109 protein-coding genes and 2 pseudogenes (2 of these 111 running past the window's edge) are annotated in these 113,977 nt (G+C 55.1%); 63 read left to right on the forward strand and 48 right to left on the reverse strand.

What is annotated here, in order from left to right:
- Positions 1-800, reverse strand: the 5' portion of a protein-coding gene (locus F8R23_RS01120) for an acyltransferase family protein (protein WP_129938760.1). Its footprint begins 262 nt before the window's first position; the window shows 800 of its 1,062 coding nt (coding positions 1-800); the start codon lies at positions 798-800; its stop codon lies off the left edge, out of view.
- A gap of 107 nt (positions 801-907) precedes the next feature.
- Here F8R23_RS01120 and F8R23_RS01125 point away from each other — a divergent pair, with 107 nt between their 5' ends.
- On the forward strand, positions 908-1,369 hold the full coding sequence (locus tag F8R23_RS01125) for a hypothetical protein (RefSeq protein ID WP_151415154.1): 462 nt from the start codon (positions 908-910) through the stop codon (positions 1,367-1,369).
- 300 nt (positions 1,370-1,669) lie between these two features.
- Here F8R23_RS01125 and F8R23_RS01130 read toward each other — a convergent pair whose 3' ends face one another.
- Positions 1,670-2,206: a DUF4136 domain-containing protein gene (locus tag F8R23_RS01130; protein WP_232810919.1), complete on the reverse strand. Its 537-nt coding sequence runs from the start codon at positions 2,204-2,206 to the stop codon at positions 1,670-1,672.
- 442 nt (positions 2,207-2,648) lie between these two features.
- Between F8R23_RS01130 and F8R23_RS01135 the strand changes: the two genes are divergently transcribed.
- The 4 genes from F8R23_RS01135 (at position 2,649) to F8R23_RS01150 (ending at position 5,544) form a co-directional block, all read left to right on the forward strand.
- A complete protein-coding gene (locus F8R23_RS01135) occupies positions 2,649-2,999 on the forward strand; it encodes a DUF4377 domain-containing protein (protein WP_099062394.1) in 351 nt (116 codons plus the stop codon).
- Positions 3,000-3,217: 218 nt separating this feature from the next.
- Positions 3,218-4,417 (forward strand): enoyl-ACP reductase FabV, encoded by a 1,200-nt coding sequence (gene fabV / locus F8R23_RS01140; RefSeq protein ID WP_085116277.1) that lies wholly within the window; start codon positions 3,218-3,220, stop codon positions 4,415-4,417.
- A gap of 426 nt (positions 4,418-4,843) precedes the next feature.
- Entirely contained in the window at positions 4,844-5,173 is a 330-nt protein-coding gene (locus F8R23_RS01145) for a hypothetical protein (RefSeq protein WP_211369063.1), read from the forward strand.
- A 17-nt stretch (positions 5,174-5,190) separates the two neighbouring features.
- Complete coding sequence (locus F8R23_RS01150; protein ID WP_129934939.1) at positions 5,191-5,544, forward strand: hypothetical protein; 354 nt, start codon at positions 5,191-5,193, stop codon at positions 5,542-5,544.
- Here the strand turns inward: F8R23_RS01150 and F8R23_RS01155 are convergent.
- Complete coding sequence (locus F8R23_RS01155; protein ID WP_151415499.1) at positions 5,541-6,449, reverse strand: LysR family transcriptional regulator; 909 nt, start codon at positions 6,447-6,449, stop codon at positions 5,541-5,543. The genes F8R23_RS01150 and F8R23_RS01155 overlap by 4 nt on opposite strands.
- A 131-nt stretch (positions 6,450-6,580) precedes the next feature.
- On the opposite strand from F8R23_RS01155, the gene pcaD reads away from it, so the two are divergent.
- Positions 6,581-7,378: a 3-oxoadipate enol-lactonase gene (gene pcaD / locus F8R23_RS01160; RefSeq protein ID WP_129934938.1), complete on the forward strand. Its 798-nt coding sequence runs from the start codon at positions 6,581-6,583 to the stop codon at positions 7,376-7,378.
- 30 nt (positions 7,379-7,408) lie between these two features.
- Here pcaD and dcuR read toward each other — a convergent pair whose 3' ends face one another.
- The 3 genes from dcuR to F8R23_RS01175 all read right to left on the reverse strand — a co-directional run bounded on the left by dcuR (position 7,409) and on the right by F8R23_RS01175 (position 10,693).
- The gene (gene dcuR, locus F8R23_RS01165) at positions 7,409-8,122 is read right to left on the reverse strand and encodes a two-component system response regulator DcuR (RefSeq protein ID WP_099062388.1); all 714 of its coding nucleotides are present in this window, start codon (positions 8,120-8,122) and stop codon (positions 7,409-7,411) included.
- A 3-nt stretch (positions 8,123-8,125) separates the two neighbouring features.
- Positions 8,126-9,727 (reverse strand): sensor histidine kinase, encoded by a 1,602-nt coding sequence (locus F8R23_RS01170; RefSeq protein ID WP_151415155.1) that lies wholly within the window; start codon positions 9,725-9,727, stop codon positions 8,126-8,128.
- Positions 9,728-9,850: 123 nt separating this feature from the next.
- Complete coding sequence (locus F8R23_RS01175; protein ID WP_129938756.1) at positions 9,851-10,693, reverse strand: class I fructose-bisphosphate aldolase; 843 nt, start codon at positions 10,691-10,693, stop codon at positions 9,851-9,853.
- Between the two features lie 535 nt (positions 10,694-11,228).
- Between F8R23_RS01175 and F8R23_RS01180 the strand changes: the two genes are divergently transcribed.
- The 4 genes from F8R23_RS01180 to F8R23_RS01195 all read left to right on the forward strand — a co-directional run bounded on the left by F8R23_RS01180 (position 11,229) and on the right by F8R23_RS01195 (position 15,745).
- Positions 11,229-12,158, forward strand: a complete 930-nt coding sequence (locus F8R23_RS01180) for a sugar ABC transporter substrate-binding protein (RefSeq protein WP_085116285.1) — start codon at positions 11,229-11,231, stop codon at positions 12,156-12,158.
- A 77-nt stretch (positions 12,159-12,235) separates the two neighbouring features.
- Positions 12,236-13,720, forward strand: a complete 1,485-nt coding sequence (locus F8R23_RS01185) for a sugar ABC transporter ATP-binding protein (protein WP_129934935.1) — start codon at positions 12,236-12,238, stop codon at positions 13,718-13,720.
- A 17-nt stretch (positions 13,721-13,737) separates the two neighbouring features.
- Positions 13,738-14,766 carry an ABC transporter permease gene (locus tag F8R23_RS01190; RefSeq protein WP_112348103.1) on the forward strand — a complete coding sequence of 343 codons (1,029 nt, stop codon included), beginning with the start codon at positions 13,738-13,740 and terminating at the stop codon, positions 14,764-14,766.
- Between the two features lie 61 nt (positions 14,767-14,827).
- Complete coding sequence (locus F8R23_RS01195; protein ID WP_129938755.1) at positions 14,828-15,745, forward strand: sugar ABC transporter substrate-binding protein; 918 nt, start codon at positions 14,828-14,830, stop codon at positions 15,743-15,745.
- A gap of 76 nt (positions 15,746-15,821) precedes the next feature.
- On the opposite strand, the gene lhgO is transcribed toward F8R23_RS01195, so the two are convergent.
- The 5 genes from lhgO to metQ all read right to left on the reverse strand — a co-directional run bounded on the left by lhgO (position 15,822) and on the right by metQ (position 21,732).
- Entirely contained in the window at positions 15,822-17,012 is a 1,191-nt protein-coding gene (gene lhgO / locus F8R23_RS01200; protein ID WP_151415156.1) for an L-2-hydroxyglutarate oxidase, read from the reverse strand.
- A 2-nt stretch (positions 17,013-17,014) separates the two neighbouring features.
- Positions 17,015-17,731, reverse strand: coding sequence for a FadR/GntR family transcriptional regulator (locus F8R23_RS01205; RefSeq protein ID WP_129934932.1), 717 nt, complete (start codon positions 17,729-17,731; stop codon positions 17,015-17,017).
- Positions 17,721-19,679, reverse strand: coding sequence for a TRAP transporter permease (locus F8R23_RS01210; RefSeq protein WP_129934931.1), 1,959 nt, complete (start codon positions 19,677-19,679; stop codon positions 17,721-17,723). The genes F8R23_RS01205 and F8R23_RS01210 overlap by 11 nt, the downstream gene beginning before the upstream one ends.
- 9 nt (positions 19,680-19,688) lie before the next feature.
- Positions 19,689-20,723 (reverse strand): TAXI family TRAP transporter solute-binding subunit, encoded by a 1,035-nt coding sequence (locus F8R23_RS01215; RefSeq protein ID WP_151415157.1) that lies wholly within the window; start codon positions 20,721-20,723, stop codon positions 19,689-19,691.
- Between the two features lie 193 nt (positions 20,724-20,916).
- Complete coding sequence (metQ, locus tag F8R23_RS01220) at positions 20,917-21,732, reverse strand: methionine ABC transporter substrate-binding lipoprotein MetQ (protein WP_129934929.1); 816 nt, start codon at positions 21,730-21,732, stop codon at positions 20,917-20,919.
- 238 nt (positions 21,733-21,970) lie between these two features.
- Between metQ and F8R23_RS01225 the strand changes: the two genes are divergently transcribed.
- The 3 genes and pseudogenes from F8R23_RS01225 (at position 21,971) to F8R23_RS01235 (ending at position 23,418) form a co-directional block, all read left to right on the forward strand.
- A complete protein-coding gene (locus F8R23_RS01225) occupies positions 21,971-22,489 on the forward strand; it encodes a hypothetical protein (protein ID WP_129938754.1) in 519 nt (172 codons plus the stop codon).
- 50 nt (positions 22,490-22,539) lie between these two features.
- Positions 22,540-22,827, forward strand: a pseudogene (locus F8R23_RS01230) (cytochrome-c peroxidase); the annotation flags it as partial.
- 165 nt (positions 22,828-22,992) lie between these two features.
- On the forward strand, positions 22,993-23,418 hold the full coding sequence (locus F8R23_RS01235) for a universal stress protein (protein WP_112348094.1): 426 nt from the start codon (positions 22,993-22,995) through the stop codon (positions 23,416-23,418).
- A gap of 50 nt (positions 23,419-23,468) precedes the next feature.
- Here the strand turns inward: F8R23_RS01235 and F8R23_RS01240 are convergent.
- Positions 23,469-23,863: pseudogene (locus tag F8R23_RS01240) on the reverse strand (alpha-glucosidase); the annotation flags it as partial.
- Positions 23,864-24,362: 499 nt separating this feature from the next.
- On the opposite strand from F8R23_RS01240, the gene F8R23_RS01250 reads away from it, so the two are divergent.
- The 6 genes from F8R23_RS01250 to F8R23_RS01275 all read left to right on the forward strand — a co-directional run bounded on the left by F8R23_RS01250 (position 24,363) and on the right by F8R23_RS01275 (position 29,155).
- A complete protein-coding gene (locus F8R23_RS01250; protein WP_232810923.1) occupies positions 24,363-25,454 on the forward strand; it encodes a PfkB family carbohydrate kinase in 1,092 nt (363 codons plus the stop codon).
- Positions 25,451-26,389, forward strand: a complete 939-nt coding sequence (locus tag F8R23_RS01255) for a pseudouridine-5'-phosphate glycosidase (RefSeq protein ID WP_112348092.1) — start codon at positions 25,451-25,453, stop codon at positions 26,387-26,389. Before F8R23_RS01250 ends, F8R23_RS01255 begins: the two co-directional genes overlap by 4 nt.
- Positions 26,390-26,513: 124 nt before the next feature.
- A complete protein-coding gene (locus tag F8R23_RS01260) occupies positions 26,514-27,785 on the forward strand; it encodes a NupC/NupG family nucleoside CNT transporter (protein WP_151415158.1) in 1,272 nt (423 codons plus the stop codon).
- Between the two features lie 82 nt (positions 27,786-27,867).
- Positions 27,868-28,182 (forward strand): ArsR/SmtB family transcription factor, encoded by a 315-nt coding sequence (locus tag F8R23_RS01265; RefSeq protein WP_129934924.1) that lies wholly within the window; start codon positions 27,868-27,870, stop codon positions 28,180-28,182.
- A complete protein-coding gene (locus tag F8R23_RS01270; protein WP_151415159.1) occupies positions 28,179-28,517 on the forward strand; it encodes an SRPBCC family protein in 339 nt (112 codons plus the stop codon). The genes F8R23_RS01265 and F8R23_RS01270 overlap by 4 nt, the downstream gene beginning before the upstream one ends.
- 44 nt (positions 28,518-28,561) lie before the next feature.
- Positions 28,562-29,155, forward strand: coding sequence for an ATP-dependent Clp protease proteolytic subunit (locus tag F8R23_RS01275; protein WP_085116303.1), 594 nt, complete (start codon positions 28,562-28,564; stop codon positions 29,153-29,155).
- 77 nt (positions 29,156-29,232) lie between these two features.
- Here F8R23_RS01275 and F8R23_RS01280 read toward each other — a convergent pair whose 3' ends face one another.
- Both F8R23_RS01280 and ychF read right to left on the reverse strand, forming a co-directional pair.
- Positions 29,233-29,766 (reverse strand): dihydrofolate reductase family protein, encoded by a 534-nt coding sequence (locus F8R23_RS01280; RefSeq protein WP_129934922.1) that lies wholly within the window; start codon positions 29,764-29,766, stop codon positions 29,233-29,235.
- A gap of 123 nt (positions 29,767-29,889) precedes the next feature.
- The gene (ychF, locus tag F8R23_RS01285; protein ID WP_085116305.1) at positions 29,890-30,981 is read right to left on the reverse strand and encodes a redox-regulated ATPase YchF; all 1,092 of its coding nucleotides are present in this window, start codon (positions 30,979-30,981) and stop codon (positions 29,890-29,892) included.
- Between the two features lie 332 nt (positions 30,982-31,313).
- Between ychF and F8R23_RS01290 the strand changes: the two genes are divergently transcribed.
- Positions 31,314-32,843: a SulP family inorganic anion transporter gene (locus F8R23_RS01290; protein WP_151415160.1), complete on the forward strand. Its 1,530-nt coding sequence runs from the start codon at positions 31,314-31,316 to the stop codon at positions 32,841-32,843.
- Between the two features lie 39 nt (positions 32,844-32,882).
- Here the strand turns inward: F8R23_RS01290 and pth are convergent, their stop codons facing one another.
- Complete coding sequence (gene pth, locus F8R23_RS01295) at positions 32,883-33,473, reverse strand: aminoacyl-tRNA hydrolase (RefSeq protein WP_151415161.1); 591 nt, start codon at positions 33,471-33,473, stop codon at positions 32,883-32,885.
- A 313-nt stretch (positions 33,474-33,786) separates the two neighbouring features.
- Here pth and ychH point away from each other — a divergent pair, with 313 nt between their 5' ends.
- On the forward strand, positions 33,787-34,065 hold the full coding sequence (gene ychH, locus F8R23_RS01300; protein ID WP_085116308.1) for a stress-induced protein YchH: 279 nt from the start codon (positions 33,787-33,789) through the stop codon (positions 34,063-34,065).
- 190 nt (positions 34,066-34,255) lie between these two features.
- Here ychH and prs read toward each other — a convergent pair whose 3' ends face one another.
- The 3 genes from prs to lolB form a co-directional block, all read right to left on the reverse strand.
- Complete coding sequence (gene prs, locus F8R23_RS01305; protein WP_012006410.1) at positions 34,256-35,203, reverse strand: ribose-phosphate diphosphokinase; 948 nt, start codon at positions 35,201-35,203, stop codon at positions 34,256-34,258.
- A gap of 171 nt (positions 35,204-35,374) precedes the next feature.
- Positions 35,375-36,241: a 4-(cytidine 5'-diphospho)-2-C-methyl-D-erythritol kinase gene (gene ispE, locus F8R23_RS01310; RefSeq protein WP_112348086.1), complete on the reverse strand. Its 867-nt coding sequence runs from the start codon at positions 36,239-36,241 to the stop codon at positions 35,375-35,377.
- Positions 36,238-36,861: a lipoprotein insertase outer membrane protein LolB gene (gene lolB / locus F8R23_RS01315; protein WP_112348085.1), complete on the reverse strand. Its 624-nt coding sequence runs from the start codon at positions 36,859-36,861 to the stop codon at positions 36,238-36,240. Before lolB ends, ispE begins: the two co-directional genes overlap by 4 nt.
- A gap of 305 nt (positions 36,862-37,166) precedes the next feature.
- Between lolB and F8R23_RS24110 the strand changes: the two genes are divergently transcribed.
- The 7 genes from F8R23_RS24110 (at position 37,167) to kdsA (ending at position 42,936) form a co-directional block, all read left to right on the forward strand.
- Positions 37,167-37,310 carry a hypothetical protein gene (locus F8R23_RS24110; protein WP_157765420.1) on the forward strand — a complete coding sequence of 48 codons (144 nt, stop codon included), beginning with the start codon at positions 37,167-37,169 and terminating at the stop codon, positions 37,308-37,310.
- A 265-nt stretch (positions 37,311-37,575) separates the two neighbouring features.
- Positions 37,576-38,838 carry a glutamyl-tRNA reductase gene (gene hemA / locus F8R23_RS01320; RefSeq protein ID WP_099062354.1) on the forward strand — a complete coding sequence of 421 codons (1,263 nt, stop codon included), beginning with the start codon at positions 37,576-37,578 and terminating at the stop codon, positions 38,836-38,838.
- 33 nt (positions 38,839-38,871) lie between these two features.
- The gene (gene prfA / locus F8R23_RS01325; protein ID WP_129934919.1) at positions 38,872-39,957 is read left to right on the forward strand and encodes a peptide chain release factor 1; all 1,086 of its coding nucleotides are present in this window, start codon (positions 38,872-38,874) and stop codon (positions 39,955-39,957) included.
- Entirely contained in the window at positions 39,957-40,793 is an 837-nt protein-coding gene (prmC, locus tag F8R23_RS01330; RefSeq protein WP_129934918.1) for a peptide chain release factor N(5)-glutamine methyltransferase, read from the forward strand. The genes prfA and prmC overlap by 1 nt, the downstream gene beginning before the upstream one ends.
- Positions 40,794-40,843: 50 nt before the next feature.
- The gene (locus F8R23_RS01335) at positions 40,844-41,242 is read left to right on the forward strand and encodes a SirB2 family protein (RefSeq protein WP_129938751.1); all 399 of its coding nucleotides are present in this window, start codon (positions 40,844-40,846) and stop codon (positions 41,240-41,242) included.
- Positions 41,239-42,048: an invasion regulator SirB1 gene (gene sirB1 / locus F8R23_RS01340; protein WP_085116314.1), complete on the forward strand. Its 810-nt coding sequence runs from the start codon at positions 41,239-41,241 to the stop codon at positions 42,046-42,048. Before F8R23_RS01335 ends, sirB1 begins: the two co-directional genes overlap by 4 nt.
- A gap of 33 nt (positions 42,049-42,081) precedes the next feature.
- Positions 42,082-42,936, forward strand: a complete 855-nt coding sequence (gene kdsA / locus F8R23_RS01345) for a 3-deoxy-8-phosphooctulonate synthase (RefSeq protein WP_012006418.1) — start codon at positions 42,082-42,084, stop codon at positions 42,934-42,936.
- A gap of 47 nt (positions 42,937-42,983) precedes the next feature.
- On the opposite strand, the gene dauA is transcribed toward kdsA, so the two are convergent.
- Together dauA and F8R23_RS01355 are read right to left on the reverse strand one after the other, a co-directional pair.
- Positions 42,984-44,672: a C4-dicarboxylic acid transporter DauA gene (gene dauA / locus F8R23_RS01350; protein ID WP_129934916.1), complete on the reverse strand. Its 1,689-nt coding sequence runs from the start codon at positions 44,670-44,672 to the stop codon at positions 42,984-42,986.
- 230 nt (positions 44,673-44,902) lie between these two features.
- The gene (locus tag F8R23_RS01355) at positions 44,903-45,388 is read right to left on the reverse strand and encodes a heme-degrading domain-containing protein (protein WP_112348079.1); all 486 of its coding nucleotides are present in this window, start codon (positions 45,386-45,388) and stop codon (positions 44,903-44,905) included.
- A gap of 199 nt (positions 45,389-45,587) precedes the next feature.
- Here F8R23_RS01355 and F8R23_RS01360 point away from each other — a divergent pair, with 199 nt between their 5' ends.
- Positions 45,588-46,688 (forward strand): GGDEF domain-containing protein, encoded by a 1,101-nt coding sequence (locus F8R23_RS01360; protein ID WP_129934915.1) that lies wholly within the window; start codon positions 45,588-45,590, stop codon positions 46,686-46,688.
- Between the two features lie 33 nt (positions 46,689-46,721).
- On the opposite strand, the gene mfd is transcribed toward F8R23_RS01360, so the two are convergent.
- Positions 46,722-50,201: a transcription-repair coupling factor gene (gene mfd, locus F8R23_RS01365; protein WP_151415162.1), complete on the reverse strand. Its 3,480-nt coding sequence runs from the start codon at positions 50,199-50,201 to the stop codon at positions 46,722-46,724.
- 151 nt (positions 50,202-50,352) lie between these two features.
- Entirely contained in the window at positions 50,353-51,336 is a 984-nt protein-coding gene (locus F8R23_RS01370; protein ID WP_112348076.1) for a threo-3-hydroxy-L-aspartate ammonia-lyase, read from the reverse strand.
- A gap of 86 nt (positions 51,337-51,422) precedes the next feature.
- Between F8R23_RS01370 and F8R23_RS01375 the strand changes: the two genes are divergently transcribed.
- The 7 genes from F8R23_RS01375 to F8R23_RS01405 all read left to right on the forward strand — a co-directional run bounded on the left by F8R23_RS01375 (position 51,423) and on the right by F8R23_RS01405 (position 57,979).
- Complete coding sequence (locus F8R23_RS01375) at positions 51,423-52,064, forward strand: helix-turn-helix transcriptional regulator (RefSeq protein ID WP_129934913.1); 642 nt, start codon at positions 51,423-51,425, stop codon at positions 52,062-52,064.
- A 117-nt stretch (positions 52,065-52,181) separates the two neighbouring features.
- Complete coding sequence (gene lolC, locus F8R23_RS01380; RefSeq protein WP_085116322.1) at positions 52,182-53,384, forward strand: lipoprotein-releasing ABC transporter permease subunit LolC; 1,203 nt, start codon at positions 52,182-52,184, stop codon at positions 53,382-53,384.
- Complete coding sequence (gene lolD / locus F8R23_RS01385) at positions 53,377-54,081, forward strand: lipoprotein-releasing ABC transporter ATP-binding protein LolD (RefSeq protein WP_085116323.1); 705 nt, start codon at positions 53,377-53,379, stop codon at positions 54,079-54,081. The genes lolC and lolD overlap by 8 nt, the downstream gene beginning before the upstream one ends.
- Entirely contained in the window at positions 54,081-55,328 is a 1,248-nt protein-coding gene (gene lolE / locus F8R23_RS01390) for a lipoprotein-releasing ABC transporter permease subunit LolE (RefSeq protein WP_012006427.1), read from the forward strand. Before lolD ends, lolE begins: the two co-directional genes overlap by 1 nt.
- A gap of 55 nt (positions 55,329-55,383) precedes the next feature.
- A complete protein-coding gene (nagK, locus tag F8R23_RS01395) occupies positions 55,384-56,304 on the forward strand; it encodes an N-acetylglucosamine kinase (RefSeq protein ID WP_112348074.1) in 921 nt (306 codons plus the stop codon).
- An 11-nt stretch (positions 56,305-56,315) separates the two neighbouring features.
- Entirely contained in the window at positions 56,316-57,152 is an 837-nt protein-coding gene (gene cobB / locus F8R23_RS01400; RefSeq protein WP_112348073.1) for a Sir2 family NAD+-dependent deacetylase, read from the forward strand.
- A gap of 113 nt (positions 57,153-57,265) precedes the next feature.
- The gene (locus tag F8R23_RS01405) at positions 57,266-57,979 is read left to right on the forward strand and encodes a MurR/RpiR family transcriptional regulator (protein ID WP_129934911.1); all 714 of its coding nucleotides are present in this window, start codon (positions 57,266-57,268) and stop codon (positions 57,977-57,979) included.
- Between the two features lie 17 nt (positions 57,980-57,996).
- Here the strand turns inward: F8R23_RS01405 and F8R23_RS01410 are convergent, their stop codons facing one another.
- Both F8R23_RS01410 and F8R23_RS01415 read right to left on the reverse strand, forming a co-directional pair.
- Positions 57,997-59,382: a family 4 glycosyl hydrolase gene (locus tag F8R23_RS01410; protein ID WP_129934910.1), complete on the reverse strand. Its 1,386-nt coding sequence runs from the start codon at positions 59,380-59,382 to the stop codon at positions 57,997-57,999.
- Between the two features lie 25 nt (positions 59,383-59,407).
- Complete coding sequence (locus F8R23_RS01415; protein WP_112348071.1) at positions 59,408-60,967, reverse strand: PTS transporter subunit EIIC; 1,560 nt, start codon at positions 60,965-60,967, stop codon at positions 59,408-59,410.
- 368 nt (positions 60,968-61,335) lie between these two features.
- On the opposite strand from F8R23_RS01415, the gene pepT reads away from it, so the two are divergent.
- Together pepT and F8R23_RS01425 are read left to right on the forward strand one after the other, a co-directional pair.
- A complete protein-coding gene (pepT, locus tag F8R23_RS01420) occupies positions 61,336-62,565 on the forward strand; it encodes a peptidase T (protein WP_129938748.1) in 1,230 nt (409 codons plus the stop codon).
- 85 nt (positions 62,566-62,650) lie between these two features.
- Positions 62,651-63,739 (forward strand): malate/lactate/ureidoglycolate dehydrogenase, encoded by a 1,089-nt coding sequence (locus tag F8R23_RS01425; RefSeq protein WP_151415163.1) that lies wholly within the window; start codon positions 62,651-62,653, stop codon positions 63,737-63,739.
- Positions 63,740-63,787: 48 nt separating this feature from the next.
- Here F8R23_RS01425 and F8R23_RS01430 read toward each other — a convergent pair whose 3' ends face one another.
- The 6 genes from F8R23_RS01430 to F8R23_RS01455 all read right to left on the reverse strand — a co-directional run bounded on the left by F8R23_RS01430 (position 63,788) and on the right by F8R23_RS01455 (position 71,245).
- Complete coding sequence (locus F8R23_RS01430; protein ID WP_099064841.1) at positions 63,788-64,909, reverse strand: ribosomal protein uL16 3-hydroxylase; 1,122 nt, start codon at positions 64,907-64,909, stop codon at positions 63,788-63,790.
- Between the two features lie 84 nt (positions 64,910-64,993).
- Positions 64,994-66,451, reverse strand: a complete 1,458-nt coding sequence (gene phoQ, locus F8R23_RS01435; protein ID WP_099064865.1) for a two-component system sensor histidine kinase PhoQ — start codon at positions 66,449-66,451, stop codon at positions 64,994-64,996.
- A gap of 5 nt (positions 66,452-66,456) precedes the next feature.
- The gene (gene phoP, locus F8R23_RS01440; RefSeq protein ID WP_020826469.1) at positions 66,457-67,128 is read right to left on the reverse strand and encodes a two-component system response regulator PhoP; all 672 of its coding nucleotides are present in this window, start codon (positions 67,126-67,128) and stop codon (positions 66,457-66,459) included.
- A 322-nt stretch (positions 67,129-67,450) separates the two neighbouring features.
- Positions 67,451-68,731, reverse strand: a complete 1,281-nt coding sequence (locus F8R23_RS01445; RefSeq protein ID WP_129938746.1) for a c-type cytochrome — start codon at positions 68,729-68,731, stop codon at positions 67,451-67,453.
- Positions 68,732-68,749: 18 nt separating this feature from the next.
- Positions 68,750-70,528 (reverse strand): GMC family oxidoreductase, encoded by a 1,779-nt coding sequence (locus F8R23_RS01450; RefSeq protein WP_151415164.1) that lies wholly within the window; start codon positions 70,526-70,528, stop codon positions 68,750-68,752.
- Complete coding sequence (locus tag F8R23_RS01455; protein ID WP_151415165.1) at positions 70,529-71,245, reverse strand: gluconate 2-dehydrogenase subunit 3 family protein; 717 nt, start codon at positions 71,243-71,245, stop codon at positions 70,529-70,531.
- 292 nt (positions 71,246-71,537) lie between these two features.
- Between F8R23_RS01455 and pdxR the strand changes: the two genes are divergently transcribed.
- The 3 genes from pdxR (at position 71,538) to F8R23_RS01470 (ending at position 74,365) form a co-directional block, all read left to right on the forward strand.
- Positions 71,538-73,055: a MocR-like pyridoxine biosynthesis transcription factor PdxR gene (gene pdxR, locus F8R23_RS01460; RefSeq protein WP_151415166.1), complete on the forward strand. Its 1,518-nt coding sequence runs from the start codon at positions 71,538-71,540 to the stop codon at positions 73,053-73,055.
- A gap of 135 nt (positions 73,056-73,190) precedes the next feature.
- A complete protein-coding gene (locus F8R23_RS01465) occupies positions 73,191-73,643 on the forward strand; it encodes a GNAT family N-acetyltransferase (protein WP_112348370.1) in 453 nt (150 codons plus the stop codon).
- Positions 73,644-73,663: 20 nt separating this feature from the next.
- On the forward strand, positions 73,664-74,365 hold the full coding sequence (locus F8R23_RS01470; RefSeq protein ID WP_151415167.1) for a GNAT family N-acetyltransferase: 702 nt from the start codon (positions 73,664-73,666) through the stop codon (positions 74,363-74,365).
- Positions 74,366-74,416: 51 nt separating this feature from the next.
- Here the strand turns inward: F8R23_RS01470 and purB are convergent, their stop codons facing one another.
- From purB to rluE, 5 genes are all read right to left on the reverse strand, one after another.
- A complete protein-coding gene (gene purB, locus F8R23_RS01475) occupies positions 74,417-75,787 on the reverse strand; it encodes an adenylosuccinate lyase (RefSeq protein WP_112348289.1) in 1,371 nt (456 codons plus the stop codon).
- Between the two features lie 22 nt (positions 75,788-75,809).
- The gene (hflD, locus tag F8R23_RS01480) at positions 75,810-76,436 is read right to left on the reverse strand and encodes a high frequency lysogenization protein HflD (protein ID WP_085116342.1); all 627 of its coding nucleotides are present in this window, start codon (positions 76,434-76,436) and stop codon (positions 75,810-75,812) included.
- 2 nt (positions 76,437-76,438) lie between these two features.
- A complete protein-coding gene (mnmA, locus tag F8R23_RS01485; RefSeq protein ID WP_151415168.1) occupies positions 76,439-77,542 on the reverse strand; it encodes a tRNA 2-thiouridine(34) synthase MnmA in 1,104 nt (367 codons plus the stop codon).
- A 95-nt stretch (positions 77,543-77,637) separates the two neighbouring features.
- Positions 77,638-78,084 (reverse strand): NUDIX hydrolase, encoded by a 447-nt coding sequence (locus tag F8R23_RS01490; RefSeq protein WP_099064848.1) that lies wholly within the window; start codon positions 78,082-78,084, stop codon positions 77,638-77,640.
- Between the two features lie 34 nt (positions 78,085-78,118).
- A complete protein-coding gene (gene rluE / locus F8R23_RS01495; protein WP_129938741.1) occupies positions 78,119-78,745 on the reverse strand; it encodes a 23S rRNA pseudouridine(2457) synthase RluE in 627 nt (208 codons plus the stop codon).
- Positions 78,746-78,877: 132 nt separating this feature from the next.
- Between rluE and icd the strand changes: the two genes are divergently transcribed.
- A complete protein-coding gene (gene icd, locus F8R23_RS01500; protein WP_099064850.1) occupies positions 78,878-80,131 on the forward strand; it encodes an NADP-dependent isocitrate dehydrogenase in 1,254 nt (417 codons plus the stop codon).
- Between the two features lie 90 nt (positions 80,132-80,221).
- Here the strand turns inward: icd and F8R23_RS01505 are convergent, their stop codons facing one another.
- Both F8R23_RS01505 and F8R23_RS01510 read right to left on the reverse strand, forming a co-directional pair.
- On the reverse strand, positions 80,222-81,343 hold the full coding sequence (locus F8R23_RS01505) for an AI-2E family transporter (RefSeq protein ID WP_129934903.1): 1,122 nt from the start codon (positions 81,341-81,343) through the stop codon (positions 80,222-80,224).
- Between the two features lie 210 nt (positions 81,344-81,553).
- Positions 81,554-82,762, reverse strand: coding sequence for an MFS transporter (locus F8R23_RS01510; protein ID WP_151415169.1), 1,209 nt, complete (start codon positions 82,760-82,762; stop codon positions 81,554-81,556).
- Positions 82,763-82,969: 207 nt separating this feature from the next.
- Between F8R23_RS01510 and F8R23_RS01515 the strand changes: the two genes are divergently transcribed.
- From F8R23_RS01515 to budC, 11 genes are all read left to right on the forward strand, one after another.
- A complete protein-coding gene (locus F8R23_RS01515; RefSeq protein ID WP_165366387.1) occupies positions 82,970-83,377 on the forward strand; it encodes a hypothetical protein in 408 nt (135 codons plus the stop codon).
- A 131-nt stretch (positions 83,378-83,508) separates the two neighbouring features.
- A complete protein-coding gene (locus tag F8R23_RS01520) occupies positions 83,509-83,649 on the forward strand; it encodes a DUF2000 family protein (protein WP_112348311.1) in 141 nt (46 codons plus the stop codon).
- A gap of 114 nt (positions 83,650-83,763) precedes the next feature.
- Positions 83,764-84,768 (forward strand): LacI family DNA-binding transcriptional regulator, encoded by a 1,005-nt coding sequence (locus F8R23_RS01525; protein ID WP_151415170.1) that lies wholly within the window; start codon positions 83,764-83,766, stop codon positions 84,766-84,768.
- 208 nt (positions 84,769-84,976) lie between these two features.
- Entirely contained in the window at positions 84,977-85,900 is a 924-nt protein-coding gene (locus tag F8R23_RS01530) for a TIM barrel protein (protein ID WP_151415500.1), read from the forward strand.
- A 14-nt stretch (positions 85,901-85,914) separates the two neighbouring features.
- Complete coding sequence (locus tag F8R23_RS01535; protein ID WP_129938739.1) at positions 85,915-87,087, forward strand: Gfo/Idh/MocA family protein; 1,173 nt, start codon at positions 85,915-85,917, stop codon at positions 87,085-87,087.
- Positions 87,088-87,396: 309 nt separating this feature from the next.
- On the forward strand, positions 87,397-87,606 hold the full coding sequence (locus tag F8R23_RS01545; RefSeq protein WP_037422351.1) for a hypothetical protein: 210 nt from the start codon (positions 87,397-87,399) through the stop codon (positions 87,604-87,606).
- A 182-nt stretch (positions 87,607-87,788) separates the two neighbouring features.
- On the forward strand, positions 87,789-88,532 hold the full coding sequence (locus F8R23_RS01550) for a DUF3658 domain-containing protein (protein ID WP_129938738.1): 744 nt from the start codon (positions 87,789-87,791) through the stop codon (positions 88,530-88,532).
- A gap of 126 nt (positions 88,533-88,658) precedes the next feature.
- Positions 88,659-89,303 (forward strand): Qnr family pentapeptide repeat protein, encoded by a 645-nt coding sequence (locus tag F8R23_RS01555; RefSeq protein WP_112348314.1) that lies wholly within the window; start codon positions 88,659-88,661, stop codon positions 89,301-89,303.
- Positions 89,304-89,619: 316 nt separating this feature from the next.
- Positions 89,620-89,832: a transcription antiterminator/RNA stability regulator CspE gene (gene cspE, locus F8R23_RS01560; protein ID WP_012006483.1), complete on the forward strand. Its 213-nt coding sequence runs from the start codon at positions 89,620-89,622 to the stop codon at positions 89,830-89,832.
- Between the two features lie 531 nt (positions 89,833-90,363).
- A complete protein-coding gene (locus F8R23_RS01565; protein WP_112348315.1) occupies positions 90,364-90,792 on the forward strand; it encodes a universal stress protein in 429 nt (142 codons plus the stop codon).
- Positions 90,793-91,119: 327 nt separating this feature from the next.
- Positions 91,120-91,875 (forward strand): meso-2,3-butanediol dehydrogenase, encoded by a 756-nt coding sequence (budC, locus tag F8R23_RS01570; protein ID WP_099065568.1) that lies wholly within the window; start codon positions 91,120-91,122, stop codon positions 91,873-91,875.
- Between the two features lie 47 nt (positions 91,876-91,922).
- Here budC and F8R23_RS01575 read toward each other — a convergent pair whose 3' ends face one another.
- The 4 genes from F8R23_RS01575 to puuD are packed head-to-tail and all read right to left on the reverse strand — an operon-like array spanning position 91,923 to position 96,042.
- A complete protein-coding gene (locus tag F8R23_RS01575) occupies positions 91,923-93,203 on the reverse strand; it encodes an NAD(P)/FAD-dependent oxidoreductase (protein ID WP_129934898.1) in 1,281 nt (426 codons plus the stop codon).
- An 11-nt stretch (positions 93,204-93,214) separates the two neighbouring features.
- Positions 93,215-94,711, reverse strand: coding sequence for an aldehyde dehydrogenase PuuC (gene puuC / locus F8R23_RS01580; protein WP_151415171.1), 1,497 nt, complete (start codon positions 94,709-94,711; stop codon positions 93,215-93,217).
- Positions 94,712-94,726: 15 nt separating this feature from the next.
- On the reverse strand, positions 94,727-95,284 hold the full coding sequence (gene puuR, locus F8R23_RS01585) for an HTH-type transcriptional regulator PuuR (protein ID WP_112348318.1): 558 nt from the start codon (positions 95,282-95,284) through the stop codon (positions 94,727-94,729).
- Positions 95,281-96,042: a gamma-glutamyl-gamma-aminobutyrate hydrolase gene (gene puuD, locus F8R23_RS01590; protein WP_129934896.1), complete on the reverse strand. Its 762-nt coding sequence runs from the start codon at positions 96,040-96,042 to the stop codon at positions 95,281-95,283. The genes puuR and puuD overlap by 4 nt, the downstream gene beginning before the upstream one ends.
- Before the next feature lie 240 nt (positions 96,043-96,282).
- On the opposite strand from puuD, the gene F8R23_RS01595 reads away from it, so the two are divergent.
- The 5 genes from F8R23_RS01595 (at position 96,283) to F8R23_RS01620 (ending at position 101,995) form a co-directional block, all read left to right on the forward strand.
- A complete protein-coding gene (locus tag F8R23_RS01595) occupies positions 96,283-97,701 on the forward strand; it encodes a glutamine synthetase family protein (RefSeq protein WP_099065571.1) in 1,419 nt (472 codons plus the stop codon).
- Between the two features lie 317 nt (positions 97,702-98,018).
- Positions 98,019-99,389, forward strand: coding sequence for an APC family permease (locus F8R23_RS01605; RefSeq protein ID WP_151415173.1), 1,371 nt, complete (start codon positions 98,019-98,021; stop codon positions 99,387-99,389).
- A 91-nt stretch (positions 99,390-99,480) separates the two neighbouring features.
- Positions 99,481-100,374, forward strand: a complete 894-nt coding sequence (gene yddG / locus F8R23_RS01610) for an aromatic amino acid DMT transporter YddG (RefSeq protein ID WP_129934893.1) — start codon at positions 99,481-99,483, stop codon at positions 100,372-100,374.
- Between the two features lie 73 nt (positions 100,375-100,447).
- Positions 100,448-100,720 (forward strand): hypothetical protein, encoded by a 273-nt coding sequence (locus tag F8R23_RS01615; protein WP_099065575.1) that lies wholly within the window; start codon positions 100,448-100,450, stop codon positions 100,718-100,720.
- A gap of 393 nt (positions 100,721-101,113) precedes the next feature.
- Positions 101,114-101,995 carry a nucleoside-specific channel-forming protein Tsx gene (locus F8R23_RS01620; protein WP_112348323.1) on the forward strand — a complete coding sequence of 294 codons (882 nt, stop codon included), beginning with the start codon at positions 101,114-101,116 and terminating at the stop codon, positions 101,993-101,995.
- Between the two features lie 55 nt (positions 101,996-102,050).
- Here F8R23_RS01620 and F8R23_RS01625 read toward each other — a convergent pair whose 3' ends face one another.
- The gene (locus tag F8R23_RS01625; protein WP_017892577.1) at positions 102,051-102,230 is read right to left on the reverse strand and encodes a hypothetical protein; all 180 of its coding nucleotides are present in this window, start codon (positions 102,228-102,230) and stop codon (positions 102,051-102,053) included.
- Between the two features lie 460 nt (positions 102,231-102,690).
- Between F8R23_RS01625 and F8R23_RS01630 the strand changes: the two genes are divergently transcribed.
- Positions 102,691-103,164 carry an anti-virulence regulator CigR family protein gene (locus F8R23_RS01630; RefSeq protein ID WP_129934892.1) on the forward strand — a complete coding sequence of 158 codons (474 nt, stop codon included), beginning with the start codon at positions 102,691-102,693 and terminating at the stop codon, positions 103,162-103,164.
- Positions 103,165-103,277: 113 nt separating this feature from the next.
- Complete coding sequence (locus F8R23_RS01635; RefSeq protein WP_151415174.1) at positions 103,278-103,829, forward strand: chorismate mutase; 552 nt, start codon at positions 103,278-103,280, stop codon at positions 103,827-103,829.
- Here F8R23_RS01635 and F8R23_RS01640 read toward each other — a convergent pair.
- The 4 genes from F8R23_RS01640 to hutC form a co-directional block, all read right to left on the reverse strand.
- Positions 103,808-105,337: a serine hydrolase domain-containing protein gene (locus F8R23_RS01640; protein ID WP_129938695.1), complete on the reverse strand. Its 1,530-nt coding sequence runs from the start codon at positions 105,335-105,337 to the stop codon at positions 103,808-103,810. The two genes, F8R23_RS01635 and F8R23_RS01640, sit on opposite strands and share 22 nt — an antisense overlap.
- A gap of 266 nt (positions 105,338-105,603) precedes the next feature.
- Entirely contained in the window at positions 105,604-106,407 is an 804-nt protein-coding gene (gene hutG, locus F8R23_RS01645; RefSeq protein WP_129934889.1) for an N-formylglutamate deformylase, read from the reverse strand.
- On the reverse strand, positions 106,404-107,627 hold the full coding sequence (gene hutI, locus F8R23_RS01650; protein WP_112348328.1) for an imidazolonepropionase: 1,224 nt from the start codon (positions 107,625-107,627) through the stop codon (positions 106,404-106,406). Before hutI ends, hutG begins: the two co-directional genes overlap by 4 nt.
- A 158-nt stretch (positions 107,628-107,785) precedes the next feature.
- Positions 107,786-108,541, reverse strand: a complete 756-nt coding sequence (gene hutC, locus F8R23_RS01655; RefSeq protein WP_151415175.1) for a histidine utilization transcriptional repressor HutC — start codon at positions 108,539-108,541, stop codon at positions 107,786-107,788.
- 176 nt (positions 108,542-108,717) lie between these two features.
- On the opposite strand from hutC, the gene F8R23_RS01660 reads away from it, so the two are divergent.
- The 3 genes from F8R23_RS01660 (at position 108,718) to F8R23_RS01670 (ending at position 111,720) form a co-directional block, all read left to right on the forward strand.
- The gene (locus tag F8R23_RS01660) at positions 108,718-110,088 is read left to right on the forward strand and encodes a formimidoylglutamate deiminase (RefSeq protein WP_129934887.1); all 1,371 of its coding nucleotides are present in this window, start codon (positions 108,718-108,720) and stop codon (positions 110,086-110,088) included.
- Entirely contained in the window at positions 110,088-110,651 is a 564-nt protein-coding gene (locus tag F8R23_RS01665) for a HutD/Ves family protein (protein WP_151415176.1), read from the forward strand. Before F8R23_RS01660 ends, F8R23_RS01665 begins: the two co-directional genes overlap by 1 nt.
- A gap of 67 nt (positions 110,652-110,718) precedes the next feature.
- Positions 110,719-111,720: a LacI family DNA-binding transcriptional regulator gene (locus tag F8R23_RS01670; protein WP_129934885.1), complete on the forward strand. Its 1,002-nt coding sequence runs from the start codon at positions 110,719-110,721 to the stop codon at positions 111,718-111,720.
- Between the two features lie 131 nt (positions 111,721-111,851).
- Here the strand turns inward: F8R23_RS01670 and F8R23_RS01675 are convergent, their stop codons facing one another.
- A complete protein-coding gene (locus F8R23_RS01675; RefSeq protein ID WP_129934884.1) occupies positions 111,852-113,294 on the reverse strand; it encodes a glycoside hydrolase family 32 protein in 1,443 nt (480 codons plus the stop codon).
- Positions 113,291-113,977, reverse strand: partial view of an MFS transporter gene (locus F8R23_RS01680; RefSeq protein WP_112348334.1) — the 3' portion only. Its footprint extends 573 nt past the window's final position; the window shows 687 of its 1,260 coding nt (coding positions 574-1,260); the start codon falls outside the window, past its right edge; its stop codon occupies positions 113,291-113,293. Before F8R23_RS01680 ends, F8R23_RS01675 begins: the two co-directional genes overlap by 4 nt.

The following is a 113,977-nucleotide window of genomic DNA, read 5'->3' on the forward strand; positions in this document are numbered from 1 at the left end:
ATTAAGCAAGCGAATCCAATGTTTGCGACATCAAATAAAAATATCTTTAGTAATACGCTGCTGTCCATAAACGCATCTGGCTTTGCAGCTATATATATTGCTGCCGGTACAAGTGAAATTCCAAGTTTTGAAAATATGTTAATTTTTTTCGATAAAAACAGCCATGAAAAAATAACTCCAATCATTAAAGAGTCAAGTCTATATAAAGATGTGGAGCGTATTTCATTAAATGTCATTGGTGTGTTAATTGCTGCATTAATTCTAAATGCAAGCGATATCGCAATAATCGCTGAAATGGATAATATGATGCTGTTTCTTTTGTTTGCTTTTGCAAATAAAAAAAGAGATATAACAATAGGGAAAGAAAAATAAAAAACCTCTTCCACCGCGAGGCTCCATGCTTCACCAAAAAATGAAGGGTGAGGTATCGTTAAGCTCTGAGTGAATGTAGAGAAAGCAAGCAAGTTTGGTTGTGCATCTGGCCTGATATTGTCAATGAGAAGCAGGTTCAATATTAGAAATAGGATGTAACTTGGATATGTTCTCATCCAGCGGCGAAACCAAAACGAAGGAATCCAGCCAAACGCAGTGTCAGATTTTTCGATCTTATCGAATATTATCCTTCCGATGAGGAAACCAGATAAAACGAAAAATAACTCCACACCTAAAAATCCGCCAAATTTTAAATACTGAGCTGAAGGGAGTGCGGGTATTAAAAATACTCTGCCATGAGAAAGTATCACCATAATTATTGCGAGTGATCTGCATACATCAAGCCATGGGTTTAACTTCTTTGCCATAATTTATCAATCTCATACCAATTCTATACATCCATATCAATGCTCAAGATTCTAACATAGCACATTAAAAATAATGAACTCTATTAAACCAATCTGGAGAACCACCTATGTCATCTGAAGGATTGCCAGTTGATGGCGTCATCGGCACAGACATTGTGCTGAAAGCTCGTAGCACCCAACAAGCAACAAATGACGCAAAGAGCAACCTGTCGGCTGACAGCGCCGCTCAGTCTGCAGATGCTCTTTCGAAAGATAATAAATCCTCAATCCAGAGGTTCACGAATGCCACGGTAAACAGACCAGCAAATGGCACTGGCGGGTTGTTAACTATGCCCATTGATGGTGGGCCGAGTTGTTCATATTTTGCGGTATTGATAGTGAGACAAGCTTGGGAAGGCACTTCAAATTCTGTTAATCCCTCGGTGGTTGGTGATCCGATGGATATTCCAGATGGTTGCTGGATTGACCTACGGCTTGAAATGCCAATGGGGGAACTTACTGGGAGCCGGTTCCAGACGAACAGCCATTCGAAGCTGCAGAACCATACTGCTCCAGTCATTTGTCATTAATGATAAAAAAACGATCATAAATTCGATGCTAATGATAGCTATATTATGTTGGATAACCAAAATCATCAAGAATTGAACGGTGGTTTGAAATATTCTCCGGTTGTAGAATTAAATGGTGTTAATGTGGAATATGCTTGAGTTTTGTCTCGGTATTATACTCATCATTTTTTATTATTCAGGTAAGTATTTCCATCCCAATTTTAAAGAAGGTTTAATATGGAGTTAGTGTCTTGATTATATTTACAACCCTACTACTGTTAGTAGGGTTATAGTTTTCAGGATTTAATGCGGGACGCTGTTTCAGCGGCTTGCCGGGCCAGCCTTGAAAGAGTAGGTGGCAAACAGAGCCGTCACCGCCTGTTGGATCTGGGCCTGGCTAGCCGGTTTACCATCCGAACTCAGCGTGTTGCTGGCGGTTCCACGCCAGACCAGCTGTTTCTTCTTGCTATCCACCAGGTCTACCGTCAGGGTGCCTTCGGTATAGCTCCAAACGGTTTGATTATAACCCCCCCAGCCAGCATAACCTCTGCGGCCGACCGGCACCGGAGCGTCGTTAACCTGCACCTTGTTTTGTTTCATCGCGTTGCTGTACACCAGCAGGTCAGGGGTTGCGCTGACTTTATACCCGCGTTGTTCCATCTGTTGTTTAATCGCCGATTGAATGTACTTGCCCGTCAGCGTCTGATATTGCCCGGCAGTTTCTGTGGCAAAACCGTAGGTATGGTATTGGGTGAAGTTGGCGCTGTGGTCATAATCGCTGGTCACCTGCGGCTGGCTGGCACAGCCCGACAATAAAACCATCGAACCCGCGATAAAAAGGCAAGGAAGTAAACGCATAGAAAACCCCTTTAGGATTATTGGTTTCATAAACTTAGACCCAGAAGTTGTGGTTAGCAAATGGTGAATTAACACCGAGTTTGCTTTGGCTTAAGGAAAAAATTAGCAATCAAATCATTGCTTGAGGTTTCAGTTAATATGCTGGTCTCCCGGCCTCCTGGTGATAATGCTGGCGGGTCACGGTGAGAGTAAAATTCCGCTACATGGAGTGTTCACCATGACCCGCCAGCATTAGTCGGCGTTGAGTGTAAGGTAATGCCTGCCGTTATTTTTGTCTTAATGAGCCGCCAGCACAAAGAAAAGCGGGTCCGATTTTGTACTTTACTGTCACGATACCTTCTGCAGACCGGTCCATTTTCCCCAAATTCGGAACACGCCGCTGGCCCCGATAGCCGTAGCTTTGTTACTATCAGCGCACCCAAAGACTCAATGGTGCATTACATTGAAAATCAAAGCGTTGTTATTTGTTGCCTTAGCCGGTTTGGCCGGCTGCAGCCAGGAGGGAGCGATCGTGAGCCAACCCGTGAGTAAAGACGGCGACCATACGGAAGTGTTGCTGGTGAACAGTGCGCTGGTGGATTGTATGGGCGTCGCCCCAATGAAATGCATGCAGGTACGTCACTCCGTGCAGGGGCAGTGGGAATTGTTTTACAGCCAAATTGAAGGCTTTAACTTCGAACCGGGCTACCGTTACCGCCTGAAGGTCAAGGTAACCGAGTTGGAAAACGTACCGGCCGACGCCTCTTCACTGCGCTATACGCTGGTTGAACAGTTGGAAAAGAAAAAAGTCTGATTGGTTTTTGTCGGGCCGGGCGCACAGTAGCCTGGCCTTGAAACCCACTCAAAGATCCTCGCATTTCTCCCCTTGCCCCTGCCGCGGCAGCAAGATTTCACCGGTGTAACTGGTCTGTTCACTGCACTTGTTGCGATTCTGCAATGCACCCAGCTTAAGTATATTGAGAAAATCAGGTATATTGTCCTTCGGTTTTTAGCTACCAAGAAAAAATTACTATGATTATCAAACCTAAAATTCGTGGTTTTATCTGCACTACCGCTCACCCGGCAGGCTGTGAAGCCAATGTCCGTGAGCAAATTGCCTACGTTAAATCACGTGGCGAACTGAAAAACGGCCCGAAAAAAGTGCTGGTGATCGGTGCTTCCACCGGTTATGGCCTGGCATCACGCGTCAATGCTGCATTCGGCAGCGGTGCGGCCACCATCGGCGTATTTTTTGAAAAGCCGGGCAGCGAAGCCAAAACCGGTTCTGCCGGCTGGTACAACTCTGCTGGTTTTGACAAGGCAGCTAAAGAAGAAGGCCTGTACGCGAAAAGCGTTAACGGCGATGCATTCTCTAATGAATGCCGCCAAACGGTTATCGACCTGATCAAACAGGACCTGGGCCAGATCGACATGGTGGTTTACTCACTGGCTTCGCCGGTACGTAAAATGCCGGAAACCGGTGAAGTGGTGCGCTCTGCGCTGAAACCTATCGGCGAACCGTACAAATCCGTGGCACTCGATACCAACAAAGACGTGCTGGTTGAAGCCGTGGTTGAGCCGGCCAACGAGCAAGAAATTGCCGACACTGTCAAAGTGATGGGTGGCCAGGACTGGCAGCTGTGGATGGATGCACTGGAAGAAGCCGGCGTGCTGGCAGATAACGTGCAGGCAGTAGCTTACTCTTATATCGGTACCGACCTGACCTGGCCAATTTACTGGCACGGTACGTTGGGCAAAGCAAAAGAAGATCTGGATCGTGCGGCGCTGGCCATCGATCAGAAACTGAAAGCCAAAGGCGGCGCGGCTTATGTTGCCGTGCTGAAGTCGGTGGTGACTCAGGCTTCTTCTGCTATCCCGGTAATGCCGTTGTATATCTCTATCGTCTTCAAAATCATGAAGGCGCAGGGGATCCACGAAGGTTGCATCGAGCAAATCCAGCGTCTGTTCGCCACCAAGCTGTACAGTGGTACCGCACCGGATACCGATGAGAAGCACCGCCTGCGTCTGGACGACTGGGAACTGCGCGACGACGTGCAGAACACCTGCCGTGAAATTTGGGCACAGATCGACGACAGCAACATCAATGAACTGACCGATTACCAGGGCTATAAGGCCGAGTTCCTGCGCCTGTTCGGTTTTGGTCTGCAAGGTGTTGATTACGAAGCCGACCTCAGCGGCGAAGTTAAGTTTGATGTGGTTGAGTTAGTCTAAACCCTTCAGGTATTGAGATAAGGTCGGGAGCTATCCCGGCCTTTTTTAGTTCTGCATCCTGTTTATCTTAAGTTAAATTATTTCCCTCCTTATTGAAATATAATGCAGCCTGTCTCGACGTTATCCGCGACTGAATACGAGTTAATAAACTAAAAAAAGTATTTTTTTATTTACTACCACTCATGATTAAGTCTATTTTAAAAACGACTATGCAACGGATAAATAATAGGCTAATCAAAGGTGTTAGATCGTTAACTGACTAAATATATTATCTCTACCCATTATTAGCCTTAGTGTTTTCTATTTAATTTGCGTTTAGTTTTTATCAATTAATCTGTCCGCTATTTGAGCGCCATTGATTAATCATCAAGGAAACTCTCGTTAATATAATGAGAGTGAGCTGCCGTATGGGCTTTAATGGAGTTTATGTTTTTGAAATTGTCTTCTGTAATGACGACAGCGCTAACTTTGCTGGCGTCTTCCTGCTGCTGTGCGTTTGTCGACAAGCATCCAACTCCTGCCCCCGGGGGGGAGGAGAACCCCGCCGTTGATTATCGGCAGCGGTTAAATGGCGTGTTGCAACATCTCTGGTATGTAGAGCAAATACGCTCGGAACAGGCGCAGCTTACCGCTTTACGCGCTCAGCGCAAAGCACTGGAGTCCGCTATTCGCCAGCGGGAATGCGAGGTGGCCACAGTGTCATCGTCTGTCGATCAACGGGTAGCGGGTACGCCATTGGATCCTCGGGTTAACTGAATTTTGGGAGTATATCGATGAAAAGGATCTTTCTCGCCTGCGTGGCGCAGTGCTATTGCTTCAGCGCTCTGGCATCGGTGGATTTTCAGTACCACGCAGAACCGCCACTGGATAATAAAGTCGCCGACAGCTATCAGCAAAAACGCAGTGGGCTAAAACATAAGATATGGAGCGCAGAAGCTTTGGCGCAGGCCAATGATGAGGCAATAGCGCAGGAACAACAGCGCGCTGCCGCCGACCTGGCAAACCGAAAACGCCATAACACCCAGTATGGTGAATACCGTTGCGGGAAAAACAAGCAACAGCATGGCAAGCCTTGTTACCCTTCGGGTGGGGCGGTGGATTTCCCCACTTTTAAGCACCGTCACTAAATACCTTGCAGTAAAACCGGCATTTGCGCCAACAGCGCGTCGATTGCCGCCCGGGTCTTGGCCGGCAGATAGCGGGTGTGCGGCCAAACCGCATGGATCTCACTGGGTATCAGTTTAATGTGACCGAGTATCGGTACCAGTGCACCGTTGCTCAGGTAATGCGCCAACAGCCAATTAGGCAGCCACACCAGGCCTGCACCGGCAACGGCGGCATCTGCCAGCGAATGCAGGTCATCGACCCTCAGGCGGATATCGATGTTCAGATCACCGAAGTCGGGATTCGCCAGCAACTGACGCCAACCGACATCTTCGCCGGAACGGTGGTAAGCCACGCCACTGTGGCCATCAAGCGCTGCGATGTCTTCCGGGGTGCCGCGTGCGGCCAGGTAAGCCGGTGCGGCGCAAAGTGCAAGATATTGATCTCCTAACCGGCGAGCGATAAGGCTCACACTGTCTGCCAGTGGGCCAATACGTATCGCCAAATCGAAACCTTCCTCAACCAAATCCGCGACCCGATCGTTAAGCCTGATGTCGATCCTCAGTTCAGGGTAGCTGTCGAGCAACCTCATCAGGATCGGCGTGATGCAGTGGCGGCCCAGCAGTTTTGGTGCGCTGACGCGTAAGCACCCCTGTGGCTCCCGTCGTCCACTGTTGAGTTCGGCATCGGCGGCATCCAGTTCGCTTAATGCGCGCAGACAGCGGTCGTAGTAAGTCTGGCCCTCAAGCGTCAGGTTCAGGCCACGGGGATTACGATGAAATAACAATACCCCGAGACGTTGCTCCAGCCGGGCAATGCTTTTACCCACAGCCGAGCGGGTGAGATGCAGGCGTTCAGCGGCCAGGGCAAAATTGCCTGCCTCAACCACCCGCACAAAGGTGGTAATGCCGGTGAGGCGATCGTTGATAGTCAAAATGGGTTCCTGTCAGGCTACACAGCCGGTCATTTAAGGCGCTCGTCAGCTTTTTTTAATCCTATTAGCATAGTGGATATCGGGCGCAGGGAATTATCCCGCGTTCAAGCGCCGTGGGAGAGAGCATGAGCAGCGTATCTTTTATTACCACCGGGGATGGTTGCAAGATCGCCTACCGGTTTGATGGCAACACCGATAAGCCGGTATTGGTTTTATCCAATTCGATCGGCACCGCGTTGGCAATGTGGGATGACCAAATCACGGCGTTATCATCGCACTTTACCGTCTTGCGTTATGACAGTCGGGGGCACGGGGCCTCGGATGCCCCGTCTGGAGCCTATTCGATCGCGCGGTTAGGGCGTGACGTGCTTGAGTTGCTGGATGCGTTGCAACTCGGCAGGGTGTTCTTTTGCGGCTTGTCATTAGGGGGCATGGTCGGGCAGTGGCTTGGCGTACACGCCCCTGAGAGGATAGAAAAGTTGATCCTCGCCAATACCTCTTCTTATTTGGGGCCGACGGAGCAATGGGACAAGAGGATTGCCGAACTGCAACCACCGGTTGATATGCAGGCCGTTGCAGAGGGGTTTCTCGCTAACTGGTTTTCAGCGGATTACCGGCAACAGCACCCGGCGACGGTGGCCCGGTTCCTCGTAATGCTCCTGGCCACGCCGGCGCAAGGGCTGGCCGGATGTTTTGCCGCCGTGCGTGATTTAGATATGCGTCGAACCGTAGCGTTGATTACCTCGCCCACGCTAGTCATCGCCGGGCGTGACGATACGGTGACGGCGTTGTCACATGGTGAGCTGCTGGCCTGCACCCTGCCAGGGGCAGAGCTACAGGTGTTGCCGGTGGTGCATCTGTCTAATGTGGAGCGCCCGGATGATTTCGTGACCGCGTTACGTACTTTTCTGCTGGGAAATTGAGTCTAAAAAACCCATTGCCGGGGGCATCGTCTAGCGGCAGTACTCTTTCAACAGGGCAATGGCATCGGGTTTTAACTGATAAAGATAGACTGGCCTGCCGGTGGTACCGTACAGAATGCGGGTGCCGAGAATGCCGCTCTCCGCCAAATAAATCAGATATTTACGGCAGGATACACGTGAAATTCCGATGGCGTTGGCCAGATTATCAGTCGAAAACTCCCCGTCGTGCTGTTGCTCAATCCATTCACACACCGTACTCAGCGTGATGCTGGTGAGCCCCTTTGGCAGTTTTTTCCCTTCGCTGCTGCTGGGTTGACGACGTAACAGGCTGTCGACATCGCTCTGCGAGAATTCGCGCTGCGCCAGGATCTGCGACTGTTGCTGGTAGTTGCTCAACGCCTCTTTGAAACGCCCAAACTGGAAAGGTTTGATCAGATAATCCACCACGCCGTAGTGCAAAGCCCGTTGCACTGTATCCACGTCGCTGGCGGAAGAAATGATGATGACGTCGGTTTTTTCACCCAGCTCTCGCAGGCCGGGCAGCAAGTCCAGCCCGTTTTCCTGCTGCATATAAATATCCAACAACACCAGATCGATACTGACTTCGGCGTCGGCCAGCAGCGCGCGCGCCTGCGCCAGGGTGGCAACCGTCGCCTGACAGTGAAAACCGCTCACCTGACTCAGGTAGTATTTGTTTAACTCCGCCACCATCGGGTCGTCGTCGATAATCAATACGTTAATCATGGTTCAGCCCTTGGCCTGATAGGGAATATGGACAAAGAACTGGGTCAGCTCACCCGGTTCAGATTCAAAATCAATGCTGCCGCCCAGTTTCTCCAGGCTGCTGCGGATCAGCGCCAGGCCGATACCGCGCCCCGGTCCCTTGGTGGAAACGCCCTGTTCAAAAATACGAGCGCCGAGAGCCGGATCAATACCGGGGCCGTCGTCGCTGACTATACAGTGTAAGTGATTCTCATTGTGATGAAAGCTCAGGTTGATCTCGTGCCCCTCAACGCTATCGATAGCGTCAATCGCATTGTCAATCAAATTGCCCAATACGCTGATCAGCACGTGAGTGGTTTCCGCATCGTCGGTTTCCGGCAGCAGGCTGGCCTCATCAATGGTCAGCTCAATACCAGCTTCATGGGCGCGGCTGATTTTGCCGATAAAGAAGCCCGCGACCTCCGGTGACTGGATTTTTCGCAGCAGTGCGCCGATCTCTTCCTGATAGGTGCTGGCGGTGTTGATGATGTAGTTTTCCAGTTGCTGATAAGCCTTCATGTGCAGCATGCCGAGGATCACATGCAGCTTGTTCATAAACTCATGCGACTGGACACGCAACGCATCAGCATAGTGCGCCATGCCGCTCAGGCACTGCACCAACTGGCTGATCTCGGTTTTATCGCGGAAGGTGGCGATAGCGCCAATTACCTGGCCTTTGACGATCACCGGCACGGTATTGGTCAGCAGTTCACTGCCGTTAAAGCTGATCTGCTGGTCACGCAGCGGTTTACCGCTGGCCAGCACCTCCGCCAGATGCAGTTGGGCCGGCCAATATTTGCTGGCAGACTCCAGCAGCAGATTTTCGAACGGCCCGTTCTGGCGCAGCAGACGTTTGGCTTCGTCGTTAACAATGGTAATACGTGACTGGTTATCGACCGCGATGACGCCTTCTTTAATCGATTGCAGCATGGCATTGCGCTGTTCAAACAGGTTGGAGATTTCGTAGGGTTCAAAGCCGAGCATGATGCGCTTCAGCGCCTTCACCAGGAAGAAGATGCCGAGTGTGCCAACCAGTGCGGCGAAGGCGAGGGTCCAGTAGATGATCCAGCGGCTTTCGTCCACCACCCGGTGGACGGTATCGAGCGCAATACCGAGTGCTACCACGCCAATCTGCCGCCGTTCGCTGTCGTAGACCGGGGCAAATACCCGTAGTGACGGCGCCAGCGCACCGCGATTGATGGCGCTGTTGGTTTCACCGTGCAGTGCCGGTTCCAAATCTTCACCGATAAAATGCTGGCCGATCAACCAGGGTTTGGGATGTGAGTAGCGTATGCCTTTCATGTCCACCACTACCACAAACAGTAATTCGTTTTGGTGGCGAACCTGCTCGGCGAAACGCTGGACCGCACCGCTGTGATCCTCCCGCAGCAGGCCGTCAACCACGTTGCTGGAGAGTGCCAGCGTTTCGGCAATCGCCATCGCCTTCTGGCGTTGCTGGTCTTGCCCTTGGTGACTCATCTGCACAAAAAACAGCGCATATACCACCAGCAGCACCGAAGCGACGATGGCAGACACCATCAGCGTGAGGGTAGTGCTGAGCTTCAGCGGTATCCGTTGTTTTGGCATGGCGGTTCTCCGAATGGGCCTGTCAGGATAATAGCGGGGAATGGAACGCAGGGCAGCGACCGGCAGCAGGTTATAACATGCCGCCGCCGGGGGAAGGATTATTTTAGTTACAAAAGAGAGCGTTCAGGGCTGATGGTAGATTTCCAGCGCCTGCTGGCCGCTGGCACCCTGATGGATGATCGCCATCAGCGCGCTAACCACTTTCGAGGGGTTACTGTGTTGATACACATTGCGGCCATACACCATACCGGATGCGCCCTGAGCCATCAGGGCGGCGGATTTTTCCAACACCGCGCCCAGTTCGCCTTTACCGCCGCCGCGTACCAGCGTTGGGCAACGCGCCGCTTCAACGATGCGGTGGAAGTCTTCCACCCGGTCGGTCGGATCGGCTTTGATGATGTCGGCGCCCAGTTCACGTGCCAGGCGCACCAATGGCACCATTTTTTCTACGTCGCCCAGCGAACCGTAGGCCGCGCCCTGACCGGCCGGCGCCATAACCAGCGGTTCAATCATTAGCGGCATGGCGTAGCGGTCGCAGACATGGCGCAGGCGACCGATATTCTCGACACATTGACGAAAAATGCCCGGTTCATCGGGGATCAGATACAGGTTAACCACCACTGCGGCCGCATCCATCTGCAGCGCCGCGAGGATCGGGGCCTCCGGGTTATGCAGCACCGCCCACATTTCACGGTGGCGCGCGGCGTTATAGGCATTACCGACGTCGGTACGCATCACCAGTGCCGGCTTATCGCGTTGCGTTGCGCGTTGCAGCAAATCCGCCTGACCGTAGTTGACCTGAATGGCGTCGGGCCGGGCGACGATCAGGCTGTCCATCACCTGTTCGATATCCTCCAGGCCGATTAAAAAGTCCGGTTCATTGGCAATGCCATGATCAATCGCCACGTCGAGGCATTTGCCGTTATTAAACAGCCGGTTCATCCGTACCTTATTGCTGAGCTGCATGTCAGATCCTCCTGAAAATACATGTTCATTCAGTATTGTCGAGTAACGCAGGGGATGAAACCGCGGATCCGCAAACTGCGTGCTCGCTCGCACATTTATTGAGAATTCGCAGTGCCATTTTTCATCGCCGCAGGGTGTTGCCGGCAGTTGAACGCACTTAAGTCACGAACTCGTTGGTGACTTTTGCGCCATTTGTTAGATCCGTGTCATGTTTTTGTTACTTGCCCATTCCAAAACGCATGTTTCGCTTGTTTGAGTTAAAAAGTTTCAATAATCTCAATTATGAAATAAACATTTGATAATGACTGGGTGGCTTAAATGCCTTGAGAGAGTGTTTATTTTAAGGTGTTGTTTTTAATCTATTTTGAGACATTGATCAAAGTTTTACACACCACCTGAATACGGTGAAAAAGCGATAAATCTGCCGTATCAAAGGGATAACACCGACCGGATTGTTGTTTGAATGTAAAAAATATTTTTCATTAGCTGTCAAATCAACAGGCCTCTTCACTCTAACAATTAAAGGGTACAGAACATGAAGCTGAAGAAACTGATCGTCACCTCGGTATTGATGTGCATGTTGCCGGCCAGCGTGTTGGCAAAAGACATCAAAATCGGCGTTTCAATGGCTGCTTTCGATGACAATTTCCTCACCATCCTGCGCCAGTCAATGCAGAGCAAAATGAAACAGGACGGCAACGTCAGTGGTCAATTTGAAGATGCAAAAGGGGATATCGCCCAGCAGATCCAACAGGTTGAGAACTTTGTCAGCCAGGGTGTAGACGCCATCATCCTCAACCCGGTCGATACCCAGGGCGTGAAGCCGATGATCAAACTGGCGGAAAACGCCAAGATCCCGCTGGTGTTCGTCAACCGCCGCCCGGAAATCAAGCTGCCAGCGGGCATGGCCTATGTCGGTTCGGACTCCAAACTGGCCGGCAAGCTGCAGATGGAAGAGTTGGCCAAGCTGATGAACGGCAAGGGCAACGTGATGATCCTGATGGGGGAATTGTCCAATGAAGCGACCCGCGACCGCACACGCGGCGTGGAAGAGGTGGCAGCCAAGTATCCGGGCATCAAAATCCTCGACAAACAAACCGCCAAGTGGGGCCGTAAAGAAGCCGTCGACATTACCACCGACTGGGCGCTGACTGGGCAGCAGATTGATGCCATCGCCTCCAACAACGACGAGATGGCAATTGGTGCCATTCTGGCGCTGAAGCAAGCGAAGAAAAGTGGCGTATTGGTGGCCGGCGTTGATGGCACCCCGGATGCACTGGAATACATCAAGAAGGGCGATCTGGCATTGAGCGTGTTCCAGGATGCCAAAGGGCAGGGCGAAGGTGCGGTGCAAACCGCCATTCAACTGGTAAAAGGCGAGAAGGTGGAAAGCAACGTCCTGATCCCGTATCAGCTGATCACCAAGGCCAACTATCAAGAGTTTGCCGACAAGAACAGAAAATAAGCGTTCAGGCAGCGCAGTTATATCCCTGCCGCCTTGACCCGGCAGGGATGCATTGACGAACGGCGGAGGTTATCAGTATGTATCCCTATGTTCTTGAGGCTGAAGGCATCAGTAAGCAGTTTCCCGGCGTGAAAGCGCTGGATAAAGTCTCAATTAAAATCAAACCAGGCAGCGTACACGCGTTAATGGGAGAAAACGGCGCGGGCAAATCCACGCTGATGAAATGTTTAATCGGTATTTATCACCCCGATGAAGGCACCATTAAAATAAAAGGCCAATCGGTGACCTTCAGTGACACGCTGCAGGCGCTGCATTCGGGTATTTCCATGATTCACCAGGAACTCAACCTGGTGCCTTATATGACGGTGGCGGAAAACATCTGGCTGGGTCGTGAACCGGCAAAGCTGGGCTTTGTTAATCATGACCAACTGAACAAGCAAACCCGCGAACTGCTGGTGCGGCTGAACATTAAACTCAAACCTGAGACGTTGGTCGGTGAACTGAGCATCGCCAACCAGCAAATGGTGGAGATTGCCAAGGCGGTATCCTACAACGCGGACGTGCTGATCATGGACGAACCGACCTCGGCACTGACCGAGGGCGAAGTGGTGCATTTGTTCGCCATCATTCGCGAACTGCGCGATCAGGGAAAAGGCATTATTTATATCAGCCACAAGATGGACGAAATTTTCGCCATCACCGATGAGGTGAGCATTTTCCGCGACGGCACCTTTATCGCCTGCGATAAAACCGAGAACCTGACCAAACAGTCGCTGATCACCATGATGGTGGGGCGCGAACTGACCCAGATGTTCCCCAAATTCAACAACAATATTGGCGAGGAAGTGCTGCGCGTCGAAGGGCTACGGCGTGCCGATTGGTTTCACGATATCTCGTTCAGCGTCAAGCGCGGCGAGATCCTCGGCGTCGCCGGGCTGGTGGGAGCCGGTCGCAGCGAAGTGATGGAAAGTTTGTTCGGCATGCACCCGGCGGACGGCGGCCACATCTTTATCGAGGGAAAGGCGGCCAAGGTGGACTCCCCCTCCAGGGCGATTGAACTCGGGCTGGCGTTCCTTACTGAAGACCGCAAAAAATCCGGACTGTTCCTGGTGTTGTCGGTGGTCGAGAACATGAGCATCGTCAACCTGTCGGAGTACATTGGCAAGAATGGCTTTGTCAGCCACGTGCAAATGGCCAAGGACTGCATGGAGCAGATCAAAAAGCTCAACATCAAAACCCCGACCATGGATCAAATCATCAATAACCTGAGCGGCGGTAATCAGCAGAAGGTCCTTATTGCCCGCTGGCTGCTGGCCCAGCCGAAAATACTGATCCTCGATGAACCAACACGCGGTATTGACGTGGGAGCGAAGGCGGAAATATATCGCCTGATCAGCGAACTGGCGAACCGTGGCGTCGCCATTATTTTGGTGTCATCGGAATTACCGGAAATTCTCGGCATGAGTGACCGGGTGATGGTGATGCACGGCGGCCGTATTACCGGCATTTTGGATAAAGAAGAAGCGGATCAGGAAACCATCCTGGCGCTGGCCTCTGAATAACGCAAAGGTGAATTCCCATGAGTAATGTAAAAGTTGAGAAGCCGCTTGCGGGTAAAGCGCCGCTGTTCGCCGGTCTGAGTGGTAAAATGCCGAAAGATACCGGCATCTTTATCGTGATGCTCGGCATCGCGCTGGTATTTGAAATTCTTGGCTGGTACATCCGCGACCAGTCCTTCCTGATGAACCCCAACCGTCTGCTGCTGATTGTGCTGCAGGTGGCGATTATCGGCATTATCGCGGTGGGGGTTACCCAGGTCATTATCACCACCGGTATTGACCTTTCCTCCGGTTCGCTGATTGCCTTGACCGCGGTAGTGGCGGCCAGCCTGGCACAAACGTCGGACAGCATTTCACCGATGTACCCGGCATTGCTCGACCTGCCGGCGGCGATCCCGATAGGCGCGGGGATCGGGGTGGGTATTATCTGCGGCTTTATCAATGGTTTCCTGATTACCCGCACCGGTATCCCACCTTTTATCGCGACTTTGGGCATGATGGTATCGGCACGCGGCCTGGCGCAGTATTACACTCAGGGTAACCCGATTAGCTTCCTGTCCGACGGCTTTACCTCAATCGGCCAGGGCGCGATGCCGGTGATCATCTTCCTGGTAGTTGCGGTGATCTTCCACATCGCACTGAAGCACACCCGCTACGGCAAATACATCTACGCCATCGGTGGCAACATGACGTCGGCCAGGGTGTCCGGCATTAACGTCAATAAGTACCTGGTGACGGTCTATACCATTGCCGGCGGCCTGGCAGGCTTGGCAGGCGTGGTATTGGCGGCGCGCGTCAGCAGCGGCCAGTCGAGCATGGGGATGTCCTACGAACTGGACGCCATCGCGGCGGCGGTGATCGGCGGCAGCAGCCTGATGGGCGGCGTCGGGCGTATTACCGGCACCTTGATTGGCGCGGTGATCCTCGGGCTGATTAAAAGCGGTTTCACCTTTATCGGCGTGGACTCTTACATTCAGGACATTATCAAAGGCGTGATTATCGTCGCCGCGGTGTCTATCGATATGCACCGTAACCGTAAAAAACACTGATTGCCGTAAAACTCCGCCGGTGCATCTTGCCCGGCGGTTTTTTTTATCTCAGGGGATCATCATGAAATACATAAAAAGAATCGTGCTGGTGGCGGCGCTGAGCTGTTCCACCTCGGTGCTGGCGGAAACCATCGGCGTGTCGATGGCCTATTTCGACCAGAACTTCCTGACCATCATTCGCCATTCGATCGACAAAGAGGCCAAGGTGCGTGGTATCGGCGTGCAGTTCGAAGATGCCCGCGGCGATGTTGGCCGTCAGACCGATCAGGTGCAGAACTTTATCAACGCCGGGGTGGACGCGATTATTGTCGACCCGGTCAACTCGGCGGGTACGCCCGCTATCACTAAAATGGTGACTCAAGCGGGTATTCCGCTGGTGTATGTGAACCGCACGCCGGGCGACAGCAAGCTGCCTTCCGGCGTGGTGTTTGTTGGTTCCGACGAGAGGCAGTCCGGCACCTTGCAGATGGAAGAGCTGGCACGGCTGGCCAACTACCAGGGCAATGTAGCGGTGATGATCGGTAACCTGACCGATGCCGGTGCACTGCAACGTACCAAGGATGTAGAGCAGGTGGTGGCTAAGTACCCAAAAATGAAGGTCGTGCAAAAGCAGAGCGCCAACTATTCGCGCAGCGAGGGGATGGATCTGATGCTGAATTGGGTCACCAACGGTGAGTCTATCGATATCGTCGCTGCCAATAATGACGAGATGGCGATTGGCGCGATCATGGCGTTGCAGCAGGCCGGTAAACAGGACAGCAAGGTGTTGATTGGTGGCATCGACGCCACGCCGGACGGCCTGAAGGCGTTAGCTTCCGGCAAGATGCAGGTGACGGTATTTCAGGATGCCGTTGGTCAGGGTAAAGCCTCGGTTGACGTGGCGCAGCGCATGATCAAAGGCGAAAAACTGGATCCTTACTACTGGATCCCGTTTGAACTGGTGACCCCGGCCAATATGCAAAAGTACGTGGCGAAATAGCCAGAGTTTTACAGCTTGGTAATGGCGCGGCATGCAGCGCCATTTTTCCTCAACATGTTAAAAGCGTGATTAACCCTCACAGTGAAGAAAGATGCTGCCGCACGATCTCACGGCCGATCTCCAGCGAGGCGGTTGCCGCCGGGGAGGGCGCATTGCAAACATGCAGCGAGCGGCGGCCTTTCACAAAATGGAAGTCGTCCACCAGTTTGCCGTCGGCGGTCAGGGCCTGAGCACGAACGCCGGCCGGACCGGGCTGAATGTCTTCCGGTTGCAGTTCGGGGATCAACCGACGCGCATTTTCGGTAAAGCGCTGCCGTGACAGGGAACGCCGGACTTCTGCCAACCCTTCCCCCAGATAGTTACCGGCAATTTTCCAGAACCCCCGATAGCCGAGCACTTCGCTCAGATCCCGCAGGCTGAAGTCACATTTGCGATAACCTTCACGTTTGAATGCCAGTACCGCATTGGGGCCAACGTCACGCTTACCGTTATACATACGGGTGAAATGCACGCCGAGGAACGGAAAGTCCGGGTTGGGCACCGGGTAGATCAGGTGATTCACCAGATAGTTTTTCTCGTCGTTCAGCACGTAATACTCTCCACGGAACGGCACGATCTTCATGCCCGTCTGGTAACCGGCCAGGGCGGCGATGCGGTCACTGAACAGACCGGCGCAGTTAACCAACCATTTGGCCTGATACTGCGTGTGCTGCGTGCGAATGCTGACGTCGTCACTGCTTTCGCTGATGCCCTCGACCTGCTGCCCATAGTGGATCTCGCCACCGAGTTGCTGAATAATTTCCGCCAGCTTTGCCGCTACCTGGCTGTAATTGACGATACCGGCGTCCGGTACCAGCAGCGCCTCAAGCCCGTTGACGTGCGGTTCACGCTCCCTGAGCTGCGCCTGCGACAGTCGACTGACCGCCAACCCGTTTTGCAACCCGCGCTGATAGATATTCTCCAGTAAATCCAGTTCCTTCAACTGGGTCGCTACAATCACCTTGCCGCACTGGTCGTGATAGAGGTCGTGCTCGCGGCAGAAGGCGAACATGCTTTGGTTACCCAGCTTGGCCAGCTGCGCCTTCAGGCTGCCGGGAGCATAGTAAATGCCGGAATGCACCACGTTGCTGTTATGGCCGCTTTGGTGTGCCGCCGGGCCGCTCTCTTTTTCCAGTATCAGGATTTGCAGCGACGGGTTGGTTTCCTGTAGCGCATTGGCGACGCCCAACCCGACTAGACCGGCACCGATAATGATCACATCATGCATGGTTACCCTAACTCCTCATTATCCAGGCGGCGCAATTTGCCGCGTACGTTGCTGAGATGATTCTGCATGGCGGCAGTGGCTGCCGCCGGGTCACGAGCCTTGATCGCCAGAAGCACTCGCTGGTGTTCGTCGATCACCCGCTGGCGTTCGGCTTGCCGTCCCAGATTTTTGCTCAGTGAATACACCAGCACGCCCAGATACAGCTCGTGCATGTTATCCAAGATCTGGACGAAAAACGGGTTGTGTGAGGCCTGCATGATGGCGCGGTGGAACAGGTAATCCTGCTGGTGACCAATTAAGCCGTCGTCGAGGGTGCAGCGTTTGAAATCATTAAACGCCTGCTCAATCGCCTGTAAATCTGCGGCGGTATGGCGTTCGGCGGCCATGCGGGCCGCCTGTTGCTCAATGACTTCACGCATTTCCAGTAGCGCTTCCACCTCGTTGGGGTCGGCAATTTCCATCACCAGCGGCGGGTACTTGCTCAGCAATGAGTGTTGCTCAACCCGATGGCCGCCCCCCTGGCGTGAGGAGATAATTCCGCTGACCTCCAGTATGCCGAGCGCTTCTCGCACCGGTACCCGGCTGACGCCAAATGCCTCCGCCAGCGTGTTTTCCGACGGCAGCTTTTCCCCGACCGGGAAGGTGCCGTCGCTGATGCCTGCTTTCAACTGCGCCAATACCTGATGTGAGGCCTTCTGTCGCGTAACTTTATTGACCATTCAGCGCCCCCTGCGCAGTGCTCCGCCTGAAACGCAGCAGATGTACCGACGCCGCGGTGATAATCAGTGCCGCGCCGCCCAGATCGGTCAGCAGACCCGGTTTAATCAGCAGGATAGCCGCGACGGTGAACAGCACCCGCTCGAGCCAGTGGGTTTTCATCATCCAGAAATTGGCACTGGCGATCGACAGCGCATAAATCCCTACCAGTGCACTGATCACCATATGGATCACCGACAACGCGTTGAGATCGTCACCCTGCATCAGCAGCATCGGGTTGTAGACCAGAATAAACGGGATAATAAACCCCGGTAGCGCCAATCGCACCGCGTCCCAGGAGGTTTGCATCGGATCGGCGCGGGCGATACTGGCGGCGGTGTAACTGGCCAGTGCCACCGGCGGGGTAATGTTGGACAGGGCACCAAACCAGAACACAAAGAAGTGCGCCGCCAGTGGCATCACACCGGCCTTGATCAGGATCGGGGAAACGGTGACGGCCACCACGATGTACAAGGCGGTGGAGGGGAGACCCATGCTCAGCACGATACATACCAACATCACCACCAGCAGGATCATCCACAGGGTATTGTTGGTCATGGCGACTATGTTGAACGCCAGAGTCGAACCGATACCGGTCATGGTCACCACGCAGATAATCACCCCGATGGCGGCGCAGGCCACCGTCACCTGAATGGAGCCGCGCGCCGCTTCGTTCAGCGCGGTGGCGATTTTTTTCGGTGTCATGCGCACTGAAGTATCAGGGGTGATCCAACTGGCGACGATGATCGAAATAATGCCGAGGAACCCGGCGTAGATTGGCGTTTTACCTAGTAGCAGGGTGCCGATAACAATGATCAGCGGCAGTAACAGCAGGCCGCGTGCTTTCAGCACCGCCTTCACTTTTGGAATGTTTTCTTTGCTGATGCCTTTCAGGCCCTGCTTTTTGGCCTCCAGATCGATGGCGATAATCAACGCCGCGTAATACAGCAGCGCGGGGATGATGGCGGCCATCACGATGGTGGTGTAAGAAATGCCGAGGAAGCCAGCCATGATAAAGGCTGCCGCGCCCATAATCGGCGGCATGATCATCCCGCCAGTGGACGCGGTGGCTTCGACCGCACCGGCAAAGCGCGCCGACAGGCCGATACTTTTCATCAGCGGAATGGTGAAGGTGCCGGTGGTGGCGACGTTGGCCACCGCGCTGCCGCTCAGGGAGCCGGTCAACGCTGAAGAGATTACCGCAACCTGCGCCGGGCCACCTCGACGGCGGCCGGCGATCGCCAGCGCCAAATCGTTAAATAACGCGGTAGCACCGCTGACGCTGAGAAAAGCGCCAAACAGAATAAACACCACGATGGCGGTGGAGGCGGTGGACAGGGTGATGCCGAAGATCCCTTCACTGGTCATAAACAGCCGGTACAACAAGCGCTCGAACGAGAAGCCGCCGTGGCCAAAGATGCCCATAAAATACTGGCCGAACAGCGCGTAAATGATAGCGAAGGTCGCCAGCCCGGGGATGAAATAGCCGGTGGTGCGGCGCGCAGCTTCAAACAGGACGCCGATGCCGATCACTGCCATCACGTAGTCGGTGGTATTGGGAATGCTTTTTCGCACCACGTGCAAGTCCAGGTAGCTGGCGTAGAAATAGCCGTAGCTGACCAGCGTCAGGATGATAAACAGGTAGTCCCAACGGTTAAATTTGCTGGTGGCGTAGCGGGGTGACACCGGGAATAAAATAAAGCCCAGGATCAGGATGCCGCTAAGGAAGGTGGTATTGCGGTAAAACTCTTGGGTATTCGACAGCGCGTTGGCGTAAATGGCATAGACGGAAATCGCGATCGCCAACAGGGTGGCCAACTGCAAATAGATGCCGCTCAGCGGCCGGCTACCGGTTCCGGCTTCTTTATCCAGATCGACGGCTTCTTGCGGTGACAGGTTGTTAGTGCTCATACGGCCTCCTTATCGATTGGCGGTCAGCGTCGCCGCTTCCGGTGGGATCAGATAGTCGGGCACGCTGACCCCGGCCTCCAGATAATACTTGTAGGCGCCGAGGTGTAGCGGTACCGAGACCCCTTTCAGCGCGTTCTCGAGCGAAATGTATTTGGCGGCGCTGTGCACCTGATGCACCTCCGGCAGGTTTTCAAACAGGGTTTTGGTCAGGTCATACACCAGCTTTTCATCAAGGCCATTCAGGGTCACCAGGATATTGGGCTGGGCGATGGTGGACACCGCTTTACTCTGACGCGGGTAGGTATCGGCTTTGATATCAAAGCGGAACCAGGAGTTGGCGATGGTGTTGATGCTGGCCAGTTGTTCGTCGGTGACGTTGAGAATGCGCGAAGGCACGCCGCTGGCATACATGTCGGTTACCGCCGCCGCCGGGACTCCAGCGGGCAATGCGCCACCGTCGAGCCGCCCGTCGCGCATGGCCGAAACGGTGTCACCGTAGCCCAGGTACTCTGCCGTCAGCGATTTCTTGCTCAGGTTCACCCCCTGCAAAATGATCAGCGTCGACTGTTCGGTGCCGCTGGCCTGTGGCCCCACCGAGAAACGGGTCCCGGCGATATCGTTCAGCGTGCCGTCCTTCACTTTGTTTTCCAGCATCACAAAGTGTTCCACGTTCGGCCACAGCATGGAGATTGAACGCAGGTGGCTGTAGGCACGGCCTTCAAAATTACGGACCCCTTCATAAGCCTCGACGGCGATCAGGCTTTGCAGAATTGCCAGCTGTGCCTCGTTCTTTTGCAGCAGGTCGATATTTTCGATCGATCCGGCGGAGGACTGCCCACTGACCTGGATGCCGTTTTGCTTCAGACGGTTGCTCCAGACATTGGCCAGCCCGACGCCCATCGGATAGTAGGTTCCGCCGGTGGAGGCGGTGGCAACAGAAAGAAAGGTCTTGTCGGCATTTTCCACCTTACCGGCTATCGCCAGTGCAGCGGCGCCGACCATTGCACCTGCAATCAGTAACAGTTTGATTTTTCTATTTTTCATTATTTTCACCAAAGGTTTTTGAAACAAATAGAAAACATTTACGCAAACTTGTATACAACATTGCAGCTTTTTTCACCTAGCGGGCAGTGTTCGATTTGTGATCTGGGTGGGTGAAATGTGAGCGAAAAACTCGAGAGATAAAGCCGGGGGGATGGAGGAACCCCGTGACGGTCGCCACGGGGTGAAGGGCAAATTACCAGCCTTTAACCGCGTCGCCCTTGTAGATTTCGGCGGCGCTGGCGGCCACTTCGTCGGTCTGATAAGCCTTGACCAGATTTTTAACGTTTTCGTTGTTCTGGTTATCTACCCGGCTGGCGAAGATATTGACGTAGGGTGAGTTTTTGTCTTCAACAAACAGCCCGTCCCTGGCCGGCGTCAGACCGATCTGGCTGGAGTAATTGGTGTTGATAATCGCCAGTGCAACCTGTTTATCGTCCAGCGCGTGCGGCAACTGTGGCGCTTCGATCTCAACGATTTTCAATTTCTTCGGGTTACTGACGATATCCAGCGCCGTCGGCAGCAGCCCGACGCCGTCCTTCAGCCCGATCAGCCCCTGTTTTTGCAACAGCAGCAGTGAGCGGCCGAGATTGGTGGGATCATTCGGAACCGCGACCTGCGCGCCGTCCGGCAGTTGACTGAGGGCAGAGATTTTTTTCGAGTAACCGGCAATCGGATAAACGAAGGTGTTGCCTACTGCCACCAGTTTGTAGCCACGCTCCTGGATCTGTTTTTCCAGATAAGGCTTATGCTGGAAGGCGTTGATATCCAAATCGCCGTTATTCAACGCCTCATTGGGCAGCACGTAATCATTGAAGGTGACCACTTCCACATCCAAATCGTATTTTTGCTTGGCTACCTTCTGTACCACGGCCCACAGCGACTGATCGATGCCGGAACTGATACCGACCTTGATGTGGTGGTTGTCTTGTGCAGCCGGCCCACAGGCAGTCAGTAGCAGGGTGCTGGTTATTGCCAGCGTGGCGGCGAGTTTTTTCAGCGTCAAAGTCATTTCCCAGAGTCCTTGTCAAAATAGCCTGCTGGTTATTGCAGACTGAAGAGTGACAGTGACTCTAGATAATCGTCTGGCTAAAATAAAATACTGATTCACTATGATTAATAGCGATTTGCTATGAGCAGCATCCGCCCTGTTTGTGCCCTGATATTCAGTTTGTTTTGACGCCGGTTCCACCGGCTCATTATGATGGCGGAAAGCCCGAAAGGGGCGCGAATAGCCAAAGGAAAAGAAAATGCAATTTAACATGTGGCGCAAGGCGCTGCTGCCATTGGTGGTTTTGACTTGTGTATCAGCGACTCAGGTGCAGGCGGCGGATGCGGTGGTGGAACCTATCCCTAAAACACTGCTGGGCAACTGGCATGTCAGCAAGATCTTACCGACGCAAACCGTCGGTTGCTGGGACGAGCAACAGGCGAAAGGCCTGATTGGCGGTAAACTCAGTTACCAGGCCGATGGCTTTAACTGGAACGGCACCGCGCTGAAAAACGAAGGGGCCACCGTTAGCACGGTAGAGGCGCAGGAGTTTGTCGAGGACAATTCCGGCAGCAGCTCCTATATCGATTTTCCGATGCTGGGCATCAGTACGCCGGCGGTAGCGCGGGTGATGATCCAACATGCCGATACCCAGATCAAAGGTATCACCGATCAGGGCACCGATGGCGTACCGGGAGACAATGTGCTGCTGAAAGATGCCAACACGCTGATCCTGTCGGTGTGCAACGTTTGGTTTGAAGCACAACGCGTGCGTTGATCTCAGGCAGCGCTCGCCAGTTATTCTGTGCGAGCGCTGCCTGCGGTTATTTCAATTTTGGTGAGATTACCGCGGCAGATATTGGACGAATGAATGTCACCAGCGAAGCGCGTGACAGGTTGCGTCAGAAGGTTCCGGGTCTGCGCAATGTCGCGCTGACCGCGCCTTATTTTCATCGTGGCGATGTCGCTACGCTGGATCAGGCCGTCAAACTGATGCTGCGTTATCAGGTGGGTAGTGAACTGCCGCAGCAGGACGTGGATGATATTGTCGCTTTCCTTAATAGTCTGTCCGGGGTCTATACCCCTTATCAGCAAAATCAGGAAGAACGTCGTTAACTTCGCATTTCACTCAATGTCTTCTCATCTGGCCCCGGCAACGGGGCTATTCCAGTGTAATATCTTCGCCGGTCACTCGTTCTGAACTAAAATTAACCGTAACGATATAACGCTAATGTTATAGCGGAAGCAGGGGTCTCTACTGAATCAATGACAGGAGGCGCTATGTGCTACCAACATATTGTGATCGCTACCGACCTGAGTGAAGACGGCAAACGGCTGGTGGAAAAAGGCGCGCGGTTGGCCGCTGCGCTTCAGGCTAAACTTTCCCTGATCTACGTGGATATTTATTACGATACCTACCATGCGGCAATTGGTTTCTCGGAGAAAAGCTACGATGGTGGGTCTTTTGAAGACAAGATCAAGAAAGAGCTGGAGCCGTTGACCCAAAACGTGAATTACCCGATCAACGAGGTGATTATTGGGCGTGGTGATTTCACTGAACAATTGCAGAATGCGGTGGTGGATAAAAGCATTGATCTGGTGATCTTCGGCCATCACCACGATCTGTGGAACAAGCTGTTTTCCTCAACCCGCCATGCGATTAACCAGTTGAATGTCGACGTGCTGGTGATCCCGATTAAATCCTAGTCTGACCGAAACCCCTGCCAGTTGAACGGCCTGGCAGGGTAACGGCGAGATTACTGGGTAAAAAAGTCGTTATACAACATATAGAGATGTGCGGCGCTCCAGGAGAAGTTGGGGACCCCTTGCTGCATACCGGTCAGCGGATTGTAGTTTTCGCGGATCGGCCCGTCAGTCACCAGCCCGTCGGCATGGATGAAGAAAGCCTGTGCCATGGCTATTGCGTCGGCACCGCATCGGCATGTTGCAGACTGGCGGCGCCATTAAACAGTGGTGACCAGCCCTCCGGGCCTTTGCCGCGCTCGACAATAGGTTTGCCGGCACAGCCATTGGGCAGCGGTTTATCTTCGATGCGAATGTCGTAGAAGAAGCCACTGGGTTGATCGAACATGCAGGTATTGATGTAATCCGCCAGCTTATCGGCCTTGCTGCGGAAGGCGGCAGCGTCGTCGCGGCCCGACTCCAAGAGCCTGGATGCTCAGGCCCGCTATGACGAGGACACGCCGTTGGCGAAAATTGTGCTTGAGTCGCAGGATGGCAAAAAGGCTCCGGCGGGTGATCTGAGCTGTACCGCTCTTTTATTTCAAGACATATGTGAAAGCCGTCGCTTTAGGCAGCAACTTCGGTTCCCCCTTTTGTCGTCTAAATCGATAGAATTCTAACAACCAAACAAAAGTTAGGTTCTGAATCAGAAAGTACTATCCGTTTGTTTTATGAAGATTATTAAAAGAATAAAATGCTGCATTAGTTCTAATGACTATTTTTGGCTGAGTTAACGCGTCATAACCACTTTTATAAGTTGATGGCCATCACATAATTACTCCTGAAACTCCGTTCATCCGTCTTACGATCGCCTTCCCAATTCCCCGCTAAAACTATAAATCCCACTTTACTGATTTTCAGGCTCGTTATAAAACAAACTCATGTTTAAAAACAAACAAGTGTCCAATATGACCAGCAGAGAAAAACAGATATTGCAGCTTCTGAGACGTGATCCTTTGATCCCACAGCAGGAAATTGCCGATGTTTTAGGTATTAGCCGCTCTGGTGTTGCCGGACATATAATGAATTTAATGAATAAGGGATATATAAAAGGCAAGGGTTATATATTGTCGGAGCACAGCTATGTGGTGACCGTGGGTTCGACCAATATGGACGTCTGCGGTTATGCCTCATCTAAATTAGTGTATGAGGATTCCAATCCGGGAAAAATAAAATGTACGCCCGGTGGTGTTGGCAGAAATATTGCGCAGAATGTCGCTTTATTAGGGCGGGAATGTCACCTTATTTCCGTTGTCGGCGACGACTTCTATGGTGAAACACTGTTGGAGCAGGCGAAACTGGCGGGAGTGCATACCGGCAACTTCCATAAACTGCACGGCGAAAGTACCTCAACCTATGTCTCTTTGCTTGATAACAGCGGTGAAATGCTGGTGGCCATTAACGACATGCGGATCCTCGAGAAACTCACGCCAGCCTTATTAGCCACCTCCAAAGATCTGATCCAGCATGCCGGCGTGTTGGTGGTTGATTGCAATCTCACCGAGGATGCGCTGGCCTGGTTATTTGGCCATTCCGGCAATGTACCTGTGTTTGTTGACACCGTATCGGCGTTTAAAGCGCCCAAAATCCGCCGGTGGCTCTCACACATTCATACGCTTAAGCCGAATCGGCTGGAGGCCGAAATCCTCAGCGGCATGACGATCCACGGGCCTCTGGACGCGCAGCCCGTTGCCCAATGGTTTCATCAGCAGGGGGTGCAACGATTAGCCCTCAGCATGGGGCCCACCGGCGTTTATTACAGCGAGATTGACGGGCAAAACGGCTGGTCACGGCCATTGAGCGTCGACATCGTTAATGTCACCGGTGCCGGTGACGCCATGATGGCAGGCCTGGCCCACTGCTGGCTGGAGGACATGACGCTGGCAGACAGTATTCGTTTTGCTCAGGGCTGCTCGGCATTAACCCTCTCATCCGAATTGACTAATAACCCTAACCTGTCGAACGGCAGCGTTCAAAAACTGTTGGAGCTACAATCATGAAAAACAATGTTATTTCCCATGACTATCTGGATATTTCACCGGAAGTTGCCGAAGCTTTGGCCAACAAACGCCCGGTTGTGGCTCTGGAATCCACCATTATTTCCCACGGTATGCCGTACCCGCAAAACGCGCAGACCGCGCTGGAGGTTGAACAAAAAATCCGTGATAACGGCGCAGTACCGGCCACTATCGCCATTATCAATGGCCGCATGAAGGCGGGGCTGAGCCGTGAGGAAATCGAACTGTTGGGCAAAGAAGGCCACAAAGTGGCGAAAGTGAGTCGCCGGGATTTGCCCTTTATCGTCGCCGCCGGTCAACACGGCGCCACCACCGTAGCCTCAACCATGATCATTGCCGAGATGGCGGGTATCCACGTGTTTGCCACCGGTGGCATTGGCGGAGTGCATCGTGGTGCCGAGCACACCTTTGATATCTCTGCGGACCTGCAAGAATTGGCCAGAACCAACGTGGCGGTGATCTGCGCCGGGGCCAAGTCTATTTTAGATTTGGGGCTGACCACCGAATATCTTGAAACCCACGGGGTGCCGGTGATTGGCTACCAGACTCCAACGCTGCCAGCATTCTTTTGCCGCAGCAGCCCATTCACCGTCAGCATTCAGTTGGATGCCCCGGCGGAAATCGCCCGGGCAATGGTCACCAAATGGCAGGCGGGGCTGGAGGGCGGCATGGTGATCGCTAACCCGATCCCGGCGCAGTATGCCGTGCCGGAGGACAAAATTAATGCTGCTATTGAACGGGCGGTGCGCGAGTCGGTAGAACAGGGGGTTCAGGGTAAAGACAGCACGCCGTTCTTACTGGCTCGGGTGGCTGAACTGACCGGTGGCGATAGCCTGACGGCCAATATTCAGTTGGTGTTCAACAATGCCAAACTGGCGGCGCAGATAGCCTGTTGCTATCAGGAAGAGGCCGCCTGAGACGACAATAGTTTCCTTAATTTTTACCCTGATAACCAACACTAAATAAAAATTCCAGCCTGAAAGGTGGAGGGGCAGTCTTGTCACTTTTTCCTTTCAACGCTGGGTATAAAGGGATGGATTTATGGACTTACTCCGCAGCTTAATAGGTATCTGTATTCTGCTCCTTATTGCTTTTATTTTTTCAAATAACAGAAAGCGCATTAGCCTGAGAACCGTAGGTTGCGCTTTAATTCTACAAGTTTTGCTAGGCGCGATTATGCTTTATGTACCGGCGGGGAAGTGGGTGATTAATACTATTGCCGGCGGGGTCAATAAAGTTATTTCTTACAGTGATGCCGGTAGTTCATTTATTTTTGGTGGGCTGGTGGGGCCGAAAATGAATGTGCTATTTGACGGTGCCGGGTTTGTTTTCGCTTTCCATGTTCTGCCCGCAATTATTTTTATTACCGCACTGATCTCAATTCTCTATTACCTCGGCGTGATGGGGGGGGTGATTAATGTACTGGGTTATGTTTTCCAAAAGATATTGCGGATCAGCAAGGTCGAGGCTTTTGCCGCAGTAACCACTATCTTCCTGGGGCAAAACGAACTGCCTGCGGTGCTTAAGCCTTTTATTAACAAGATGAGCCGCAATGAGCTGTTTACCGTGATTTGCAGCGGAATGGCGTCGATCGCCGGATCGATGCTGGTGGGCTATGCCGGGTTGGGCGTGCCGATTGAATACTTACTGGCGGCTTCATTGATGGCGATCCCCGGCGGGATTTTGTTCGCACGCATGCTAAGCCCGGCCACCGAGGTTTCGCAGGTTGAATTCAGCCAGATGTCGTTTAGCGACAAACGCCCGGCAAGCATTATCGAAGCGGCGGCCAGCGGTGCCATGCTGGGCCTGAAAATTGCGGTTGGTGTCGCCACCGTGGTGATGGCATTTGTGGCGTTGATTGCGCTGATCAATGGCCTGATCGGCGGAGTGGGTAGTCTGCTGGGGTGGGAACAGTTGAGCCTGGAAAGGCTGTTCGGCTATGTGTTCGCGCCGTTGGCTTACATCATGGGGGTTAACTGGGACAGCGCGGGCCTGGTGGGCGGGCTGATAGGCCAGAAGCTGGCGATCAACGAATTCGTCGCTTACGTGAATTTTTCAACTTACCTCAAAGATACCGTCGCAGTGCTGGATACAAAAACCATCGCGGTTATCTCCTTTGCACTGTGTGGGTTTGCCAATTTTGGATCGATCGCCGTAGTCGTGGGGGCATTCAGCGCGGTTGCGCCAGAGCGCGCTTCGGATATCGCCAGCCTGGGCCTGCGTGCCTTGTTAGCGGCGACGTTATCCAACCTGATGAGCGCCACTATCGCCGGGTTGTTTATTGGTCTTGGGGCGTTGACCGCATCATTATGATAATGGCCTTTTTGTTGGCTACTGGGGGATTATCTCACGCTATAAACTTGCGCATTAGATAAGTGAGTACTAATGTGTATTTATGAATGAAAATGACATTTTTAAGGCGCTGGCGGATCCTACCCGCCGCACCATCTTCGAAAAACTGGCCGCGGGTAGCATGAATGCCAGTGCCCTGCGTGAAGGCATGCCCATCAGCCAATCGGCGATGTCGCAGCACCTGACAGTGTTGCGTCAGGCGGGTCTGGTAAGCGAGGCGCGGCAGGGCCGTTTCGTCAATTATCAGGTTGACCCGCAGGGGCTTGCATTGATTGCCCGGTGGCTGGATAACTACCGTGCCTTCTGGCCAGAGCGTATCGAGAAGCTGAATATTTTGCTAAAGGACATGGATCAATGAACCAGGCCGATGCCAATCCGCCGCCGCTGGTGCTGGAATATTTACTTGATGCGCCACCCGAGAAAGTCTGGCGGGCGGTGGGTATCCCGGCATTGCGCGAACAATGGTTACCGAATGCCGCGCTGGCCGACGCCGAACCGGTTGTGGTGACGCCGGGAACGGAAATCAGCTACCGGATGCGTGATGACCAACCGCCGTTCCTCGAAAGCACCGTAGCCCTGCAAATTCTGCCCAGTGCCGCTGGCGGCAGCCTGTTACGCATAATCCACCGGCTGGACGACGGGCGGCTGACGGCGGCGAACGACAGTGGACGGCACCTGATGCACGCTGCCTGACGCCTAACATTCCCCATTCCACATCTGAAAACAGGAGTTCACCCATGCGTGAATCGATGCTGCTCGTCCCTATGGTGGTTGAACAGACCAGCCAGGGAGAACGTTCTTTCGATATCTATTCGCGATTATTACGCGACCGTATCGTTTTTCTGAACGGGGAGGTCAACGATCAGGTGGCCGAAATACTCTGTGCGCAGTTACTGTTTCTGGAGGCTGAAAACCCGGAGAAACCGATCCACCTCTACATCAACTCGCCGGGTGGGGTGATCACCAGCGGCTTTGCCATCTATGACACCATGAATTACATCAATGCGCCGGTGCACACCCTGTGTATGGGGACCGCGCGTTCGATGGGCTCCTTTCTGCTGATGGCCGGGGAAGCAGGCCACCGCATGGCGCTGCCCAATGCCAGCCTGCATGTGCACCAGCCGCTGGGCGGTTTTCAGGGCCAGGCATCAGATATCCTGATCCACGCCGAAGAGATGAAACGTACCAAGCACAGCGTAATCACGCTATACGCCAAACATTGTGGCCGCAGCTATGAAGAGGTCGAGCGTGCTCTCGACCGTGACCGTTTTATGAGTGCCGACGAAGCGGTGGAATGGGGCCTGGTGGACTCGGTGTTGCGGGGACGGTGACAAAGTATCGTCATGTTATCCGGCAGGTTCAGCGCAGAGTTAGATAGTTCATCTCGTGTGTCCGCACGGATGATTTATCAGGCCAACAGATAGTGGGATTGTACCAGGCCCGAAGGGAAGCTTCGGCTGGACAGTAATTTGAAATCAGCATCTTGGGGCATAGCACCGAACAAGGGTCTTCCTGATCCCAGTAGTACGGGAACCGTGGTGATCACCATATCGGTGACCAGGTTTTCACGCAGAAAAGACTGTATCAATTGCCCACCATCGAGATAGACCCGGTGAACTTTTTGTTCATCTAATTGCTCAATCAGGTGTTTTGGCGTGAGGTTGGAGAATTGTACTTTACCCTTCAGGGCCAGGGGAACCGGCTCATTGGCCAGTTGGTTGGACAGCACGATCAGGGGGCACTCATAGGGCCAGATATCGAAGGTGAGAACTTTTTCATAAGTCCCTCTCCCCATCACGATCAGGTCTTTATCGGCGATAAAGGCGTCGAAACCATGGTCTTCGGTCGGGTCATCACGTTGCAATAGCCACTCAATGTCGCCATCTTGCCGCGCGATAAAACCATCCAGACTGGTTGCGATGAATACGTGTGTAGTGACCATTGAATACTCCTTGTTTATACGCAGTAAATTATTGCGTTGGCATAGGCCAAAATCAACGTCATGAGTGAAAACAAAAAATCCACGCCTTGGCGTGGATTTTAGAGGTTAGTGCAAAGGCTAGGTTTAGACGTTAAACAAGAAGTTCATCACGTCGCCGTCTTTGACGATGTAGTCTTTACCCTCTGAACGCATTTTGCCGGCTTCTTTAGCGCCTTGCTCACCCTTGTAGGTGATGAAGTCATCAAAAGCGATGGTTTGTGCGCGGATAAAGCCTTTCTCGAAGTCGGTGTGGATCTTGCCGGCGGCCTGTGGGGCGGTCGCGCCAACCGGGATGGTCCAGGCGCGCACTTCTTTAACGCCAGCAGTGAAGTAGGTCTGCAGGTTCAGCAACTCGTAACCGGCGCGGATCACGCGGTTCAGGCCCGGCTCTTCCAGACCTAGTTCAGCCATAAACTCGGCGCGGTCTTCGTCTTCCAGTTCGGCGATGTCGGATTCAACCGCAGCACACACGGCAACCACTACCGAGCCTTCGGTCGCAGCGATTTCACGCACTTTGTCCAGGTACGGGTTGTTCTCATAGCCGTCTTCGTTGACGTTGGCGATGTACATGGTTGGCTTCAGCGTCAGGAAGCTCAGGTAGCGGATTGCTGCACGGTCTTCATCAGTCAGATCCAGCGCACGCAGCATGCCGGCATTTTCCAACTGTGGCAGGCATTTTTCCAGTGCGGCCAGTTCGGCTTTTGCGTCTTTGTCGCCGCCTTTGGCTTTCTTCTGTACGCGGTGGATAGCGCGTTCGCAGGTGTCCAGATCCGACAGTGCCAGCTCGGTATTGATGACGTCGATGTCGTCAGCCGGGTCAACCTTGTTGTTCACGTGGATGATATTGTCGTTTTCGAAGCAGCGCACCACGTGGCCGATAGCTTCGGTTTCACGGATGTTGGTCAGGAACTGGTTGCCCAGGCCTTCGCCTTTAGACGCGCCTTTCACCAGGCCGGCGATGTCGACGAATTCCATGGTGGTTGGCAGGATGCGCTGAGGTTTAACGATCTCGGCCAACTGGTCCAGACGCGAATCGGGCATCGGCACCACACCGGTATTAGGTTCAATGGTGCAGAACGGGAAGTTGGCTGCTTCGATACCCGCTTTGGTCAACGCGTTGAACAGGGTGGATTTGCCTACGTTAGGCAAGCCGACGATACCGCATTTGAATCCCATGTTGTTATCACCTTAAATATCTTAACTATCAGCCGGTTAGGTTTAACCCACTGCATAAAGGACGAAATAATGGCGCCATTATACACGTAATGGCCGTTTTTCTCGATCTGGCTGTGTGCTGGGGGGCAAATGCGCTGGAAATGCCGGTTTTTGATTGAGATTTGGATCACATTTACACATACTGACACTTCTGATTAACCTACAGGAAACGCGCCGGATGCACTTCTTGCCCAGTCCACCCTGAGTTGCCCCCCTCCTGAGGTTTGCCGCGCCATGCGGTTCCGGTTCCCGTGCTGCGGGAATGTGTTTTATCTGTCAGAAGTGAATAATCCATGTTTAACCTGAACAATTTCAGGCTGTCGGCCGTCAAGAACGAGGTGCTGGCGGGCTTTGTGGTGGCGGTCTCCATGATCCCCGAAGCGGTCGGCTTTTCGCTGGTCGCCGGACTTTCCCCGATCGTTGGGTTGCATACCGCCTTTATTATCGGCCTGGTAACCGCACTGTTTGGCGGCAAGCCGGGCATGGTATCGGGCGCGGCCGGTTCGATCGTAGTGGTGCTGATGAGCCTGGCTGCGCAGCACGGTATGGAATACGTACTGTGGGCGACGATTTTCGCCGGGGTGATCCAAATTCTGATCGGCGTTTTCCGTCTGGGCAAGTTTATTCGTTTGGTCCCGCTACCGGCGATCCACGGCTTCGTCAACGGCCTGGCTATTGTCATTATGCTTGCGCAACTGCATATGATTGCCGGGCAGGGATTGCTGATGTACGCACTGGTGGCGTTGGCGATCCTGGTGGTAGTGCTGTTCCCACGGCTGACCCGGGTGATCCCGGCTTCGTTAGCGGCATTGATTGTGGTTTCCGCTCTGGCGATTGGTTTTAACCTGCATACCTTGCGGGTTGGTGATTTGGCGGATATCTCCGGCGCTTTGCCGCATTTCAGCCTGCCGATGGCACCGTTCAATCTGGAAATGCTGAAAGTAGTGCTGCCGTATGCCCTGGTGATCGCTCTGGTGGGGCTGATTGAATCGCTGCTGACTATGACGGTGCTCGATGAAATGGGCGGCAAGAAAGGTAACGGCAACCGCGAGAGTATCGCTCAGGGCGCGGGCAACACCATTTGTGGTCTGTTTGGCTGCTTTGCCGGTTGCGCGATGATTGGTCAGTCGATCATCAATTTCACTTCGGGCGGGCGCGGGCGCATTTCTGGCGTTGTTGGCGCGATACTGCTGATCCTGTTTGTGGTCAGCCTGTCGGGCTATATCGGCCTGCTGCCGGTAGCGGCACTGGCTGGGGTGATGCTGGTGGTGTGTTACAACACCTTTGAATGGAGTTCGTTGCGCCGCTTACGTCGGATGCCGAAGGCGGATGCGCTGGTGATGCTGCTGGTCACCCTGATCACAATCTTTACCGATCTCGCGATGGCGGTGATCAGCGGGGTGATTATCTCGGCGCTGGTATTTGCCTGGCAGCAGGCGCGTATTCGTGTGCGTCAGCATCGGGTAGAGGGCGAGGTCGCAGTGTATCAACTGGACGGTCCGCTGTTCTTTGGTTCCACCGCGGCCTTTGCCGAACTGTTTGAACCGAAAAACGATCCGCAAAACGTGGTGCTGGATTTTGCCGGTACCCGGGTAATGGATTCCAGTGGGGTAGAAGCGATTGATAAGCTGACGGCGCGCTATTTGGCGGCAGGGAAAACCATTCGCTTGCGCCATCTGAGCGGTGATTGCGTGCGTTTGTTAAAGCAGGCCGGCCCGTTTTGCAGCCATGAACTGGACGATCCGCAATATTACGTGGCGGAAGAAGGCTATCAGACTGATGACACTAACATCGGTGAGGAAACCTTCAAGTTGCGAACCTAAGCCTGTCAGCAGCGGGCGGGATGCCCGCTGCAAGCGCTGTCAGGCCTGCGCCTTAAAGCTGTGCAGGCGGCGAACAGTTTTTTCCAGGCCGTCTGTCAGCAAGATCTCTGTGCAACGCGCGGCTTCATCGATCGCTTCATCAATCATTTTTTGCTCGCTGGCCGGTGGCTTGCCGAGCACGAAACCCACCACCTTGTTTTTATCGCCCGGATGGCCAATGCCAATGCGCAAGCGATAGAAGTTCGGGTTATTGCCGAACTTGCTCTGAATATCTTTGAGCCCGTTGTGCCCACCGTTGCCACCACCCAGTTTGATTTTTGCAATACCGGGTGGAATATCCAGCTCGTCATGTGCTACCAGAATTTCGTCCGGTTCAATACGGTAGAAGTTGGCCATGGCCAGCACGGCTTTGCCACTGAGGTTCATAAAGGTGGTGGGTACCAGCAGCCGCACGTCATTACCGGCCAAATTCAGTCGGGCGGTGTAGCCGTAGAATTTGCTCTCTTCTTTCAACTGCTGGTTATGGCGCTGGGCCAATAAATCGACGTACCAGGCGCCGGCGTTGTGTCGCGTCTGGGCATATTCAGCACCCGGATTCGCCAGGCCGACTATCAATTTAATACTGCTCACGGGGAGATTCGCTATGATCGAGATAATGGAAAGGGCATTAGTCTACCTGCCTGCGCCGCGAATGACAAAATCCTGATGTGGTGCGTGGTGTTAGTGGGCGGATATCTTCAGCCCGGCGAGTAATTCATTAGCGGAATCATTCAATTTGTTAACTAATTACTTGCCAAAAGTAAAGTTTTGTCATGCTTTCTTTACCATTTGTGATCGCCTACGCAATCACCTTGTCGAGCCAGGGGCTATACTTAACTTATCAAAGTGGGTTAACCATTTACTGAGTTATCCCGGTTGGCCAATGACACTATGGAGGTGGCATATGAAACGTAGAAACGTGAACAAAATGGGTAACTTTTTTATGGGGCTGGGGCTGGTGGTGATGATCGTCGGCGTGGGATACAACATTCTTGCTGAAGTATCACAGTTTAATTTGCCACAGTTTTTCGCCCATGGCGCAATCATGAGTATCTTCGTGGGCGCGTTGTTATGGCTGGTCGGTGCGCGTATCGGCGGGCGTGAGCAGGTGGCGGATCGTTACTGGTGGATAAAACATTTCGATAAACGCTGCCGTAACGATAACCATCGTTCGTCACATTGATTAAAAAAACAAAAGGGAATCGGCGTTACGGCAAGGGAGAACTGCCGCGTATTTAGGTCTAAGGTTATGTTCGACTACCCGTAGAAAACCCGTTGCTGCTGATGCACCAACGGGTTTTTCTTTTTTCTGCTGGCGGGTAATCAATCGATCGATCCGGTACGGCAGGGCACCGCACCGAAAAGAAGTCTGATTAATGCTCGAACATCGCAGAAATTGACTCTTCATTGCTGATACGACGGATGGCTTCAGCCAACATGCCGGATAGCGTCAGAGTACGTACGTTTTTCAGTGCCTTGATTTCTGCAGACAACGGAATGGTGTCGCAGACAATCACTTCATCAATCACCGAGTTCCGGATGTTTTCCACAGCGTTACCGGAGAAGATCGGGTGTGTCGCGTAGGCAAATACGCGCTTGGCACCACGTTCTTTCAACGCTTCAGCGGCTTTACACAAGGTACCACCGGTGTCGATCATATCGTCAACCAGCACGCAGTCACGGCCTGCCACGTCACCAATGATGTGCATCACCTGAGAAACGTTCGCACGTGGGCGGCGTTTGTCGATGATAGCCATATCGGTATCGTTCAGCAGCTTGGCGATAGCGCGGGCGCGCACTACGCCGCCGATGTCCGGGGAAACCACGATTGGGTTCTCCAGATTCTGTTGCAGCATGTCTTCGAGCAGGATCGGGCTACCGAACACGTTATCTACCGGAACATCGAAGAAGCCTTGGATCTGTTCAGCGTGCAGATCTACCGTTAAAACGCGGTCAACCCCTACACTGGAGAGGAAGTCGGCGACAACTTTGGCGGTGATTGGCACACGAGCAGAGCGCACACGGCGATCCTGGCGGGCATAGCCGAAGTAAGGGATAACAGCAGTAATACGACCTGCGGAGGCGCGACGCAGGGCATCTACCATAACAACCAGTTCCATCAGGTTGTCGTTGGTAGGGGCACAGGTGGACTGGATGATGAAAATATCACCGCCGCGTACATTTTCGTTGATTTGCACGCTCACTTCGCCGTCGCTAAAACGACCTACTGCGGCGTCACCAAGGCTGGTGTACAAACGGTTGGCAATACGTTGTGCTAGTTCCGGGGTGGCGTTACCAGCAAAAAGCTTCATATCAGGCACGAGAAGAACCTCAGGCATGCGTCCAGAGAAGATATTGTCATTCGGCCTCCACCAAGGGGCAGTTAGCGATGCCGACGCAATATCATACGGGTGTGTAAAAAAAATTTGAAACCGCAGCGGCGCAGGGATTACAGGGCCAGGTGTGAACGACTCTGCGCAGCGAAACGAGAACTACGGTTCAATCTGCCCGGAACGAATGCGATGTAGTGGAGAGACGTTAACGCCACGCGCTACAAAACCACGTATCCACTCCGGGGCTTGATTTAACACCTGACGGGCGGCGGTTTCTGTGTCGAATTCAGCAAACACACAAGCACCTGTGCCAGTCAGGCGTGACGGCGCGTATTCTAACAGCCAAGAAACAAGCTGTTCAACCTCGCGAAAACGTTTTCTTGCTATTGGTTCGCAATCATTTGCGTAAGTTGCCTGTAACAGCACATTTAACGGGCGAACCGGGGTATCTCTTTTTAATTCTGCATCGCCAAAAATGACCGGGGTAGGGATGCTGACCCCCGGATGGGCCACCAAATACCACTTTTCCTGTGGATTGGCCGGTTGCAAACGCTCACCGATCCCTTCAGCAAAGGCCGAATGACCAAGGACGAATACCGGCACGTCAGCACCGAGGACCAGCCCCAGTTCCGCCAGTTGTTGGTCGCTCAAGCCACAGCGCCACAGTTCATTTAGCGCCACTAACACCGTGGCGGCGTTGGAAGACCCGCCACCCAGTCCACCCCCCATCGGCAGACGTTTATCAATGCTGATGTCGGCACCGCGTGGGGCAGTGTTTAGCCCGTGACGATCGCAATGCTGTTGCAGCAGACGGGCGGCACGGACGATCAGGTTTTGCTCATCCGGCACCCCGGCCACCGGGGTCAGCAGATGAATACTGTCATCCTGCCGCGCGTCGATGGTCAGGGTGTCGCCGTAATCCAGAAACTGGAACAGCGTTTGCAGCAGGTGGTAGCCATCTTCGCGTTGGCCGGTTATGTACAAAAACAGATTGAGTTTAGCTGGCGATGGCCACTGACGGATCATTTAAGCGTCCAATTGTCCATTTTCAGTTTGATGCGCTGGTCACCCTGTTTCAACTCCAGGCGGCTTGGCAACTGTGGCTTGAGGCTGTCGTTATAGTCCTGGTAGTCGACGGTCCAGGTCTGGCTACCTTGTTGGTAGGTCAGCGAGTTAAGGCGATATTGGTCATCGAGCTTGAAGTCGTTGGCCTCACCCGGCAGGCCGAGCATCCACTGGCGCAGGTTATCCAGCGGGATTGCCATGCCGGTTAGTTTGCGGATCATTTCTTCGGCGTTATCACTGACATAGCGTTTGCCCTGATTATCCGTCAACTGCACCACGTTTTTTTGTACGTTGAGGTCAAGCTCGGTGCTGCCAAGCGGGTTGGTCAGCAGCAGGCGGTAACGATCCGGCGAATATTGTTGCCAGAAGAAGCGTGCGTAGACTTTTTTCTGATCTGACAGGTAGGCGAAAGAGCCCCGGGTTTGATATTGGTCAAGCTGTTGCACCGCTTGCTCGTGGGCACGCCACTGTGGCGACGTCGGGCTGGTGGCCGGGCCGCTGGGTTTGGTGGTGGTACAGGCGGCCAGTACCAGACTGGCCAATGGGATCAGGCGTAGCAAACTAACTTTGCGGATTGGCATAACTTTCTCTTGTCCTTTTGTCCTTGCGGGCACGCACAGCGAGACCTGGGTATCTGCATTTACGCTAGCGGGGCAGCGCCGGTACGTCAATTTTTTGCTGCATCGTGTTGAATATTCCCGGCTTTGTTACCGTTATTGGGCGCGGGATTATGCGTTGTCTTTGCTGATAAGATTAACACAATCGCTCCGCCGTGCTGCTCTGGGCGCAAGAATATCTCTGGGGCGGGGCGTTGCTGCCGTTAGTGTTTGGTTGATGTAGGGGGCGGTATACTGCAAGGGTCTATCCCGGGGGAGAACAGAAGGTTATGAAACTTGCCGTCCGAATCATTATTTCGCTGTTGTGCCTTGCGGGCTCGGCATTTTTCTATCTGCAGGCCAAGCATGTTTTTTGCCAGCAGGTCTCCTTCCTGCTGGATCCTACCTATCGCTGCGGCACTTTGGGCTGGTAAGCGCCGAATATTTGATCGTCATCGCGCTGCTCAGGTCACCCCGTTTTACTCAATACTGTGCGGAATATCGCATACTGCACTAAAATTCAGTATGTTATGTCGTCTAATTATTACTTATCTTGTTGTATTTATAATTAATCACTCATTGATGCTGTCTATTTCAGCGATTGGACGGAAGATGCGGTTGTGCCTTTTATTGATGCCGCGCATCAAGTAGAATGCCGTTCAACGAGAACCCGTACCAAAAGAAGTATTACTCGAAGCAATGACCCTGCTGGCGTTAGGTATTAATCACAAAACCGCTCCGGTTTCTCTGCGTGAAAGGGTGACCTTCTCCCCAGAGTCTATCGAACAGGCGCTTACCAGCTTGCTCCAACAACCGTTGGTGCAGGGCGGTGTCGTGTTGTCTACCTGCAACCGCACCGAACTGTATCTTAGCGTGGAGCAACAGGAACATATTCACGAACAGCTGGTCACCTGGCTGTGTGAGTACCACCGCCTGCGCCCGGAAGAAGTGAGTAAAAGCCTGTACTGGCATCACGGTGATGAAGCCGTCAGCCACCTGATGCGCGTGGCCAGCGGGTTGGATTCGCTGGTGTTGGGCGAACCGCAAATCCTCGGGCAGGTGAAGAAAGCTTTTGCCGAATCCCAACGCGGGCAGTCACTGTCGGGTGAGCTCGAACGTCTGTTCCAAAAATCCTTCTCCGTCGCCAAACGCGTACGTACCGAAACCGAAATCGGTGCCAGTGCGGTATCCGTGGCCTTTGCCGCCTGTACCCTGGCGCGCCAAATCTTCGAATCCCTTGCCGAACTGAACGTATTGTTAGTGGGCGCCGGTGAAACCATTGAGCTGGTGGCGCGTCATCTGCGCGAACACAAAGTGCGGCATATGATTATTGCCAATCGCACCCGCGAACGCGCTCAGCTGCTGGCGGACGAAGTTGGCGCAGAAGTGATTACCTTGCCGGAAATCGACGAACGCCTGGCGGACGCCGACATTATCATCAGTTCTACCGCCAGCCCGCTGCCGATCATCGGTAAAGGGATGGTGGAGCGAGCGCTGAAAGCGCGCCGCAACCAGCCAATGCTGTTGGTGGATATTGCCGTACCGCGCGATATCGAACCGGAAGTGGGCAAGCTGGCCAACGCCTATTTGTACAGCGTGGACGATCTGCACGCCATCATTCAAAGTAACCTGGCGCAGCGCAAGGCCGCGGCGGTGCAGGCTGAGTCGATTGTTCAGCAGGAAAGCATCAACTTTATGGCCTGGTTGCGCTCACAGGGCGCAGTAGAAACCATCCGCGACTACCGTTCGCAGGCCGATCAGATCCGTGCGGAGATGGAAGCCAAAGCTTTGGCCGCCATTGCGCAGGGCGCGGACGTGGAGCAGGTTATCCACGAACTGGCCCACCGGTTGACCAACCGTCTTATTCATGCCCCTACCAAATCCCTCCAACAGGCCGCCGGCGATGGCGACGTGGAGCGGTTGCAAATATTACGCGACAGCCTCGGGCTGGATCAGCATTAGTTTTCTCTTTATTAACAGGGTTTAATACCACGCATGAAGCCTTCTATTGTTGCCAAACTGGAAGCGTTACAAGAGCGCCATGAAGAAGTGCAGGCGTTGCTCGGTGATGCCGGCGTTATTGCCGAGCAGGATCGGTTCCGCGCATTGTCGCGCGAATATGCACAGTTGACCGATGTCAGCCGCTGTTTCCTTGAATGGCGTAAGGTGCAAGACGATCTGGCCACGGCAGAAATGATGCTGGATGACCCGGAAATGCGCGAAATGGCGCAGGAAGAGCTGAAAGACGCCAAGGCGACGACGGAAGAACTGGAGCAGCAATTACAAGTGCTGCTGTTACCGAAAGATCCGGATGATGAGCGCGATTGCTTCCTGGAAGTGCGTGCCGGTACCGGCGGCGACGAAGCGGCTATTTTCGCCGGCGATTTGTTCCGTATGTACAGCCGTTATGCAGAAACGCGTCGCTGGCGCGTCGAGATCATGAGTGCCAACGAAGGCGAGCACGGCGGCTATAAAGAAGTGATTGCCAAGGTTTCTGGCGATGGCGTTTTCGGCCAATTGAAATTTGAATCTGGTGGCCACCGCGTACAACGCGTACCGGAAACCGAGTCGCAGGGGCGTATTCATACCTCCGCCTGTACCGTGGCAGTGATGCCGGCGGTGCCGGAAGCCGAACTGCCGGAGATCAATGCTGGCGATCTGAAAATCGACACCTTCCGTTCCTCCGGTGCTGGTGGCCAGCACGTTAACACCACCGACTCGGCAATCCGTATTACCCACTTGCCGACCGGCATCGTGGTGGAGTGTCAGGACGAACGTTCACAGCACAAAAACAAAGCCAAGGCGATGTCGGTGTTGGGCGCGCGTATCCGTGCCGCCGAAATGGCCAAGCGCCAGCAGGCAGAGGCCTCAACCCGTCGCAACCTGTTGGGCACTGGCGACCGTTCCGATCGCAACCGCACCTATAACTTCCCGCAGGGGCGAGTGACTGATCACCGCATCAACCTGACGCTGTACCGTCTGGACGAGGTGATGGAAGGCAAGCTGGATATGCTGATCCAACCGATTGTGCAGGAGTACCAGGCCGACCAGCTCGCCGCGCTGTCCGCTGAGCCAGAGTAATGGACTATCAATGCTGGCTGAAGGCGGCAGTTGCCCGATTGAGGCAGAGCGAAAGCGCCCGGCGTGATGCAGAAATCCTGCTGGGTTTTGTGACCGGCCGGGCGAGAACCTTCCTGATGGCGTTCGGCGAAACGTTGCTGACGCCGCAACAACAGGAACAGTTGGAAAGGCTGCTGGCTCGCCGCGAACGTGGCGAACCGGTGGCTTACCTGATTGGCGAACGCGAGTTTTGGTCGCTACCGCTGTCGGTATCACCGGCGACGCTGATCCCGCGTCCGGACACCGAATGCCTGGTGGAACTGGCGCTGGAACGCTTGCCGTCATCCTCTTGCCACGTCCTCGATCTCGGCACCGGCACCGGTGCCATTGCGCTGGCATTGGCCAGTGAACGCCCGGACTGCAAGGTCACCGGTGTTGATTTACAGCCTGAAGCGGTAGCGCTGGCGCAGCATAATGCGCAGAAGCTGAAGATCGGCAACGCACAATTCCTTCAGGGCAGTTGGTTTGCGCCGCTGGCTGGCCAGACTTTCGCCCTGATCGCCAGTAATCCTCCCTACATCGACGCCGCCGATCCGCACCTGGCACAGGGCGACGTACGTTTTGAGCCCAGTAGCGCGCTGGTCGCGCAGCAGCATGGGTTGGCGGATTTGTCCGCAATCGTGCAGCAGGCACCGCACTATCTGGAGTCTCAGGGCTGGTTGCTGCTGGAACATGGCTGGCAGCAGGGTGAGAGCGTGCGCGCACTGCTGCAGGCCGCCGGTTTTATTTCGATCGCTACCCGCCGTGATTACGGAGATAACGATCGCGTGACGTTTGGCCAATGGCCGCAGCAGTAACTGAAAACCAACAATAACAAAGCACACAGCGAATAAATAAAGGAAGCAATATGGCAGTCTACTCGGCGTTAAAACATCTGCATTTATTGACGGTCGCCATCAGTATTATCTTGTTTGTGCTGCGCTTTTTCTGGAAATGGCGTGATTCAGCCATGATGAACAAGCGCTGGGTGAAGATAACACCGCACATAAATGATACGGTGTTGTTCGCCAGTGGTATTGCGTTGGTGGTGATGTTCAAGTTTTATCCGCTGCTGGGTATGGACTCGTGGCTGACCGAGAAGCTGTTTGGCGTTATTATCTATATCCTGCTTGGCTACGTCGCATTGGGCAAGAAGACCAAAAACCAGAGCCTGCGCACCCTGGCGTTTGTGCTGGCGTTGGGCTGTCTGTACCTGATAATTAAACTTGCCACGACGAAAATACCGTTTCTGATGGGATACTTATGAGTAGCATTGCTGATTTTGAATTTAACACCGCGCTGCTGAGTGCGGGCGTGATCCTGGTTTCGCAGTCCGTGCGGCGTGATTTCCCCACCGCCGAGGTCGAACGTAAGCTGCAACAGCTGGTTGACGACGCGCGGGCGGCGATGCCGAAGGATCTCAGCCAGGAACAGCAACTGGACGCACTCATTGAATTGTTCTTTAAAACCTGGGGTTTTGGCGGCGCCGGTGGCGTGTATCGCCTGTCCGACGCAATTTGGCTCGACAAGGTGCTGGAAGGGCGCCAGGGCACGCCGGTCTCGCTCGGCACCATTTTCCTGCACATCGCCGCGCATCTGGATTTACCGCTGCTGCCGGTGATTTTTCCCACCCAACTGATCCTGCGGGCAGACTGGCTGGATGAAGAGATGTGGCTGATCAACCCGTTGAACGGTGAAACGCTGAATGAGCATCAGTTGGAAGTGTGGATCAAGGGCAACCTGGGTCTGGGCGCCGAGTTGGAAGACGACGATCTCGATGAGTCAGAAAACGTTATGGTGGTGCGTAAGATGTTGGATACGCTGAAAGCTGCCCTGATGGAAGAAAAACAGATGGAAATGGCGTTGCGCGCCAGCGAAACGGTGCTGTGCTTCGATCCGGATGACCCGTATGAAATCCGCGACCGTGGGCTGATTTACGCCCAGTTGGAATGCAACCATATTGCCATTTCCGATCTCAATTATTTTGTCGAACAGTGTCCTGAAGATCCGGTCAGTGAAGTGATCAAAGTACAGATCCACTCGATTGAACCGAAACAGGTCACGCTGCATTAATTCATTTGATTTAACATCAACAAAGGCGAAAGCATGAAACAGAAAGTGGTTAGCATTGGTGACATCAACGTAGCGAACGATCTGCCGTTTGTGCTGTTTGGCGGTATGAACGTGCTGGAATCACGCGATCTGGCGATGCGCATTTGCGAACACTACGTCACCGTGACGCAAAAACTGGGCATCCCTTACGTTTTTAAAGCTTCTTTTGATAAAGCCAACCGTTCTTCTATCCACTCGTACCGCGGGCCGGGCCTGGAAGAGGGAATGAAGATCTTCGAAGAAATCAAAAAGACCTTCGGCGTGAAAACTATCACCGACGTGCATGAAGCTTCACAGGCGCAGCCGGTGTCCGAAGTGGTTGACGTGATCCAGCTGCCGGCATTCCTGGCACGCCAGACCGATCTGGTAGAAGCGATGGCGAAAACCGGTGCGGTAATCAACGTCAAGAAACCTCAGTTCGTCAGCCCGGGCCAAATGGGCAATATCGTCGACAAGTTCAAGGAAGGCGGTAACGATCAGGTGATCTTGTGCGATCGCGGCAGCAACTTTGGTTACGATAATCTGGTGGTCGACATGCTGGGTATCAACGTGATGAAAAACGCCACTGGCGGTCATCCGGTGATCTTCGACGTGACCCACGCCCTGCAGACCCGTGACCCGTTTGGCGCCGCATCCGGCGGTCGTCGTGCGCAGGTTGCCGAGCTGGCGCGCGCCGGTATGGCGGTAGGTCTGGCGGGGCTGTTTATCGAAGCACACCCAGAGCCGAACAGCGCCAAGTGTGATGGCCCGTCCGCATTGCCGCTGGACAAGCTGGAGCCGTTCCTGGTGCAGATGAAAGCCATTGACGATCTGGTGAAGAGCTTCCCAGAGCTCGATACCAGCAACTAAGCCGGTTTTCTCGTAGTAAAAAGCCCGACTTGTCGGGCTTTAGGTTTTTAGGCGTCTAGCTCGGCCAAGGCCTCGGGGAGCGTTGCGTAAAAATGCAGTTTCCCCTCAATCGGTTGTACCCGTGCCCGCGCCAGCGTTTTCAACGGCTGGAACGGCATATCGGTGATCACCAGTTGCTTGCCTGGTGGCAGGGCTTCGATAAAGCGCTGCAGGGCATCCAGTCCCCCGGCGTCCAGCACCGGTACCGCATCCCACTGCAAGACAATCACGTCATAGCTTTCACTGCGCACCAGTAGCTCATTAAAAATGCGCTCGGCGGCGGCGAAGAATAACGGACCATTCACCCGCAGTACCAGACGGCCGTTTTCGGCGCTCAGCTCACTCAGGCGCGTCATGCGGGCAATACGGCGCATAAACAGCAGCGAAGCCAGCACGATGCCCACGGTAATGGCGATCACCATGTCGAACAGCACCGTCAGCGACAGGCAGAGCAGCATCACCAGAATGTCGTCTTTCGGCGCCCGCCGCAGCAGGTAAACCACCTTGTGGGCTTCACTCATATTCCAGGCGACTATCAGCAGCAGCGACGCCATTGCTGCCAGCGGTAGCCAGGACAGCCACGGCGCCAGCACCAGCAGCGCCAACAGCACCAGTAACGCATGGATAATGGCGGACACCGGCGAAGTAGCCCCGGCGCGCACGTTAGCCGCAGAACGCGCAATGGCGGCGGTGGCGGTAATGCCGCCAAAGAACGGAGCGATGATATTACCCGCGCCTTGGCCGATAAGCTCGGTATTGGAGTTGTGCTTCTTGCCGGTCATGCCATCCAGCACCACGGCACACAGCAGGGATTCAATCGCACCCAGCATGGCCATGGAGAACGCCGCCGGCAGCAGGGCGGAAATCGTCTGCCAACTCAGAACCATCGGCTTGCCGTCACCGGCCGGCAGATCCCACGGCAGCATCAACTGCGGCAGAATGGGCGGGATGCCATGGCCCTGAGTACCATCGGCCAGCAGGTAACTGAAGCGAGAGCCGATAGTGGCCACCGGGTGGTCAAACAGCGCCAGAATGCCCATCACCGCAGTACCTGCCAGCAATGCGGGTAAATGGCCCGGCACCCGCAGGCCAAGCTTCGGCCAGAATATCAGGATCAGCAGGGTCACCGCGCCGATCAGCGTATCGCCGATGTCCAGCGTCGGCAGCGCCTGCAGCAGGGCGTAGACCTTACCTACATAGTGTTCCGGCACTTCTGCCATTTGCAGACCGAAGAAATCCTTCACCTGCATGGTGGCGATGGTAATGGCAATACCGGAGGTGAAGCCCAGCGTCACTGACAGGGGAATATATTCAATCAACCGGCCGAAGCGAGCCAACCCCATGAGCACCAAAAACAGCCCGGAAAGCAGAGTCGCAATCAGCAGGCCAGACAGGCCAAACTGCTGCGAAACTGGATAGAGGATCACCACAAAGGCGGCGGTGGGGCCGGAAACGCTGTAGCGTGAGCCGCCGCTAATGGCGATGACAATCCCGGCGACTGCCGACGTGTACAAGCCATATTGAGGCGGGACGCCGCTGGCAATCGCCAGTGCCATTGCCAGGGGGATAGCGATAATACCGACGGTGACGCCGGCGATGGCGTCTTTTAGCAGGCGTTGCAGGGAATAAGGATCTCGCCAACAGGCGTCAATCAATGCGCTGAACGGCCGAATGCCGTTAATTTCATGCGTTTTCATCTAAGGTGTAAACCAAGTCTATAAAAGAGAACGGAATGGCGGGCCGGAGGCGGTCCGTCTCGAATAGCTAATAGACACCATACGCCTGTTGCGACGGTGATTCCTAGATATACATCAATGCGCTGCGGAAAATCAGAATCAGGCTCTTTCAAAACGGCAGTAAATGCCAGGTGGTAGGCTGGCCGCGGCTCTGGCGGCCAGCCCGGATAGAATAGAGGGGCTTTTACTACTTAATGTACCGCTGGCAGGGATAACCCGAGAAAACGGGCGAGGGTACCAACCAGCAGATTATGGTCTTCCAGCTGTGGCGAGCCGGAAATACTGATGGTGCCGATGCAGCCAAGCCCGGTCAAATTAACCGGGAAGGCACCGCCGTGCGCTGAGTAGTCGCGTATGCTCAGGCCATAGCGTTCTTCCAGCGTCGATTGCCGCTGTTGCAGACGCAGGCCGATAGCGTAAGAACTCTTGTGGAAGTGATTCACCACGTTGCGTTTACGTCGCACCCAGTCGGCAATATCGGGCGTGGTACCGGGCATGGCGTAATAAAACAGCGTTTGCCCCGCAAGCTGGACCTCGATGGCGATCGACAGATGGCGCTGCTCTGCGGCGGATTTCAAGGCCACGCCCAGCTCCCAGGCGGTGTTATGGTCAAAATGACTGAAGGTCAACGCCGTTTCCTGTTTGGACAGCGCGTGCAAATCATCATCGATATTCATGCTTGTTCCTCCTCTCTAGGTGGCTAACAGACTATCCTGAACCCTTGACGCGGGATAGATACCTTGGAAATAACATAGAACTGCTAATCTATTATTAAACTGGGTAATATATGCCATGCCTAAATGGATGAGACAGGGAGCCGTTCTCAAAATTCGTGACTAACTAACCTGTCGACTCCCTGGAGCCTGCCAAATATTTATGACTTACGTTGCTTCCATTCCTGCCCTGTATAGCGACGCGTGCATTACCTACGCCACCCTGTCGGTCAGTTATTTTGCCCTCAGCAAAAACTCGCCCTTCTCCTATCAGTCGGAACGCTGGAAACGCCTGCTTTTTGGCCTGATGGCCGGGCTGGCGGTGTTGCTTTTGAACCAGAACCAACTGGAGTTGATCGGCAACGTGCATTACAGCTTTGCCATGATCCCGATGATATTGGTCACCTTCTATGGCGGCGCGATCAGCGGACTGGCGTGTTATCTGATGTTGTTGGCGTTGAGCGGTGGGTTTACCGTCGATAATCTGTTCATCGGTTCGATCATCATTCCCCTGCTGCTGTCGCGGGTCTGGCTGAGAAAATCGAACCGGGTATTTTATCTGGCTATCGGCTTGATTGCGCTATACCGCATCACGGTGGTCTGGTACCTGGTTGATATGCGGACGCTGTGGCTGGATGTGTTGCTGTATCAGGCTATTTCGGCCCTGTGCCTGGCCATTTGCTATCATGCGCTCAATTTCAAAGAGCGGCATATCCGCGCCTATTTCTCGATGCGCGATAAAGCCACCATTGACAGCCTGACTCACATCAGTAACCGCGCCAGCGTTGACAACCGGTTGATGGTGCAATACGCAGAACGGCGTCCCTGCGGGCTAATGATCCTCGATCTGGATAATTTTAAGCGTATCAATGACACCTACGGTCATTTGGCCGGGGATCTGCTGTTGACCCAGGTCGGCCAACTGTTGAAAAACAGCGTGCGCAGCGAAGATTTTGTCGGTCGCTATGGGGGAGAGGAATTCATGGTGATTACCGCCAGCTACGATCCGGCGGTGATTGGTGGGGTGGCGGAACGGATCCGTCACAGCATAGAGGCAAGGGTATTTTCGCTGGATGCGGGCCGCGAGACGCGGATCACCATTTCTATCGGCGCCTCACTGTATCTACCAGGTATGGCGATAGATAAAGCGATAGAGGTGACGGATGAAGCCTTGTATGACGCCAAACGTCGGGGGAAAAATCAGGTGGTCTGTAGCCGGTTGATGCAGTACTCACCGCTCGGCGACGGCTTTCGGCATCGATAGCCCCCTCCCGACGAACTCAGGAGGGGGCATGGATCAGGCGGCCAGCGTATGCTCGCGGAATGCGCTCAGCAGTTCCTCGGTAAACTTCAGGCGTTTCTGGCGATCGGTCAGATCCAGCATAAATTTCAGCTTGCTCGGCCCATCCAGGCGATAGACCTGCGGATTGCTTTGCAATAGCCCAATTAAATAGCCTGGGTCGACCTTGTTTTTCTCGCCAAACTCAATAAACCCGCCGCGTTCATTGCCTTCGATACGCTTGATCCCAAGCAGTTGGGCATGCTGACGCAGCGCCGCGCTTTGCAGCAGGTTACGCGCCGGATCCGGCAGCAGGCCGAAGCGGTCAATCAGTTCCACCTTCAGTTCTTCCAACTCACCGTCATTTTTCGCGCTGGCGATACGCTTATAGAACGACAGCCGGGTATTAACGTCCGGAATATAATCATCAGGCAGCAGGGCCGGCATACGCAGCTCCACTTCGGTCTGGTTACTGGTGAGATCTTCCAGCGACGGCTCGCGCCCGTGTTTCAACGCATCCACCGCGCTTTCCAGCAGTTCCATATACAGTGAGAAGCCGATGGTCGTCATCTGGCCGCTCTGATCTTCACCGAGCAGTTCGCCCGCGCCGCGGATCTCCAGATCGTGAGTGGCCAAGGCAAAGCCGGCCCCCAGGTCTTCCAGTGATGCGATGGCCTCCAGCCGTTTATGGGCGTCGGTGCTCATGGCTTTCGGGTTGGGTGTCAGCAGATAGGCATAGGCCTGATGGTGCGAACGGCCGACGCGGCCACGTAGCTGGTGAAGCTGTGCCAGCCCGAAGCGATCGGCACGCTCAATGATAATGGTATTGGCGCTGGGAATGTCGATGCCGGTTTCGATAATGGTGGTGCAGACCAGCACGTTAAAACGCTGGTGGTGGAAATCGTTCATCACCCGTTCCAGATCGCGTTCGCGCATCTGGCCGTGGCCGATGGCAATACGCGCTTCCGGCACCAGCTCTGCCAGTTTCTCTGCGGTTTTTTCGATATTTTCCACGTCATTGTACAGGTAGTAAACCTGGCCGCCGCGCAGCACTTCACGCAGGATAGCTTCACGTACCACCAGACTGTCGTACTCGCGTACAAAGGTTTTTACCGCCAGACGGCGGGCCGGAGGCGTGGCGATAATCGACAGGTCACGCATGCCACTCATGGCCATATTCAACGTACGTGGGATAGGCGTAGCGGTCAGCGTCAGGATATCCACATCGGCGCGCATGGCCTTGATGCGTTCCTTGTGGCGTACGCCGAATCGGTGTTCTTCATCGACGATCAGTAGCCCCAGATCTTTCCAGCGCAGATCGCTCTGCAGCAGTTTGTGGGTGCCGATGATGATGTCCACTTTGCCTTCAACGGCATCGTCCATCACCTGTTGCTGCTCCTTGGCACTGCGGAAGCGCGACATCATCTCAATGCGGATCGGCCAGGTAGCGAAGCGATCGCGGAAGTTGTCGAAATGCTGCTGTGCCAGCAGGGTGGTGGGCACCAATACCGCAACCTGTTTACCGTTTTCCACCGCCAGGAAGGCGGCGCGCATCGCCACTTCGGTTTTGCCGAAGCCGACGTCACCGCACACCAGACGGTCCATGGCCAGTGGCTGGCACATGTCGCTCAGCACGGCGTTGATCGCCTGCTCCTGGTCCGGTGTGGTTTCAAACGGGAAGGCCTGGCAGAACAGTTGATACTGTTCGCGGTTATGTTTAAAGGCAAAACCGGTTTTGGCAGCGCGCTGGGCGTAGATATCCAGCAGTTCTGCCGCCACGTCCCGTACCCGCTCGGCGGCCTTTTGCCGTGCGCGCGACCAGGCGTCACCGCCCAGTTTGTGCAACGGCGCGTTATCGTCAGCGCCCCCGGCATAGCGGCTGATCAGATGCAGTGAAGAGACCGGGACGTAAAGTTTGTCTTCACCGGCATAGGACAGGATCAGATATTCGGCCTTGATACCACCGGCTTCCAGCGTGGTCAGGCCGACGTAACGCCCAACGCCGTGTTCCAGATGCACCACCGGCTGGCCTGGGTGCAGCTCAGCCAGGTTGCGGATCAGAACATCGGTATTAATGGTGCGGCGGTTGTCCTGCCGACGGCGGCTGACGCGTTCACCGAGCAGATCGCTTTCGCAGATCAAGGCCCGGTTGCGCATACCGTCGAGGAAACCACGTTCTGAGGCACCGACCATCATGTAGCGGCCCGCCGCCTCGGCCTGATCGAGATGCTGGATCAGCGAAGGGCGGAGCTTGATACGGCCGAGCAGGTCCTGCAGCGTTTCGCGGCGACCTTCACTTTCGACCGAGAAAATAACGCTGCCGTCAAAACTTTCAATAAAGTGGCGCAGGTTGTCCAGTGGCGCTTTCTGCTGGGCTTGCACCGCCAGATCCGGCAGTACGCGATAATCCAGATTGGTGTTACCGGCCTTGGCCGGCAGCGCTTCGGTTTTCAGCGCCATGCGCGGCCAGGCTTTCAGCTCGCCAAACAGCGCATCAACCCGCAACCACAGGCTGTCCGGTGCCAGCAGCGGACGCATGGGATCAACTCGGCGGCTCTCGTAGCGCTGGTTAACGTCCTGCCAGAAGCGTTCGGCGGCGTTTTCCAGATTGCCGGTATTGACGATCAGCGTATTGTCCGGCAGGTAGCTGAACAGCGACGGCAGCGGTTGGTTAAAGAACAGCGGTTGCCAGTATTCGATACCGGCCGGCCAGGTGCTTTTGCTGACTTGCTGATAAATATGTTCGGCGTCGCGGCGCACCTCAAACTGCTCGCGCCATTGGCTACGAAACAGCTCGATGGCATTTTTATCTGTCGGAAATTCATGGGCCGGCAACAGGTTGATGGCGTCGACTTCGCTCAGCGTGCGCTGATTGTCGACATCAAAGGTGCGCAGGCTGTCGATCTCGTCGTCAAAGAAATCGATGCGGTAAGGTTCTTCACTACCCATCGGAAACAGATCGAGCAGCGCACCGCGGGTGGCGAACTCGCCATGCTCCATCACCTGATCGACGCTGCGGTAGCCGGCCTGCTCCAGTTGGGCGCGTAATTTGTCACGTGACAGGCGCTGGCCTTTTTTCATCACCAGCGCGTGACCGTGCAAAAACTCGTGCGGGCAAACACGCTGCATCAGGGTATTGACCGGCAGAATAATGACACCACGCACCATGGTCGGCAGGTGGTACAGGCTCGATAGGCGGGCGGAGATGATTTCCTGATGCGGCGAGAAGCTGTCGTAGGGCAAAGTTTCCCAGTCGGACAGCGTGGTCACCATTTGATCGGTAAACTGCTGAATTTCGTCGCGCAGCCGCAGGGCATTTTGCATGTCCGGGGCGATCAGCATCACCGGCCCGTTATGACGTTCGACGATCTCGGCGCATTCCACGGCACAGGCCGAACCGGTCAGTTGCCCCAGTTGGCGCAAATCGCCCGCGCGCTCAGGCAGGGAATAACGGGAGGGTGACGATGCGGAACGGTTACGGTTATCGGAGATGCTCATTAAGGTATCTTTAATCAATGTGTTAAATTTCGCCCCGGCACAAATAACACCGCGCCTTTACCCGGTAATTCTAGCCCACTGGGCAGTAAACTGACACAGGTAAAAACGCGAAGCCACAGTCTGTCGGTGGATATTTAACCGTCTGGCGGCACTATTCCTGTGCCGCCATGGCGAGATAGTCGGTGATTTTATCGACGTCGAGGTTGCCGCCGCTGACGATCACCCCGACCTTTTTGCCACGCAGATCGAGCAGCGAGTTCATCGCTGCCGCCGCGGCCAGACAGCCGGTTGGTTCGACCACCATTTTCATTCTTTCCATAAAGAAGCGCATCTGCCGACACAGCTGTGGGTCGCTGACCGTCAAAATATCCTCGACGTACTGTTGAATGATCGGGAAAGTTAACGCACCCACCTGTTGAGTCTGTGCGCCGTCGGCGATGGTCTTGGGGACCGGGATCTGTACCGGCTGGCCACTGCGGAATGCCTGTTGCACATCATTACCCGCCTGTGGTTCCACGCCGAATACCCGACAGCCCGGTGACCAGTGGTGTGCCGCCACCGCACTGCCGGCCAGCAAGCCACCGCCGCCGGTGCAGACCAGCAACACATCTAGCGGCCCAACTTCCTCAATCAACTCTTTGGTGGCGGTCCCCTGGCCGGCAATCACCTGCGGATAATCATAGGGGGGCACCATCGTCAGGCCATGCTCGGCCGCCAGGCGCTGGGTAATGGCCTCCCGGTCTTCGCTGTGACGCTGATAAATCACCACGTTGGCACCGTAACCCCGCGTTGCCGCCAATTTGGTGGCCGGCGCGTCGTGCGGCATCACTATGGTTACGCTGACCCCTAACTCCCGCGCCGCCAGCGCCATGGCCTGTGCGTGGTTGCCGGAGGAGAAGGCAATCACCCCAGCCTTGCGTTGCGCCTCACTCAATTGAGCAATTGAATTGTACGCGCCGCGAAACTTGAAGGCGCCGACGCGCTGGAAATTCTCGCATTTAAAGAACAACTGCGCGCCGGTATGGCGATCTGCCTGCTGCGAGGTCATGACTGGCGTGCGAATGGCATGCCCGTTCAGGATTTCTGCGGCGGTAGAGATATCGGCGGCGGTAATACAGTGGGGCGTTGAACTCATGGCGACCTCGCATAGGTGAAAGGTTGATTGATAACACGAAGATTTTAATTTACTCTTTGTAAAATTATTGTCAAATGGTTAAGTCAATGAGCGATCTCAGGCAGGAAAATGTGCTGTTACTGCGTGAAGCAGAAAAAATTGTTCAGGCACTGGGCACCATGTTTGCCCCCAGTTGCGAAGTGGTGCTGCACGATCTGACGCAGCCAGACCATGCTATCGTCGCCATCGCCAATAATCTGTCTAACCGCAGTATCGGTGACGCCGCCAGCGAAATGGGGCTGGAGCGAATTGCCTCGCCAGACTTCCCGGATGTGGTGCAAAACTATGCCAATGCCTTCCCGGACGGCCGCCCGGCCAAGAGTACGTCAATTGGCCTGCGCAACAGCCAGGGAGTCTATGTTGCCGCGATCTGCCTGAATCTGGACGTCTCGATCTTCAACAGCGCCACGGCCATCCTGCAACAATTGACCGCCGTAGTGCAGAGCACGCCACAGCCGGTTGCGGAAGGCGCGCGTTCGCTGTCGGATATTGCCTCTGTGATCAATAACTTTGCTGCCTCGCATGCCAGCGCGCCACGCGCGCTCTCTTCCGACCAGCGTTTTCAGGTGATCCAACTGTTAAAGCAACAGGGGTATCTGCAACTGCGCGGGGCAGCCACCATGGTAGCGGAAGCATTGGGTATTTCGCGGGTGTCGGTTTACAACCTGTTAAAGCGTGACGCCGGGTGACGTGCTGCAGTTCGGGGGATCGGCGGAATAAAAGGCGTCAGGGTGGTTCCCTAAACGGGGTATAGCCTTTATTATCCTTGATCACTTTGCTTAAGCTACGGCAACAAAACGGATTTCATGTATCAACCTGTCGCGTTATTCATTGGCCTGCGCTACATGCGCGGGCGGGCCTCAGACCGCTTCGGGCGGTTTGTTTCCTGGCTTTCCACCATCGGCATTACGTTGGGGGTGATGGCGTTGGTCACCGTATTGTCGGTGATGAACGGTTTCGAAAAGGATCTGGAAAACAACATTCTCGGCCTGATGCCGCAGGCGTTGATCACCAGTCCGCAAGGGTCGATCAACCCTCAGCAGGTTCCGGCATCGGTGGTGCAGGGCTTGCAGGGCGTCAGCCGAGTTGCGCCTTTGACCACTGGTGATGTGGTGCTGCAAAGCGCCCGCAGCGTGGCGGTGGGTGTGATGCTGGGGGTGAACCCCGACGAAGCCGATCCGCTGACGCCGTTCCTGGTGAACGTCAAGCAGCAACAGCTGCAGCCGGGCCAGTACAACATTATCATCGGCGAGCAGTTGGCCGGGCAGCTTGGCGTCAAGCGTGGCGATCCGCTGCGGGTGATGGTGCCGAGCGCCAGCCAGTTTACGCCGATGGGCCGTATTCCCATTCAACGTCTGTTTACCGTGGTTGGCACTTTCCACGCGAACAGTGAGGTTGACGGTACCCAGATGCTGGTCAATCAACAGGACGCCTCGCGCCTGCTGCGTTACCCGGCCGGCAATATCACCGGGTGGCGTCTGTTCCTGCAGCAGCCGCTGACGGTCGATACCCTCAGCCAACAGAAATTGCCGCAGGGCACCGAATGGAAAGACTGGCGCGAACGTAAGGGCGAACTGTTCCAGGCGGTGCGCATGGAGAAGAACATGATGGGGCTGCTGCTCAGCCTGATCGTGGCAGTGGCGGCATTTAACATTATTACCTCGCTCGGCCTGCTGGTGATGGAGAAGCAGGGCGAAGTGGCCATTCTGCAGACCCAGGGCCTGACGCGTCGGCAAATTATGTCGGTGTTTATGGTGCAGGGCGCCAGCGCGGGCATTATCGGTTCGTTGCTTGGCACGCTGCTTGGCGTGCTGCTGGCCACTAACCTGAATAACCTGATGCCAATCCTTGGCGCATTGATTGACGGCGCCTCGCTGCCGGTGGCGGTTGATCCGCTGCAGGTGACGATCATCGCCGTGGCGGCGATGGCGGTTTCCCTGTTGTCCACGCTTTACCCTTCATGGCGCGCTGCCGCCGTACAACCCGCTGAGGCTTTACGTTATGAGTAATCATCTTTTGTTGCAGTGTGAAAACCTGTGCAAGACCTATCAGGAAGGCAACCTGCATACCGACGTACTGCGCAATGTCAGCTTTGCCATGCAGCCGGGCGAGATGATGGCGATCCTCGGCAGTTCGGGTTCAGGGAAAAGTACGCTGTTGCACCTGTTGGGCGGGCTGGATTCACCGACGTCTGGCGAGGTGATTTACAAGGGCCAGTCGCTGAACACCCTGTCTTCGGCCGCCAAGGCCGAGCTGCGCAACCGCCAGTTGGGCTTTATCTACCAGTTCCACCACCTGTTACCGGACTTTACCGCGTTGGAAAACGCCGCTATGCCGCTATTGATCGGCGGGATGAAACCGGCGCAGGCGCAGGAAAAAGCGATGGAAATGTTGACCGCGGTCGGCCTGGCCAAACGCAGCAAGCACCGGCCTTCAGAGTTGTCCGGCGGTGAACGTCAGCGCGTGGCGATTGCCCGTGCGCTGGTGAATAATCCGTCGCTGGTACTGGCGGATGAGCCAACCGGCAACCTGGATAAACGCACCGCCGACAGCATCTTTGATCTGCTCGGTGAGCTGAATGTACGCCAGGGCACCGCGTTCCTGGTGGTGACCCATGACCTGCAACTGGCCAAGCGACTCAGTCGCCAGTTGGAAATGGCCGATGGCCATCTGCAGGCCCAGTTGACCCTGTTGGGGGCTGAGTAATGGCGGGAGCGTCACTTTCCTTTCTGACGGCCCTGCGTTTCAGCCGCGGGCGTAAACGTGGCGGCATGGTGTCGTTGATCTCGGTGATTTCCACCATCGGTATTGCGTTGGGCGTGGCGGTGTTGATCGTCGGCCTGAGCGCCATGAACGGCTTTGAGCGCGAACTGAAGAACCGTATTTTGGCGGTGGTGCCGCACGGTGAAATCGAACCGGTGAAACAGCCGTTCAAAGACTGGTCGTCAATCTTGCAACGGGTGGAGAAAGTGCCGGGTATCCTGGCCGCCGCCCCTTATATCAACTTTACCGGCCTGATGGAAAATGGCGCGCAGTTGCGTGCGGTCGGCGTCAAGGGGGTTGACCCACAGCAGGAAAACCAGCTCAGTGCGCTGCCGAAATACGTGCAGGGCGATGCCTGGGCCAATTTCAAAAGCGGTGAACAGCAGGTGATCCTCGGTAAGGGCGTCGCTGACGCGCTGGGCGTCAAGCAGGGCAGCTATGTGACGGTGATGATCCCCAACAGCGATCCGCAAATGAAGCTGTTGCAGCCGAAGCGCATTCGTCTGCACGTGACCGGTATTCTGCAGCTTAGCGGCCAGCTCGATCACAGCCTGGCGATGGTGCCTTTGGCCGATGCCCAGCAATATCTGGATATGGGCGACAGCGTGACCGGTATCGCTATCAAGGTTAACGACGTGTTTGCCGCCAATAAACTGGTGCGTGACGCCGGTGAAGTCACCAACTCCTACGTCTATATCAAGAGCTGGATTGGCACCTACGGCTATATGTACCGCGATATCCAGATGATCCGCGCCATTATGTATCTGGCGATGGTGTTGGTGATTGGCGTTGCCTGTTTTAACATCGTCTCCACGCTGGTGATGGCAGTGAAGGACAAGAGCGGCGATATCGCCGTGCTGCGGACTTTGGGTGCCAAAGACGGGTTTATCCGCGCCATATTTATCTGGTACGGTCTGCTGGCCGGGCTGGTGGGCAGTGTCAGCGGTGTGGTGGTCGGGGTGATCGCCTCGCTGCAACTGACCAACATCATCAAAGGGTTGGAAAAACTGATGGGGCACTCATTCCTGTCGGGAGATATCTACTTCATCGACTTTCTGCCTTCCGAGCTGCACTGGCTGGACGTGGTGATAGTATTGGTGACCGCACTGGTGCTCAGCCTGTTGGCTAGCTGGTATCCGGCCAGGCGTGCCAGCCGTATCGATCCGGCGCGAGTGTTGAGCGGACAATAATCAAAATCAGGGGAGGCAGAGATGCCGCCCCATTTTTTTAACCTGAGGGTGGGTTATGTACTACGGTTTCGATATGGGCGGCACCAAGATTGAGCTGGGCGTATTCGACGCAGACCTGCAGCGCATTTGGCAAAAAAGAGTGCCGACGCCGCGTGATGATTACCAGCAACTGCTGACGACGCTGCGCGATCTGACCTTTGAAGCGGATGCGTTCTGCGGTCAACAGGGCATGGTGGGCATCGGCATTCCGGGGCTGCCTAACGATGATGACGGCACTGTGTTCACCGCCAACGTGCCGGCGGCTATGGGGCAGCGGTTGCCGCATGACCTGGCTGAACTGATTGGTCGCGAAGTGCGCATTGATAATGACGCCAACTGTTTTGCGCTGTCGGAAGCCTGGGATGAGGAGTTCCGTCACTATCCGACGGTGTTGGGCATCATTCTCGGCACCGGGGTTGGCGGCGGGTTAATCGTCGATGGCAAGGTGGTTTCCGGGCGTAACTATATCGCCGGTGAATTTGGCCATTTCCGCCTGCCGGTGGATGCGCTTGAAGTGCTGGGGCGTGATATACCTCGCGTTCCTTGTGGCTGTGGTCATCAAGGTTGCATCGAAAATTACATTTCCGGCCGCGGTTTTGAGTGGATGTACGCTCACTTTTACCAGCAGCACTTGCCTGCGCAGCAGATTATTGCGCATTATCAGTCGGGTGAGCCGCAGGCCGTGGCTCACGTCGAACGTTTTATGGACGTGCTGGCGATTTGCCTGGGTAATCTGCTGACCATCATCGATCCTCATCTGGTGGTGATTGGCGGTGGGTTGTCGAACTTTGAGGCTATCTACCAGGCGTTGCCACAGCGTTTACCGGCGCATCTGTTGCGCGTGGCCAAGTTGCCGCGGATTGAAAAAGCGCGCTACGGAGACGCTGGTGGGGTACGCGGGGCCGCGTTCCTCAATTTGGTCAACAGGGAAAAGTAAGGAGAGAGTTAATGCACACTCGTCATCGGCTGTGTCAGTTTCGCAAGAGTAAGCATGTGCTGCATCAGCGCTTTCGTTCGCGGATTTTTCATCGCGACACCATGGCGGCGGCCGAGCTGAAAAAGCCGTTTGTCGTGGTGTTGACCGGGGCCGGCATCTCGGCTGAGTCGGGCATCCGTACTTTCCGCGCCGCAGATGGGTTGTGGGAAGATCACCGGGTGGAAGACGTTGCTACGCCGGAAGGCTACCAGCGTGACCCGCAACGGGTTCAGGCGTTTTACAATGAGCGCCGCCGCCAGTTGCAGTCGCCGGACATTGCGCCTAACGCTGCACACCGTGCCTTGGCGGATCTTGAAGCCTGGCTGGGCGATAATTTCCTGCTGGTGACGCAGAATATCGATAACCTGCACGAACGTGCCGGGAGTTCGCGGGTGCTGCATATGCATGGCGAACTGCTGAAAGTGCGTTGCACCAGCTCGGGGCAGGTATTTGACTGGCCGGAGGATCTCAGCGTCGACGATCGCTGTCATTGCTGCCAATTCCCGGCACCGCTACGGCCGCATATCGTGTGGTTCGGCGAAATGCCGCTGGGCATGGACGAAATTTATCAGGCGCTGGCCAAGGCCGACTTTTTTGTCGCCATTGGCACCTCGGGACATGTTTATCCGGCCGCCGGTTTCGTACATGAAGCGCGGCTGGGTGGGGCGCATACCATGGAGCTGAATCTGGAGCCCAGCCAGGTCGAGAGCCAGTTCGATGAAAAACACTATGGCCAGGCCAGTGCCGTGGTACCGCGATTTGTGCACAAATTCCTGGTAGGGAAAGTCGCAAGAGCCGATCAGCCATGAGTGCGGCTCCGGGGGGCAAGCCTCTGCTCCCTGGGGTTATGCCTGGCGCTCCGCGAACTGTCCATCCAGAAAATACCCACCTTCTTTCGTCATAATAGCGCCACGGGGTGACGGTGAATTTCAAACAGGTATTCAGCCAGGCGGATCTGAGCAAAACGGATCTGGCTATTCTCAACTGCATTCTGGATAACCCTGACGCCTGCATCGACGAAGGCATCCGGGCTGTGTCTGCTCGTTGCTACAGCTCGCCGTCGACGCTGGTGCGGCTGGCCAAGAAGTTGGGCTTTCGCGGTTATCTGGAGCTGGTGTATTTTATCAAATTCAACCTGGCAATGGCGCCCGCCTATCTGGCTGAAAGGCCGGCACTTGCAGCGTTCAGCCTGCAGCAACAGGCGCAGTTTCTTGACTTGCTCGACGGCGGCAAAATTCTGATCCACGGCAGCGGTTTCTCGCAGCTGGTGGCGCAGTACATGTACAACAAGTTTATGACCCTGGGCATCGACAGTTATCTGTCGCTGTGGCCGGATTTCGATATTCTCGATCGGGAGACGCGTTTTCGTTTCAATATGGTGATCGTGATTTCAAAGTCGGGCAACAGCAGCTCGGCGCTGAGTTGGAGCGAGGCGGTGAAACGCAACAATATCCAGTTGGCGGCGTTTTGCGGCGACGGTGACAGCCCGCTGGCCCAGCAGGCTGACATGAGCTTTATTTATGAAGATCGGCAGAAGTATGACCATGATATCTATTATCCCAATCCGTTCTTCGGCCACTGCTTGCTGGGATTTGAAAACCTGATCAAGGCCTGGTTCGAACGGCGCAGCCGCTGAAGGCCGCGCCGCAGGGATTAATGCCAATGTTCAGCGTATTGCTGATGGGCCTGCAAGTACTCTTCCACCAGCGTTTTTGCCAGCGAGTAGGAATTCACCAGCGGGTGCACCATCAACGCCTTGATGGCCTTTTTGCGGTTACCTTCCAGAATAGCTTCTACTGCCAGCCGTTCGTATTCTTTTACCCGAGCGATCAGGTTTTTTTGCGTGTCGGGAATATCGCGCATTTTCACCGGGTGAATACCGGCACTGCTTAGCTCGCAGCTGATTTCAATCACGTCTTCAGGATGCAGGAAGTCCAGCGTATCGTTGTTCTGCATTGATACCACCACGCGTTTTTGCTGGCCACTGTTCACCGCCTCCAGAATATCGATCGCCACGCCGGCGTAGCCACCACTGTCAGGTTGTTCGATAAACTGCTGTAGCGTCAGCATTTCTCGCTCTTTCACCTTGCCCTGGCTCGACTCGCGCTGCATATACGAGTTTTCACGCGTCAGATAATGGCTGAAGTAGAGACTGAAGGCCTGATCCAGCTGGTTCGGGATGTCCAGCTCGGCCAAGTCTGCCAGCATCTGCCGGTTGATCTGCGCAATTTGCTCGCCGCGGGTTTCGCCGGCGCTGACGATAGCGGCGATCGCTTGTTCACGGTAGTAGTAGTAATACAGATACTCGTTGAGCATCAGGTTGTCGGAGAGTTCGACCAGCTCTGGTGAGAAGTACTTCATACAGGTGTCGCGATACAGGCGTGGATCCGCCAGCAGCCGTTCAGTCACCGGTACGCCGTTGACCCGCGCATTGCGGAACCAGGACAAGTGATTCAACCCGAAGCAGTCAATGCTCAATTCGCTCTCGCGGCAGCCCAACAGCTCGGCCAGTTCGCGGATAAATTCGCTGGGCGCATCACAGATGCCGTACACCTGGCGTTTAAAGCCGGATTTGATGATCGCTTCGGTCACCATGCCGGAAGGATTGGTGAAGTTGAACAACACCGCGTTGGGAGACGACAGCTGTTCGATCAGTCGACAGTAGTCGATAATGGCCGGTATTGAGCGCATTGCCATGGCGAAGCCGCCTGCGCCGGTGGTTTCCTGCCCCAGAACCTGATGGTCGAGCGCGATACGTTCATCATAAATGCGACCCTCCTCACCGCCGATGCGCAGGGTGGTGATGATATAGTCCGCGCCGCTCAGCGCCTGCTGTGGATCGCTGGTCAGGCTGAAGGTGATATCACCGCGGATGCGCTGGAATACCCCTTGAGCGATGGCACCGTAAATAGCCAGTTTATGTTGATCGGTATCCATAAACACCACTTCGGTGACACCGATGCGGTGCGCGTTGTAGGCGATGGATTTGGCCAGGAACGGCGAGCGTACACCGCCGCCACCCAGAACGGTTAATTTCATTCGATATCTCCCAAATTAATAAGTGTCAGAGTGCTGCTAAATATTTTTCGACCTGATTTTTGACCTTGCCAACGGTGACGCCATAAATAACCTGCACCTCGCGTCTGTTTTTCACCACGCCTTTGGCTCCAGTGCTCTTTAATGCCGGTTCATCCACCAATTGCATATCTTTTAATTCGACCCTGAGCCGGGTGAAGCAATTGTCGACGGAAACAATATTGTCTTTGCCACCCAGTGCGCGAATAATAATTCCGCTCAATTCACTCGGTTGATTCTTGCTGTTCTGGTACTCCTGCTTGGAATAAAGTTTGACCTCATTGTCATCCTCGCGGCCTGGCGTTTTTAAATTGAGTTTCAGTACCAGCGTTTTGAAGACCAGGTAATAGACTGCAAACTGGACCAGACCAATGACTACGTACAGCGGCCAGCGGGTGAGGGACACCGGTAGCGGCAGGTTATACACCAGGAACTCAATCAGGCCGCTGGCGCCCCAGGGACGTACCTCGAACAGATTGCAGGCGACCTGCGACAGTGCGGTCAGTACCGCGTGGATCACCCACAGCAGTGGCGAGATAAACAGGAAGGTAAACTCGATGGGTTCGGTGATGCCAACCAGAATCGAGGTGGTGATGGCTGGGATCAGGATCGCCTTGGCCAGCATTTTCTTTTCCGGTTTGGCGGTGTGATAAAAAGCCAGAGCCGCCCCGGACAGGCCGAAGATGGTCACCATGCCCTGTTGCGAGAAGCGCAGGGCTTCATTCATCAGCGGCGAGATAGTGGGGTCACGCATATAGGCCAGGAAAATGGCCTGCGAGCCGGAGACGGTGTGGCCATCCTGCACGATCGAGCCGCCAATGCTGGTGAGCTGGAACGGGGACCAGATAAAGTGATGTAGCCCGGTGGGAATGAGGAATTTCTCGAAGAAGCCGTAAACGAACACCCCGAGCGAACCGGAGCTTTTCATAAAGCCGGTCAGCGAAATCAGGCCGTGCGAGATGGCCGGCCACAGGTAGCTGAAGGCGATGGCGTACAGCACAATCACCGGTGTCATGGCAATCAGCACCAGTTTGGAGCCGCCATAAACCGATAACACGCCATTCAGTTCGATGTTGCACAGGCGGTTATGCACCCAGGCAATGGTGATGCCGAGGATCAGGCCGAGAAATATGCCCATATCCACCACGGTGAATCCCAGCAGTTCAGTCTGTCCGGTGCCGTAGAATTCGCCGTTAATTTTTTGCGCCACGTGGCCGCTCAGCTGTAAATAAGAGGAGTTGGCACCGAGAAACATAATAAAACACATCACCGCCACCAATGCGGCTTCGCTCTTTTTATCTTTGGCCAGTCCATAGGTAATACCGATGCAGAATATCAGCCCCAGATTGCCAAATAGTGGCCAGAAGGTATCGCCGATCATTTTCCCAACATGAAAAACATTGGAGTTTTCATTAACCAACGTGGCGTTAGTGAGAATAGAACTTAATGCCAGGATCAGGCCAATCACCGGCAGGAAAAATATCGGCCCCATCATGGCTTTGGAAAATAGCTGCAGCTTGCTTAAGATATTATCAATAATACCTTTCATGGCAGTTCCTTTTTTATATTTTAATGGATAACGACGTTTATGATAAAGCTCCCTGGATAACAAAAGAGAAAAGGCAAACTTTGCCTTGGTTCAGTTATAGGAGGAAAGATCCGGCGATGCAATTAACCTGCGGAATTAGGTACCGGTGGTCAGCGGCTGACAACAGGTACCAGTCGTGAAGCGGGTCACACAAAAGCGCAACCTGCTGCAGTTTGTGGGGCTGACTTCGGGAGTGACAGCTTAATCAACTCGAGCAATCATCACGGGGTTTAATGATTTTCGTTAAATCTGGCTAAAAATGACCTGTCGCAATATTTGATCCGGATCGGTTCCGCATAATGAAACGCGATATTCTGAGGGCGGATACCATGGATAAACTACTAGATCGTTTTTTTAACTACGTCTCATTCGACACGCAATCCAAAGCGAACGTCAAACATGTGCCGAGCACCGACGGGCAAATGAAGCTGGCGCGTGCATTGCAACAAGAAATGATTGAATTGGGGTTTGATCGGGTGTCGCTCAGCGAGCATGGCTGCGTGATGGGGACTTTGCCGGGCAACGTTGCCTGGTCTGTCCCGGCCATTGGGTTTATTGCCCACCTGGATACTTCACCGGATTTTACCGGTAAACACGTTAACCCGCAGATCGTCGAAAACTACCGTGGCGGAGATATCGCTCTGGGTATTGGTGATGAAGTGTTGTCACCCGTGATGTTCCCGATCCTGCACCAGATGCTGGGGCAGACGCTGATCACCACCGACGGCAAAACGTTGCTCGGTGCCGACGACAAAGCGGGTATTGCCGAAATTCTGACCGCGATGGTGCGGCTACAACAGAGCAAGATCCCCCACGGTGATATCCGCGTGGCCTTTACGCCGGATGAGGAAGTGGGCAAGGGCGCACGTTTTTTTGATGTTGCAGAGTTCAACGCCGAGTGGGCTTATACCGTGGACGGTGGCGGTGTCGGCGAACTGGAGTGTGAAAACTTCAATGCGGCATCGGTAACGGTGAAAATTGTCGGCAATAACGTGCACCCCGGCAGCGCCAAAGGCGTGATGGTGAACGCTCTGTCACTGGCGACACGGATTCAACAGGCGTTACCTGCGGATGAAACCCCGGAAACCACTACCGGTTACCAGGGTTTCTATCATCTAAGCAGCCTCAAGGGCAGCGTTGAGCGTGCCGAAATGCACTATATTGTGCGGGATTTCGAGCGTGAGGGGTTTGAAGCACGTAAACGTCGGATGATTGAAGTCGCTCAGCAAATAGGTAAAGGCCTGCCGAGGGATTGCTATATCGAAGTGACGATCGAAGACAGTTATTACAATATGCGTGAACAGGTGGCGGAACATCCGCATGTGATTGCGCTGGCGCAGCAGGCGATGCGTGAATGTGATATTGAACCGATCATAAAGCCGATCCGCGGCGGTACCGACGGAGCTCAGTTGTCGTTCCGTGGCCTGCCGTGCCCGAATCTGTTTACCGGCGGTTATAACTATCACTGCAAGCATGAGTTTGTGTCGCTGGAGGGGATGGAGCAGGCAGTGGCTGTGATTATACGTATCGCCGCGCTAACGGCAGAACGTACCCAATAGCCTCGATGGCGATGATCATAATGGCTTGCCGTAACAATGATTTGCTCCTAGTGTGGAAGCTATTTTCAGCACAAGGAGCCGTATCATGAGCACTGAACACCGTATCGATCGCCAATGCCTTGAGCAGTTTGTACAGGCCATTTGGCGCCATGCCGGCAGTACGGATCGGGAGGCCGAATTAGTGGCTGAACATTTGGTTCAGGCCAATTTGGCCGGACACGATTCGCACGGCGTTGGCATGATCCCCAGCTATATGGCATCGCTGGCGCAGGGGCATTTGCAACTGAATGTTCATGCCGAGGTGGTGCGCGACGCCGGTGCGGTACTGACGATTGACGGTGGTCAGGGTTTTGGCCAGGTGGTCGCCAGCGAGGCGATGGACAAAGGTATCGAGCGCGCCCGCCAACTGGGCCTGGCGGCGGTGGCGTTGAATAACTCGCATCATATTGGCCGCATTGGTCACTGGGCTGAACAGTGCGCGCGTGCCGGTTTTATCTCCATCCATTTCGTCAACGTGGTGGGTGATCCGATGGTGGCGCCTTTCGGCGGCAGCGATCGTCGTTTTGGCACTAACCCCTTCTGCGTCATTTTCCCCCGTGCAGATAAAAAACCGCTGTTGCTGGATTTCGCCACCAGCGGCATCGCTTTTGGCAAAACTCGCGTGGCCTACAACAAAGGCTTGAAAGTCGCGCCGGGCTATCTGATTGACGGACATGGGCAACCGACCAATGAACCCAAAGTGATGCATCAATCGCCGTTTGGTTCGCTGCTGCCGTTCGGTGCGCATAAAGGCTACGCGCTGGCCACCCTGTGCGAAATTCTCGGCGGCGCGTTGTCCGGTGGACGCACTACCCATAGTGCTACACTGAAATCCGACAGCGACGCCATTTTCAACTGCATGACCACCATTATCCTCAATCCAGAGGCCTTCGCCGCGCCTGAGATGCAGAACGAGGCAGAGGCGTTTATCGACTGGGTGAAGGCTTCCCCTTCAAGCGATGGCCGGCCGATTGAGGTGCCGGGGGAGTGGGAGGAGACGAACCGCGAGGCGCGGTTGCAGCAGGGGATCCCGATAGATGCCAACACCTGGCAGCAGATTTGCGCGGCGGCGATACAAGCGGGCATGCCGGACGATGAGCTGGACGGTTACCAGAGCAGGGCGCTGCGGGCATAAAAAAAGCCACTCGCCTAAGCGGGTGGCCTGATTAGAATCTTGTCAGCTTCAGTCTTTAAAATACCAGTAGCCGTTGTTGATCAGTGCGGTCAACAGCGCCAGGAACGAAGGATCGTCCACCGCGTCACCCAATTGGGCGGCATTAACGCTGAAGTTCTGGCACATCGCATCGACAGCCTGCAGATGCTCGGTATCCATCAGTTCGCCGTTCACAAAGCACTGGTCACCGACGCGCAATACGCGCAGGCCGCCCAGACGTTGTAAGGGTTCACCCTGTTGCAGCAGTTCGTAGATTTCTCCGGCCTGATAAGGTGGCTCTGGCGGTGCAGCGTCCAGTTCGTGGCGGGTCTGAGAGATAAACTCGCCGAACCACTGTTGGAAGTGTTCCGGTTGCTGAACCAGATCCAGCATCATCTGGCGCAGAGCGTCGACTTCCTGTGGCAGCACTTGCGCCGGATGTTCGCGCAGCTGAATGTCTGGATCGCTATAGCGTTTGCTGCCCAGCTCGCGCGCCAGCACGTGGTCGGCAAAACCACTGATCAATTCACGGCCGTTGGGGGCGCGGAAGCCCACGGAGTAATTCAGTGCGTTTTCCAGCGCGTAACCTTCATGCGGGAAGCCCGGCGGAATATACAGAATATCGCCCGGCTCCATTTCTTCATCGATAATGGCATCGAAAGGTTCAACCTGCAGCAGGTCAGGATGCGGGCAAAGCTGCTTCATCGGCACTTTGTCGCCCACACGCCAGCGACGGCGGCCGGTGCCCTGAATGATAAAGACGTCGTACTGATCGAGGTGCGGGCCTACGCCGCCCCCCGGGACCGAGAACGAAATCATCAGATCGTCCATCCGCCAGTCCGGCAGTTGGCGGAACGGGCGCATCAGCGCGCTGGAAGGCTCATGCCAGTGATCCACTGCCTGCACCAGCAGCGACCAATTGTTCTCGCTCAGGTGGTCAAAGCTCTCAAAGGGACCGTGCGCAACCTGCCAGCGACCGTCCTGGTGGCTGACCAAACGGCTGTCCACTTCGTTTTCCATCGCCAGCCCAGCCAGCTCATCCGGGGAGATCGGATCGATAAAGTTTTTGAAGCCGCGCTTCAGAATCACCGGACGCTTTTGCCAATAACGTTGCAAAAAATCGTTCCAGTCCAGATCTAATTGATAATCCATGTTCTATTCCAGGATAGTGGAGTGAGCCTGAGAGCGATTATAACGGAAGTTTGGCCCCGTGGATCGGGGCCTTAACAACAGAATTTACTCGTTATGGTGGGAATCGTGCTGACGAGCGAAAGTGACCTGCATGCGGGCTCCGCCCAGTGGGCTGTCGCTGATGGTAATGGAGCCGTCGTACTGCTCAATAATCTCTGCCGCTACTGACAATCCCAGGCCCTGGCCCGGGCGCAATGTGTCTACCCGTTGACCGCGCTGGAAGATCAGCTCGCGCTTGCTTTCCGGAATGCCCGGACCGTCGTCGTCGATGACGATAGTGAGGTATTTATCGGAGTGCAGAGAAGTGATTTCAACGAATTCCAGGCAGTATTTACAGGCGTTTTCCAGCACATTGCCCATCACCTCCATAAAGTCGTTCTTTTCCCCCATAAAGGTCACTTCCGGCGAAATATCCAGGGTGATCACCACGCCCTTACGCTGATAGACCTTGTTCAGGGCCACATTCAGGCTGTCGAGCAGGGCCGGTACTGAATGGATCTCGCGTGTCAGTACCGTTTGTCCCGAATTGATGCTGGCGCGGTGCAGGTAGTAGCCGATTTGCTGGGAGATACGGCTGATCTGATCCAGCATGATCGGCTCGACCTCCTCGATGGTGGTTTGCTTGCCGGTACGCAGTGAGCGCAGGGTGGTTTGCAGCACGGCCAATGGCGTCTTCAGGCTGTGGGTCAGATCGGAAAGCGTGGTGCGATATTTGGTGTAGCGCTGGCGCTCGTTGCGCACCAGAATATTCAGATTGCGCACCAGTCCGCGTAACTCGCTGGGGGGATTTTCGTCAAGCTGTTCTCGTTCACCGTTCTCCAGTTCGCCGACCTGACTCACCAGTGCCTTGATTGGCCGCAAACTCCAGTAGGCTGCCAGCCACAGCAAGGGGACCACCAACAGCAGGTTAGCCAGCAACACATAGCTGAACCATTCCCACACCACGTCGGAGCGCTGTAGTTCCTGTGGAATGGTATCAACCACCACGATACTCAACGCGGGTAACCGTGGCGTCGCCGCGTAGGTGTTGACCGCCACCGAGTGGGTCAGCGCATTCTGGTCGTTGTCGTCATAGTCTTTGAGCTGATCCTGCGCCTTGGGGTTGTTACCCAGGACTTCGCTACTGATGCGGGTATCGGTGTCAATTTCGTAGAAACCGGACTCTTCCAGCCACTCTTTATTGATGCGCTTTTCCAGCTCCGGCACCTGGCGCTGGCTCCACAGCAACTTGCCCTTATCATCGTAAATAAACACCAGGGTAGGGAAGTTGAGATCGATATCGGGCGGAATGGCGATGGTGAGTTTGTTGTCTTTCCACTGGGCCAGACTGAAGAACAGATTGCTTTCGCCACGCAGCAGGCGGAAGGCGGTTTTGTCGAAACTGACGATATACCCCACGACCGCGACCAGACCATAGGACAGCGACAGCGCCAGGATCACCCCGGCGGTGGCCATCAAAAATCGGGCGCGTAGTGAAAACGGCTTTTTATCTTTGTTGAACATCATGTTCACTTCGCATCAAAACGATAGCCCTGGCCACGAACCGTGGTGATCACTTCCTGTGGGTATTCGGCCTGCAGCTTTTTACGCAAACGGCCCATCAGTACGTCAATGGTGTGGCTTTCGCGCAGTTCGGCATCCGGATATAGCTGCAGCATCAGCGAGTCTTTACTGACCACTTTGCCGGCGTTGCGGATTAAGGTTTCGATAATGGTGTATTCAAACGCCGTCAGTTTGATTTGCTGTTCGTTGACGCTCAGCTCGCGACGTGAAAGGTCGATCTGGAACGGCGGCAAGACGATCACCTGGGAAGCCAGGCCACTGTTACGACGCATCAGCGCCTGCATGCGAGCAATCACCTCTTCCAAATGAAACGGCTTGGTGACGTAGTCGTCGGCCCCGGCTTCCAGCACCGCCACTTTGTCCTGCCAGCTTTCGCGTGCGGTCAGCACGAGGATAGGCAATTTCATTTGGTGGGCACGCCAGCGGCGGATCAGGCTCAGGCCGTCTTCACCCGGCAGGCCGAGATCGACAATCGCGATGTCCGGCGCATGTTCCTGCAGGAAATAGTCGGCTTCCTTGGCATCTTCTGCTGCATCAACCTGGTGGCCCATTTCACGCATCTGTACGGAGAGGTGGTGGCGCAATAAACCGTTATCTTCAACAACCAGTACTCGCATGGCAGACTCCTGTAAATCGGCGGGTGAACATCCTGTCACCCACGCTGTAAAGGTAACACGCGCTTGGCGTGTGAGGGATAGCGTGCGACAACCTAGGCCATCTGATCGTTATATTGACGTTATGGTAGGTATAACCGGCTGTTACCGCAAGGGACGCAGAACCTTGGCAGGAAATAGCGCTATCGATTTTCGGTGCGTGGTCATTATCGGCAACATCAAATAAACGCTGGATAAACAATGAGGAGGCAAAGTTAAACCAAAATTAAACGAAAGAGGCTGCGAGGTGGGGAGAGGGGCCCCCGATTCCGGGCCCCTGAAGTATTTAAGGCTGGGTCGGTTTACTGACGCTGCTTTTGCGGATTTCCTGTACCTGTGCGGCGGTTACCGCCGGTGCATCATTGCCCCAACTGCTGCGCACAAAAGTGGCGAGTTGAGCAATCTGCTCGTCGTTCAGGCGCCAGCCAAAGTCCGGCATGGTCAGCCCGGTGGGCGCGCCGACGGTGACTGGCGTACGGGAGCCGTTGAGGATAATACCGATCAGCGAGGACGGATCATCACTTAACAGCGCCGGGTTGTGCGCCAACTGTGGGAAGGTGTCGCGATAGCCCTGGCCGTCACTGCGGTGACAGGCGGCGCAGTTATCCAGATAGGTTTGGGCACCCGGGCGGCTGACATCACCGTTTAACAGCATTTTGGCTGAGCTACCGTCCTGCGTCAGCGGCTTTTCCTTATTGGCGGCCGACAAGGATTGCAGATAAACGGCAATGGCACGCAAATCGGCATCGCTCAGGGACTGAGTACTGTCCTGTACTACGTCAACCATTGCACCGAAGGCGGCAAAACGGGGGGTATGGCCGGTTTTAAGGAAGCGGGTGATATCTTCCGTGCTCCATTTGCCCAGGCCACTTACCGCATCCGCGCGCAGGTTGGTGGCATGCCAGCCTTCCAGTGTGCCACCACTCAGATAGGCGTCGTCACTCTGGTTGAGCGCTTTTTCCTGGAAGCCAATACCGCGCGGCGTATGGCAGGAGCCGCAGTGGCCCAGCCCCTGGACCAAATAGGCACCGCGGTTCCAGTCGAGGCTTTGTGTGGTATCCGGCCGATAGGCGCCGTCTTCGCGAAACGCCAGATTCCACATGGCCAGCGGCCAGCGTATATTCAGCGGCCAGGGAATGTCACTGTCTTTATTGGGCTGAGCTACAGGCTTAACGTGCCGGGTAAAATACAGGTACAGGTCGCGAACGTCCCCATCACTGATTTTGGCGAACGAGGGATAGGGCATTGCCGGGTAGAGTCGGGTACCGTTGCGAGCGATACCTTTGCGCAAGGCGTCACTGAATTCCTGCAGACTGTATTCGCCGATGCCGGTTTGTTTATCCGGCGTGATGTTGGTGGAGTAGATAGCACCGACCGGGGTGGTCATTTTCAGACCACCGGCAAAGGGTACGCCGCTGGGGGCGGTATGACAGGCGGCACAGTCACCGGCGCGCGCCAGGTATTCCCCGTGTTGCAGCCGGGCCGCCAATTGTGGGTCGTCAGTTGCCTGTACCCTGGTAGCACCCAGCATCAACAGCGCCAGCAGCGAGGGGGTAAGTCCTTTCATGTGAAGCTCCTTATGCTATCAGGCCTGAACCAGAGGACCGGGGCTTTTCAGATACTGAGTGCGTATCGCCTCGGCCGAGTAGTAGGCCAGCGCGCCGACAATGCCGGTGGGGTTATAGGCCAGGTTCTGCGGAAAGGCGCAGGCACCGGTGACAAACACGTTTGGCACGTCCCAGCATTGCAGGTATTTATTCACCACGCTGGTGGCCGGGTTGTCGCCGGTAATAGCACCACCGGTGGTGTGGGTCGACTGGTAAGGCCGCACATCATAATGATCGCCGGCTTTCATCACCGATACCGACATCTGTTTGGGCTTCATGACGTTGGCGATATCCACCATCTTGCTGGTGATGTGCTGGGTCATTTTGATCTCATTGTCTTTCCAGTCAAACGTCATGCGCAGCAGTGGCAGGCCGTAGCCGTCCTTGTAGGTAGGATCCAGATCCAGATAGCAATCGCGGTAAGGCATCACCGAGCCTTCGGAGCCGAGGCTCATGCTGTGCAAATAGTTATCCTTGATGCCCTGTTTCCAGCCGCTGCCCCAACCGGGTGTGCCCGGCGGCAGCGTCATTTGCTGCAACGGTCGGCCCCCGGTGCGGGTAGCGGAGATGTAAGCCCCACCAATGAATCCCAAGCCGGTATGATCGAAGTTCTCCCCGTTCATATCGTCGATCACCATACCGGCCGCGCCAGCACCGATAAACGGATTGAAGTGGGTATCTTTATCGTAAAACAGCGAAATACCGCTGTTCATCTGGTAGGCGTAATTCTTGCCGACCACGCCTTCCCCGGTGACCGGGTTATAAGGTTTACCGATGCCGGACAGCAGTAACAGGCGGACGTTATGCAACTGGAAGGCGCTGAGGATCACCAGATCGGCCGGTTGCTCCACCTCTTGTCCCAGGACGTTGATATAGGTCACGCCGATGGCTTTCTTGCCGCTGCTGTCCAGATTCACTTTGATCACCTGCGACTGGGTGCGTAGCTCAAAGTTTTTACGTTGGGTCAGCACCGGCAGGATGGTGCTCTGTGGTGACGCTTTGGAATACATAAAGCAGCCGAAGCGTTCGCAGTAGCCGCAGTAGTTGCAGGGACCGAGCTGGACGCCATAGGAATTGGTGTAGGGGACGGAGCAGTTGGCGGCAGGCACGTTGAAGGGGTGATAACCCAGCGACTCGGCCGCGGTGCCAAACAGTGAACCGGAGTAAAGCGGCTTCAGCGACGGAGTGGGGTATTCGCTGTTGCGTGGTCCCTCGAACGGATTACCGCCCTTGATGATTTGCCCGCGCAGATTACCGGCTTTACCTGCCGTGCCGCAGACTTTTTCGAACTTGTCGAAGTAGGGTTCCAGCTCCTGATAGCTCAACGGATAGTCCTGCAGCGTCATACCTTCCGGGATCCACTTGGCTCCGTATTTTTCGGTGAGGGTGGTGTGCAGCTTCAGGTCGGACGGCAAAGCGCGCCAATGCATACCATTCCAGTGCACACCGGCACCGCCGACGCCGTTGCCCGGCAAAAAGGAACCCAGTTGACGGTAGGGCACGGCAAATTCTGCCGGGGTGTGACGTACCGTGACCGTCTCGTTGGCCATCGGCTGCATCAGTTTCATGCGAATGCCATAGGTCAGTTCATCGGCAATGCGTGGATAGGCGAAGTCCGGATAAGTATCACGCTGTTCACCACGCTCCAGTGCCAACACGCTAAGCCCACTTTCGGTTAACTCCATCCCCATGATGGCGCCGGTCCAGCCAAATCCAACGATGACCACGTCTACCGCTGGCTTCTTGATTGCGCTCATTTATGCATTCCTTTTGCTTGAGATACTGACCGGCCCGAGGGGATAAGGCTGATTGGGGCGATTAGCCCAGTCGGTGTAATCCGCACGTGCGCCGGGGAAACCGATCATTTTCCAAGACGCCAGCGTCTGGTTACCGCCATGCACCGGATCGGCCAGGTAGCCCTCTTTGGTGTTGGTGAGCAACTGGTCGAAAAACGCCTTGCCGGGCAGGTCTTCAGAATCCAGTTGGCCGTGCTCCAGCGCCGCCAGCAGTTGTTCCTGCTCGGCGTGATCGAGATCGGCAAACCCTTTTTGGAACTGTTGCTGGCAGTGTGCATTGACTTCGCGGATGCCGATTCGGTAGGTTTCGCGCGGCGTCAGCTTGGACTGATAGCCCAGTTGCGGCGGGGAAGGAACGAACGGCGGATGCATGTACCATAAGCCGCCGTGGCCGTAGGGGGCTTCCATTTGCCGATCGATAAACACCGGTACGCCCTGATCGACTGCACCTGGGCCATTATCGTCAGTGGGGATCAGTCGGTCGCAGGCCGCCAGCAGAAAACGCCATTCATCTGCGTTGAAATAGACCGGAACATAGTGCTCCGATACGCCGGCAGCGGGGGCAGCCTTGGCATCCAGTGCCAGAATGCTGCTGCCAGCGGCGGCCAGCGGGATCAACGCCAGGGTCTTTTTGAGAAAGTTACGCCGGGGCGGCGAAGAGTTGTGCTGTTGTGACATAATTCCACCTTGAACATGCTTCACAATAAATGCCCGCGTTGGCAATACCGGCCAACGCCGCTGCTATCCAGCAGCGGTAAACAGGCGGGGACGGGTAATAAACTAGACAACCACATTAGTAGCAAGCTACTGGTATGGTTGTATTAGTGTAGGGCTGGCGCTGTAAATCAAACAACGGATGATCTGTTTCAAAACATTTTGTTCACAACTAGATTGATTTAGATCAATTAAATAACATCTCCGTTACCGGTTTATTCTCCGGAGACACGGCGGACCTCTGATCCGGAGCAGCATGAAACACAGCAGTGACAGCCAACAGGGCGTTTCGACAGAGGCGATTCAGGCAAGCTTTAATCAGCATTTACGACAGGGGATGACGCGTAAGGCTGCGCTGCACCTGACGATCAAACAGCAGGTGACGGCGGGCGAGCTGTGCTATCAGGCAAAACTGCCGCCCAGCCGGGTTCTGGCGGCTCAACTGGCTATTTCTCGCGATACCGTCGAACTGACCTATGGCCAGTTGGAAGCGGAGGGCTATATTGCCCGTGTCGTTGGGCGCGGTAGCTTCGTCAGTTACCAGCAAGACACCCTGATCGGCCGTGAACTGCTGGCGGTCGACCATATGGGTCATGCCCTGTTGGTGGAGCGGGAACTGAGTGCACACGGCCGCTCCCTGCTGATTGCTGCCCATGCTCCACATACCCGCCGCAGCGGCTCATTGACCCCCTCAATGCCCGACCTGCGCTTGTTCCCTATCGATAGCTGGCTGCAATTGGAAAGGCAGGCGGTGCGCCAGGGAGCCGAACGCCTGCTGGGCTATGCCGATCCTCAGGGGCTGGTGGAGTTGAGAGAGGAAATTATCGAGTATCTGCGCCGGGAAAGGGGCGTTAAGGCCAGTGCTGAGCAGGTGATCGTGGTGACCAGTTCCCAGCAGGCGCTCTCGCTGTGTACCCAGGTGCTGTTTAATCCCGGTGACCGGGTGTTTGTTGAAGAGCCCGGTTATCAGGGCGCGAAAAAACTGGTTCAATCGGCGGGCTTAATCGCTCAGCCGATTGGAGTGGATCAATCGGGTATGGATATCGATACGTTGGTTCAGACCAAAGAGGGCGGGCGGGGCGTTTATATCACCCCTTCTCATCATTACCCTCTGGGATATTCACTCAGTATTGAAAGAAGACTGAAGTTATTAGCGTGGGCGCAACGTGAAAAGGCCTGGATTATTGAAGATGATTACGATTCCGAGTTCAATTATAACGGGTTGACCACTGCATCATTACAGGGGCTGGATCAGTACCAACGTACGTTATATATCGGTACTTTTAGTAAAAGTCTGTTCCCGGGGTTACGCATTGGCTTTCTTATTGTTCCGCCGCAATTAATTCCACCTATGGTGGCGGCTAAACAATTCCAGGATGGTTATACTTCGGCACTGCCACAGATGACGTTATTCAAATTTATCAATGACGATTTTTATGCCGAACATTTAAGAAATATGCGCAAGATATATCAGGCCCGACTGGAGATTTTACATACGGCGGTGCATCAGTATCTTGCCACCTGGACTCAACCGCGGTTGCCACAGGGGGGGCTGCAACTGGTTTGTCCATTGGCGGACGCGGCAACCGAACGGCAGTTGATCCTGGCTGCTGCTGCGCAGGGGATGAAGGTTTATGGATTGATTGATTTTTATACCCATCCGCCGGGCGAAGGTGCGTTGGTATTCGGATTTGCGGCCTATAATCCAGACGAAATTGTAAATTTTATCAAAAAGTTATCATCGATTTTCAGCACGCTTCCAGAATCGATCTGAGCAGGGTGATTTCGTTGAAATTGGTCTGCCCGCTGTTGTTGATTGGTCTGTATTCAGTAGGCATTGGCCGGTGTATCCTGCGGGTATTCCGTTATTTCTCCTCTGGAAATAACAGCTTAAAACCAGAGAGGCATTATGCTCCCAGTACACAATGAAGTCACAATTCGTAAATTACAAAACGCTGATAAACCTCAGTGGTTAGATCTTTGGCAAGGGTATCTTCATTTTTATCGCGCGGATATTAAGCCGCAGGTAACCGATCACACCTTTGGACGTTTATGTGAGGATCCGCAGGTTTATGGCCTGGTGGCAGAAGATAAAAACGGCAATTTGTTGGGATTAATGAACCTGATATTCCATCCTTCCACCTGGAGTTCGGTGGGTTATTGCTATATTGAAGATCTTTATGTTTCGCCGGCGGCGCGTGGCAAGAAGGTGTCCGAAAAATTATTTGAGCAGGCCTATCAGTTGGCGGACGAAAAAGGCAGCGATCGGGTTTATTGGACGACGCAGGAATATAATGCTCCGGCCCGTTCGTTGTATGACAAAATAGGTCGAAGAACTTCGTTTGTTGTTTATGAACGTTAACGACAGGTAGGGGAGGCTGTATGGTGATCAATCAATTCGGCCAGCCGGTCGGCGAGCCATTAGCCGATTGGCGGGTAGTGAAGCGCCCAACTGGCGAGACGCTCGACGGGCGATTTTGCCGCCTGAAACAGCTTGATGCGAAGCGGGATCATGCCGCGTTGTTCAGTGCTTTCCAGCAGGCGCCGGATGGCCGGGACTGGACCTATTTATCGATAGAACGGCCGGACAGCCCGGCGGCGATGTTGCAGCATCTGACCACCCTGCAGGCGAATGCCACGCTGGTGAACCTGACGGTGTTCGACCGTGCAAGCCAGGCTCCGGTCGGAACGGTGGCCTACATGCGCATCGATGAAGCTAACGGCGTGGCGGAGATTGGCCATGTCAGTTGGTCACCGGCGATGAAGCAGCGCTCGAGCGCCACCGAAGCGATTTATCTGATGCTGCGACACCTGTTTGAGGATTTGGGTTATCGCCGCTGTGAATGGAAGTGCGACAGCCATAACGCCCCCTCCAAACAGGCGGCGACGAGATTCGGTTTTAAGTATGAAGGCACTTTCAGATATGCGTTGGTCACCAAGGGCCGCAGCCGGGACACCGACTGGTTTGCTATAACAGCCGACCGTTGGCCGACCATCAGGGCCGGGTTTGAGCAGTGGCTGGATCCCGACAACTTCGACGCACAAGGGCAGCAGAAAAAACGGCTGCAGGAGTTGATGGGATAGAAGTCAAAGAGGCGGCCATGTGGCCGCCTCTTTGTTTTAGCAGTATAGCGATTACTTCAGTTCATCGACCATGGTCGCGGCGCGGCCAATGTAATTAGCCGGGGTCATGGCTTTCAGACGAGTTTTCTCCTCTTCCGGCAATGCCAGTCCATCGATAAACGCCTGCATACCGGCAGCATCCACGCGCTTGCCGCGGGTCAGCTCTTTCAGCTTCTCGTAGGGTTTTTCGATGCCGTAACGGCGCATCACGGTCTGGATCGGTTCGGCCAACACTTCCCAGTTGTGATCCAGTTCGTCCAGCAGGTGTGCCTGGTTCACTTCCAGCTTGCTGATACCTTTCATGGTCGCCTGGTAGGCGATCAATGCATAACCCAGGCCGACGCCCAGGTTACGCAGCACGGTGGAGTCGGTCAGGTCGCGCTGCCAGCGGGAAACCGGCAGTTTGCTGGCCAGGTGGCCCAGCACCGCGTTAGACAGGCCCAGATTGCCTTCGGAGTTTTCGAAATCGATCGGGTTAACCTTGTGCGGCATGGTGGAAGAACCGATTTCACCGGCGATGGTCTTCTGCTTGAAGTGATTCAGCGCGATGTAACCCCAAACGTCACGGTCGAAGTCGATCAGAATGGTGTTGAAACGCGCAACGCAGTCGAACAGTTCGGCGATATAGTCGTGCGGCTCGATCTGAGTGGTGTACGGGTTCCAGGTGATGCCCAGCGAAGTGACGAATTCTTCGCTGAAGATATGCCAGTCCACTTCAGGGTAAGCGACGATGTGGGCGTTATAGTTGCCGACCGCACCGTTGATTTTACCCATGATTTCCACACGTTCGAACTGACGGAACTGACGTTCCATCCGGTAGGCCACGTTGGCGAATTCCTTACCGACGGTGGACGGGGTGGCAGGCTGGCCGTGGGTACGGGACAGCAGCGGAATATCGCGGTATTCCAGCGCCAGGCCCTTGATCGAATCGATGATTTTACGCCAGTACGGCAGCACCACATCCTGACGTGCCGTTTGCAGCATCAGCGCGTGCGACAGGTTGTTGATGTCTTCGGAGGTACAGGCAAAGTGGATAAACTCGGACACCGCCTGCAGGGCAGGGACCGCTTCCACTTTTTCCTTCAGGAAATATTCAACCGCTTTCACGTCGTGGTTGGTGGTGCGTTCGATAGTCTTGATACGCTGCGCGTCTTCTTCGCTGAACTCTGCGACGATCTTGTCGAGGAAAGCGTTTGCGTCGGCGTCAAAAGCCGGAACTTCCTTGATTTCTGCGCAGGCGGCCAGTTTTTGCAGCCAACGTACTTCAACCTGCACACGGAATTTCAGCAGACCGTACTCGCTGAAAATGGTGCGCAGTGCGCTGACTTTATCACCGTAGCGTCCATCAACGGGTGAAACGGCGGTCAGTGAGGATAATTCCATCGGTAGCAACTCCTGGGATCTATTAACAATGAGCAACGATATTTTGCGCCTGTTTAAACAGACGATTACGGGAAAACATTAACTGCAGGCGGCTGCCGCCAACCTGTTGCCATAGCACGGCGGCACGGATGCCAGCCAGCAATGTGGCGCGAACTTTGGCCTGCACCTGCGGATTTTGCAGGATCGCCGGTGAACCGGTCACCTGGATGCGCGGCCCGAGCGGGCTGACCACGTCGACATAAATGCCGGCCAGCGCGCTGATAATAGTGTCTGATTCCAGATCAAAATGCGCCAGTTGACGCTCAAGCTGGCCGAGACGTTCGCCAAGCTGGTTCATCGCCTGCTTATTGGCATTGAGCTTACGCTCCAGCACCATCAGGCTGATGGTGTAGCGGGTCAGTTCGGCAGCCAGGCCTTTATTGTTGGCATTGAGGACGCCCATCAGCGTCTCAAGACCCATTTTCAGATTGCGTTCTTCACCGCCAAACACCGCCAGCGTGGAAGGGGGATCCATCTGCAGCAGGCTGCTCAGCGAGATATTCATGGCCTCGCGATCGCATTGGCCTTCGTGTGCCAACTGCTGAACCAGACGTGCGGTCTGGCTGATCCCGGCCATCGCCAGCGTAATGTCATAATAATTCTTCGCCACGATTACTCCTGTAAACGCTGTTCAATAATGCCGCCGCCGAGGCAGATTTCATCCTGATAGAACACGGCTGACTGGCCTGGGGTGACGGCGGCAACCGGCTCGTCGAAACGCACTTCGATGCGTTGTTCGTCAAGCGGGGTGACGGTGCAAGGAATATCCTGCTGGCGATAACGGGTTTTCACCGTACAGCGGAACGGCCTGCTCAGCGGCAGGCGATCAACCCAATGCAGTTGCTGCGCGATCAGCCCGACGGACATCAGACGCGGGTGCTCATGCCCCTGCGCGACCACCAGTACGTTGTTGGCGACGTCTTTGTCCACCACGTACCACGGATCTTCGCTGCTGTCTTTCATACCGCCGATGCCCAGCCCTTTGCGTTGCCCCAGAGTGTGGTACATCAGACCCTGATGTTCACCAACGGTCTGACCGTCGACGCTAACAATCGGGCCCGGCTGTGCAGGCAGGTAACGGCCGAGGAAGTCGCGGAATTTGCGCTCGCCGATAAAGCAGATGCCGGTGGAGTCTTTTTTCTTGGCGGTAACCAGCTCCAGCTGTTCGGCGATGCGGCGCACCTCCGGTTTTTCCAACTCACCGACCGGGAACAGGCTTTGTGCGACCTGCTCGTGGCTCAGGGTGTAGAGGAAGTAGCTCTGGTCTTTGTTGCCGTCGACTCCGCGCAGCAGACGGCTTTTGCCGTCCACGTCCTGGCGGCGCACGTAGTGGCCGGTGGCGATAAAGTCGGCCCCCAGATCTTCTGCGGCGAATTCCAGGAAGGCTTTGAATTTGATTTCTTTATTACACAGGATGTCCGGGTTCGGCGTGCGGCCGGCCTTGTACTCTTCAAGGAACAGCTCAAACACGTTGTCCCAGTACTCTGCCGCGAAATTCACCGTATGCAGTTCGATGCCGAGTTTGTCGCACACCGCCTGCGCATCGGCCAGATCGGTCGCTGCGGAGCAGTATTCTTCGTCATCGTCTTCTTCCCAGTTCTTCATAAACAGCCCAGCGACCTGATAGCCCTGTTGCTGTAACAGATAGGCAGTAACGGAAGAGTCGACGCCGCCGGACATACCGACGATTACTTTTTTCTGGCTGTTGTCTGACATGGGGATCTCGCGAACTTGAACACTAACCGTGCTGATAAAAAACAAGCGCAGGATTTTACCACGTTGGCCTCGTCGGCGCACGGCACTTATTCATCTCAAAATGGCCAGTTATAGCTGCTGACCAGTGATAGCGGATAGCGCTCCGGCTGCTGATAACAACGTAGGCTTTCCGCCACCAGTGCGGAACGCAGGTTGGGTGCCTGTAAAATCTCGTCGGCGCTCAACCACAGGCAGCGGTCGATATCGCTGTCGTGCGGCTCGGTCGGCAACGGTTGTTCCAGCTCAATCACAAAGCAAAAACGCAGGAACGGCGTGTTGTCCGGCGCGATCCACTGGTGCAGCTTGAGGAATGACTGCGGTGTGGCGCGGATGCCGGTTTCTTCCCACAGTTCGCGCTCGGCGGCCTGCACCAGGGTTTCGTCGGCCTCAAGATGACCGGCCGGCTGGTTCCAGAGCGCCTTATGGTTGATAGTCTCTTCGACAATCAAGAACTTGCCGGCGGCGTGAACCACGCAGGCAACGGTAACGTGTGGTTTAAACATGGCGACCCCTTACAACGGCGGCTTGGCGGGCTGATTACAGCGAATCAAGGTTTTTCCATTCACCGGGTTGCAGTTCTCCCAATGAAAGATTACCCATACTGTAGCGAATCAGCCGCAGGGTAGGAAAGCCGATATGTGCAGTCATGCGACGTACCTGACGGTTTCGCCCTTCGTACAGGGTGATTTTCAGCCAGGCTGTCGGGATTGATTTGCGTTCGCGGATCGGTGGATTGCGCGGCCACAGCCATTGTGGTTCGGCGACCAACTCCACGCCAGCCGGCAGGGTCGGGCCGTCTTTGAGCGTGACGCTGCTGCGCAAGGGAGCCAAATCGCTGTCCTGCGGTGCACCCTCGACCTGCACGTAATACACCTTACCGGTACGCTTGCCCGGTTGGGTGAGCTGTGCCTGCAGTTTGCCGTCATTGGTTAACACCAATAATCCTTCGCTATCGCGATCCAGGCGTCCGGCGGCATAAACATCGGCAAAAGGAATGAATTCTTTCAGCGTGGTGCGGCCAGCCTCATCGGTAAATTGGGGTAACACATCGAAGGGCTTGTTGAATAACACCACGCGACGCGGCCCTTGTGCTACAGCGGGTTTGGCGGCATCAGGCGGGCTGAATCGTTTAACTTTGTGATTTCTAACAGGGAATTTTTTCATAACAGTTGAGATTACGGATGATAGGCGCATTATAACCGAATCCGTTTCGGATTGGCGCGGACAGAAAATTCCAGTAGTATCTACACGCATCTTACAAAGCATTAACAAAAATTGCGCTTGAAGGAGAGGTTGATGGAAAGCAAAGTAGTTGTTCCGGCAGAAGGTAAAAAGATTACGGTCGATGCCCAGGGTAAACTGGTTGTTCCGAATAACCCGATCATTCCGTTTATCGAAGGCGACGGCATTGGCGTTGACGTTACCCCTGCTATGATTCACGTGGTTGATGCAGCAGTGAAAAAGGCCTACCACGGCGAACGTAAAATCTCCTGGATGGAAATCTACACCGGCGAAAAATCCACTCACGTTTACGGGAAAGACGTGTGGCTGCCGGAAGAAACCCTGGATCTGATCCGTGACTACCGCGTTGCCATCAAAGGCCCGCTGACTACCCCAGTCGGTGGCGGTATTCGCTCCCTGAACGTGGCCCTGCGCCAGCAACTGGACCTGTACGTGTGTCTGCGTCCGGTGCGTTACTACCAGGGCACCCCAAGCCCGGTTAAACACCCAGAGCTGACCGACATGGTGATCTTCCGCGAAAACGCCGAAGACATCTATGCAGGTATCGAATGGAAAGCCGGTTCTGCTGAAGCAGACAAAGTGATCAAGTTCCTGCGCGACGAAATGGGCGTGAAGAAAATCCGCTTCCCAGAGCAATGCGGTATCGGCGTGAAGCCATGCTCTGAAGAAGGGACCAAACGTCTGGTTCGTGCAGCGATCGAATACGCTATCACCAACGACCGCGACTCTGTGACCCTGGTTCACAAAGGCAACATCATGAAGTTCACCGAAGGTGCCTTCAAGGATTGGGGCTACGAACTGGCGCGCGAAGAGTTCGGCGGTGAGCTGATCGACGGCGGCCCATGGCTGAAAATCAAGAACCCGAACACCGGTAAAGAGATCGTGGTTAAAGACGTGATCGCCGACGCCTTCCTGCAGCAAATCCTGCTGCGTCCGGCTGAATACGACGTGATCGCCTGTATGAACCTGAACGGTGACTACATTTCCGACGCCCTGGCTGCACAGGTTGGTGGTATCGGTATCGCACCTGGCGCCAACATCGGTTCCGACTGCGCCCTGTTCGAAGCCACCCACGGCACTGCACCTAAGTATGCCGGTCAGGATAAAGTGAACCCAGGTTCCATCATCCTGTCTGCAGAAATGATGCTGCGTCACATGGGCTGGTTCGAAGCGGCTGACCTGATTGTTAAAGGCACTGAAGGCGCAATCGCTGCCAAGACCGTGACCTATGACTTCGAACGCCTGATGGAAGGCGCTAAGCTGCTGAAATGTTCAGAGTTTGGCGACGCTATCGTTAAACACATGTAAGTGTGTTTAAGCGTTTGAAATAAGAACGGGAGCTTATAGCTCCCGTTTTTTATTTCCAGTTTAAATCCCCACTCGACAGGGGATTTTTATTCAATCCGCTTTGGTGGCATCAGGGTGATTCTTGCCTTCCTCGATAAAATCTTCATCAATCTCATCCGTGGTTTCGGCACTGTCGCGGCCGGAAAGAATATTCCAGCAGGCGATGAACAGGGCGGCGATAAGCGGGCCGATGACGAAACCATTAATACCGTAAATCTCCATACCGCCCAGGGTTGAAATCAGGATCAGATAATCCGGCATCTTGGTGTCTTTACCCACCAGCAGTGGACGAAGAATGTTGTCGACCAAACCGATGATCACCACGAAGAAGCCCACCAGGAACAGGCCTTTCCACAACATACCGGTGGCGAAGAAATAGATGGCAGCGGGTACCCAGATAATGGCGGAGCCCACTGCGGGGATAATAGACAGGAACGCCATCAACGCGGCCCACAGCAGACTGCCTTCGATGCCGGTGAAGTAAAACGCCAGGCCGCCGAGCGCGCCTTGCACTACCGCCACCACGACCGTGCCTTTTACCGTCGCGCGGGAAACGGCCGCGAACTTCACAAACAGATGATGTTTAACATGTTCGGATAATGGCAGCGCCTGGAGCGTCAGATTAACCAGATAAGCGCCATCTTTCAGCAGGAAGAACAGCAGATAAAGCATCACGCCAAAGCCAACGGCAAAGTTGAACGTGCCTTTGCCGATCAGGAACACGCTACCGGCCAGGTATTGCCCACCCTGCAGTGCCACTTCCGAAAGTTTCTTTTGTATTTCAGCCGCGTTGTCGAGGTTGTGCTCTGTCAGGAAATGACGCGCCCAGTTGGGGAGTAACTGTAGGGTATCGGCCACAATGACCGGGAATTGGGTGTTATTACCCTGTAATTTGGTGTAGACCACGTTAAGCTCAATCGCCAATGAAGACGCAATAATCGCCAGGGGAGTAAATACGATCAGACAGATCACTACCAGCGTCAAAAAAGACACCAGGCCATTGCGGTCACCCAGATACTGCTTAAGTTTTTGTTTCACCGGGTGGAAAATTACCGCCAGGATGATGGCCCACAACACTGACGAGTAATAGGGACCCAGTACATCCAGAAAAGCCGCGGTCACTATAAAAAGGATCAGAATAAAGAATCCCTTTGAAATACCCTTAGACATCATACCCGTCCCTCTGATGATAGATTTCTCCACCAATGCCGGTATTCAATGGCATTGACACTTCTTGAAGATTAAACCCTATCATCACAAACGTTTAACAGGTAGCGGATTTTATCGGTGAACAGTTAATAGAACTTATTAATAATGCCTCATGTTATGAGGACATTAAGCTGATGAAACGACGGCTCGGCAACTTGTCCGGACATGCATTGCCTAGGGGCTGGTTTTCGACGCGAGCGCCAGCGCCAGAATACTGCCCAACACCGCGGCGGCCAGCACCATACCCGCGGGCGCAGACCAGCCGGAGTAGGCGACAAGGCTGCTCAAGACAATAGGGCCGACCACCTGGCCAAGATAAATGCCCTGCATCACCAGGCCCAGACTCAGCGGGATCAAAGTGGGCTCGGGTGCCGCCGCTGGGGTGGCAGCCAGAATAGTGGCGGGCAGCATGCCGCCGATACCGCTAAACAGTAAACACAGTGGAACCAGCATGGCATTCGGTGTGATCGAAAGGAAGACGCTGGCTCCGGCAAGCCCCATCAGCATGCTGGCAATGGCGAGCAGGGTACGGGCACGCAGGCCACGCGACAGCAATACACCGGCGAACAGATTGCCGAGAATATTGACCGCTATCACCGCTGCGCTGACACCGCCGGCCGCGGCCAGTGTCAGCCCGATGCGTTGCATCAGGAATATCGGCAGAAAGGCCATCACGGCGAAAAACTGCAGGTTATAGGTGGTGAAGATCAGGGCCAGCAGCAGCGGTTGCCGGGCACGCAGGATGCTGGCCAGCGCCTGACGCAATTTCACCGTCGTGGCAGCAGCGGCAGTTGTCACCATGCGCGGCGTGGTGAGCGGTAGCAACAATGCCGCCAGCAGGGTCAGAATGCCACCGGCGACCCAGCTCTGTTGCCAGTCGGCGAAATGCGGGCCGAAGAACAGGGAGATCGCTATGCCCGCCGGCATAAAGGTGCTCCAGATGCTGAACACCAGATTACGTTGTTGCGGCGCCACTACCCGAGTGAGCACGGTCGGTGCAGCCACCACCACAATGACAAAGCCGATCCCTTCGATAACGCGGGTGACGATCAAGCCGGTGAAGTCGTGCTGAGTCGCCCCGGCGAAGCTGGCGACGCTGACGATCATCAAGCCCAGGCCCAACAAGCGACGATCGCCCCAGCGGCGCACCAGTTGCCCGGCGGCGATGCCACCGAACACGCCGATAAACGGAAAGGCGGAAATAATCCAGCTCAGCGACTCCAGCGAGCGGCCAAACTCGCGCTGCAGTTCTGGTAGGGCAATGGTCGCTTTTCCCACGTGCAGCGCCACGGCAATACCGGCGAACAGCACATTGACGATTGCCGGCCACTGCGTGGCGGGGGCTGGCGCTGAGCCCACGGCGTCGAGCTTGGTCGCAGTCATGATTTTCTCCTGGGAGATAAAAATCAGACTATGCGTTATGCCGAAATTATCGACAGTTCAATTGTGGCTCTATTGGCCGGCAGAACCGTACATTTCGAGCCTTATTGCTGAACCTTTTCGTTAATTATCTCCCTTAAGCAAGAGTTATATTTTTCTCTCTGTTGCATACTGATATCATTGTAAGGCTTTAATTAATCTGGAATTAAAATGAAAAAAATATTATTAGCAGCGACATTATTTACTCTTGTTGGTTGTGCCAGGCCTTATGGTCCGGCAGATGAAGTTTTGAGCAAAAAATATGCTGAAAAAAAAGAAAACGTGGTACAGAGCAAAATTACTGTCACCAGAAACAAGCAGTTTATTGGTGGAGGGAGCGGGGGGACTTGCCGGTTTGTGGTCGCGGTAGATGAAACTAATATTGCACTTTTGCGACAAAATCAATTTGCCGTGGCTTACCTGGATAAAGGCCCGCATAAATTGAAAGTGAGCAATGATTGCAATGTGTTGTCTATGGGAATGAGAAAAACGCTGGATATCGTGGCTGATGGTACAGATCAGGAATATGTCACGGAAAATGGTTTTTGGGGTCAGTACCGGATGTGGCAAGTGAAGTAACCCGCTCGCGAGAATGTTGGAGAGAGGTTATACAATCTCTCTCTACTTGATCGAACAGCGCGAAGTTCATCATTATCCCAGCGCTATCGAAGGCGTAAGCGCCAATATGAGCCAACTTCTTTACCACCACCATGTTGCCGCATTCGGCTGAGCAGCAGATCGCCGATACCGCCAATACCGAATATGAAAAACTGGAATTTGTCGCGGTGGCGCTATACGGAGATACCGAACAGCTTAAGCCACTGACGAAAAAATTCTCGGTTTACCGCTAGACCCTGTCTGTCGCATTACGCCATTAACGCGCCCGATCACACAAAAACGGCAGCCTGATTTCTTTGGGCTGCTGGGACATGATAGTTTTTATCAAAATCATGAGGGAGACGATTATGGCAGGCAAGAAAACCACCCTGGCCGCCATTGCCAGAGAGGCACATGTTGGTATCGCTACGGTTGACCGGGTAATAAACCAGCGCGCAACAGTACGGCCGGAAACGGCCCGCAGGGTAATTGCGGCTGCGCACAAATTAGGCTTCGCACTAGAGAAATCACATCAATTGTTTGAGACGGTAGGCCAACCCGCCGCACGGATTAAAATGGGCTTTATCTTGCTGCGCAAGGAACATTCGTTCTACGCACAACTGGCGGATAGCCTGCTGGAACAGGCTGCACCCTATTACGACGCTGAGCACCCGCCACAGTTCATGTTTCATGATATCAGCGCGGTTAGCGACACCGCTGCCGCCATCACACAGTTAAGTCAAAGTGTGGATGTGATCGGCGTGCTGGCGCTGGATAACCCGATGATCCGTTTTGCGGTGGAAGAGGCTACCAGGCAGGGGATAAAGGTGTTTACGTTGCTGTCGGATTTATCGGTACACAGCCGTGCCGGTTATATCGGCTGGGCGGTGGATCGCTTGTGCCACCGCCAGGGCGATGTCGGGGTAATTATCGGCGATAACCGTTTTCTGTGTCAGGAAACCTGCGAAATCAGCTTTCGATCTTACCTGCGCGAACACCTGAGTGGTCAGCGGGTGCTTGAGCCGGTACGCAGTCATGAACGGGCCGAAAGCGCAAGACAAGTCACTCAAACCTTGCTGGAGCAGCATCCCAATCTGGTGGCTCTGTATGCACCCTGCGGGGGTGTGGAAGGGATTATCGCTGCGCTGCGGAAAAGCGGCAGGCAGCATCAGGTGATGCTGATTTGCCATGGCCCGGTTGCAGGCGGCGAAATGGCGCTGATCGACGGCACGCTGGATCTGATGCTCAGGCATCGTATTGCCGAGTTTGCGGCGTCAGTCATCAGCACTTTTGTCGCCGCCACCGGTGGCGGCTCCTCCGGTTTTAGTCACACCATTAACCGCTTTGATCTGATCACCAAAGAAAACCTCTGATAGTCGGCTCCCTCTGGTGGAGCCGTTTTTCATTATAAATCTCCCAATCTCCCAGGCGCTTCGACCTGCCTGGATTTGATAAAAAACTATCATTTAAACTATCAAAATTAACGAGATCGTCATCAAAAAATGAAAGTTTCATCATTGCCGGTTTCGAAACGTTTATTTAATACTGAGGACACATCGACTTCGACCAGGAATAAAAATGATGAGTTTGCCGATTGCCAATGCGCCCTGTAGTTGGGGTGTGGATGACCCTAAAAACCCGCATCTTCCGCCTTACACCAAAGTGCTGCAGGAGGCGAACGCTGCCGGCTATCGCAGCATTGAGCTGGGGCCCTGGGGCTATCTGCCCACCGATGCCGATATCTTGAGCGCCGAATTACAGCGGCACGGACTGTCGCTGGTGGCCGGCACCATTTTCGACGATCTGGTCAGCGAACAAAACTTTAGCTATCTCCTTGAACTGACACATAACATTTGCCGAAATTTGTCGCAGACTGCCAGGGCGCAGTCTATAAATGCCGGTAACTGCTCACCGCCATATCTGGTGATTATTGATTTCGGTAATCCTCAGCGTGCCAAATTTGCCGGGCAGTCCTTACTGGCACCGCGACTTACCCAGGCGGACTGGCAGCGGATGATCGGCCATATCATGACTCTTGGCAAAATTGCCTGGCAGGAATATGGCGTGCGGCCGGTAGTGCATCCGCATGCCGGTGGTTGTATAGAATTCGCCGATGAAATTGAGCAACTGGTCGAGCAAATTCCTCACCAAATCGCCGGGCTGTGCCTGGACACTGGCCATTTGTATTACTCAGGTATGGACCCGACCACCTGGATTGATCGCTATTTTGCGCGCATCGATTACCTGCACTTCAAGGATGTTAACCCGCAGGTATTTCACCAGGTGTTGGCGAGTGGGCTGGATTTCTTCACTGCTTGTGCGCAGGGAGTGATGTGTCCATTGGGCAAGGGGGCGATCGATTACCCGGCGGTGCGAGAATTATTAATAACGCGTGGTTATCAGGGTTGGATCACCATTGAGCAGGAGCGGGACCCATGTCATGCGCAGGGCAGCCTGAGTGATGTAACGGAAAGCCTCAACTATTTACGAACCCTCGGTTTTTAATCAGGAGAAATGTGATGATCAACGGCATTAAACCTTTGGAACGGTCCTTGCGCTGGGGGATGGTTGGCGGCGGCGGAACCAGTCAGATTGGTTATATTCATCGTTCTGCGGCACTGCGCGATGGCACTTTCTCCCTGGTGGCCGGGGCGTTTGATATTGACGCGCAGCGAGGGCGTCTTTTTGGACAGAGCCTGGGGATCGCAGCGGAGCGTTGTTACCCGGATTACGCTACGCTATTTCGCGAAGAGGCTGCCAGAGTGGATGGCATCGAGGCGGTTTCCATTGCCACCCCCAATAATACCCACTTTGCCATCTGCCAGGCGGCACTGGCCGCTGGCCTGCATGTCGTGTGTGAGAAACCACTGTGTTTCACCGTTGAAGAAGCGCAGGCGCTGGTCGAACTGAGCCAAAAACAGCATAAAATTATCGGTGTTACCTACGGCTACGCCGGACACCAGTTGATCCTTCAGGCCCGGCAGATGATCGCCGACGGCCTGCTGGGTGAGATCCGCATTATCAACATGCAATTTGCGCACGGATTCCATGCGGCGGCGGTGGAGTTGGATAACCCCAGCACCCGCTGGCGGGTAGATCCCCGTTTTGTCGGCCCCAGCTACGTATTGGGTGATTTGGCTACCCATCCTTTGTTCCTGGCGGAAACCATGGTGCCGCAGCTAAAGGTCAAACGCCTGATGTGCAGCCGCCAGAGTTTTGTCAAAACGCGGGCACCGCTGGAGGACAATGCCTATGTGCTGATGGAATATGACAATGGTGCCGTTGGCTCCCTGTGGTGCTCTGCGGTTAACAGTGGTTCGATGCACGGGCAGAAGGTCCGAATTGTCGGTGAGAAGGCCAGCCTGGAGTGGTGGGATGAGCAGCCGAACCAACTGCGATTTGAAGTGCAGGGCGAACCGGTACGCATTCTGGAACGCGGTATGTCCTATCTGGATCCTATAGCACTGGCGGACGATCGGATTGGTGGTGGTCATTCGGAGGGGTTGTTTGAAGCCTGGTCGAATCTGTACCGACGCTTTGCCCTGGCGATGGATGCTACCGATCGGCGGGATCGGGATTTTCTGGCCGATTTTTGGTACCCCGACGTTGCTGCCGGGACGATGGGGGTGCGTTGGGTCGAAAACTGTGTGCGCTCCGCCGATGCCGGTGCCAGCTGGGTGGAGTTTCGCTGATTCACGCCTGTTTCCTGTCTGGGCCTTTCAGGCGCTGGCGCCGTCAATCGGATGGATTTTCAACGAATCCAGCGCTAATTCCGGCACGCAGCGAAGATTGACGGCGCCGCAGTGACAGCTACCTTTAAATGACATAATAGACTACCTGCTGAAAACCTCAGTTCGCCCAATTATAGTTCACTTATTCACCATGTTGATTTGTTCATGGAATACATTACCGCAGAGAATATGGATTCTGTGGCTCGATCCATTAGAAATATCTTTAAATTCTGTTAAGTTAGCCACTAGCCTAATCACAAGGAGAGAACGATGTTAGAGCAATACTACCCGGCCACGATGAGCTCCAAACCGATCACGGATGAGCAACATAAAAGACTGGTGGCGGTGCAAGCGGCGCTGGAGCTGATCAAGGCCACGCTGTCCGATACCAACGACGGTAACGGCGTGGATTTTCAGCTGAAAGCCGCTGAAAAACACATTGGCCCGATGGCTGACGCGATCCAGGAAGCGTTGAAATAAATTCCGCTACCGATAGTCAACCGCCCCAGTGAAGTGAACCCCATTTATTGGACACTTCACCAGGGCGGTTTTTTTATGCCATTCAACCGGACAAATTAGGATTTTTTGTCTAGTGACCGCGGGAGAAAGTTGGCAAAATTCACCTCAGGATTATTTTAGGGAACAGGCGGAGGAGAGCGTTAATGAAGGATGTGCATATTGCCCTGTCGGGCGGCTGCGTGCGGTTGGCTTACCCGGGAGAGAACGTACTGGATTTCACCGATAATCTGTCATTTGGGCCGCTGTACGCACTGGATGACGATCGGGCTCTGCAGGCCCGCTCCCGCTGGTTTCGCGATCTGCACCATTCGGTTTACGCGCCGGAGTGGGACACTTCCGTACAGCGCCTGACGGCGATGGAAAACCTGAAAATACAGTTGGCCGCGGTAAGCGGTCAGGTGACCCTGTGGGTTGGCGACAATCCCGATGAGCAATTGATGTTGCGCGCGCTGTTGCCGCTGATCGGCGAGCGGCAGGTCTTTGTGGTTAACGTCACCGAACACACCGGGCGGATGAGTACCAACTGGTGTCCGGCTGAAATGTTGGAGCCGCTGTGGATCCGTCGGCGTGAATTGACTCAAGAAGATAAAGTGGCGCTCATAGAAGACTGGCGGCGGTTGTTGGCGGACACAGCACCCGTGAGGATTTTTACCCAGGGAGAAGTGCAGGGGAAAGCGTTGGATTACTACGATCCGCTGCTGCTGGAACATTGCCCGAGCGAGTATACCCAGGGCTCCAGGGTGGTGGGAAACGCCATGGTGAATACTCCCTATTCGGTGGACGACACCTTTTTGAATTTCCGCCTGTACGCGTTAATTGAACAGGGAGTGTTGCAGGCGCAGACTGGCGGGGTAAACATGAACCGCCTTCAGGTGCGGCAGGTTTAAGCCTCACTTTCCTCTCGTTGTGTTTTTTGTGCTGTGCACCGGAAAAACCAGGCAAAACGTTTTTCACTGGTCAGCAGATCTGCTTATAATGCCGCACTGACTGTATAAATAAACAGGTGTGGTGCGATGACGCTGAAGTTGGATGGTGAAAAGATTGCTCGTAACCGGTTTACCGGCGAAAAAATTGAAAACGGCAGCTTTATCAACTGCGATTTTTCGGGCACCGACCTGACGGGGACCGAATTTATCGACTGTCAGTTTTATGACCGCGAGAGCCAACAGGGCGGTAATTTCAGCCGTGCCTTATTGAAAGATGCCAGCTTCAAAAACTGTGACCTCTCGATGGCGGACTTCAGAAACGCCAGCGCGTTAGGTATCGAAATCCGTGAGTGCCGGGCACAGGGCGCAGACTTTCGCGGCACCAGTTTTATGAATATGATCACCCCACGTACCTGGTTTTGCAGCGCTTACATCACCAAAAGCAACCTGAGCTATGCCAACTTTTCGAAAGTGGTACTGGAGAAGTGCGAGCTGTGGGAAAATCGTTGGAACAGCGCGCAGATCCTCGGCGCGACGTTTAGCGGCTCCGATCTGTCCGGTGGTGAGTTTTCCTCGTTTGACTGGCGTGCCGCCAACTTTACCCATTGTGATTTGACCAACTCGGAATTGGGTGAGCTGGATCTGCGCAGCACCGATCTGCAAGGCGTTAAGCTGGACAGCTATCAGGTGTTTCAAATGATGGAACGGCTGGGAATTGCGGTTATCGGTTAAGCTTTTTTGCACCATGGGGCCGTCAGGCCCTTACAGGGTGCGGCTAAGGGCGTTGCGGCGGATAAATAATAAATGGTGTGTATAAATATTATAATAAATATTCCTTGCTTAAATAATTTCCTCGTGTATAAATAACGTCATCGGTTTGTAGTACAGACCTTATGAAAGCAGTTTTAGTAAAGCAGTTCTCAGTATTAGTGATATCCCATAGATACCTCTTCTTCCGCGAATTTCCTTCTCTAGTGCCCAAGTAAGTTTCCAATAAAAACAGACCTCAATCGCCTTATGGCGTCTCAAAAATATAAAGGAAATATCTATGTCTACTAAAATGACTGGTTTGGTAAAATGGTTTGATGCAGGTAAAGGTTTTGGCTTTATCTCTCCGGCTGACGGCAGCAAAGACGTGTTCGTGCACTTCTCTGCTATCCAGAGCAATGATTTCAAAACGCTTGATGAAGGTCAGCGCGTTGAATTCACTATTGAAAACGGTCAGAAGGGTCCTTCTGCCGGCAACGTAGTAGTTTTATAATTTATAGGTAGTGTTTTATTTCTTACGATAGCGAAGAAGGTGTAAACCGGAGCAGATAAGAAATAAAAGAATTACCTGAATAAACTCCGGGATTACCCGGAGTTTATCTAAAATATTTATATTCAGAATATTCCAATAGCAATAGTTATTGGCAACAGAAAAAACGATTGGCGTCGTAATAATAATAACGGCAGTGATTCAATCTATTTTTCTGTTGTGAAAAAGTTGTGCTTAGGCTGCGTAAGGTTGGAGTGTTGGACGGACGCTTACGCCATAACATGACAGTCGGGAAAGTGACCGACAAACATTGAGGACCCTGGCCTGTGCCGGGGTTTTTTTATGCCCGCAGCCCAACAGACCCGAAACGAAACGGGTCTGTTGACAAGGGGAATAGTGCTATCAGAGGAACGATGGTGTCGATGAGCGATAATTTCACCTCTGAACTAAACTTAAATTGCCTAAGAAATAGGCGAGCAGCGCCTGGCAGGGAGCGTCATCCTGTTTACTGGCTCGAGGCGGAGGGCAGTTATCATGACTTATCAACATATCCTGGTCGCAACCGATCTTGGCGAAGATGCCGAGTTCCTGCTGGGCAAAGGCGCCAAACTGGCTGGGGCGCTGAATGCTCGATTATCTCTGATCTATATCGATATTCATCATACTGGCTATTACGCCGAACTGGGCGTGGGTGAATACAACTACACGGATCGCACTTTTTCTGAACGCGTGAAAAATATGCTCAATGCCATCAAAGACCACTCGTCTTATCCGGTTGAAGAAGTGATTATTGGGCGTGGTGATCTGATGGAAGAACTAAACCGGGCGGCTAAGGAAAAGGGTTGCGACCTGATCCTCTTCGGCCACCATCACGATATCTGGAGTCGGTGGGTATCGTCGGCACGGCAGGCGATCAATCACCTGCAGGTCGATCTGCTGGTGGTTCCGATTGATAAAAAATAAGCCAGCCCAGGGCCGCTGTCGCTCAGCGGCCCGATTTTTTTAATAACCACTGCTTATCGGTAAACGGCGGTATAGGGCCGTGACTGAACTTATTGATGGCTGATAGTACGGCCGATAAATAGTCACGCCAGAGGATTTTATCAATCTCATCAAATGGTTGGCCTAATTCCGATATTAATTGTTCTGACGTATTGAATTTGCAGTGAATAACTCTTTTTGATTAGTAAACCGCACGTTTTGACTGTCCCTCTCTGCCCATGAGTTTTATCCTCAATTCAATCAGGATTTGTATGACTTATAAAAATACATTCACATGGAGGAGTTCTTATGCGTTTCGACAATAAAGTGGTCATCATCACCGGCGCAGGTAACGGGATGGGGGAAGCGGCAGCGCGTCGGTTTTCCGCTGAAGGCGCTACCGTGGTGCTGGCTGACTGGGCGAAAGAGGCGGTAGACAAAGTGGCGGCCTCTCTGCCGAAAGGCAAGGCGTTGGCGGTGCATATCGACGTTTCTGACCCCATTGCGGTTGAGAAAATGATGAATGAAGTGGCTGAAAAACTGGGCCGCATCGACGTGCTGCTGAACAATGCCGGCGTACACGTGGCGGGCAGCGTGTTGGAAACCAGCGTGGCTGACTGGCGTCGCATCGCCGGGGTAGACATCGACGGCGTGATCTTCTGTTCCAAATTCGCTATGCCTTATCTGCTAAAAACCAAAGGCTGCATCGTTAACACCGCTTCGGTCTCTGGCCTGGGAGGCGACTGGGGCGCAGCCTATTACTGTGCGGCAAAAGGGGCAGTGGTAAACCTGACACGTGCCATGGCGCTCGATCACGGCGGTGACGGCGTGCGGGTGAACTCGGTGTGCCCAAGCCTGGTGAAAACCAATATGACCAACGGCTGGCCGCAGGAAATTCGCGACAAGTTCAATGAGCGTATTGCGCTGGGGCGTGCGGCAGAGCCGGAAGAAGTGGCGGCGGTGATGGCATTCCTGGCCAGTGACGACGCCAGCTTTATCAACGGTGCCAACATCCCGGTGGATGGTGGGGCGACCGCCTCAGATGGCCAACCGAAGATTGTTTAAGCATTAACCTGCAGGCCCGGCGAAGCTAAACGCCGGGCCTGCGTGCTTTATACCCCAATCCGATCGCGCAGTTGGTAGTAGGCCGCGCCAATCGCGGTAAACGGAATTTGCAAATTGCGGCCGCCGAAGAACGGCAGGTGCGGCAGTTTGGCAAAGGCATCGAATCTTTCCGCATCACCTCGCATTAATTCCGCAATCAGCTTGCCTGCCAGATGAGTACAGGTCACGCCGTGGCCGCTGTAGCCCTGCATGTAATAGACGTTATTCTCCAGGCGGCCGAACTGAGGCATGCGCGACAGCGTCAGCAGGAAATTGCCGGTCCAGCGGTAGTCGATATTCACCCCTTTCAACTGCGGGAAGGTTTTCAGCAGTTTGGGGCGGATCAGGTTGTCGATATCGTCCGGGTCGCGCGCACCATACACCACGCCGCCACCGTACAGCAGGCGGTTATCACCGGTGATGCGGTAATAATCCAGCAAATAGTTACAGTCTTCGACGCAGTAATCCTGTGGGATTAGCGACTGCGCCACTTCCGGTGCCAGCGGTTCGGTGGCCACCACCTGAGTGCCGCACGGCATGCTGCGCTTGGCCAGTCTTGGTTCCAGCTTATCACCCAGATAGGCGTTGCCGGCCACGATCACATAGCGTGCCTTCACCTGACCGCTGACCGTGCTGACGATGGCCGGTTCGCCGTGACGGATATTAGTGACGGCCGACTGTTCGAAGATGCGCCCGCCTTGCAGACGGATAGCTTCGGCTTCACCGAGGGCCAGATTCAAAGGATGAATATGCCCACCGCTGTGATCCAGCAGCGCACCGACATAGCGCTCACTGTTGACCTCCTGGCGGATGCGCTCAGCATCCAGCAGTTCAAGCTGGGTATTGCCATAACGCTCCCAGTGCTGTTTTTGTTCGATCAGCGCGTGATACTGCCGGTTGTTCAGGGCGGCGAAGATACCGCCGGGGCGATAGTCACATTCGATGGCGTACCTTTGGATACGGCTGCGAATGATCTCTGCACCCTCAAACATCATGCCACCGAGTATACGGGCGCTTTCAGCACCGTAGCGCTGTTCAATCACGTCGATGTCGCGGCTGTAGGAGTTCACCAGTTGGCCACCGTTGCGGCCGCTGGCGCCAAAGCCGATGCGTGCGGACTCCAGCACCACTACGTTGTAACCGGCTTCCACCAGGAACAGCGCCGAAGACAGACCGGTGTAGCCGCCGCCGACGATGCAGACGTCGCATTCGATAGATTCATTCAACTGCGGGTAGGGCGCGTGGCTGTTGGCCGAGGCCGCATAATAGCTTTTTACGTGTTCAGTCATGATATCTGCCCTTATTCCAGCGAAATCCAGGTGGTTTTCAGTTCGGTGAATTTTTCCAGTGCGTGCAGCGATTTGTCGCGTCCGTTGCCGCTTTGCTTGTAACCGCCGAATGGGACCGTCATATCCCCGTCGTTGTAATTATTGACGAACACCGTGCCGGCTTTTAACTGGCGAGCTAACCGGTGAGCACGCGACAGGTCGCGGGTCCAGATGGCGGCGCCCAATCCGTAGTCGCTGTCGTTAGCCAACTGCATGGCCTGTTGTTCGCCGCGAAAACTGGTGACTGCAAGCACCGGGCCAAAAATTTCATCACGCGCAACGCTCATGGCATTATCTACCTGGGTCAGAATGGTCGGGCCCAGGTAGCCGACATGGCCGTTCTGTGGGTGCTCGCGGCCGTCCAGGAACAGCGCGGCACCCTGGCTCAGGCCCTGCTCGATATAGTCGGCCACTTTCTCGCAGTGGCCCTGGTCGATCAGGGTGCCCATCACCGTCGTCGGATCGAGCGGATCGCCCGGCGTGAAGGCTGCCGCATGCCGCTTCAGCGCCAGTAAGAATTCCTGCTGAATGCTCTCCTCCACCAACAACCGGGTACCGGCGATGCACACCTGTCCCTGGTTATAGAAAATGCCGGCGGCGGCGCTCTGTGCGGCCTTGTCCAGATCCGGGCAGTCGGCAAAGATAATATTGGCGCTCTTGCCACCGGCCTCCAGCCACACCCGTTTCATATTGGATTGACCGGCGTAGATCATCAGTTGCCTGGCGACCTGGGTGGATCCGGTAAAGGTCAGGGCGTCGACATCGTTATGCAGCGCCAGCGCCTTACCGGCATCGTGACCGTAGCCGGGGACAATATTCAGTACGCCGTCCGGCAGCCCGGCCAGTTGCGCCAGCTTGCCCAGATAGATCGCAGTCAACGGGGATTTTTCAGAGGGTTTCAGGATCACACTGTTACCGGTGGCCAGCGCCGGGCCGAGCTTCCAGCAGGCCAATAACAGTGGGAAATTCCAGGGCACGATGGCACCGACCACACCAATAGGTTCGCGTTCGATCAACGCCAGTACATCGCCACCGGTGGGGGCGATTTCGCCATAAACCTTATCGACCGCTTCGGCATACCAGCGCAGGCAACGGATAGCGCCGGGCACATCGTCCCGCAGGCTGTGGCGGATCGGTTTGCCGGTATCCAGCGTTTCCAACAACGCCAGCTCTTCATGGTGTTGTTCCATCAATTCTGCCAACTTCAGCAAAGTGGCCTTGCGCTGCGCCGGGGTGGCTCTGGACCAGTCGCCGCGCTCAAACACTTCACGCGCCGCATTGACCGCCAAATCGATGTCGACGCTGCTGGCCCGGGCCACCTGGGTCAACTCACGTTGCCCGGCGGGATCCTCCACGGCAAAGGTTTGGCCTTCTACGGCCTGCTGATAGCGGCCATTGATAAACAGTTGGTTCTCAATTTTCAGGGCTTGCGCCCGGTGTTGCCAATACTGCAGATGGTGGAAGTCCATACCTTGCTCCGTTGATCAGAATGTCGTCGGCGTATGGGCGCTGATAATCCGGCAAATCCGCGCCGACGTGTTGCTGAAACTGTGGGGAATGCCGGTGTTGATGGCGTAGCTTTGGCCGGCCAGCAGGTGATAAACCTGCCCGTTGACCTGCAGTACCACTTCGCCTTCCAACAGGGTGCCGATCTCTTCCCCCTGATGCTTGATACGTTCGCCGGTGGTGGTACCCGGTTCATAGGTTTCGATCATCATCGCCAGGGTGCGATTGGGGTCGCCGTTGTGGATCAATTTCATCGACACCCCCTGGCTGCCAATCTCGATCAGATCCTGGCTGTCGATAACAATCTGCGGTTCATCCGGGATTTCCGGCTCGGCGAAAAACGCCGACAGTGACAGCCCGTACACCGTCAGCAGCTTTTGCAAGGTACTGATGGCCGGACTGACCTTGTCCTGTTCGATGGTGCTGATGGCGCTGTGGGTTAATCCAGACAGTTCGGCCGCTCGGCGCTGCGATAATCCCAACTGCTGGCGGATTTGCGACAGACGTTTTCCCGGTGCCAAGCTGACATTGCTCATGGGCGTTTTTCCTTTTGATAGTTCCGGCAGGCGCTAATGAACCCCTCAAACAACAGGCGCGACAGGGCGTACTCTTCACTGTTCCATTCCGGGTGCCATTGCACACCCAGCGCAAAGGGCTGGTCGCGCAGACTGATGGATTCCACCAATCCGTCGGCAGCGTGAGCCTCGATGCGTACGTCGGGGCCGAGGGTTTTTGCTCCCTGGCCATGCAGTGAGTTGACCCAGAATCGGTTGCAATCTGGTATCAGTTGCGAGAGTAAGCCGCCTTCCTGAACGATGACCTCGTGGGCGGGGGCGTATTGTTGTTCCAGCGGCAGGTCGTGATCTTCACGGTGTTCGAGCAGTTCGGGCAGTTCAAACAGTCGACGGTGAAGGGTGCCCTGGCTGGCGACCACCATTTCCTGCATACCTCGGCAAATGGCGAAAAGGGGAATGCGCCTGTCGAGCGTGTGGCGGATCAGCGCCAGGCTCAATTCATCTCGCCCAGGATCGGCGTCAGGCTCATCGCCGTTTTCACCATAAAGGTGCGGCTGCACATTACTGGGGCTGCCCGGCAGCAGAATACCGTCGAGGTGTTCCAGCAATTCTTCCAGCAGTTTGGGTTCCGCCAGCGCGTGCGGCAGGGCGATTGGCAACCCTCCCGCGGCCACGACGGCATTTAGGTACTTTTCTTGCAAGGTCTGAGTGAGATGCCCGTTTAACCTATACCTGCACATCACTACGCCGACCACTGGTCTGTTAAATATATTGCCCATGCTGTCCCCTTGGTATGTTCGAAATTATGAACGATAAGCTTCTCCACTGCCGTTTTCGTTCAATATTTTATAAATCTAGCAGTCAAATGGGCAATATTCAAACTCAAAGTAACACTTGCAAAACAATTTTGTTGCATCTATGTTTCATTGGTGGACATTATATTGAGCAAGATGGTCAAAAAACATCGACGGCAATAAGTGTGAGAACCACAGACAAAAAACATACATGGCGGGTGAATCATGCAGACCAACATAGTAGAAGTGGAAAACTTTGTTCAGCACCACGAAGAAAAGCGAAGTAGCGCGTTCCAACGTGAAGTGAAGAAGTACCTGGAGTGTTATCCATTAACTCAGCACGTTGATGTTCTGCTGACCGATCTTAACGGCAGCTTCCGTGGCAAGCGCATTCCGGTGGGCGGGCTGAGCAAGCTGGAGAAGGGCTGTTACTTCCCGGCGTCGGTGTTTGCGATGGATATTCTCGGTAACGTGGTTGAAGAGGCCGGGCTGGGACAGGAACTGGGTGAGCCGGATCATATCTGTGTGCCGGTCTTGGGAACCTTGACGCCGTCGGCGGCGGATCCACAATATATCGGCCAGGTCCTGCTCACCATGCTGGATGAAGATGGTACTCCCTTTGACGTTGAACCGCGCAATGTGCTGAACCGAGTTTGGCAGCGTTTGCGTCAGCGCGGGCTATCCCCCGTAGTAGCGGTAGAGTTGGAGTTCTATCTCATCGATCGCCAACGCGATTCGGAAGGCTATTTGCAGCCACCGTGCTCGCCGGGTACCCAGGAGCGTAACACCCAGAGTCAGGTGTACTCCGTCGATAACCTTAACCACTTTGCCGACGTGCTGAGTGAAATTGACGAACTGGCTCGCATGCAGGGCCTGCCGGCAGACGGAGCGGTGGCCGAAGCCTCGCCCGGCCAGTTTGAGGTCAACCTGCATCATACCGATAACGTTCTGCAAGCCTGCGACCATGCGTTGGCATTAAAGCGGCTGATCCGCATGGTGGCGGAAAATCACAACATGCAGGCCACCTTTATGGCCAAGCCCTACGAAGAACACGCCGGCAGTGGCATGCACGTGCATATCAGCATGCTGGACAGGCAGGGTAACAACGTCCTTGCCGACGATGACGGCGAAGATTCCGTGTTGCTGAAACAGGCGTTGGCCGGGATGATTGCCCTGATGCCTTCTTCTATTGCGCTGCTGGCACCCAACGTTAATGCTTACCGCCGCTTCCAGCCGGGCATGTACGTACCGACTCAGGCGTCCTGGGGCCATAACAACCGTACCGTGGCGCTGCGTATTCCCTGTGGCGATCGCGACAGCCATCGCGTGGAGTATCGCGTGGCCGGTGCCGATGCCAACCCTTACCTGGTGATGGCGACCATTCTGGCCGGCATCGTCTACGGTCTGGAAACCACGCTGCCGCTGCAAGAGCCGGTCACCGGCAACGGGCTGGAGCAGGAAGGTCTGCCGTTCCCGATCCGTCAGAGCGATGCGCTGTATGAATTTGAGCATCAGCCGGTGCTGAATGCGCTGCTGGGGGAAAGGTTCAGTCATGTTTACCTGGCCTGTAAAACGGATGAGTTGGTGCAATTTGAGCGCCTGATCACCGAAACCGAAATCGAGTGGATGCTGAAAAACGCCTAAACCCGCTCGAACTCATGATACCGCGCGCGTCTGGCGCATTCCGCCGGCTATCCTGTGGCCTGCGAAGCTACGCGCAGCGGTAAAGCATTTCTTCCACTTTGACGTACAGGACGTCGGCGAGGAAAGAACCATGACAGCCTTAACTGTTTCTTCAGTTTGCGCGGGCAGCAGCCCGTGCCGCAGTGAATACGGGCCATCCGTTGGCCGAGATTTTTTGTCTTTATCTTCGACTTCCCGCCGCCTGAGCAGCAGTATCCCCGCGGCCTCTCTGAATGACGTTAAACGGTTACCAGCAGAGGACGAAGAGGGGAAGAGTCATGACGATTAATGCGACTGACGGTGATCAAGCGGCCAAGCCGCAACTGCGTAAAACCCTGAAACTGTGGCAAGTGGTGATGATGGGTCTGGCCTATCTGACACCGATGACGGTGTTCGACACCTTCGGTATTGTGTCCGGCCTGACCGATGGGCACGTACCGGCATCCTATTTGCTGGCGCTGGCCGGCGTGCTGTTTACCGCTATCAGCTACGGTAAGCTGGTGCGCCAGTTCCCGACCGCCGGTTCTGCCTACACCTATGCACAAAAGGCGATTAATCCGCACGTTGGTTTTTTGGTGGGTTGGTCGTCGCTGCTCGACTACCTGTTCCTGCCGATGATCAATACCCTGTTGGCGAAAATCTATCTGACCGCGCTGTTCCCTGAAGTCCCGCCGTGGGTCTGGGTGGTGGGCTTTGTGATCATTATTACCGCCATCAACCTGAAAAGCGTCAATCTGGTGGCCAACTTCAATACCCTGTTCGTGCTGGCCCAGGTCGCGATCATCGTGGTGTTTATCTTCCTGGTAGTGCGGGGTCTGCACAGCGGGGAAGGCCTGGGGACGGTGTGGAGCCTGCAGCCGTTCGTCAGTGAAAATGCGCATTTGTTGCCGATTATCACCGGTGCCACCATTTTGTGTTTCTCGTTCCTCGGTTTTGACGCCGTTACCACGCTGTGTGAAGAAACACCCGATGCCGCCAGGGTGATCCCGCGGGCCATCTTCCTGACGGCGCTGTATGGCGGGGTGATCTTCATCAGCGTGTCGTTCTTTATCCAACTGTTTTTCCCAACTATTCAACGTTTCCATCAGCCGGATGCGGCACTGCCGGAAATCGCGCTGTACGTGGGCGGCAAGCTGTTCCAGTCGATTTTCCTGTGTATCACCTTTATCAACACCCTGGCGTCGGGCCTGGCGTCACATGCCAGCGTTTCACGGCTGTTGTATGTGATGGGGCGCGATAACGTGTTCCCGGAAAAATATTTCGGCTATATCCACCCGAAATGGCGCACGCCATCACTGAACGTGCTGATGGTGGGGCTGGTGGCATTGTCTGCGCTGTCTTTCGATCTGGTCACCGCTACGGCGTTGATCAACTTTGGCGCGCTGGTGGCTTTCACCTTCGTTAACCTGTCGGTGATCAGCCATTTCTATATTCGCGAAGGGCGTAACAAAAGCTGGAAAGACCGCTTTAACTATCTGTTCCTGCCGCTGGTGGGGGCGCTGACGGTCGGCGTGCTCTGGCTAAACCTGGAAAAAAGCTCGCTGACCATGGGGTTGATCTGGGCGGCGATGGGCTTTGGTTACCTGGCTTATCTCACCCGGCGCTTCCGTCAGCCGCCGCCGCAGTTAGAACGACAGCCACAGCAATAACTGAGTCAGGCGGGGTTTCCCGCCTTTCTTTTTTTTCCGTCGGACAGTAGAGTGAAAATACTGATAAAAAATAACCGATTGGATCATCTTTATGTCTTCACTCCCCGTTTCGTATAAAGCCACCTTGCTCGGTCTGTTGGCGATCCTGCTGTGGAGCAGCGTGGTCGGCCTGATCCGCAGCGTCAGCGAAGGGTTGGGGCCCATCGGCGGGGCGGCGATGATCTACAGCGTCAGCGCGGTTTTTTTGCTGTTGGCACTGCGCCTGCCTAACCTTCGACAGTTTCCGCGTGCCTATCTGATCCTCGGCAGCCTGCTGTTTGTCAGCTATGAAATCTGCCTGTCGCTGTCGCTGGGTTATGCCAATACCCGTCTGCAGGCGATTGAAGTGGGGATGATCAATTATCTCTGGCCCTGTTTTACCGTGCTGATGGCGCTGGCGTTCAACGGCCAAAAGGCCAAATGGTGGTTGCTGCCCGGACTGCTGCTGTCGTTGTTCGGCATTGGCTGGATCATGAGCGGCGAGGGCGGCTGGTCACCGGCACAAATGCTGGCGAACGTGCACAGCAATCCGCTGAGCTATTCGTTGGCTTTCGCCGGGGCGGTGATTTGGGCCGTGTATTGCAATCTGACCAAGAAAATTGCCCAGGGCCATAACGGCGTGGTGCTGTTTATTACGCTGACCGCCGTCGCGCTGTGGATCAAATATGCCTTCAGCAGCGAAAGCAGCATGCAGTTCACCCTGCCGGTTACCCTGACGTTGCTGTGTGCCGGCATGGCGATGGGGGCGGGGTACGCGGCGTGGAACGTGGGTATTCTGCACGGTAATATGACGCTGCTGGCGACGGTATCTTACTTTACCCCGGTGTTATCGGCGGTGTTTGCCGCGCTGGTGCTGGATACCGCATTGAACGCCAGCTTCTGGCAGGGCGTGGTGATGGTGACCCTGGGATCGTTAATCTGTTGGCGGGCAACCCGAGGAAACTAACGGAAATTATCCGCCGGTTGCTCAATGTTGAACTAGAATCTAACTAGCGATCTTGCATGAAGGAACATAAAAAATGAGAGACGATATCCAATTCATTCAGCAACCTGTGATTGATGATGCAAGTTATATGCGCGGTGATACGGTGCGCCTGACCACCGCCAATCTGCGCCACGAATACCAGCTTGATGTCAGTATTCTGCGCCGGGAAGACAAGCTGATTTATGGTTCGGTAATCGCCGCCGCACCCAAGGTGGATATTCCACCCAAAGAGTGGGAAATCGAGCCGGGTCAAGAAGTGGTCTTCCGTAAGGAAAATATCGCCAAAGCGATCCCCTCGATTAGCTGAGTCTCAGCCAGGGTTTCCGATCCTCCGTTTCCCTCAGTCACATTTCCAGCAAATGCCGGTGCTAAAAACGCCGGCATTTTCATTTCTGCGACAGACCCGGTTACTTTTTTATGTTGCACACAATTGGCACAAAAACTGCTTTAAAAATCACCGGGCATGACAAAAATCACAGCGATCGTGAATTTGCATGAAACATAATTTGACAAATGTGAACGCAATCGATTACCTATTCGCAAAATGCATAACTGGATCACAGATTCTTACACCCAGTGATTTCTATAATGCGCGCGTCGCCCGAGAAGTTTGTAAGCGGAGGCAACGCCAGGTGTCGTCAGACTCATTGTCATCTTTTCTAACGGGCAGGAAATGGCCCTTTAAGCATGTGGTAATAAAATGAAAAAAATAGCTCTCGCAGCAGGTATCCTGCTCGCAGCGTCTTACAGTGCATCTTCAATGGCTGATAGCAAAGACAGCCAATACGTCTCGGATTGGTGGCACCAGAGCGTTAACGTGGTGGGCAGCTACCACACCCGTTTCGGACCTCAACTGAACAACGATGTTTACCTGGAGTACGAAGCCTTCGCCAAAAAAGATTGGTTTGATTTCTATGGTTATGTCGATGTGCCTAAATTCTTCGGCGTCGGCAACACCCCGGACCGCGGCATCTGGGATAAAGGCTCACCGATGTTTATGGAGATCGAACCTCGTTTCTCGATCGACAAACTGACCAACACCGACCTGAGCTTCGGTCCATTCAAAGAATGGTACTTCGCCAACAACTACATCTATGACCTGGGCCACGACACCGACGGCCGCCAGAACACCTGGTACATGGGTCTGGGCACCGATATCGAAACCGGCCTGCCAATGAGCCTGTCGATGAACATCTATGCCAAATACCAGTGGGAAAACTACCAGGCTGCCAATGAGAACAGCTGGGACGGTTACCGCTTCAAGGTGAAATACTTTGTGCCGCTGACCCAATTGTGGGGCGGCAATCTGAGCTACATCGGCTTTACCAACTTTGACTTTGGTTCCGATCTGGGCAAAGACAGCAACTGGACCGACGGCACCGGCAAACAGGTCCGCACCAGCAATTCGATCGCTTCCAGCCATATTCTGGCGTTGAACTACGATCACTGGCACTACTCCTTCGTGGCACGTTATTTCCATAACGGCGGCCAATGGCAGGACGGGGCGGATATCGGTACCCCACAGGGTCCAATTAAATCTACCGGCTGGGGTTACTACCTGGTGGCGGGCTATAACTTCTGATTTTCCGTGGTATCAGTATCAGAAAACCCCGCTTTGGCGGGGTTTTTTTTCGTCATCACTGCGCTTGTTCGCCGGGTAAATGTCGCACCGGCATAAATAATCGTCCTTTGATTACGTGGCATTCATTATCAATCCAACTGATGATTTGTTCACGACTCACGCCTTCGGATTGCGCGTAGCGGTGAAGATCGCCATTAAAGTGCTGCGTGATGTATTCCATGAGGGTCATTTGCATGTCTTTTGCTCCTGAACGCCCACCCGTTGCCAACTGGCCACCGCGGGAGGTTGAGGTTTCTCAGACGCCGAATTTAAAGTATTGGCAACCAAATCTCAACAAAAAGCACTGTATTGGTGCATTTGATGTCGATTTATCGGTAAAAAGAATCCCGCACGGAACGGCGGGAAGTATTCAGTACTATCACACGGAGTGATAAAAAATGATTTGAGGTGCAACGAAAAAGAGCTCGCTAACTCTTTTTTGTGACTTAGCCAAACTACGGCAAGGCTTATTTCGCTGCAAGAAAAATTTGGGTTTTAAATTCGGTTTTATCGAATAGTTTTGCGCTGGAATAATATTTGGCTCTCTGGCCAGCCTGCTGTTGCTATACGTGATCAAACTCTCAGAGTTTTCCGTATGCTTTATGTGGGGGATTACGCCTATAGTGAAGCTAATAACCCCTGCAGGAAGTGACATTATGAGCAAACGTCGTACTACTCTCACCGTGCTGGCGCTGATTGTTTCGTTAGGCCTGTCATCCGCACCGGCGCTGGCCGATAAAGGCGGCAATGGCAATGGCAACAGCGGCAATCATGGTAATAGCGGCAACAACGGTAATCATGGTAATAACGGCAAGCATGGCAATAAAGCCAAAGGTAATGATGGCGACCAGGGGCTGGTTTCCGTCAGTATTTCCCGCGATCGCGCACGCTCCCTGGCACGAAACTATGGCCTGACCGGTTACGGCTCTTTGCCACCGGGCATTGCTAAAAATCTGGCTCGGGGCAAGCCGTTGCCTCCGGGCATCGCCAAGAAAATGGTGCCGTCATCAATGCTGCGCGATCTGCCTTACTATCCGGGTTACGAATGGCGTATTGCCGGTGACGACCTGGTGTTGGTGGCTCTGAGTACCGCCTTGGTAGCCTCGGTGATCAACGGCGTATTTAATTAATATTCCGCCATTCCATTTCAAGGCCTCGCTTCGGCGAGGCCTTTTATTTGCCTGAAGCAGGGGGAACGTGGTGAACTCTGTCCCTGGTTTTTCGGTTGGATAAGGAAAGAGCGATGTTGAGGATGTTATTGATTGCCTGTTGTCTGGTCAGCTTTTCTGCACTGGCGGACGGCGATACGGCGCTGGGTGAACTGGTCAATCAGCGGTTGGCTTATATGAAGGACGTTGCCGGTTACAAGGCGCAGCAGCATCTGCCGATCGAGGATTTGGCTCAGGAGGCCAGGGTGTTGGCCAGCACGCAAGCAGAGGCGGAGCGGTTGGGGTTGGATCCGCTTTCGGTGCGGCCATTTATCCTGGCGCAAATGGATGCCGCCAAGGCGATTCAGTACCGCTATCGTGCAGACTGGCTGGCGCAGCCGGAAAGTGGCTGGCAGCCGCGCCCGCTGGATAGTGTACGACCGCAGATTGCCGAACTCAGCAGCCGAATCTTGCAACGGCTGGCGCAGCAGCTGAAAACCGGTCCATTGACCGAGGCGGCAGGTGGCAGCTTTATTGATGCCATCACTCAGGCCAACCTCAGCGATGCCGATAAGCAGCGGCTGTTTACCGCCTTACTGGCCGTTCGGGGCGGCAAGGCGGGTGATCAACCGGCACCGCTGCGCTGAAAGGTCAGCACCCGGCTGCGATTGGCGATCAAGTCCACGCTGTAACCGCGAAAATACAGGCAAAAGCGTTTTTTCCACGGGCCGTCACTGCTTTCGACCAACATGCGGCCCTGGCCCAGTGAGCTGATCGTTCCTGTCTGCGCCGCCGGCCCCACCCCAATGTGCACCTGGTCGCCGCAAATCTCGAAGGCAGTGCGGTATTGCGGGTGATACCACAGGCCCTGCACGTGCTTCAGGCATTCGCGATTAGCCGTGACCGGCAGGAAACTGCGGGCCACATGGCACACTTCGCCTTCAACCGCTTCACCTGTCCATTTCAGCCGCATTGGCATATGGGCGGAAAGCGAGATCGCATAGCCGTTATCGCCCTGATACAGCGGTTCATCACTTCCCAGATAAGCGACGTTACCGTCCTTCACTTCCAGCCAGTAGGGCTCTGCTACCGTGGTGTAAATGCCATCGGGAATGGCGTTGCTGCGTTGCGGCAGTGCCTCATCCAGCAAGGCGGCCATCACCTGCAGCGCGATACCGAAGCTGTCGCAGTCCTCCCGGTTGGCTACTAGCGCCACACCGGCCTGTCGATCGGGGGCCAGCAGGAAATAGGTCTTGTAACCGGCGTGCGAACCACCGTGTCCCAGTAGGCGCTGTTTACCCAGTGGGGTTTGCGCCAGTCCCAGCCCGTAAGCGCTGAGTCGGCCCTGATTGAGATGTCGAGGTGCGCTCAGCTGTGCCAGTACGCCGCGCCCCGGGCCCTGGTCGGCCAACAGCGTCTGTAGCCAGCGGGTGAGGGCATTGGCGCTGCCGGTCAGGCTGCCGGAGGCGGAAAGATGCAGGCCGGCGCTGGCCAGTTGCCAACCCTGCTTTGAACGCCAGTAACCGGGCGTTAGCCCCGGCACTACGTCAAACCAGCTCTCTGGCGCACGCAGTTGCACTTGCAGCGGTTCGGCGATGTGTTGCTGCACCAGTTGGTCGAAGTCATACCCCTTGGCTTGCAGGGCCGCTTCAACCAAGCGGTAGCCACTATTGGTATAAGTGATTTCGCTGCCGGCCGGATAGTTCAGTTCGCCCAGCCCCTGAAGGAACTGCATCACCGGTTGCGCCTCGCTGCGGGTATGCACCGAGATGCCCAGCAGCCCGAGGGTTTCCCGCACGTCAGGTAGTCCGCTGGTCATATCCAGCGCCTGACCGACGGTGACGTCCGCCAGCGGGGGATGCAGCTCCGGCAACAAGTCGCCAAGGCGATCGTCCAGGCTTAGGGCGTTGTCGGTGGCATTCAGCGCCAGCGCAGCAAATATATGTTTGGTGACCGACGCGTAACGCACGACGCTGTCGGCGGTAAAAGGGGTGTTTTGTGCCAGATCGGCCAGGCCGGCGCTGGCCACTGCCCGGATTTGCGCGGCGTCGAACAGGGTAATCGCTCCACCGGGTTCGCCGTCGGACTGCCAGTCAGCCAGCAACCGCTCGGCGACTGCCTGTGCGGCGCGCCAGTTTAGCGGGGTTTCAGACATACTATGCCTCCAGAGTGAGTTTTCGATTTGTGACTCAGCGGACTTTTCGCCAGATTGTCGCGCACCGCGAAATCCATGGGCCGCTGTTTTGTGCGCTGTTCCGACCAGATTAGGGGATTTTCAGTCAAAACTGCGATGCAGGACGCAAATCGAAACGACGGCGAGCAGGGATACCAGAGGTCTGTCACTAAATCAGGAAGTTAGCTATGGGTGACAAAGGAAGGATGCAGGGTGACAGTGTCACCCTGCATCAGGCTGGAAAAGGCTTAACGCGGCTGGCCGCCCCAGGAAAGCAGGCTGTCGATCATTTGTTTCAGCAGGCGCTGCAGAGCGGCGGCACGCTGTGGCTCAAAAGCAAACGGGTAGCTTTCGGACATGTAGTTCACCTGCGCCAACTCCAGTTGGATCGCATGCTGTTGCTCGTGTGGCTGGCCGTAAGCGCGGGTGATGTAACCGCCCTTGAAGCGACCGTTAAGCACGTGGGTGAACTGCTGTTGTTGTTCGCAGCAGGCCACCAGGCGATCGCTCAGCGCTGGGGCGCAGCTTTCACCGCCGTTGGTGCCCAGATTAAGGTCCGGTAGCTTGCCATCGAACAAACGTGGGATCACCGAGGCGATAGAGTGGGCATCAAACAGCAGTGCGTAGCCGTGTTTCGCCTTTAACCGCACCAGTTCGTCCTGCAACTGCTGGTGATACGGCTGCCAGATCTGCTGCAGATAACCGGCTCGCTCCTGGTCCGAGGGGGCCTTGCCTGGCAGAAAGCTTGGGCGGCCGTCAAACAGTACGTCCGGAAACAGGCCGGTGGTGGCAGTGGTGTACAGCGGTTTATCGTCCGCCGGGCGGTTCAGGTCGATAACAAAACGCGAGTAATTGCCGACCAGTACGCTGGCACCCATCGCACGGGCAAATTCGTATAACTGCGGGATATGCCAGTCGGTGTCAGGCAGCGGTTGGGCATCTTCGGTTAAACCGGCCTCGACCGCCGGCGTGAGCCGGGTACCGGCATGGGGAATGCTGATCAGCAGCGGCAGGCTACCGGCGTGGAAATCAAAAGGGTCGCGAACAGTCATTGACGTATTTCTCCTCGGAAAATCACCGTGCAGGGCAGTTGTCCACCCAGCCAATAAGCCAGTTCAGCCGGTCGCGACAGCGGCCAGTGAATAAAGTCAGCCACCTTGCCGGTTTCCAGCGTACCGTGGCTCGCCTGCAGGCCCAGCGCTTTGGCCGCGTGTGTCGTAACGCCCGCCAGGGCTTCTTCCGGCGTCAGGCGGAACAGCGTGCAGGCCATGTTGATCATCAGGCGCAGCGACAGCGCCGGTGAGGTGCCTGGGTTGGCGTCGCTGGCAATCGCCATCGCCACCCCGTGTTTGCGGAACAAATCTACCGGCGGGCATTTAGTCTCGCGCAGCAGGTAATAAGCACCTGGCAGCAACACTGCGACGGTACCGGCATCGCCCATCGCCCGTGCATCCTGTTCGGTGGCGTATTCGAGGTGATCGGCAGACAGCGCATGATGCTGCGCGGCCAATTCGCTGCCACCCAGCGCGGAAAGTTGTTCGGCGTGCAGCTTAACCGGCAGCCCTGCGGCTTCGGCGGCGGCGAACACCCGTGCCACCTGGGTCGGTGAGAACGCCAGATGTTCACAGAAGGCGTCAACCGCGTCTGCCAGTCCGGCGGCGGCAGCCTGAGGAATAATGGTGTTACACACTAAATCGATATAGTCGTCGGCACGGTTGGCGTATTCCGGCGGCAGAGCGTGCGCCGCCAGACAGGTGGTTTTCACCTCTACCGGCAGCAGTTCGCCCAATCGGCGCGCCACGCGCAGCATTTTCAGTTCGCTTTCCGGCGTCAAACCGTAACCGGATTTGATCTCCACGCAGGTCACGCCTTCCGCCAGCAGCGGCCGTAGTCGGCGCAGCGCTTGCTCCAGCAGTTGTTCTTCTTCGGCGTCACGGGTGGCCTTGACCGTGGAAATGATGCCGCCGCCCTGAGCGGCGATCTCGGCATAGCTGACGCCGTTCAGGCGCTGTTCGAATTCTCCACTGCGGTTGCCACCGAACACCAGGTGGGTATGGCAGTCGACAAAGCCCGGCGTAATGATGCCGCCGTCGAATTTCACCTTTTCATCCGCGATCAGCGTCGCAGGCAGCGCGTCGTATTCACCCAGCCAGACAATTTTGCCGTCACGTACGGCGATCGCGCCGTTGCTGAGGGTGTGATACTTGCCGTCGCGCATGGTGACGATGTCGGCCCCGTGCCACAGGCTGTCGCAGTGAATCTCAGAGGTCATGGCTTTTCTCCGCCGGAGCCTTGGCTCCCACATGGTTGTATATACAATTAAAAACAACCTAGCGCATTCATCGAGTTGTCACAAGAGGCGGGATAAAAATTTGTTATCGGAATGTGATCGTTGTGGAAGGGCGGGTGCAAAAGAGCACCCGCTGGGGATCAGACGTCGTTGGTGAAACGGCCAAATAGCTGATAGCGGCTGCCGGGATACAGCAGGCGCGCCGAGGTCACCACGGTTTTGCCAGACCAGGTGCGGCGATGGATCAGCAGGCCCGGTTCGTGGTCTTCCAACTGCAACAGCTCGCGCTCATGATGGGTCGGCACCACGGCTTCCACAATGTGCTCGCCAGCGGTCAGCGGTGCGGCCTGGGTCAGGTAGATATAGGGCGTGACGCGGTCAAAATCCTGCTTCATGTAATCGGGCGCGATCAGGGGGTTCACGCAGCGGTCTTCCACCTGCACCGGCAGGTCGTTTTCATAATGCACGATCTGCGAATAGAACAGCTGTTGGCCGGGTTGAATACCTAACGCCAGCGCTTCTTCTTCACTGGCCGGGCGGGCTTTTAACTGCAGGATCTTGCTGCTGTGGCGATGGCCACGGGCGGCGATTTCGTCGGCGATGTTATGCACTTCCAGCAGCGCGGTGTGCGCCTTGGCTTCGGCGACGAAAGTCCCCACGCCCTGCATGCGGCTCAGGAAGCCTTCGGTGGTCAGTTCACGCAGTGCGCGGTTGATGGTCATGCGGCTAACGCCAAGCTCGGCCACCAGTTCGCTTTCCGAGGGGACACGTTGGTGCGGCAACCAATGGCCCGCACGGATTTGGTTTACGATCGCCTGCTTGACCCGTTGATAAATCGGGGCGGGGGTATCGCTCATTGCAGCAGCCAGTTGCAGCACGGTCTGTTGATCAACCAAGACGTTAACCTCGTCAAATAAAAAAATAATAACACCAGTTTACTGTTGGTGTCGGCGTATGTATATGTATATACAACTAAGGGCCGGTTCGCCACAGCAATGCGATGGGCCAGTGCATTTTCGGATGCGCGATTATCGCGCGTTATTAGCCGTTACACTAACAGTGGAATACTGCCATGCCTGCTTATTTTGCCTCACGTGCTCTGCTCCCCGAAGGCTGGGCGCATAACGTCCGGTTGGACGTTAATGCGCAAGGTCACCTGACCCAGGTGACTGCCGACGCCGATCCCGAAGGCTGCACCCGACTGCACGGCGACGTGGTGCCGGGCATGCCGAACCTTCATTCTCACGCCTTTCAGCGTGCGATGGCTGGGCTGACGGAGGTGGCGGGCAACCCGCAGGACAGTTTCTGGACCTGGCGCGATCTGATGTACCGTCTGGTGCAGCGACTGACGCCGGAGCAGGTCGAGGTGATCGCCCGCCAACTGTATATCGAAATGCTGAAAGGCGGATATACCCAGGTGGCAGAATTCCACTACCTGCATCACAGTGCCGACGGCAACCCCTATGCCGATCGCGGTGAAATGACCGGCCGACTCAGCCAGGCGGCGGCGCAGGCGGGGATCGGTATGACGCTGTTGCCGGTGTTGTACAGCTACGCCGGGTTCGGTGGCCAACCCGCCCAGCCTGGGCAACGACGTTTTATTCAGGATACGGACGGCTATCTGGAACAACAGCAGGTGATCGCGCGGCAATTGGCGGACCAACCGTTGCAGAATCAGGGATTGTGTTTCCACTCACTGCGTGCAGTGGAACTGAGCCAGATGCAGCAGATCCTGGCGGCGTCGGACAGCACGCTGCCGGTGCATATTCATATCGCCGAGCAGCAAAAAGAGGTCAACGACTGTCTGGCCTGGAGCGGGCGTCGGCCGGTGGCCTGGCTGTATGAGCATCTGCCGGTGGATAGCCGCTGGTGTCTGGTGCACGCCACCCATCTTGACCGTGACGAGCTGGAACAGTTGGCACGCAGCAAGGCGGTGGCGGGCCTGTGCCTGACCACCGAAGCCAATCTGGGCGACGGCATCTTCCCCGGCGACGCCTATTTGCAGCATCAGGGCCGTTGGGGCATCGGTTCCGACAGCCATGTGTCGCTCAATGTGGTGGAGGAGCTGCGCTGGTTCGAATACGGTCAACGGCTGCGCGATCAGCGCCGTAACCGCCTGACCACGCCGGAACAACCGGCGGTGGCGGATGTGCTCTACCAGCAGGCCTTGCAGGGTGGGGCGCAGGCCTGTGGTGCCCCTATCGGCCGCTTGCAAAGCGGCTACCGTGCAGACTGGCTGGTGCTGGACGGCGACGATCCTTACCTGGCTGCCGCGCCGGACGCTTCCATTCTAAATCGCTGGTTGTTCGCCGGCGGCAAGGAACAAATTCGCGACGTGTTTGTTGGCGGGCGTCAGGTGATCGTTCAGGGGCGCCATGCCTTGCAACAACAGAGCAGCGCAGAGTTCTTGCAAGTGCTGAAAACCTTCCAGCAGGAGGCATAATGAGCCTGACGCGTTTTGATTTTGCTTCGCTGCCGGTCACGCCATGGCGTAATGGCGGTGGGGAAACCCGGGAGATTGCCAGCTGGCCGCTGGGGGCTCAGGATTTTGACTGGCGCGCCAGCATCGCCACTATTGCACAGGACGGTCCGTTTTCGGCATTCAGCGGCATAGATCGTTCTATCACGCTGCTGGAAGGCGACGGCGTACGCTTGTTCAGCGCAGGGCAGATTGATCATCATCTGTCACAGGTCGGCGAGCCGTTCGCTTTCTCCGGCGATGTGGCACTGCAGGCGACCTTGCTGGGGGGCAGCAGTCAGGATTTCAATATCATGACCCGGCGTGGGCGCTGGGCGGCCAGAGTGCAGCGCGTAACGGCGGCGACCCGGCTGCCGGTGCAACATGCGGGCGTTTTGTACGTGTTGCAGGGGCGTTGGGCTGTGGCGGACTGCGTCAGCCTGGCAGCAGGTGAAGGCGGCTGGTGGGCGGCAGGTGAGCACTCCGGTTCACTGACGCCGCTGACGGAGGATAGCGTTATTCTGTGGGCCGACATCACACCCGGTTAAGCCGGGCTAGAGTCCGACGCTAAGTTGTGGGATTATTTGGTTTTCTATCCCACACAAAGAAGGGCGCATGGCCTCGCTGAAAGACGTTGCAAAACTTGCCGGGGTATCGCTCATGACGGTATCCCGCGCCATCAACGAGCCCGATAAGCTGCGGCCGGAAACCTACCAACGCGTCAAACTGGCGATCGACCAACTGGAGTACGTGCCCGATCTCGCGGCGCGACGAATTCGTGGTGACAGCAGTCGGGTGCAAACGCTCGGCGTGCTGGCACTGGATACCGCGACCACGCCCTTCTCGGTAGACATTATTCTGTCGATTGAAAAAACCGCGCGTGAACACGGCTGGAACAGCTTTGTGGTCAATCTGTTCGCCGACGACAGCGCGGAACACACCATCGATCTGCTGCTGGCACACCGGCCGGACGGGGTGATTTTCACCACCATGGGGCTGCGGCAGGTGACACTGCCGACCAAATTGCTGGATAAAAAACTGGTGTTGGCCAACTGCGTCAGTCCGGAAAACCCGGTGGCGAGTTATATCCCGGATGATGAGCAGGGCCAGTACGATGCCATGCGAGCATTGATCGCCAAAGGGTATCGCGCGCCGCTGTGCATTCATCTGCCGGAAACCACCCTGGCGGCCGGGCTGCGCCGCCGTGGGCTGGAGCGAGCCTGGCTTGAAGCGGGGGGCGACGTTGGCCAGTTGCGGCAATACCATCTTGATCTGACCGACGGCGATGAGCATTACCGCGACAGCGTGGAGCTGCTGGAGCGGCACTTTTCGCCGGGGCAGCGCGACTGTGATGTGGTGGTGTGCGGCAACGATCGCGTGGCGTTTATGGTGTATCAGGTGCTGCTGGCGCAGGGTTGGAAGATCCCTCAGCAGGTGGGGGTTTTGGGCTATGACAATATGGTCGGCATCGGTCAACTGTTTCTGCCGCCGCTGACCACGGTGCAATTGCCGCATTACGAGCTGGGGCGGCAGGCGGCGCTGCATCTGATTAATCAGCTGGAACACCGGGAGACGCGAAAGGTGGCCTGCCCGTTGTTGCTGCGCGAATCTCTGTGACCCATTAGGGCTCGATAACCACGCACGGATAATCAATGGGGGCCGGTAGGGGTCGAACACGTTCGACCCGATTTACCCCTTGATGGTGCGATTGGGCGCAGCATGCGGCGCCCCTACCATTAACCGGGCGGTCAGTCCCAGATACTCTCCAGCGCCCAGGCCTGTGATGCAGCAAACTGCGCCTGTCCACTTTCGGCAAACAGGCTAATGCCGAGTTGGCCGTCCGCCGGGTAGATGCGGCTGGTCAGACAGGCCACGCCCTGATTGACGAACACTTCCAGCGATGAGCGGTCGATAAAGACTCGTAGCGACAGCTCGTCACCTTCCGGCAGGGGGACGCTGCGACAGCCGCACAGGCCCGCATCCTCACTGAAACGCTCCAACACCAAACGGTGGGCTTGATTGTCGACGTACAGCCGTGCAGCGTTACCGATGGCAATGCCATAGCGTTCGGCATCGCTGTCGGTCAGTTTTAGCGTCAACGCCAGTTCTTGCACCTCGGCGTCCAGCATTTGCCGTTGGTTGCGCAAGCTGACTGCAGCAAACGAATGTGGCTGAGCGCGCAACGCCGTCAGCTCTCGCGCTGGGTTCATCAGTAAGTTGCCCTCGGCCCCCAGCGTCAATTCGCGCGGCAGGGTGAGTGCGCCGGCCCAACCCTGCGCTTTGCTCGGCATAGGGGATTCCCACATGTCCATCCAGGCGAACAGCATGCGGCGGCCATCGGCGGCGGTGAAGGTTTGCGGCGCATAGAAATCGTGCCCACTATCCAGCTCGCAGAAGGGCTGAGTGACGCTGAAGTCCTCGCCCGGCTGCCAGTGACCGAGCAAATAACCGCTCTGGAAGCGGTTGCGATGACGGTAACCCTGGGCCGCCAGCCCCTGCGGCGAGAACAGCAGCACCTGTTTTTCCCCCAGTGGGAAGAAGTCCGGGCACTCCCACATATAGCCCTGATGCAGCGTCTGTGCACCGCTCAGCACGCGGTCGAACTGCCAGTCGCGCAGGTCGTCGGAGCGGTAAAGCCGCGCCTGTCCCAGCCCGTTTTCCTTGGCACCGACCACCATCCACCAACTGTCAGCGGTACGCCAGACTTTCGGATCGCGAAAATGCTGTATGCCTTCCGGCGGCAACAGTACTGGCCCGTGTTTAACAAAATGGACCCCGTCTTCGCTGGTGGCCAGGCACTGCACTTCGCGCACCTGATCGTCGTCTCCTTCCTTACCCAACCAGACGTGACCGGTGTAGAGCAGCGTCAGAATGCCGTTATCATCCACCGCGCAGCCGGAGAAACAGCCGTCTTTGTCATCGTCGGCGCCGGGGGCCAGGGCGATCGGCTGGTGTTGCCAGTGCGCCAGATCGCGGCTGGTGGCGTGACCCCAGTGCATCGGTCCCCAGTTCTGGTCATAGGGGTGGTGCTGGTAAAACGCGTGATAGACGCCGTTAATACAGACCAGGCCGTTGGGATCGTTGATCCAGCCTGCTGCCGGTGCCAGATGAAAGCGCGGGTAGTAGTGATCCTGACGCTGAGCGCGCAGGGTTTCGACCGCATGATCGGCTTGAGCTAAGGCATTTTTCATTGGGTGGGCTCACTTGGTTTTAACGTGGATTGAAATTGAGGCGCACTGGCGACAGTCTCGCCGCGCAGCAGGAAGCAGGAAATCAGCGTGGTAGCGGCCACCGCACAGCCCATCAGCAAATAGGTGTCGGCAAAGCCGATGCGGTCGTAGCCATAGCCGGCCAGCGGTGCCAGAAAACCGGCGACGATCTGGCTGATAAACTGGAAGCCCACCAGATACAGCGTAGAAGACAGGCGGCTGTCGAAACGAGTGGTAATGTACTTGAACATCGCCACCAGCAGGATAGGCAGTTCTACGGCGTGCAGCAGTTTCATGGCGGAAATCATCAGTGCGCCGCTGGCAAAGCCGGAACCGAACATGCGCAGCGCCATTACGCTGCTGGCCAGCAGCAGGCTCTGTTTAATCCCGAGCCGGTTAACCAAGAAGGGGGCCAGGAACATGCCGCCGGCTTCCAGAAACACCTGCAGCGAGTTGAGGAAACCGTACATGCGGTTGCCTTCCTCGTGGGTGGCGAACTGTGAGGCGAAATATACCGGGAACTGCTGGTCGAACACGCCGTAGATGCTGGTGCCGAGTACGAACACTACCAGCGCCCAGAACCCCGGCAGGCGCAGCAGCGCCAGGGCGTCCTGCAGCTTCAGGTTCTCCGGCTTGCCGTACTCCAGACCGGCCATGGCGTTGGG

The sequence above is a fragment of the Serratia proteamaculans genome, from assembly GCF_008830365.1.
Taxonomy (GTDB): domain Bacteria; phylum Pseudomonadota; class Gammaproteobacteria; order Enterobacterales; family Enterobacteriaceae; genus Serratia; species Serratia proteamaculans.

What these genes read in the sequence shown, in the direction of transcription:
- F8R23_RS01125 (WP_151415154.1), top strand. Translation starts at nt 908, where the DNA reads ATGTCATCTGAAGGATTGCCAGTTGATGGCGTCATCGGCACAGACATT.
- F8R23_RS01130 (WP_232810919.1), bottom strand. Translation starts at nt 2,206, where the DNA reads ATGCGTTTACTTCCTTGCCTTTTTATCGCGGGTTCGATGGTTTTATTG.
- fabV (WP_085116277.1), top strand. Translation starts at nt 3,218, where the DNA reads ATGATTATCAAACCTAAAATTCGTGGTTTTATCTGCACTACCGCTCAC.
- F8R23_RS01145 (WP_211369063.1), top strand. Translation starts at nt 4,844, where the DNA reads ATGTTTTTGAAATTGTCTTCTGTAATGACGACAGCGCTAACTTTGCTG.
- F8R23_RS01150 (WP_129934939.1), top strand. Translation starts at nt 5,191, where the DNA reads ATGAAAAGGATCTTTCTCGCCTGCGTGGCGCAGTGCTATTGCTTCAGC.
- pcaD (WP_129934938.1), top strand. Translation starts at nt 6,581, where the DNA reads ATGAGCAGCGTATCTTTTATTACCACCGGGGATGGTTGCAAGATCGCC.
- dcuR (WP_099062388.1), bottom strand. Translation starts at nt 8,122, where the DNA reads ATGATTAACGTATTGATTATCGACGACGACCCGATGGTGGCGGAGTTA.
- F8R23_RS01170 (WP_151415155.1), bottom strand. Translation starts at nt 9,727, where the DNA reads ATGCCAAAACAACGGATACCGCTGAAGCTCAGCACTACCCTCACGCTG.
- F8R23_RS01175 (WP_129938756.1), bottom strand. Translation starts at nt 10,693, where the DNA reads ATGCAGCTCAGCAATAAGGTACGGATGAACCGGCTGTTTAATAACGGC.
- F8R23_RS01180 (WP_085116285.1), top strand. Translation starts at nt 11,229, where the DNA reads ATGAAGCTGAAGAAACTGATCGTCACCTCGGTATTGATGTGCATGTTG.
- F8R23_RS01185 (WP_129934935.1), top strand. Translation starts at nt 12,236, where the DNA reads ATGTATCCCTATGTTCTTGAGGCTGAAGGCATCAGTAAGCAGTTTCCC.
- F8R23_RS01190 (WP_112348103.1), top strand. Translation starts at nt 13,738, where the DNA reads ATGAGTAATGTAAAAGTTGAGAAGCCGCTTGCGGGTAAAGCGCCGCTG.
- F8R23_RS01195 (WP_129938755.1), top strand. Translation starts at nt 14,828, where the DNA reads ATGAAATACATAAAAAGAATCGTGCTGGTGGCGGCGCTGAGCTGTTCC.
- lhgO (WP_151415156.1), bottom strand. Translation starts at nt 17,012, where the DNA reads ATGCATGATGTGATCATTATCGGTGCCGGTCTAGTCGGGTTGGGCGTC.
- F8R23_RS01205 (WP_129934932.1), bottom strand. Translation starts at nt 17,731, where the DNA reads ATGGTCAATAAAGTTACGCGACAGAAGGCCTCACATCAGGTATTGGCG.
- F8R23_RS01210 (WP_129934931.1), bottom strand. Translation starts at nt 19,679, where the DNA reads ATGAGCACTAACAACCTGTCACCGCAAGAAGCCGTCGATCTGGATAAA.
- F8R23_RS01215 (WP_151415157.1), bottom strand. Translation starts at nt 20,723, where the DNA reads ATGAAAAATAGAAAAATCAAACTGTTACTGATTGCAGGTGCAATGGTC.
- metQ (WP_129934929.1), bottom strand. Translation starts at nt 21,732, where the DNA reads ATGACTTTGACGCTGAAAAAACTCGCCGCCACGCTGGCAATAACCAGC.
- F8R23_RS01225 (WP_129938754.1), top strand. Translation starts at nt 21,971, where the DNA reads ATGCAATTTAACATGTGGCGCAAGGCGCTGCTGCCATTGGTGGTTTTG.
- F8R23_RS01235 (WP_112348094.1), top strand. Translation starts at nt 22,993, where the DNA reads ATGTGCTACCAACATATTGTGATCGCTACCGACCTGAGTGAAGACGGC.
- F8R23_RS01250 (WP_232810923.1), top strand. Translation starts at nt 24,363, where the DNA reads ATGACCAGCAGAGAAAAACAGATATTGCAGCTTCTGAGACGTGATCCT.
- F8R23_RS01255 (WP_112348092.1), top strand. Translation starts at nt 25,451, where the DNA reads ATGAAAAACAATGTTATTTCCCATGACTATCTGGATATTTCACCGGAA.
- F8R23_RS01260 (WP_151415158.1), top strand. Translation starts at nt 26,514, where the DNA reads ATGGACTTACTCCGCAGCTTAATAGGTATCTGTATTCTGCTCCTTATT.
- F8R23_RS01265 (WP_129934924.1), top strand. Translation starts at nt 27,868, where the DNA reads ATGAATGAAAATGACATTTTTAAGGCGCTGGCGGATCCTACCCGCCGC.
- F8R23_RS01270 (WP_151415159.1), top strand. Translation starts at nt 28,179, where the DNA reads ATGAACCAGGCCGATGCCAATCCGCCGCCGCTGGTGCTGGAATATTTA.
- F8R23_RS01275 (WP_085116303.1), top strand. Translation starts at nt 28,562, where the DNA reads ATGCGTGAATCGATGCTGCTCGTCCCTATGGTGGTTGAACAGACCAGC.
- F8R23_RS01280 (WP_129934922.1), bottom strand. Translation starts at nt 29,766, where the DNA reads ATGGTCACTACACACGTATTCATCGCAACCAGTCTGGATGGTTTTATC.
- ychF (WP_085116305.1), bottom strand. Translation starts at nt 30,981, where the DNA reads ATGGGATTCAAATGCGGTATCGTCGGCTTGCCTAACGTAGGCAAATCC.
- F8R23_RS01290 (WP_151415160.1), top strand. Translation starts at nt 31,314, where the DNA reads ATGTTTAACCTGAACAATTTCAGGCTGTCGGCCGTCAAGAACGAGGTG.
- ychH (WP_085116308.1), top strand. Translation starts at nt 33,787, where the DNA reads ATGAAACGTAGAAACGTGAACAAAATGGGTAACTTTTTTATGGGGCTG.
- ispE (WP_112348086.1), bottom strand. Translation starts at nt 36,241, where the DNA reads ATGATCCGTCAGTGGCCATCGCCAGCTAAACTCAATCTGTTTTTGTAC.
- lolB (WP_112348085.1), bottom strand. Translation starts at nt 36,861, where the DNA reads ATGCCAATCCGCAAAGTTAGTTTGCTACGCCTGATCCCATTGGCCAGT.
- F8R23_RS24110 (WP_157765420.1), top strand. Translation starts at nt 37,167, where the DNA reads ATGAAACTTGCCGTCCGAATCATTATTTCGCTGTTGTGCCTTGCGGGC.
- hemA (WP_099062354.1), top strand. Translation starts at nt 37,576, where the DNA reads ATGACCCTGCTGGCGTTAGGTATTAATCACAAAACCGCTCCGGTTTCT.
- prfA (WP_129934919.1), top strand. Translation starts at nt 38,872, where the DNA reads ATGAAGCCTTCTATTGTTGCCAAACTGGAAGCGTTACAAGAGCGCCAT.
- prmC (WP_129934918.1), top strand. Translation starts at nt 39,957, where the DNA reads ATGGACTATCAATGCTGGCTGAAGGCGGCAGTTGCCCGATTGAGGCAG.
- F8R23_RS01335 (WP_129938751.1), top strand. Translation starts at nt 40,844, where the DNA reads ATGGCAGTCTACTCGGCGTTAAAACATCTGCATTTATTGACGGTCGCC.
- sirB1 (WP_085116314.1), top strand. Translation starts at nt 41,239, where the DNA reads ATGAGTAGCATTGCTGATTTTGAATTTAACACCGCGCTGCTGAGTGCG.
- kdsA (WP_012006418.1), top strand. Translation starts at nt 42,082, where the DNA reads ATGAAACAGAAAGTGGTTAGCATTGGTGACATCAACGTAGCGAACGAT.
- dauA (WP_129934916.1), bottom strand. Translation starts at nt 44,672, where the DNA reads ATGAAAACGCATGAAATTAACGGCATTCGGCCGTTCAGCGCATTGATT.
- F8R23_RS01355 (WP_112348079.1), bottom strand. Translation starts at nt 45,388, where the DNA reads ATGAATATCGATGATGATTTGCACGCGCTGTCCAAACAGGAAACGGCG.
- F8R23_RS01360 (WP_129934915.1), top strand. Translation starts at nt 45,588, where the DNA reads ATGACTTACGTTGCTTCCATTCCTGCCCTGTATAGCGACGCGTGCATT.
- mfd (WP_151415162.1), bottom strand. Translation starts at nt 50,201, where the DNA reads ATGAGCATCTCCGATAACCGTAACCGTTCCGCATCGTCACCCTCCCGT.
- F8R23_RS01370 (WP_112348076.1), bottom strand. Translation starts at nt 51,336, where the DNA reads ATGAGTTCAACGCCCCACTGTATTACCGCCGCCGATATCTCTACCGCC.
- F8R23_RS01375 (WP_129934913.1), top strand. Translation starts at nt 51,423, where the DNA reads ATGAGCGATCTCAGGCAGGAAAATGTGCTGTTACTGCGTGAAGCAGAA.
- lolC (WP_085116322.1), top strand. Translation starts at nt 52,182, where the DNA reads ATGTATCAACCTGTCGCGTTATTCATTGGCCTGCGCTACATGCGCGGG.
- lolD (WP_085116323.1), top strand. Translation starts at nt 53,377, where the DNA reads ATGAGTAATCATCTTTTGTTGCAGTGTGAAAACCTGTGCAAGACCTAT.
- lolE (WP_012006427.1), top strand. Translation starts at nt 54,081, where the DNA reads ATGGCGGGAGCGTCACTTTCCTTTCTGACGGCCCTGCGTTTCAGCCGC.
- nagK (WP_112348074.1), top strand. Translation starts at nt 55,384, where the DNA reads ATGTACTACGGTTTCGATATGGGCGGCACCAAGATTGAGCTGGGCGTA.
- cobB (WP_112348073.1), top strand. Translation starts at nt 56,316, where the DNA reads ATGCACACTCGTCATCGGCTGTGTCAGTTTCGCAAGAGTAAGCATGTG.
- F8R23_RS01410 (WP_129934910.1), bottom strand. Translation starts at nt 59,382, where the DNA reads ATGAAATTAACCGTTCTGGGTGGCGGCGGTGTACGCTCGCCGTTCCTG.
- F8R23_RS01415 (WP_112348071.1), bottom strand. Translation starts at nt 60,967, where the DNA reads ATGAAAGGTATTATTGATAATATCTTAAGCAAGCTGCAGCTATTTTCC.
- pepT (WP_129938748.1), top strand. Translation starts at nt 61,336, where the DNA reads ATGGATAAACTACTAGATCGTTTTTTTAACTACGTCTCATTCGACACG.
- F8R23_RS01425 (WP_151415163.1), top strand. Translation starts at nt 62,651, where the DNA reads ATGAGCACTGAACACCGTATCGATCGCCAATGCCTTGAGCAGTTTGTA.
- F8R23_RS01430 (WP_099064841.1), bottom strand. Translation starts at nt 64,909, where the DNA reads ATGGATTATCAATTAGATCTGGACTGGAACGATTTTTTGCAACGTTAT.
- phoQ (WP_099064865.1), bottom strand. Translation starts at nt 66,451, where the DNA reads ATGTTCAACAAAGATAAAAAGCCGTTTTCACTACGCGCCCGATTTTTG.
- phoP (WP_020826469.1), bottom strand. Translation starts at nt 67,128, where the DNA reads ATGCGAGTACTGGTTGTTGAAGATAACGGTTTATTGCGCCACCACCTC.
- F8R23_RS01445 (WP_129938746.1), bottom strand. Translation starts at nt 68,731, where the DNA reads ATGAAAGGACTTACCCCCTCGCTGCTGGCGCTGTTGATGCTGGGTGCT.
- F8R23_RS01450 (WP_151415164.1), bottom strand. Translation starts at nt 70,528, where the DNA reads ATGAGCGCAATCAAGAAGCCAGCGGTAGACGTGGTCATCGTTGGATTT.
- F8R23_RS01455 (WP_151415165.1), bottom strand. Translation starts at nt 71,245, where the DNA reads ATGTCACAACAGCACAACTCTTCGCCGCCCCGGCGTAACTTTCTCAAA.
- pdxR (WP_151415166.1), top strand. Translation starts at nt 71,538, where the DNA reads ATGAAACACAGCAGTGACAGCCAACAGGGCGTTTCGACAGAGGCGATT.
- F8R23_RS01465 (WP_112348370.1), top strand. Translation starts at nt 73,191, where the DNA reads ATGCTCCCAGTACACAATGAAGTCACAATTCGTAAATTACAAAACGCT.
- F8R23_RS01470 (WP_151415167.1), top strand. Translation starts at nt 73,664, where the DNA reads ATGGTGATCAATCAATTCGGCCAGCCGGTCGGCGAGCCATTAGCCGAT.
- purB (WP_112348289.1), bottom strand. Translation starts at nt 75,787, where the DNA reads ATGGAATTATCCTCACTGACCGCCGTTTCACCCGTTGATGGACGCTAC.
- mnmA (WP_151415168.1), bottom strand. Translation starts at nt 77,542, where the DNA reads ATGTCAGACAACAGCCAGAAAAAAGTAATCGTCGGTATGTCCGGCGGC.
- F8R23_RS01490 (WP_099064848.1), bottom strand. Translation starts at nt 78,084, where the DNA reads ATGTTTAAACCACACGTTACCGTTGCCTGCGTGGTTCACGCCGCCGGC.
- rluE (WP_129938741.1), bottom strand. Translation starts at nt 78,745, where the DNA reads ATGAAAAAATTCCCTGTTAGAAATCACAAAGTTAAACGATTCAGCCCG.
- icd (WP_099064850.1), top strand. Translation starts at nt 78,878, where the DNA reads ATGGAAAGCAAAGTAGTTGTTCCGGCAGAAGGTAAAAAGATTACGGTC.
- F8R23_RS01505 (WP_129934903.1), bottom strand. Translation starts at nt 81,343, where the DNA reads ATGATGTCTAAGGGTATTTCAAAGGGATTCTTTATTCTGATCCTTTTT.
- F8R23_RS01510 (WP_151415169.1), bottom strand. Translation starts at nt 82,762, where the DNA reads ATGACTGCGACCAAGCTCGACGCCGTGGGCTCAGCGCCAGCCCCCGCC.
- F8R23_RS01515 (WP_165366387.1), top strand. Translation starts at nt 82,970, where the DNA reads ATGAAAAAAATATTATTAGCAGCGACATTATTTACTCTTGTTGGTTGT.
- F8R23_RS01520 (WP_112348311.1), top strand. Translation starts at nt 83,509, where the DNA reads ATGTTGCCGCATTCGGCTGAGCAGCAGATCGCCGATACCGCCAATACC.
- F8R23_RS01525 (WP_151415170.1), top strand. Translation starts at nt 83,764, where the DNA reads ATGGCAGGCAAGAAAACCACCCTGGCCGCCATTGCCAGAGAGGCACAT.
- F8R23_RS01530 (WP_151415500.1), top strand. Translation starts at nt 84,977, where the DNA reads ATGAGTTTGCCGATTGCCAATGCGCCCTGTAGTTGGGGTGTGGATGAC.
- F8R23_RS01535 (WP_129938739.1), top strand. Translation starts at nt 85,915, where the DNA reads ATGATCAACGGCATTAAACCTTTGGAACGGTCCTTGCGCTGGGGGATG.
- F8R23_RS01545 (WP_037422351.1), top strand. Translation starts at nt 87,397, where the DNA reads ATGTTAGAGCAATACTACCCGGCCACGATGAGCTCCAAACCGATCACG.
- F8R23_RS01550 (WP_129938738.1), top strand. Translation starts at nt 87,789, where the DNA reads ATGAAGGATGTGCATATTGCCCTGTCGGGCGGCTGCGTGCGGTTGGCT.
- F8R23_RS01555 (WP_112348314.1), top strand. Translation starts at nt 88,659, where the DNA reads ATGACGCTGAAGTTGGATGGTGAAAAGATTGCTCGTAACCGGTTTACC.
- cspE (WP_012006483.1), top strand. Translation starts at nt 89,620, where the DNA reads ATGTCTACTAAAATGACTGGTTTGGTAAAATGGTTTGATGCAGGTAAA.
- F8R23_RS01565 (WP_112348315.1), top strand. Translation starts at nt 90,364, where the DNA reads ATGACTTATCAACATATCCTGGTCGCAACCGATCTTGGCGAAGATGCC.
- budC (WP_099065568.1), top strand. Translation starts at nt 91,120, where the DNA reads ATGCGTTTCGACAATAAAGTGGTCATCATCACCGGCGCAGGTAACGGG.
- F8R23_RS01575 (WP_129934898.1), bottom strand. Translation starts at nt 93,203, where the DNA reads ATGACTGAACACGTAAAAAGCTATTATGCGGCCTCGGCCAACAGCCAC.
- puuC (WP_151415171.1), bottom strand. Translation starts at nt 94,711, where the DNA reads ATGGACTTCCACCATCTGCAGTATTGGCAACACCGGGCGCAAGCCCTG.
- puuR (WP_112348318.1), bottom strand. Translation starts at nt 95,284, where the DNA reads ATGAGCAATGTCAGCTTGGCACCGGGAAAACGTCTGTCGCAAATCCGC.
- puuD (WP_129934896.1), bottom strand. Translation starts at nt 96,042, where the DNA reads ATGGGCAATATATTTAACAGACCAGTGGTCGGCGTAGTGATGTGCAGG.
- F8R23_RS01595 (WP_099065571.1), top strand. Translation starts at nt 96,283, where the DNA reads ATGCAGACCAACATAGTAGAAGTGGAAAACTTTGTTCAGCACCACGAA.
- F8R23_RS01605 (WP_151415173.1), top strand. Translation starts at nt 98,019, where the DNA reads ATGACGATTAATGCGACTGACGGTGATCAAGCGGCCAAGCCGCAACTG.
- yddG (WP_129934893.1), top strand. Translation starts at nt 99,481, where the DNA reads ATGTCTTCACTCCCCGTTTCGTATAAAGCCACCTTGCTCGGTCTGTTG.
- F8R23_RS01615 (WP_099065575.1), top strand. Translation starts at nt 100,448, where the DNA reads ATGAGAGACGATATCCAATTCATTCAGCAACCTGTGATTGATGATGCA.
- F8R23_RS01620 (WP_112348323.1), top strand. Translation starts at nt 101,114, where the DNA reads ATGAAAAAAATAGCTCTCGCAGCAGGTATCCTGCTCGCAGCGTCTTAC.
- F8R23_RS01625 (WP_017892577.1), bottom strand. Translation starts at nt 102,230, where the DNA reads ATGCAAATGACCCTCATGGAATACATCACGCAGCACTTTAATGGCGAT.
- F8R23_RS01630 (WP_129934892.1), top strand. Translation starts at nt 102,691, where the DNA reads ATGAGCAAACGTCGTACTACTCTCACCGTGCTGGCGCTGATTGTTTCG.
- F8R23_RS01635 (WP_151415174.1), top strand. Translation starts at nt 103,278, where the DNA reads ATGTTGAGGATGTTATTGATTGCCTGTTGTCTGGTCAGCTTTTCTGCA.
- F8R23_RS01640 (WP_129938695.1), bottom strand. Translation starts at nt 105,337, where the DNA reads ATGTCTGAAACCCCGCTAAACTGGCGCGCCGCACAGGCAGTCGCCGAG.
- hutG (WP_129934889.1), bottom strand. Translation starts at nt 106,407, where the DNA reads ATGACTGTTCGCGACCCTTTTGATTTCCACGCCGGTAGCCTGCCGCTG.
- hutI (WP_112348328.1), bottom strand. Translation starts at nt 107,627, where the DNA reads ATGACCTCTGAGATTCACTGCGACAGCCTGTGGCACGGGGCCGACATC.
- F8R23_RS01660 (WP_129934887.1), top strand. Translation starts at nt 108,718, where the DNA reads ATGCCTGCTTATTTTGCCTCACGTGCTCTGCTCCCCGAAGGCTGGGCG.
- F8R23_RS01665 (WP_151415176.1), top strand. Translation starts at nt 110,088, where the DNA reads ATGAGCCTGACGCGTTTTGATTTTGCTTCGCTGCCGGTCACGCCATGG.
- F8R23_RS01670 (WP_129934885.1), top strand. Translation starts at nt 110,719, where the DNA reads ATGGCCTCGCTGAAAGACGTTGCAAAACTTGCCGGGGTATCGCTCATG.
- F8R23_RS01675 (WP_129934884.1), bottom strand. Translation starts at nt 113,294, where the DNA reads ATGAAAAATGCCTTAGCTCAAGCCGATCATGCGGTCGAAACCCTGCGC.